General features: G+C 60.7%; 100 protein-coding genes, 5 tRNA genes and 1 other RNA gene (2 of these 106 running past the window's edge). 78 read left to right on the top strand and 28 right to left on the bottom strand.

All coding sequences use genetic code 11. The annotated features are described in order from the left end of the window. A protein-coding gene (locus ACWTV1_RS01925) for a PucR family transcriptional regulator (protein ID WP_498503895.1) crosses the window boundary here: on the bottom strand, window positions 1-961 show its 5' portion. Its footprint begins 188 nt before the window's first position; 961 of the gene's 1,149 nt are visible here — the first part of the coding sequence; its start codon is at window positions 959-961; the stop codon falls past the left edge of the window. 51 nt (window positions 962-1,012) lie between these two features. Further along, window positions 1,013-3,739 (bottom strand): pyruvate dehydrogenase (acetyl-transferring), homodimeric type, encoded by a 2,727-nt coding sequence (gene aceE / locus ACWTV1_RS01920; protein ID WP_498503894.1) that lies wholly within the window; start codon window positions 3,737-3,739, stop codon window positions 1,013-1,015. 179 nt (window positions 3,740-3,918) lie between these two features. Here aceE and ACWTV1_RS01915 point away from each other — a divergent pair, with 179 nt between their 5' ends. The 6 genes from ACWTV1_RS01915 to rnpB all read left to right on the top strand — a co-directional run bounded on the left by ACWTV1_RS01915 (window position 3,919) and on the right by rnpB (window position 12,902). Continuing rightward, on the top strand, window positions 3,919-4,392 hold the full coding sequence (locus ACWTV1_RS01915; protein WP_498503893.1) for a redoxin domain-containing protein: 474 nt from the start codon (window positions 3,919-3,921) through the stop codon (window positions 4,390-4,392). Window positions 4,393-4,470: 78 nt separating this feature from the next. Next, window positions 4,471-4,543 (top strand) — tRNA-Val (locus tag ACWTV1_RS01910). A gap of 212 nt (window positions 4,544-4,755) precedes the next feature. Beyond that, window positions 4,756-10,899, top strand: a complete 6,144-nt coding sequence (locus ACWTV1_RS01905) for a cytosine permease (protein WP_498503892.1) — start codon at window positions 4,756-4,758, stop codon at window positions 10,897-10,899. A 9-nt stretch (window positions 10,900-10,908) separates the two neighbouring features. Beyond that, complete coding sequence (locus ACWTV1_RS01900; protein WP_100388857.1) at window positions 10,909-11,727, top strand: Nif3-like dinuclear metal center hexameric protein; 819 nt, start codon at window positions 10,909-10,911, stop codon at window positions 11,725-11,727. Between the two features lie 30 nt (window positions 11,728-11,757). Beyond that, complete coding sequence (locus tag ACWTV1_RS01895) at window positions 11,758-12,498, top strand: zinc ribbon domain-containing protein (protein WP_498503891.1); 741 nt, start codon at window positions 11,758-11,760, stop codon at window positions 12,496-12,498. Between the two features lie 32 nt (window positions 12,499-12,530). Continuing rightward, an RNA gene (rnpB, locus tag ACWTV1_RS01890) (RNase P RNA component class A) lies at window positions 12,531-12,902 on the top strand. Window positions 12,903-12,978: 76 nt separating this feature from the next. On the opposite strand, the gene ACWTV1_RS01885 is transcribed toward rnpB, so the two are convergent. From ACWTV1_RS01885 to map, 3 genes are read right to left on the bottom strand one after another with little or no spacing between them, the layout of a single operon-like run. Further along, window positions 12,979-13,689, bottom strand: coding sequence for a VIT1/CCC1 transporter family protein (locus tag ACWTV1_RS01885; protein ID WP_498503890.1), 711 nt, complete (start codon window positions 13,687-13,689; stop codon window positions 12,979-12,981). Window positions 13,690-13,691: 2 nt separating this feature from the next. Then, window positions 13,692-14,438, bottom strand: a complete 747-nt coding sequence (gene ppgK, locus ACWTV1_RS01880; protein ID WP_498503889.1) for a polyphosphate--glucose phosphotransferase — start codon at window positions 14,436-14,438, stop codon at window positions 13,692-13,694. 53 nt (window positions 14,439-14,491) lie between these two features. After that, window positions 14,492-15,358, bottom strand: a complete 867-nt coding sequence (gene map / locus ACWTV1_RS01875) for a type I methionyl aminopeptidase (protein ID WP_341619838.1) — start codon at window positions 15,356-15,358, stop codon at window positions 14,492-14,494. A 49-nt stretch (window positions 15,359-15,407) separates the two neighbouring features. On the opposite strand from map, the gene ACWTV1_RS01870 reads away from it, so the two are divergent. Further along, window positions 15,408-15,575 (top strand): methionine aminopeptidase, encoded by a 168-nt coding sequence (locus tag ACWTV1_RS01870; RefSeq protein WP_341619839.1) that lies wholly within the window; start codon window positions 15,408-15,410, stop codon window positions 15,573-15,575. 56 nt (window positions 15,576-15,631) lie between these two features. Here the strand turns inward: ACWTV1_RS01870 and gdhA are convergent, their stop codons facing one another. Both gdhA and panB read right to left on the bottom strand, forming a co-directional pair. Then, on the bottom strand, window positions 15,632-16,981 hold the full coding sequence (gene gdhA / locus ACWTV1_RS01865) for an NADP-specific glutamate dehydrogenase (protein WP_498503888.1): 1,350 nt from the start codon (window positions 16,979-16,981) through the stop codon (window positions 15,632-15,634). Between the two features lie 46 nt (window positions 16,982-17,027). Beyond that, window positions 17,028-17,858 carry a 3-methyl-2-oxobutanoate hydroxymethyltransferase gene (gene panB, locus ACWTV1_RS01860; RefSeq protein WP_498503887.1) on the bottom strand — a complete coding sequence of 277 codons (831 nt, stop codon included), beginning with the start codon at window positions 17,856-17,858 and terminating at the stop codon, window positions 17,028-17,030. 151 nt (window positions 17,859-18,009) lie between these two features. Here panB and ACWTV1_RS01855 point away from each other — a divergent pair, with 151 nt between their 5' ends. Together ACWTV1_RS01855 and ACWTV1_RS01850 are read left to right on the top strand one after the other, a co-directional pair. Beyond that, window positions 18,010-19,347, top strand: coding sequence for a glutamine synthetase family protein (locus ACWTV1_RS01855; protein WP_498503886.1), 1,338 nt, complete (start codon window positions 18,010-18,012; stop codon window positions 19,345-19,347). An 18-nt stretch (window positions 19,348-19,365) separates the two neighbouring features. Beyond that, a complete protein-coding gene (locus tag ACWTV1_RS01850; RefSeq protein ID WP_498503885.1) occupies window positions 19,366-22,299 on the top strand; it encodes a bifunctional [glutamine synthetase] adenylyltransferase/[glutamine synthetase]-adenylyl-L-tyrosine phosphorylase in 2,934 nt (977 codons plus the stop codon). A 152-nt stretch (window positions 22,300-22,451) separates the two neighbouring features. Here ACWTV1_RS01850 and glnA read toward each other — a convergent pair whose 3' ends face one another. Continuing rightward, on the bottom strand, window positions 22,452-23,888 hold the full coding sequence (gene glnA / locus ACWTV1_RS01845; RefSeq protein ID WP_498503884.1) for a type I glutamate--ammonia ligase: 1,437 nt from the start codon (window positions 23,886-23,888) through the stop codon (window positions 22,452-22,454). A gap of 137 nt (window positions 23,889-24,025) precedes the next feature. Between glnA and ACWTV1_RS01840 the strand changes: the two genes are divergently transcribed. Next, entirely contained in the window at window positions 24,026-24,430 is a 405-nt protein-coding gene (locus tag ACWTV1_RS01840) for an RDD family protein (RefSeq protein WP_100388869.1), read from the top strand. An 83-nt stretch (window positions 24,431-24,513) separates the two neighbouring features. Here the strand turns inward: ACWTV1_RS01840 and ACWTV1_RS01835 are convergent, their stop codons facing one another. Further along, entirely contained in the window at window positions 24,514-25,230 is a 717-nt protein-coding gene (locus ACWTV1_RS01835; RefSeq protein ID WP_498503883.1) for a DUF4191 domain-containing protein, read from the bottom strand. Window positions 25,231-25,408: 178 nt separating this feature from the next. Here ACWTV1_RS01835 and ACWTV1_RS01830 point away from each other — a divergent pair, with 178 nt between their 5' ends. Then, complete coding sequence (locus tag ACWTV1_RS01830) at window positions 25,409-26,914, top strand: protein kinase family protein (protein ID WP_498503882.1); 1,506 nt, start codon at window positions 25,409-25,411, stop codon at window positions 26,912-26,914. 11 nt (window positions 26,915-26,925) lie between these two features. On the opposite strand, the gene sucB is transcribed toward ACWTV1_RS01830, so the two are convergent. The 3 genes from sucB to ACWTV1_RS01815 form a co-directional block, all read right to left on the bottom strand. Next, window positions 26,926-28,458 carry a 2-oxoglutarate dehydrogenase, E2 component, dihydrolipoamide succinyltransferase gene (sucB, locus tag ACWTV1_RS01825; RefSeq protein WP_498503881.1) on the bottom strand — a complete coding sequence of 511 codons (1,533 nt, stop codon included), beginning with the start codon at window positions 28,456-28,458 and terminating at the stop codon, window positions 26,926-26,928. 60 nt (window positions 28,459-28,518) lie between these two features. Then, complete coding sequence (gene lpdA / locus ACWTV1_RS01820) at window positions 28,519-29,892, bottom strand: dihydrolipoyl dehydrogenase (protein ID WP_498503880.1); 1,374 nt, start codon at window positions 29,890-29,892, stop codon at window positions 28,519-28,521. 99 nt (window positions 29,893-29,991) lie between these two features. Then, window positions 29,992-31,479, bottom strand: coding sequence for a leucyl aminopeptidase (locus tag ACWTV1_RS01815; protein ID WP_498503879.1), 1,488 nt, complete (start codon window positions 31,477-31,479; stop codon window positions 29,992-29,994). 100 nt (window positions 31,480-31,579) lie between these two features. Here ACWTV1_RS01815 and ACWTV1_RS01810 point away from each other — a divergent pair, with 100 nt between their 5' ends. The 3 genes from ACWTV1_RS01810 to ACWTV1_RS01800 all read left to right on the top strand — a co-directional run bounded on the left by ACWTV1_RS01810 (window position 31,580) and on the right by ACWTV1_RS01800 (window position 34,792). Beyond that, entirely contained in the window at window positions 31,580-32,515 is a 936-nt protein-coding gene (locus ACWTV1_RS01810) for a proteasome assembly chaperone family protein (RefSeq protein WP_498476589.1), read from the top strand. A 218-nt stretch (window positions 32,516-32,733) separates the two neighbouring features. After that, entirely contained in the window at window positions 32,734-34,086 is a 1,353-nt protein-coding gene (locus ACWTV1_RS01805) for an RNA polymerase sigma factor (protein WP_498503878.1), read from the top strand. A gap of 7 nt (window positions 34,087-34,093) precedes the next feature. Then, window positions 34,094-34,792 carry a coenzyme F420-0:L-glutamate ligase gene (locus tag ACWTV1_RS01800; protein ID WP_498503877.1) on the top strand — a complete coding sequence of 233 codons (699 nt, stop codon included), beginning with the start codon at window positions 34,094-34,096 and terminating at the stop codon, window positions 34,790-34,792. A gap of 61 nt (window positions 34,793-34,853) precedes the next feature. Here ACWTV1_RS01800 and ACWTV1_RS01795 read toward each other — a convergent pair whose 3' ends face one another. Together ACWTV1_RS01795 and ACWTV1_RS01790 are read right to left on the bottom strand one after the other, a co-directional pair. Next, window positions 34,854-35,855 carry a sugar-transfer associated ATP-grasp domain-containing protein gene (locus tag ACWTV1_RS01795; RefSeq protein ID WP_498503876.1) on the bottom strand — a complete coding sequence of 334 codons (1,002 nt, stop codon included), beginning with the start codon at window positions 35,853-35,855 and terminating at the stop codon, window positions 34,854-34,856. Between the two features lie 74 nt (window positions 35,856-35,929). Further along, complete coding sequence (locus tag ACWTV1_RS01790) at window positions 35,930-36,148, bottom strand: DUF7455 domain-containing protein (protein ID WP_100388879.1); 219 nt, start codon at window positions 36,146-36,148, stop codon at window positions 35,930-35,932. Window positions 36,149-36,367: 219 nt separating this feature from the next. Here ACWTV1_RS01790 and ACWTV1_RS01785 point away from each other — a divergent pair, with 219 nt between their 5' ends. Continuing rightward, window positions 36,368-38,446, top strand: coding sequence for a DNA gyrase/topoisomerase IV subunit B (locus ACWTV1_RS01785; RefSeq protein WP_100388880.1), 2,079 nt, complete (start codon window positions 36,368-36,370; stop codon window positions 38,444-38,446). Between the two features lie 143 nt (window positions 38,447-38,589). On the opposite strand, the gene ACWTV1_RS01780 is transcribed toward ACWTV1_RS01785, so the two are convergent. Continuing rightward, window positions 38,590-41,049 carry a DNA gyrase/topoisomerase IV subunit A gene (locus ACWTV1_RS01780; protein ID WP_498503875.1) on the bottom strand — a complete coding sequence of 820 codons (2,460 nt, stop codon included), beginning with the start codon at window positions 41,047-41,049 and terminating at the stop codon, window positions 38,590-38,592. A 114-nt stretch (window positions 41,050-41,163) separates the two neighbouring features. Between ACWTV1_RS01780 and ACWTV1_RS01775 the strand changes: the two genes are divergently transcribed. Beyond that, window positions 41,164-42,201, top strand: a complete 1,038-nt coding sequence (locus tag ACWTV1_RS01775) for an alkaline phosphatase family protein (RefSeq protein WP_498503874.1) — start codon at window positions 41,164-41,166, stop codon at window positions 42,199-42,201. Between the two features lie 70 nt (window positions 42,202-42,271). Here the strand turns inward: ACWTV1_RS01775 and sepH are convergent, their stop codons facing one another. Next, complete coding sequence (sepH, locus tag ACWTV1_RS01770; RefSeq protein ID WP_498503873.1) at window positions 42,272-43,282, bottom strand: septation protein SepH; 1,011 nt, start codon at window positions 43,280-43,282, stop codon at window positions 42,272-42,274. A 200-nt stretch (window positions 43,283-43,482) separates the two neighbouring features. Here sepH and ACWTV1_RS01765 point away from each other — a divergent pair, with 200 nt between their 5' ends. Beyond that, window positions 43,483-43,776, top strand: a complete 294-nt coding sequence (locus ACWTV1_RS01765; RefSeq protein ID WP_100389298.1) for a DUF4193 domain-containing protein — start codon at window positions 43,483-43,485, stop codon at window positions 43,774-43,776. Here the strand turns inward: ACWTV1_RS01765 and ACWTV1_RS01760 are convergent. Then, window positions 43,751-44,206, bottom strand: coding sequence for a DUF3093 domain-containing protein (locus tag ACWTV1_RS01760; protein WP_498503872.1), 456 nt, complete (start codon window positions 44,204-44,206; stop codon window positions 43,751-43,753). The genes ACWTV1_RS01765 and ACWTV1_RS01760 overlap by 26 nt on opposite strands. Window positions 44,207-44,275: 69 nt before the next feature. On the opposite strand from ACWTV1_RS01760, the gene dut reads away from it, so the two are divergent. From dut to dxs, 5 genes are all read left to right on the top strand, one after another. After that, window positions 44,276-44,740 carry a dUTP diphosphatase gene (dut, locus tag ACWTV1_RS01755; RefSeq protein ID WP_498503871.1) on the top strand — a complete coding sequence of 155 codons (465 nt, stop codon included), beginning with the start codon at window positions 44,276-44,278 and terminating at the stop codon, window positions 44,738-44,740. Then, window positions 44,737-45,345 carry a DUF3710 domain-containing protein gene (locus ACWTV1_RS01750; RefSeq protein WP_498503870.1) on the top strand — a complete coding sequence of 203 codons (609 nt, stop codon included), beginning with the start codon at window positions 44,737-44,739 and terminating at the stop codon, window positions 45,343-45,345. The genes dut and ACWTV1_RS01750 overlap by 4 nt, the downstream gene beginning before the upstream one ends. Then, a complete protein-coding gene (locus ACWTV1_RS01745) occupies window positions 45,342-46,073 on the top strand; it encodes a DUF3159 domain-containing protein (protein WP_100388887.1) in 732 nt (243 codons plus the stop codon). Before ACWTV1_RS01750 ends, ACWTV1_RS01745 begins: the two co-directional genes overlap by 4 nt. A gap of 181 nt (window positions 46,074-46,254) precedes the next feature. Next, window positions 46,255-49,071 carry an aconitate hydratase AcnA gene (gene acnA, locus ACWTV1_RS01740; protein WP_100389299.1) on the top strand — a complete coding sequence of 939 codons (2,817 nt, stop codon included), beginning with the start codon at window positions 46,255-46,257 and terminating at the stop codon, window positions 49,069-49,071. Between the two features lie 143 nt (window positions 49,072-49,214). Continuing rightward, window positions 49,215-51,161 (top strand): 1-deoxy-D-xylulose-5-phosphate synthase, encoded by a 1,947-nt coding sequence (gene dxs / locus ACWTV1_RS01735; RefSeq protein WP_498503869.1) that lies wholly within the window; start codon window positions 49,215-49,217, stop codon window positions 51,159-51,161. Between the two features lie 106 nt (window positions 51,162-51,267). Here the strand turns inward: dxs and ACWTV1_RS01730 are convergent, their stop codons facing one another. The 4 genes from ACWTV1_RS01730 to ACWTV1_RS01715 form a co-directional block, all read right to left on the bottom strand. Beyond that, the gene (locus tag ACWTV1_RS01730; RefSeq protein ID WP_498503868.1) at window positions 51,268-53,391 is read right to left on the bottom strand and encodes a 3-hydroxyacyl-CoA dehydrogenase NAD-binding domain-containing protein; all 2,124 of its coding nucleotides are present in this window, start codon (window positions 53,389-53,391) and stop codon (window positions 51,268-51,270) included. Between the two features lie 2 nt (window positions 53,392-53,393). Beyond that, window positions 53,394-54,590 (bottom strand): thiolase family protein, encoded by a 1,197-nt coding sequence (locus ACWTV1_RS01725; protein WP_498503867.1) that lies wholly within the window; start codon window positions 54,588-54,590, stop codon window positions 53,394-53,396. Window positions 54,591-54,667: 77 nt separating this feature from the next. Beyond that, a complete protein-coding gene (locus ACWTV1_RS01720) occupies window positions 54,668-55,927 on the bottom strand; it encodes an HRDC domain-containing protein (protein ID WP_498503866.1) in 1,260 nt (419 codons plus the stop codon). Continuing rightward, window positions 55,920-56,516 (bottom strand): DUF3000 domain-containing protein, encoded by a 597-nt coding sequence (locus ACWTV1_RS01715; RefSeq protein ID WP_100388892.1) that lies wholly within the window; start codon window positions 56,514-56,516, stop codon window positions 55,920-55,922. Before ACWTV1_RS01715 ends, ACWTV1_RS01720 begins: the two co-directional genes overlap by 8 nt. 79 nt (window positions 56,517-56,595) lie before the next feature. Here ACWTV1_RS01715 and ACWTV1_RS01710 point away from each other — a divergent pair, with 79 nt between their 5' ends. Continuing rightward, window positions 56,596-57,792, top strand: a complete 1,197-nt coding sequence (locus tag ACWTV1_RS01710; RefSeq protein WP_498503865.1) for an alpha/beta hydrolase family protein — start codon at window positions 56,596-56,598, stop codon at window positions 57,790-57,792. 90 nt (window positions 57,793-57,882) lie between these two features. Here ACWTV1_RS01710 and ACWTV1_RS01705 read toward each other — a convergent pair whose 3' ends face one another. Together ACWTV1_RS01705 and ACWTV1_RS01700 are read right to left on the bottom strand one after the other, a co-directional pair. After that, on the bottom strand, window positions 57,883-58,320 hold the full coding sequence (locus ACWTV1_RS01705) for a SufE family protein (RefSeq protein WP_498503864.1): 438 nt from the start codon (window positions 58,318-58,320) through the stop codon (window positions 57,883-57,885). Window positions 58,321-58,329: 9 nt separating this feature from the next. After that, window positions 58,330-59,229, bottom strand: coding sequence for a sulfurtransferase (locus ACWTV1_RS01700; protein ID WP_498503863.1), 900 nt, complete (start codon window positions 59,227-59,229; stop codon window positions 58,330-58,332). Window positions 59,230-59,367: 138 nt separating this feature from the next. On the opposite strand from ACWTV1_RS01700, the gene zapE reads away from it, so the two are divergent. Beyond that, window positions 59,368-60,378 (top strand): cell division protein ZapE, encoded by a 1,011-nt coding sequence (gene zapE, locus ACWTV1_RS01695; protein WP_100388896.1) that lies wholly within the window; start codon window positions 59,368-59,370, stop codon window positions 60,376-60,378. A gap of 88 nt (window positions 60,379-60,466) precedes the next feature. Then, window positions 60,467-61,546 carry an ammonium transporter family protein gene (locus ACWTV1_RS01690; protein WP_498503862.1) on the top strand — a complete coding sequence of 360 codons (1,080 nt, stop codon included), beginning with the start codon at window positions 60,467-60,469 and terminating at the stop codon, window positions 61,544-61,546. Here the strand turns inward: ACWTV1_RS01690 and ACWTV1_RS01685 are convergent. Beyond that, the gene (locus ACWTV1_RS01685; RefSeq protein ID WP_498503861.1) at window positions 61,442-62,299 is read right to left on the bottom strand and encodes an EI24 domain-containing protein; all 858 of its coding nucleotides are present in this window, start codon (window positions 62,297-62,299) and stop codon (window positions 61,442-61,444) included. The genes ACWTV1_RS01690 and ACWTV1_RS01685 overlap by 105 nt on opposite strands. Before the next feature lie 80 nt (window positions 62,300-62,379). Beyond that, window positions 62,380-62,452 (bottom strand) — tRNA-Val (locus ACWTV1_RS01680). A 115-nt stretch (window positions 62,453-62,567) separates the two neighbouring features. Here ACWTV1_RS01680 and ACWTV1_RS01675 point away from each other — a divergent pair. The 16 genes from ACWTV1_RS01675 (at window position 62,568) to ACWTV1_RS01600 (ending at window position 76,720) form a co-directional block, all read left to right on the top strand. Next, window positions 62,568-62,639 (top strand) — tRNA-Gly (locus ACWTV1_RS01675). Between the two features lie 40 nt (window positions 62,640-62,679). Then, window positions 62,680-62,750, top strand: a tRNA-Cys gene (locus ACWTV1_RS01670). A gap of 66 nt (window positions 62,751-62,816) precedes the next feature. After that, a tRNA-Val gene (locus ACWTV1_RS01665) sits at window positions 62,817-62,888 on the top strand. A 362-nt stretch (window positions 62,889-63,250) separates the two neighbouring features. Then, complete coding sequence (thrS, locus tag ACWTV1_RS01660; RefSeq protein ID WP_498505017.1) at window positions 63,251-65,164, top strand: threonine--tRNA ligase; 1,914 nt, start codon at window positions 63,251-63,253, stop codon at window positions 65,162-65,164. 3 nt (window positions 65,165-65,167) lie between these two features. After that, on the top strand, window positions 65,168-65,731 hold the full coding sequence (locus ACWTV1_RS01655; RefSeq protein WP_498503860.1) for an HIT family protein: 564 nt from the start codon (window positions 65,168-65,170) through the stop codon (window positions 65,729-65,731). A 50-nt stretch (window positions 65,732-65,781) separates the two neighbouring features. Continuing rightward, window positions 65,782-66,684, top strand: coding sequence for a pyridoxal 5'-phosphate synthase lyase subunit PdxS (pdxS, locus tag ACWTV1_RS01650; RefSeq protein ID WP_100388902.1), 903 nt, complete (start codon window positions 65,782-65,784; stop codon window positions 66,682-66,684). Next, entirely contained in the window at window positions 66,674-67,285 is a 612-nt protein-coding gene (gene pdxT, locus ACWTV1_RS01645) for a pyridoxal 5'-phosphate synthase glutaminase subunit PdxT (protein ID WP_498503859.1), read from the top strand. The genes pdxS and pdxT overlap by 11 nt, the downstream gene beginning before the upstream one ends. 18 nt (window positions 67,286-67,303) lie before the next feature. Beyond that, on the top strand, window positions 67,304-67,918 hold the full coding sequence (locus ACWTV1_RS01640) for a hypothetical protein (RefSeq protein WP_498503858.1): 615 nt from the start codon (window positions 67,304-67,306) through the stop codon (window positions 67,916-67,918). 51 nt (window positions 67,919-67,969) lie between these two features. Continuing rightward, on the top strand, window positions 67,970-68,728 hold the full coding sequence (locus tag ACWTV1_RS01635) for a YebC/PmpR family DNA-binding transcriptional regulator (protein ID WP_100388905.1): 759 nt from the start codon (window positions 67,970-67,972) through the stop codon (window positions 68,726-68,728). Window positions 68,729-68,737: 9 nt separating this feature from the next. Then, on the top strand, window positions 68,738-69,367 hold the full coding sequence (gene ruvC / locus ACWTV1_RS01630; protein WP_498505016.1) for a crossover junction endodeoxyribonuclease RuvC: 630 nt from the start codon (window positions 68,738-68,740) through the stop codon (window positions 69,365-69,367). After that, complete coding sequence (ruvA, locus tag ACWTV1_RS01625) at window positions 69,364-69,981, top strand: Holliday junction branch migration protein RuvA (RefSeq protein ID WP_498503857.1); 618 nt, start codon at window positions 69,364-69,366, stop codon at window positions 69,979-69,981. Before ruvC ends, ruvA begins: the two co-directional genes overlap by 4 nt. Beyond that, entirely contained in the window at window positions 69,981-71,015 is a 1,035-nt protein-coding gene (ruvB, locus tag ACWTV1_RS01620; protein WP_498503856.1) for a Holliday junction branch migration DNA helicase RuvB, read from the top strand. Before ruvA ends, ruvB begins: the two co-directional genes overlap by 1 nt. 65 nt (window positions 71,016-71,080) lie before the next feature. After that, window positions 71,081-71,500 (top strand): preprotein translocase subunit YajC, encoded by a 420-nt coding sequence (locus ACWTV1_RS01615; protein WP_341619879.1) that lies wholly within the window; start codon window positions 71,081-71,083, stop codon window positions 71,498-71,500. 108 nt (window positions 71,501-71,608) lie between these two features. Further along, the gene (gene secD / locus ACWTV1_RS01610) at window positions 71,609-73,345 is read left to right on the top strand and encodes a protein translocase subunit SecD (RefSeq protein WP_498503855.1); all 1,737 of its coding nucleotides are present in this window, start codon (window positions 71,609-71,611) and stop codon (window positions 73,343-73,345) included. Continuing rightward, on the top strand, window positions 73,345-74,361 hold the full coding sequence (gene secF / locus ACWTV1_RS01605) for a protein translocase subunit SecF (protein WP_498503854.1): 1,017 nt from the start codon (window positions 73,345-73,347) through the stop codon (window positions 74,359-74,361). The genes secD and secF overlap by 1 nt, the downstream gene beginning before the upstream one ends. Window positions 74,362-74,473: 112 nt before the next feature. Continuing rightward, window positions 74,474-76,720: a RelA/SpoT family protein gene (locus ACWTV1_RS01600; RefSeq protein ID WP_498503853.1), complete on the top strand. Its 2,247-nt coding sequence runs from the start codon at window positions 74,474-74,476 to the stop codon at window positions 76,718-76,720. A 7-nt stretch (window positions 76,721-76,727) separates the two neighbouring features. On the opposite strand, the gene ACWTV1_RS01595 is transcribed toward ACWTV1_RS01600, so the two are convergent. The 3 genes from ACWTV1_RS01595 to ACWTV1_RS01585 form a co-directional block, all read right to left on the bottom strand. Beyond that, window positions 76,728-77,291 (bottom strand): type IV toxin-antitoxin system AbiEi family antitoxin, encoded by a 564-nt coding sequence (locus ACWTV1_RS01595; protein WP_498503852.1) that lies wholly within the window; start codon window positions 77,289-77,291, stop codon window positions 76,728-76,730. 82 nt (window positions 77,292-77,373) lie between these two features. Further along, on the bottom strand, window positions 77,374-78,603 hold the full coding sequence (locus ACWTV1_RS01590) for a DUF349 domain-containing protein (protein ID WP_498503851.1): 1,230 nt from the start codon (window positions 78,601-78,603) through the stop codon (window positions 77,374-77,376). Between the two features lie 83 nt (window positions 78,604-78,686). After that, window positions 78,687-79,481: a peptidylprolyl isomerase gene (locus tag ACWTV1_RS01585; protein ID WP_498503850.1), complete on the bottom strand. Its 795-nt coding sequence runs from the start codon at window positions 79,479-79,481 to the stop codon at window positions 78,687-78,689. A gap of 152 nt (window positions 79,482-79,633) precedes the next feature. On the opposite strand from ACWTV1_RS01585, the gene ACWTV1_RS01580 reads away from it, so the two are divergent. The 37 genes from ACWTV1_RS01580 to hisI form a co-directional block, all read left to right on the top strand. After that, window positions 79,634-80,965, top strand: coding sequence for a replication-associated recombination protein A (locus ACWTV1_RS01580; RefSeq protein WP_498503849.1), 1,332 nt, complete (start codon window positions 79,634-79,636; stop codon window positions 80,963-80,965). Between the two features lie 253 nt (window positions 80,966-81,218). Continuing rightward, on the top strand, window positions 81,219-81,848 hold the full coding sequence (rpsD, locus tag ACWTV1_RS01575) for a 30S ribosomal protein S4 (protein WP_010202678.1): 630 nt from the start codon (window positions 81,219-81,221) through the stop codon (window positions 81,846-81,848). Between the two features lie 117 nt (window positions 81,849-81,965). Beyond that, entirely contained in the window at window positions 81,966-82,328 is a 363-nt protein-coding gene (locus ACWTV1_RS01570) for a DUF948 domain-containing protein (RefSeq protein WP_100388916.1), read from the top strand. Window positions 82,329-82,385: 57 nt separating this feature from the next. Then, window positions 82,386-82,610: a hypothetical protein gene (locus ACWTV1_RS01565; RefSeq protein ID WP_100388917.1), complete on the top strand. Its 225-nt coding sequence runs from the start codon at window positions 82,386-82,388 to the stop codon at window positions 82,608-82,610. A 50-nt stretch (window positions 82,611-82,660) separates the two neighbouring features. Then, window positions 82,661-85,315 (top strand): alanine--tRNA ligase, encoded by a 2,655-nt coding sequence (alaS, locus tag ACWTV1_RS01560; RefSeq protein ID WP_498503848.1) that lies wholly within the window; start codon window positions 82,661-82,663, stop codon window positions 85,313-85,315. Window positions 85,316-85,318: 3 nt separating this feature from the next. Further along, entirely contained in the window at window positions 85,319-85,780 is a 462-nt protein-coding gene (gene ruvX, locus ACWTV1_RS01555; protein WP_498503847.1) for a Holliday junction resolvase RuvX, read from the top strand. A gap of 3 nt (window positions 85,781-85,783) precedes the next feature. Then, window positions 85,784-87,280 carry an endolytic transglycosylase MltG gene (gene mltG / locus ACWTV1_RS01550; RefSeq protein ID WP_498503846.1) on the top strand — a complete coding sequence of 499 codons (1,497 nt, stop codon included), beginning with the start codon at window positions 85,784-85,786 and terminating at the stop codon, window positions 87,278-87,280. Then, entirely contained in the window at window positions 87,274-88,158 is an 885-nt protein-coding gene (locus ACWTV1_RS01545) for a shikimate dehydrogenase (RefSeq protein ID WP_498503845.1), read from the top strand. Before mltG ends, ACWTV1_RS01545 begins: the two co-directional genes overlap by 7 nt. Window positions 88,159-88,201: 43 nt before the next feature. Then, on the top strand, window positions 88,202-89,407 hold the full coding sequence (gene aroC, locus ACWTV1_RS01540; RefSeq protein WP_498503844.1) for a chorismate synthase: 1,206 nt from the start codon (window positions 88,202-88,204) through the stop codon (window positions 89,405-89,407). Next, on the top strand, window positions 89,397-89,906 hold the full coding sequence (locus tag ACWTV1_RS01535; protein WP_100388923.1) for a shikimate kinase: 510 nt from the start codon (window positions 89,397-89,399) through the stop codon (window positions 89,904-89,906). Before aroC ends, ACWTV1_RS01535 begins: the two co-directional genes overlap by 11 nt. Continuing rightward, complete coding sequence (gene aroB / locus ACWTV1_RS01530; protein WP_100388924.1) at window positions 89,903-90,979, top strand: 3-dehydroquinate synthase; 1,077 nt, start codon at window positions 89,903-89,905, stop codon at window positions 90,977-90,979. The genes ACWTV1_RS01535 and aroB overlap by 4 nt, the downstream gene beginning before the upstream one ends. 26 nt (window positions 90,980-91,005) lie before the next feature. Beyond that, a complete protein-coding gene (locus ACWTV1_RS01525) occupies window positions 91,006-91,461 on the top strand; it encodes a type II 3-dehydroquinate dehydratase (protein WP_498503843.1) in 456 nt (151 codons plus the stop codon). A 71-nt stretch (window positions 91,462-91,532) separates the two neighbouring features. Next, window positions 91,533-92,096: an elongation factor P gene (gene efp, locus ACWTV1_RS01520; protein WP_498503842.1), complete on the top strand. Its 564-nt coding sequence runs from the start codon at window positions 91,533-91,535 to the stop codon at window positions 92,094-92,096. Then, entirely contained in the window at window positions 92,097-92,510 is a 414-nt protein-coding gene (nusB, locus tag ACWTV1_RS01515) for a transcription antitermination factor NusB (protein WP_100388927.1), read from the top strand. It begins immediately after the preceding gene. A gap of 91 nt (window positions 92,511-92,601) precedes the next feature. After that, complete coding sequence (locus ACWTV1_RS01510; protein ID WP_498503841.1) at window positions 92,602-93,423, top strand: ABC transporter ATP-binding protein; 822 nt, start codon at window positions 92,602-92,604, stop codon at window positions 93,421-93,423. Between the two features lie 48 nt (window positions 93,424-93,471). Next, complete coding sequence (locus ACWTV1_RS01505) at window positions 93,472-94,512, top strand: aliphatic sulfonate ABC transporter substrate-binding protein (RefSeq protein WP_498503840.1); 1,041 nt, start codon at window positions 93,472-93,474, stop codon at window positions 94,510-94,512. Continuing rightward, entirely contained in the window at window positions 94,475-95,350 is an 876-nt protein-coding gene (locus ACWTV1_RS01500; protein WP_498503839.1) for an ABC transporter permease, read from the top strand. The genes ACWTV1_RS01505 and ACWTV1_RS01500 overlap by 38 nt, the downstream gene beginning before the upstream one ends. A 100-nt stretch (window positions 95,351-95,450) precedes the next feature. Beyond that, window positions 95,451-95,978, top strand: coding sequence for a bifunctional pyr operon transcriptional regulator/uracil phosphoribosyltransferase PyrR (gene pyrR / locus ACWTV1_RS01495; protein ID WP_100388931.1), 528 nt, complete (start codon window positions 95,451-95,453; stop codon window positions 95,976-95,978). Further along, the gene (locus ACWTV1_RS01490; RefSeq protein WP_498503838.1) at window positions 95,975-96,922 is read left to right on the top strand and encodes an aspartate carbamoyltransferase catalytic subunit; all 948 of its coding nucleotides are present in this window, start codon (window positions 95,975-95,977) and stop codon (window positions 96,920-96,922) included. The genes pyrR and ACWTV1_RS01490 overlap by 4 nt, the downstream gene beginning before the upstream one ends. Window positions 96,923-96,980: 58 nt before the next feature. Continuing rightward, a complete protein-coding gene (locus ACWTV1_RS01485; RefSeq protein WP_498503837.1) occupies window positions 96,981-98,306 on the top strand; it encodes a dihydroorotase in 1,326 nt (441 codons plus the stop codon). Continuing rightward, window positions 98,299-98,793, top strand: coding sequence for a PH-like domain-containing protein (locus ACWTV1_RS01480; protein ID WP_498503836.1), 495 nt, complete (start codon window positions 98,299-98,301; stop codon window positions 98,791-98,793). Before ACWTV1_RS01485 ends, ACWTV1_RS01480 begins: the two co-directional genes overlap by 8 nt. Then, window positions 98,790-99,929 carry a glutamine-hydrolyzing carbamoyl-phosphate synthase small subunit gene (carA, locus tag ACWTV1_RS01475; RefSeq protein WP_498503835.1) on the top strand — a complete coding sequence of 380 codons (1,140 nt, stop codon included), beginning with the start codon at window positions 98,790-98,792 and terminating at the stop codon, window positions 99,927-99,929. Before ACWTV1_RS01480 ends, carA begins: the two co-directional genes overlap by 4 nt. Next, window positions 99,929-103,243 carry a carbamoyl-phosphate synthase large subunit gene (carB, locus tag ACWTV1_RS01470; RefSeq protein WP_498503834.1) on the top strand — a complete coding sequence of 1,105 codons (3,315 nt, stop codon included), beginning with the start codon at window positions 99,929-99,931 and terminating at the stop codon, window positions 103,241-103,243. The genes carA and carB overlap by 1 nt, the downstream gene beginning before the upstream one ends. Next, on the top strand, window positions 103,236-104,078 hold the full coding sequence (gene pyrF / locus ACWTV1_RS01465) for an orotidine-5'-phosphate decarboxylase (RefSeq protein ID WP_498503833.1): 843 nt from the start codon (window positions 103,236-103,238) through the stop codon (window positions 104,076-104,078). Before carB ends, pyrF begins: the two co-directional genes overlap by 8 nt. After that, window positions 104,078-105,007, top strand: coding sequence for a guanylate kinase (gene gmk / locus ACWTV1_RS01460; RefSeq protein WP_498503832.1), 930 nt, complete (start codon window positions 104,078-104,080; stop codon window positions 105,005-105,007). The genes pyrF and gmk overlap by 1 nt, the downstream gene beginning before the upstream one ends. Further along, the gene (gene rpoZ, locus ACWTV1_RS01455) at window positions 105,000-105,260 is read left to right on the top strand and encodes a DNA-directed RNA polymerase subunit omega (protein WP_498503831.1); all 261 of its coding nucleotides are present in this window, start codon (window positions 105,000-105,002) and stop codon (window positions 105,258-105,260) included. Before gmk ends, rpoZ begins: the two co-directional genes overlap by 8 nt. An 11-nt stretch (window positions 105,261-105,271) precedes the next feature. Then, complete coding sequence (coaBC, locus tag ACWTV1_RS01450; RefSeq protein ID WP_498503830.1) at window positions 105,272-106,471, top strand: bifunctional phosphopantothenoylcysteine decarboxylase/phosphopantothenate--cysteine ligase CoaBC; 1,200 nt, start codon at window positions 105,272-105,274, stop codon at window positions 106,469-106,471. Window positions 106,472-106,500: 29 nt separating this feature from the next. Continuing rightward, window positions 106,501-107,697: a methionine adenosyltransferase gene (gene metK, locus ACWTV1_RS01445; RefSeq protein ID WP_498503829.1), complete on the top strand. Its 1,197-nt coding sequence runs from the start codon at window positions 106,501-106,503 to the stop codon at window positions 107,695-107,697. Between the two features lie 2 nt (window positions 107,698-107,699). Beyond that, window positions 107,700-109,676, top strand: a complete 1,977-nt coding sequence (locus ACWTV1_RS01440) for a primosomal protein N' family DNA-binding protein (protein WP_498503828.1) — start codon at window positions 107,700-107,702, stop codon at window positions 109,674-109,676. A 54-nt stretch (window positions 109,677-109,730) separates the two neighbouring features. Next, on the top strand, window positions 109,731-110,651 hold the full coding sequence (gene fmt / locus ACWTV1_RS01435; RefSeq protein WP_498505015.1) for a methionyl-tRNA formyltransferase: 921 nt from the start codon (window positions 109,731-109,733) through the stop codon (window positions 110,649-110,651). Further along, complete coding sequence (locus tag ACWTV1_RS01430) at window positions 110,648-112,012, top strand: RsmB/NOP family class I SAM-dependent RNA methyltransferase (protein ID WP_498503827.1); 1,365 nt, start codon at window positions 110,648-110,650, stop codon at window positions 112,010-112,012. The genes fmt and ACWTV1_RS01430 overlap by 4 nt, the downstream gene beginning before the upstream one ends. Window positions 112,013-112,025: 13 nt before the next feature. Next, window positions 112,026-112,694, top strand: coding sequence for a ribulose-phosphate 3-epimerase (rpe, locus tag ACWTV1_RS01425; RefSeq protein WP_498503826.1), 669 nt, complete (start codon window positions 112,026-112,028; stop codon window positions 112,692-112,694). Window positions 112,695-112,857: 163 nt separating this feature from the next. Continuing rightward, on the top strand, window positions 112,858-113,232 hold the full coding sequence (locus ACWTV1_RS01420; RefSeq protein WP_100388945.1) for an FKBP-type peptidyl-prolyl cis-trans isomerase: 375 nt from the start codon (window positions 112,858-112,860) through the stop codon (window positions 113,230-113,232). A 59-nt stretch (window positions 113,233-113,291) separates the two neighbouring features. Beyond that, window positions 113,292-113,555 carry a phosphoribosyl-ATP diphosphatase gene (locus ACWTV1_RS01415; RefSeq protein ID WP_100388946.1) on the top strand — a complete coding sequence of 88 codons (264 nt, stop codon included), beginning with the start codon at window positions 113,292-113,294 and terminating at the stop codon, window positions 113,553-113,555. A 43-nt stretch (window positions 113,556-113,598) separates the two neighbouring features. After that, entirely contained in the window at window positions 113,599-114,438 is an 840-nt protein-coding gene (hisG, locus tag ACWTV1_RS01410; RefSeq protein WP_498503825.1) for an ATP phosphoribosyltransferase, read from the top strand. A 2-nt stretch (window positions 114,439-114,440) separates the two neighbouring features. Then, on the top strand, window positions 114,441-115,193 hold the full coding sequence (gene hisF, locus ACWTV1_RS01405) for an imidazole glycerol phosphate synthase subunit HisF (protein ID WP_100388948.1): 753 nt from the start codon (window positions 114,441-114,443) through the stop codon (window positions 115,191-115,193). Beyond that, window positions 115,190-115,343, top strand: the beginning of a protein-coding gene (gene hisI, locus ACWTV1_RS01400; RefSeq protein ID WP_100388949.1) for a phosphoribosyl-AMP cyclohydrolase. The gene runs 224 nt beyond the window's last position; only the first 154 of its 378 coding nucleotides appear in the window; the start codon lies at window positions 115,190-115,192; its stop codon lies off the right edge, out of view. The genes hisF and hisI overlap by 4 nt, the downstream gene beginning before the upstream one ends.

Raw genomic sequence — 115,343 nt, 5'->3', positions numbered from 1 at the left:
CGAGATAGCACCACAGCGTCGTGAGTAGATCGGTCGAATGGGCCTGAAGTGGCTTGTAAATCTTGTTGATGAGGGTCGAGCGAGCGAGTGGATCTCCCGCAAAGGCACGCTCCGGCAACAGATCGTTTGCCAGCGTCGGGCGGGGAGCGTTGCGCCACGATCGAGCTACAGCAAAGCCAGCCAGAGCTGCCTTCGCGCTCTTCGAGGCATCTACGAGGCTTGGAACTTCTGGCCCCAGCACGAGGTGCCCGCTACCGAAGCCTGGTTCCAACTGCTCGGCGATCGTGATGAACGGCAGCGGCTCCTCGTCGTCGGTTTTCTCCGAGCGGGGTGCTGCGCGGCCGATGACAAGTACCAAGCGCGAACCTTGCACTCCGATGAGAACGTCGGCGTCGAGATGACGAGCTGTACGACGCAATTGGTCAACGTCGAGCATCCGCGGGGATGTGCCCACGAGTACGCACACTTCGCCATGACCGTTCCAGCCCAGAGCCGCAATGCGACTCGGCAGTTCGTTGTCGTACTCACCGCTGAGGATCGAGTCAACTACGAGAGCCTCAAGGCGCGCATCCCACAGTCCGCGTGCTTCAGCGGCACGGGCGTACACGTCGGCGGCGGCGAAGGCGACCTCTCGCGAGTACAACAGAATCGCTTCGCGCAGTACGTCGTCATCAGCCTTGACCCGCGCTTCAACAACTTCGACCGCAATACGGATGAGCTGCAAAGTCTGGAGCAGTGACACCGACCGCAAAAGCTCGCGGGGAGCCGCACCAAAAACGTCAGCCGCGATCCACGGGGTGGAGGTGGGGTCTTCAAACCAGCTGATGAAGCTGGTAATTCCGGCCTGAGCGACGAGCCCGACGGCGGAACGCCGCCCTGGAGGGATTTCTCCGTACCAGGGCAGCGTGTCCTCGAGACGCTTGAGCGTCGCCGTCGATAGTTCGCCCGAGATCACACGCAACCAGGCGAGCGTTTGCGCCTTGGTCTTCTGTACTGGGGGAATTGTTTTTGCCTAGCTTTCGCCGCCGGCAGAACCGGTGGTACCAGCGTTGACGTCGTGGAGGCTGTACTTCTCAATTGCTTGAGGAAGTACTGCCGGGTCCATCTCGCCGCGCTTCACGAGCGACTGCAAGGTGCGAACAACCAGCGAGTGGCTGTCGATCTTGAAGTAGCGACGTGCTGCTGCGCGGGTGTCCGAGAAGCCGAAGTCGTCGGCACCGAGAGTGGCGAAGTCACCGGGGATGAACGCGCGTACCTGGTCGGGTACAGCGTGCATGAAGTCGGTGACGGCCAAGAACGGTCCCTGAGCATCCGCAAGCTTCGACGTGAGGTACGGAACCTTGGCTTCGGCGGTGGGGTTGAGGAAGTTGTGCTCCTCGGCCGCCAAACCTTCGCGACGCAGTTCAGACCACGAAGTAACAGACCACACATCAGCGGCTACGCCCCAGTCAGAGGCCAGCAACTGCTGTGCTTCTAGAGCCCACGGAACGGCAACACCCGACGCCATCAGCTGAGCCTTCGGCCCGGTGATAGTCGGCGATGCCAAGTGGTAAATACCCTTGAGCGCGCCCTCAACATCGAAGTTCTCTGGCTCAGCGGGCTGAACGAGAGGCTCGTTGTACAAGGTCAGGTAGTACATGACGTTGGGGTCTTCGTGCTCCCCGCCGTACATGCGCTCAATACCATCGCGCACGATGTGGCCGAGCTCGTAACCGTAGGCAGCGTCGTAGCTGATCACTGCGGGGTTGGTGGATGCCAACAACAGTGAGTGACCGTCAGCGTGCTGCAGTCCTTCACCGGTGAGCGTCGTGCGTCCGGCGGTAGCGCCCATGATGAAACCACGGGCCATCTGGTCGCCCGCAGCCCACATGGCGTCACCAGTGCGTTGGAAGCCGAACATCGAGTAGAAGACGTAGACGGGAATCAGCGGCTCGCCGTGAGTGGCATACGAGGTGCCCACCGCGGTGAAAGCTGCAAACGCTCCAGCCTCGTTGATACCCACGTGAACGATCTGACCCTGCGGGCTCTCCTTGTAGGCCAGCAATTGCTCGCGGTCTACCGAGGTGTACTGCTGACCTGCGGGGTTGTAGATCTTGGCGCTGGGGAAGTACGCGTCCATTCCGAAGGTGCGTGCCTCATCCGGGATGATCGGAACGATGCGGTTACCGATCGACTTGTCGCGCAGAAGGTCCTTGAGCAAACGAGCGAACGCCATTGTCGTGGCGATCTCCTGCTTGCCGGAGCCCTTCTTGACAACGTCGTAAGTCTTCGACTCGGGAAGCTCGATCTGTGTGTACTTGCTGCGACGCTCGGGCACATAGCCTCCGAGTTCGCGCCGACGCTCCTGCAGGTACTGGATGCCCTCGTCGTCGTTACCTGGGTGGTAGAACGGCGGCTGGTAGGGATCAGCTTCAAGCGCAGCATCCGTAATTGGGATGTGCATCTCGTCGCGGAACTGCTTGAGGTTCTCAAGCGTCATCTTCTTCATCTGGTGGGTCGCGTTGCGGCCCTCGAAGCTGGGGCCGAGGCCGTAGCCCTTAACCGTCTTCGCCAGAATGACCGTGGGCTGACCCTTGTGTTCACTCGCAGCCTTGAACGCCGCGTAGACCTTACGGTAGTCGTGGCCACCGCGCTTGAGGTTCCAGACCTCGTCATCGCTGAGGTGCTCAACCATCTTGAGGGTGCGGGGGTCGCGGCCGAAGAAGTTCTCACGAACGTAAGCGCCTGACTCAGCCTTGTAGGTCTGGTAGTCACCATCGGGAGTGCGGTTCATGAGGTCGCGCAGGGCGCCCTCATGGTCGTTGGCAAGCAGGTCGTCCCACTCGCGGCCCCAGATGACCTTGATGACGTTCCAACCGGCACCGCGGAAGAAGCTCTCGAGCTCCTGAACGATCTTGCCGTTACCGCGAACAGGGCCATCGAGACGCTGCAGGTTGCAGTTGATGACGAAGTTCAGGTTGTCGAGCTTTTCGTTCGCGGCCCACTGAAGGGCTCCACGGCTCTCAACCTCATCCATCTCACCGTCGCCGAGGAAGGCCCAGACTTGCTTGTCTGACACATCCTTGATGCCACGGTTGCTGATGTACTTGTTGTTTTGTGCCTGGTAGATCGCGTTGATCGGTCCGAGACCCATCGAAACGGTGGGGAACTGCCAGAACTCCGGCATGAGGCGCGGGTGCGGGTAGCTCGAGATACCGTTCGGTGCTTGCGACTTCTCTTGGCGGAAGCCGAGGAGCTGGTTCTCGCTCATCCGGCCTTCGAGGAAAGCGCGGGCATACATACCGGGGGAGGCATGGCCCTGATAGAAGATCTGGTCTCCACCACTTTCGTGATCTGCGCCACGGAAGAAGTGGTTGTGCCCTACTTCATAGAGAGCAGCGGATGACGCGTACGTCGAGATGTGGCCGCCGACGCCAACGCCGGGGCGTTGCGCACGGTGCACTGTGATCGCGGCGTTCCACCGGATCCATGCACGGTAACGACGTTCGAGCTTTTCGTCACCGGGGAAATCGGGCTCATCATCCTTTGCGATGGTGTTGATGTAGTCCGTAGTCGGAACCATCGGAACACCGAGGTGCAAATCTTTGGAGCGCTTGAGAAGGCTGAGCATGATCTCGCGACCGCGCTCGTGTCCTTGTGCTGCAACGAGGGAGTCGAGTGATTCGTTCCACTCGGCGGTCTCCTCCGGGTCCTTGTCGGTGTTGGTTACCGAGTATGGGTCCTGGTCGTTTACCGTCACCGTTGACCTCTTTCGTGTAGAGAACAGAGTCGTGCGAGTCGAGGCACTACCGGGTTGCGGATGTGATGGGATCGACTACGCCCATCGATTCTAGTTGTCGAATGCGGCAAGATTCGAACCGGGGCTTTTTGTGCCGCAAACACGGGGCGTTCGCTCAGTTTTCTCAAGGAAGGTTCTGTATGCCGATCACGCCGGGAGCTCGTGCGCCGAGCTTTGCGTTACGCAATCAGCACGGTCAAGACGTCGATTCGCAGGAGCTTCTCTCGCGACGCGCAGTGCTCGTCGTGTTTGTGCCGCTCGCGTTCTCGCCCGTGTGTGCCGGGGAGGTTGCTCAGTTGAACGAATGGCACGATGTTGCGGCCAGCGCCGGAGTCGAAATCGTAGTGGTGTCGGTGGATTCCACCGCGACTCTGCGTGCCTGGTCAGACGCCGACGGCATCCGGCTGTCCTTGCTTTCGGACTTCTGGCCGCACGGCGCAGTCGCGCACTCGTTTGGGGCATTTCTTGACGACAAAGGCTTTGCTGGCCGCACGAGTTTCTTGATCGATATGAACGGAATTGTTCGGGATGTAATCACGTCGCCGCTCGGTGAACCCCGCTTGTTTATTGACTACGAACGGGCTATTGAGCGACTTTCTGAGGAACGTCGCTGATCGTTTTGGGGCGGGTGTGTAATTGGCACCAAAATCCCGTGTAACATTATCGAGCGCTGCTTCGCATTGCGTCGCTGCGGGCCTTTAGCTCAGCTGGTAGAGCGCCACGTTTACACCGTGGATGTCATCGGTTCGATCCCGGTAGGGCCCACCGCAACAGAAAACCCCCGTCATTGACGGGGGTTTTCTTCGTTTCCCGTGCCCATTAGGCGTTATGCTCCCTGCACGACCCGCTGTTGGCGGTGAGGGGAGACGCTTTCTCCACTTTCGTTAACTGGTCTATCTCTCAAATTTGTTTCGATAACTGCGCTAACAACGGCTAGTCATACCCGCAAAACATTGGTATCGCCTTAGGATTTGTGCATGGCATTCCACGACGACGTTGACGACGCGAACGATGCGAACGACGAAACGTCTTCAAAGCATGAGTTCGAACTACCTTTCCCGCACGCTGCGGCGGCGAAAAAACCCGGCTCAGATTCGGCTGAATCCCTGAGCGATGACGGTCGTATTGACCTCAGCGAAGCGTCAGCCGACGGCATTATCGATCTCGATGCCGCCCTTAACGGCGAAGCACCCGAACCTGTTTCAGCGCGGGATGACTCTCTCGCGCCTTCCGTGGATTCTGCGATCCCCGCACCCTTCGACCTGAACGAAGAATTTCAGCGCTCTGATATTGCGGATGCTCTCAATCAAGGCATGCCGCCCTGGGCCATGGCCCCGGCACCCGATCCGACTCAAGCCGTTCCGCAGCTTGACGCCCCCGAGTCCGCTTCAATTTCGGATGCTCCGGTGAGCGCCGAAGAGCCGACCCCCGCTGTCTCGGACTCTGCGACTGCCTCCGCAGATGATGACGATGACGACCCGTACCAAATCCCTGCTGACTACACGACGCCCGATTTCTTCGCCTCACGAATTTCTCGTCGGCGGACTCCTGCCGAAGCAGAGGCAGAGAATGCTGCCGCTGCGGCTGCCGAACTTGCGGCGCTGGAGGAAGAAGCGAACGCGACTGTCAATGGCGCCGATGGGGTAGCTGCAACCGGTGATGCTTTCGATGTGAGCGAGGACTCTGCAGACGCAAAAGAGTTCAGCTTCGAATCCCTTTTCGCTACTGAGGAACCCGCCGCCGTGCCGGAGCCCTCAGCATCCGCTGACGACTTTGACGACACTATGTGGTCTGACGTTTCGCCTGCGATCGCTGAAGACGAGCCCGCTGCCGAGGCGGCCGAATCAGACGCGCCAGCGAATCACATCTGGAAGCTTGGGCCGCTTGAGCCCGAGGCCGCCGGAACGCCGGTGCCCGCTAGTTCTTCCGTGCCAACCGATGGCACTGAGCTTCCGATGGACACCGCCGCCGCTCTTCCCATTGAGGAGGTAGTTGAAGGCGCCCCGATGTGGAACCTTGACGGCAAGGACGCTCCCGCCACGGCCGCAGAGGTTCCGAGCCCTGGCCTCGACGGGTTCCTGTCGCTCGATAACGACCAGCCCGTTGACGATGCGGCTGCTGGCGCTGAGCAGTCGGCCACAGACGCCACTGACGTCACTGACGTCACTGACGTCACTGACGCCGCTCATGCTTCATCGAATGTCACCGCGGAAACTGAAAACGCCGCTGCCGAGCTCCCGCCGGTCGAAAGCGTTTCGGCCTTCGATCTTGATGCTGCGTTCAAAGAAGCCGCTGCAGCCGTACCCGCGGGTGTCTCGAGCGCCGACGTCGAAGGAGACGGTGCCGACACCATTGACCCCGCGAACGATGATGCCACTCTGGGCGTCCCGGATGCCGATGCTGCGTTCGATTTCTTCGCTGCGCTGAACAAGGATGTCGCACAAGATGCACCCGTCGACCACGCCAATCAATCAGCAGGCAGTGCAGAGGCTGCGGACAGCGTCGAGGAGCCAGACGTCAACGATGTTGACGAGCCAGGGGCCAACACGGTCGAAGAGTTGCGTGTTGACAGTGTTGACGAGGTCACAGACGACGCCTCGATCGATCCCGTGGTCAAGTTCTTCGCCGCTCCCGCCCCTGCACCCGAGACTCCTGCGCCTTCAGGCGAAATGCACGACGATGCCAGCTCTGCGGCGGAGTCCGGTCTGTCTGCGGTTGCAGAATCCGAATCAACTGATGCGGATACCGCTGATGGTGTTGAGGCGCCAACGGCTGCTGGCGAGGATGCCGCTCGTGATGCCGAAGCTGCACCGCCCCTGGCACCATGGTCTTTGAGCGCTGAGAATGCAATCGACCTAGATGACAAAATCGCGCCCGTCGTGAATGCGCACGACGAGTCGACCCAGCTCGACCATTCTGAGACGCAGGCTGTTGAGCCGTTTGCGGATGAATCAACTGACGCTGACGCTGACGCTGACGCTGACGACTTCAGCGCTTTCCTTTCGCTTCCACAGGAAGAGGAAATCGCGGCAACGTCGGACGTGGAAGAGCCATCCGCTGCGGTGGCTGATGCCGCGCCATTTACTGTTGCGCCCGCCAAGTCCGCCGACAAGCCTGACGCACAGGATGCCGCACCCGAGTTCGACTCTGAACTGCCATCTTTCCCGTTGCCGGATGTCACCGCTTCATCCGCGGACGAGCCGGCTCAGGTGCCGTCTGAGAGTGAAACCGACGTCGTTGCTGAAGCCACAGCCGACACCGACTCTCACTCCCACTCCGACTTCGAATCGCCATTCGCCCCGCGGCAGTCGTTCGTTGCCCCGTCGGCCGATGAGCCAGCTCCTCACTTAGAGGATCTCTTCGGCGCAGCAGAGGATGTCGCACCGGTTGATGAGTCGTCGCTGGCCGCACCCTTCATCTCCAGCTTTGCTCCGCAGGCGCCGATTGTGCCCGCGAGTCCGCTAACCGAAGCCACTACAGAGGCACCCGCCGCCGATGACTCGTCCACTCCGGATGATGCTTCGTCCGCTCCGGATACTGCCTCGCCCGTCGCAGGCGCGCCCGTCGAAGAAGCTGCGGCTTCGACAGCGGATGAGCCCACCGAGGCTTCGGCTGAATCCGATGCGAGCGCTACTGGCGACGGTGATGACGCGCCGACGCCACCGACCCGCCGCTCGATGGCGGATGAAGAGTTGCTGACCTGGGCGGACAACCCTGCGAATCAATCGACGGGTACGCTCAGCGTCATCGAGGTCCTTGAAGCTCAATTGCGCTTGCGTGAAGAAGAAGCGCGCGAATATCGCGAGTGGGAGACAACGTTCCGTTCGCGTGGTGGCCCCGTAGCTGATCAGATTATTGATCAAGTCCGATCGGAGTTCGCGGACGTCGTTGACGACGAAACGTCCACGCCCACCGATGCTGCAACCGACGCCGACGCAGCACCAGCAGCCTTCGCTCCCGCCCCCGAAGCCGTCGGAACCCCTGAGGCTGCACAAGCGCCTGAGGTCGCCGAAGCGCCTGAGGTTGCAGAAGCACCTGACGCTGCAGCAGCCCCGGAGGTTACGGAGGCGCCTGCCGCCGCTCCGGCTGCCCAACTGCCGGCCTGGGACGTGCCGCCGCCCAGTGAATCGTGGTCGCCTCCCGCTGACTTCGAGGACGAGATCCCGTTCGCAGCCCATGCGGACCCGACCGGCTCCATCACGCTTCCCGTGGTCGGTGAAATCTCGGATGACAGCGCAGCGACTGCCGACACCGATGGTTTCGCATCCGCCTCCTCTTCGACGCCTGCTGCCGACGCCACGGCCGTTACTGAGAGCGAACCAGCTCCTGATACTGCGGCGGAAGCGACGAGTCACGTTGCTGAGGATGCCGCCGCCGAGCCGGAAGCCGAAGAGCAGACCGAGGAGCAGCAGCCCGTATCTGCGCCGCTGTTCGATCCCGCATCCGGTCTCCTGAGCTTCAGCAAAGCAGCCCCTGAGCCTGCGGTCACGCCTGACGCAACCGAGGCGCCTGACGCACCGCAGGGGCCAGCGGCGGCTGAAGCTCGTGACGCAAGGGAAGCACCCGCAGCCCCTACCGCTGAGGATCTCTTCGCAGCGCCCGCACCATCAGCGCCAGCTGCGCCTTCCGCTGCAGACGCACCTGCTAGTTTTGCCGGACAGGCCGCACCGGAGTTCCCGGCCGACGAAGATGGCGATTACGACGAACTGCCCTTCGCCCCACCGGCTCTCGTTGAGCCCGATACCGCTCCGAGCATTCCGCGAGCGAATCTCGATGAGCATGTCTCCTTCGGCGATTTCGGCTTCGCGCCACCACCGGCTGATGCTCCGGCTGTCGAGATACCCGAAGCCGTAGCTGAAGAAGACGCTTCCGAAGCGCCGTTTGCGTTCGGCCTGAGCGCTGATACGCACGCTTCCGACTCTTCGACTCCCGCCGTCGAAGACACAGTTTCTGTCGACTCAGCGATCGCGCCGGCCGATGCACAGGGTGCAGCCGCCCCAATTGTGCCGTCTGAAACGCCTGAAGACGAAGCTAAACCTGAAGCTGAAGTCGAGCCGACATCTGATGTCACGACTGCTGCGGCCCCGGCGTTCAACTTCGCCTCGACGGAAAACCCGCACTACGTTGCGTCCGACCCGATCGATTTCGATGATCTTCTGAAGACTGACGACATCGACCATGCCGATGTCGACACCGATGAGCCTGAGGTTGATCCTCTCGTGGCATTGCTGGCGAACGCCGCCCCGCCGATGCAGGGTGACCCGCTCTCCGAGGTGCAGACTGGTTCGATCGCGGTCAACCAGGCCGATTTCGAAGCAGAATCTGACGACGCTGTGGATGACAGCGATCGCCTTACCTATTCCACGGATCTTTCCGCAGGCGTTGGCGACGTTCCTTCCGCGACCATTGCTACGACGGACGATGAGATTCCGTTCGCCGCGGGTGCCGCAGGCGCCGCCGCGATCGGGGGAGCCGCTGCAGCAGCATCACTCGCATCGCAGCCGGCACCAATCGATGCCGCAGTGCCGCTTCCGGCGCCCGCTACCGCTCCCGTCGTTCCCGAGGCTGCGGCCGCACCGTCGGTACCTCAGCCGGTAGCGCACTCCACCGCAGTAGTCGCCCAGCAGCCCCTGGGCCTCGAGGAAGTTGCACCGACCGCTCAGAAGGTCTTCAGCCTCGAAGAAAGCGGCCTTGAGCCCACCCCAGTGGAGCGTCGAATCGGCCATGCGGCTCGTTTGTTCTGGCTGTGGTTCGCGGCTAACTCGTCGATCGTAAGTCTCGGTCTCGGTGCCGCAGTCGTCGCTGTCGGAATGAGCTTGCGCCAGTCGATCGTCGCGATCTTGGCTGGTGTCGCGCTGTCGTTCATCCCTCTGGGGCTCACGACTCTCGCGGGCAAGCGCAGCGGTCAGCCGACGATGGTCGTCTCGCGAGCATCCTTCGGAGTTCTCGGTAACATCGCACCGTCGGTCGTCGCCCTTGTCGCTCGCCTCTTCTGGGGAGCGGTACTGCTGTGGGTCTTGGCATCGTCGGTGGCAATCGTGCTGGTCGGCTCCGACCTCAACGGTGGTCTCGGTGATCGTCAACTGCTGTTGATCGCTCTGGCCCTGTCGTTCCTGATTGCGCTAGTGATTGCCTTTGCCGGCTACCCTCTGTTTGCGCGCATCCAGCTCATCCTGAGCATCATTTCGGGTGTTCTCGTCGTCGGTCTTATTGGCTTCACTGCGCAGTACATCGACATCTCTCAGGCCCTCACCACACCGGATGGCTCGTGGTTGCTCACGATCACCGGCGCCGTGCTCGTCTTCAGCTTCCTCGGTCTGGTCTGGGCCTACAGCGGTGCAGATATCGCTCGCTACCAGCGTCCATCGTCGAGCGGCGGGGCATCTATGCTCTCGGCTACCTTCGGTGCCGCGCTGCCCGCCTTCGCGTTGATCGCCTACGGTGCGCTTCTCGCCGCATCCGACCCGGCCATCGCCCGTGGATTCTTGGCATCGCCTCTCGATACCTTGATGCTCCTGCTGCCGAGTTGGTACCCGATCCCGCTGCTGCTCGCTGCCACGTTGAGCCTGCTCTCCGGCATCACCTTGAGCCTCTACTCCGGCGGTTTCGCCCTCCAAGCAATTGGTGTGCGCGTTCCCCGTCAGTGGTCGATTGTGATTGTTGCCGTATTGCTCGGTGCTCTCTCGATTCTCTTCGCGTTCGGTGTCAACGGTGGCATCAACGAACTGTTCCGGGATGTCGCGACTACTCTCGCGGTACCCACTGCAGCCTGGGCCGGCATCTTTGCTTCGGAAACGATGATCCGCACCCGCAAGCTGGACAGCGCAGCGTTGCTATCCCGTGGTGGTGTCTACGGCGACGTGCGCTGGGTCAACCTCAGTGCCTTCGTCGTGATCTCCGCAATCGGCTTCGCTCTCACCAGCGCAACGATCAGCTGGCTTTCATGGCAGGGCTACGGCTTCACCGCTCTCGGTGTAGACCTCACCTCGGAACTCGCCGGAACCGACCTGGGTGTACTCGTTGCTCTCGGCCTCGGACTCCTGACGCCGCTCGTCGCTGGCATCCCCGCCATCCGTCGTCAAGAGGCTGAGCAAGCTGAGCGCGCTCCGCGTCCCGCCTAGACTGAAAGCGTGTCTACTACTGTCGCTCACGTAATCGCCGCGGCTGAACAGCTCTGGCCCGTTTCTGGTGCCGAAGCGTGGGATGCCGTGGGCCTCGTCTCCGGCGACCTCGATGCTCCGGTGTCGACGATTTCGCTCGCTGTTGATGCCGTTCTCGACACCGTCGACGAGGCGATCGCCGACGGCGCCGACATGCTCATCACGCATCACCCGCTCTTGCTGCGAGGCGTAACGTCGGTCGCCAGCGACCGCTACAAGGGCGCGGTGCTCACCAAGCTGATCCGGGCCGAGTGCGCTTTGCTCGCTGCCCACACCAATGCGGATGTCGTGGAAACCGGAACATCGGGTCGCTTCGCTACGAAGCTGGGCTTGTCGTCGATCGCACCCATCGTTGAAGGCGAAACTCCGGATCGTGGCATCGGCCGCACGGGGCAACTGCCGGAGGCGATGACGCTCGGTCGTCTCGCTCGCCTCATCGGTGAGATCCTGCCGCCGACGGCCACGGGCATCCGTGTCGCGGGTGATTTCGATCAACTGGTTCAGTCGGTGGCATTGTGCGGGGGAGCGGGTGACGCATACTTGAACGACCCGGCCGTGTTGGCGTCGGATGTGTACATCACGAGTGACCTTCGGCATCATCCGGCCTCTGAGGCTCGGGAGAATGCTCGGCTGCAGAATGGTCCGGCACTGATCGATGTGTCGCACTGGGCGAGCGAGTGGTTGTGGCTCGACGCCGCAGCCGACGAATTGCGTGCGCTGCTGCCAGACGTAACGATTACGGTGAGCGAACTGCGCACTGACCCTTGGGATTTTGCGGTTGTGCAGTAAGCGCACCGTTAGACAGAAAGAAGCATGACTATGGCGTTGACCGCTAGCCCCGCTGACCAAGCTTTACTCCTCGACCTCCAGGCCTTCGACACGAAGATTGCCCAGTTGGAGCACCGCGCTAAGAAGCTTCCCGAGCACGAGCAGTTGTCGGAGCTCAAGAAGCACCGCGACAAGCTTCAGCTGACGATTCTCGAAGAGCGTGGCATCAAGGAAGACATCGAGCTCGAAATGAGCCGCATCGAGTCTGACGTCAAGGTTGTCGAAGCGCGCATTGCTCGCGACACGTCACGCCTCGATGCTAGTTCGTCGCCCAAGGATGTTGCTGCCCTTGAGCAGGAGCTCACCGCTTTGCGCACGCGACTCAGCAACCTTGAAGACATTGAGCTCGCCGTGATGGAGAAGCTTGAAGCGCAGCAGAAGGTCGTAGACAACCTCCTGGAGCAGGGCGGAAACCTTACCGCTCAGTTCGCCGAACTCGAAGCCAGCCGCGACGAGGCTCTCTCCGTGATTGAAGCTGAGCTGGGAACGACTCGCACCGGTCGCACCGCGTTGCAGACCACCATTCCGGAAGACCTTCTCGCTCTCTACGAACGTCAGCGCGAGCGTTATGGCGTTGGCGCTTCGTTGTTGCGCGGCGGAGTATCGCTGGCATCCGGAGTCAAATTGCTCGAGAACGAGATGCAGGAGATTCGTGCCGCTGCTCCCGACGCCGTGATTATGTGTGCCAGCAGCGAGGGCATCCTTGTCCGCACGAACGAGTCGGGACTCTGAGCGCTCTCCGAACGCTAAGCTAGACCGTTGAATGGGTCGGCAAGACGGTCGCGTTATCCGTGATGGATACCGAGGAACGTCCGGGCTCCGCAGAGCAGGATGGTGGGTAACACCCACCCGGGGTAACCCGCGAGAACAGTGCAACAGAAAGTAGACCGCCACAGACTTCGGTCTGGGGTAAGGGTGAAACGGTGGTGTAAGAGACCACCAGCGGCCGGGGTGACTCGGTCGGCTAGGTAAACCTCGTCCGGAGCAAGATCAGACAGAAGACGCTAAGGCTGCTCGCCAAGTCTTCGGGTAGATCGCTAGAGGTGTGCGGCAACGTACATCGTAGATAGATGACCGTCCAGCACGAGATTTCGGTTTCGTGTGAACAGAACCCGGCGTACTAGCCGGCCCATTCCTTCATCGCAGTCCAGCCGCGCACTCACCCGCGTAGCGCCGGCTTTAGTGCAGCGCGCCCACCAGCGAGGCCCGCGTCTAAACGACGCCGCTTGTGCCGAGCAGGGTTCCGATTAAGAACGTGGTGATGAGCGCGAGTGCGCCGCCAATCACGATGCGAAGCGTTGGTCGCACCCAACTATTGCCGCCGACGCGGGCCGAGAGCGCACCCGTGATCACGAGCGCCGTCAGCACCGCGATAAACGTCGCAAAAACTCGAATGGGTTCGGGAGCGATAAGAATTGCAGCCAGCGGTAGAACACCGCCGACAGTGAAGGCCAACGCGGATGCTCCGGCCGCTTGCCAGGCGCTCACGACGTCGTGCTCAGTGATGCCGAGTTCGGCTTCGAGATGTGCCGCCAACGCATCATGCTGCGTGAGCTCTTCAGCTACCTGCTGAGCGGTGGCAGCGCTAATGCCCTTGGCCTCGTAGATAGCGGCCAGTTCGGCCAACTCTTCTTCGGGCATCTCCGCGAGCTCGCGGCGCTCCTTCTCAATGAGCGCACGCTGGCTATCGCTCTGGCTGCTTACGCTCACATACTCGCCGAGGGCCATCGAGATCGCCCCGCCCACGAGCCCTGCAACGCCGGCGGTGATGAGCGGTGCAATCGCGGATGTCGCACCAGCGACACCCACTACGATCGCTGCGACCGACACGATGCCGTCATTCGCGCCCAAAACTCCCGCGCGCAACCAGTTCAAACGACCCGCGAGGTCTCCGGAGTGGGGCTCGTTCGAGTGGAAGCTCATCGTTATTCCTTCACGGCTAAGGCTGCGGCGCCCATGATGCCGGCGTTGTTCCGCAGTTTTGCCGGAATGATAGGAGCGTTCAGCTTCAGCAGCGGCAAGAACTTCTCGTGACTCTTAGAAACACCGCCGCCCACCAGGATGAGGTCGGGGGAGAAGAGCAATTCAAGGTGGGTGTAATAGCGCTGAAGTCGCTTTGCCCAAGCTTTCCAGCTCAGACGGCGACGTTCCTTCGCTGCAAACGAGGCGCCCTTTTCTGCGTCGCGGCCACCGATCAGCAGGTGCCCGAGTTCGGAGTTGGGAACGAGCGTTCCGTTGTAAATCAGTGCACTGCCGATTCCAGTGCCCAGCGTAGTGAGTAAGACGAGCCCCGAAACACCCTGGGCGGCGCCGTAACGCACTTCGGCAACGCCAGCGGCATCCGCATCGTTGACGAAGTGGATGTCGCGACCGAGGGCTTTCTCGAATAGCTTCTCGGCATCCAGCCCAATCCACTCTTTGGAGATGTTGGCGGCAGACATGGTCTTGCCGTTGCGAACGATCGCGGGAAAGCACACGCCAACGGGCATGCCTTCAGGGAGGCCGCCGAGCTTCTCGATCAGCTCGACAACGACGGCGATGATCTCTTTAGGCTTGCCCGACTTGGGCGTTGCGATCTTCATCCGCTCGCTCACGAGCTTGCCGGTATCGGTATCAACGATGGCACCTTTGATGCCGGTGCCGCCGATGTCGATTCCTAGTGCCTGAGTCATAGTGTCTACTTTCGCGTGCGTAGGGATGCGTCAGTCGTGTGCGAGCTATGTCGTTAGGGGAGTGTCAGAATTTCAGTGCCGCGTTCAGTCACAACCATTGTGTGTTCGAACTGGGCAGTCAAGCTCTTGTCGCGAGTGGTGACAGTCCAGTCATCAGCCCACAGATCCCACTCGTGGGTGCCGAGCGTCAACATGGGTTCGATCGTGAAGACCATTCCGACCTCGATCACATCGTTGAACTGCGGCGCGGAGTCATAGTGCGGAATGATGAGGCCGGAGTGGAAAGCTGAGCCAACCCCGTGCCCCGTGAAGTCTCGAACCACGCCATAGCCAAAACGCTTCGCGTACGACTCAATCGCGCGGCCGATTACGTTGACTTGGCGACCGGGCGCCACGGCCTTGATGCCGCGGTTGAGGGCTTCCTGAGTGCGCTCCACAAGGTTGCGGGCATCCTCTGACACGTCTCCGACAAGGAATGTCTTGTTGAGGTCGCCGTGCATGCTGTCTTTGTAGGCGGTGATATCGATGTTGATGATGTCGCCATCCTCAAGCACGGTGTCATCGGGGATGCCGTGACAGATCACTTCATTGATACTCGTGCAGCATGACTTAGGGAACCCGCGGTACCCCAGCGTCGACGGGTAGGCGTCGCGCTCGAGCATGTACTCGTGAGCGATGACATCGAGCTCTGCCGTCGTGATGCCGGGGCGAATAGCGGCACCCACCGCTTCGACTGCACCGGCGGCAATCTTTCCCGCGGCGCGGATGCGGTCAACTTCTTCGGCACTGTAGACGTCAGACCCGGTGAAGGGGCGCGGCGCCGTCTTGCCAACGTACTCGGGCCGAGTTATCGACTTCGGTACAGCGAGTTGAGGTGGGATTACTCCCGGAACGAGGTGACCAGAATTATCCCGAGGCATTCATCTAGTCTACCGGCGTAGTCTTACCGCGAGCGAAAGGACGAACCACATGGAGCAATGGTGGTACAACCACAAGACCGGTGAAGTCGAAGAGGGGCCGCAATCACTTGCGGTTGATCGCGACGGACCATTCGAAACGCGAGCAGAAGCCGAGCGAGCTCCGCAGATCATCGCCGAGCGTGCCCGCAAATGGGCAGCGGAGGAATCCGACGCCTAGAGCTCGCCTCAGCGGGCTCCGGCGCCGGCCCCTCGACAGGCCGCGCGCCGTGGCGCCTAGATGACCCCTTGCGCGAGCATGGCGTCAGCAACGCGCTTGAAACCGGCAGCGTTCGCGCCGACAACGTAGTCTCCGGGATGGCCGTAGAATTCCGCGGCCTCCCACGCAGAAGCGTGAACGCCGCGCATGATCTCGTGAAGCTTGTCTTCGCTCGACGTGAAGTCCCAACGTTGGCGTGCCGCGTTCTGACTCATCTCGAGCGCTGACGTGGCGACCCCGCCTGCGTTGGCGGCCTTGCCGGGGGCGAACAGCACGTCTGCCGCTTGGAAAGTCTCAACCGCATCCGGAGTGCAGGGCATGTTCGCGCCTTCGGCGACGAGCTGGAGGCCGTTTTTCAAGAGAGTCTCGGCATCCTTCACGCTGAGCTCATTCTGGGTAGCGCAGGGAAAAGCTAACTCTCCCGGTACATCCCACACGGAACCACCGGCGACATATCGCGCCGACGGGCGCCGCTCCGCGTACTCCGAAATGCGAGCGCGTTCGACCTCTTTCAGCTGCTTGAGCAGTTCGAGATCGAGCCCGTTCTCGTCGACGATGTACCCGCCGGAGTCCGACGCGGTGATGGGTTTCGCTCCGAGTTGCTGAAGCTTTTCGATCGCGTAAATCGCAACGTTTCCGGAGCCCGAGACAATCGCGCGCTTTCCTTCAACGCTGTCTTGGCGCGTCGCCAACATTTCTTGTGCAAAGAAAACCGTGCCGTACCCGGTGGCTTCAGTGCGAACTTCGGCGCCGCCCCACTGAACGCCCTTGCCCGTGAACATCCCTGATTCGTGGCGGTTCGTGAGCCGACGATACTGTCCGAAGAGGAATCCGATCTCTCGAGCGCCCACTCCAATGTCGCCAGCGGGAACGTCGGTGTGTTCGCCGAGATGGCGATAGAGCTCGCTCATAAAGCTCTGGCAGAAACGCATGACCTCGGCATCCGATTTTCCGTGAGGATCAAAATCTGAGCCGCCCTTTGCTCCGCCAATGCCTTGCCCCGTCAGGGCGTTCTTGAAGATCTGCTCGAAACCGAGGAACTTGACGATGCCTAAGTTGACGCTGGGATGAAAGCGCAGCCCACCCTTGTACGGGCCGAGCGCCGAGTTGAACTGCACCCGAAAACCTCGGTTGACGCGAACGTTACCCGCGTCGTCGTGCCAGGGCACCCGGAACATGATTTGGCGCTCAGGCTCGATCAGTCGCTCGACAATTCCAGCCTCGACAAATTCGGGGTGGTTGCTCAGCACCGGTGAGATGGATTCCAGCACTTCGTGAAGCGCTTGGTGGAACACCGGTTCATGAGCATTGCGGTGAGTGGCTTCGTTGTAGATAGCGCGGAGGGCAGGGGAAAGTGCAGAAGTCATTCATCGCTTTCGCAAGTAGTGGTGGATCTAGAAAAAGGGTTTTGCCCTAGTAAGAGTGGTCCTCGGTCGGGTAAGAGCCGGAGGCCACATCAGCACGGTATTCGTCTACCGCGCCCGCGAGTGTCGCACGCAAGTCGGCGTACTGTTTGACAAATTTGGGGATGCGTCCCTTAGTGAGACCAGCCCAGTCTGTCCAGACCAGGAGCTGCCCATCAACGTGGGGGCCGGCGCCGACACCGATTGTCGGAATCGTGAGCGCTTCAGTGATCTTGGCTGCGGCATCCGCGGGAACCATTTCGAGCACTACCGCAAACGCGCCAGCCTCTTGAACGGCGAGAGCGTCGGCGAGAAGCTGCTCGAAGCCGTCTCCACGTCCCTGAATGACGTGCCCACCGAGGCCATGTTCGCTCTGCGGTGTGAAGCCGATGTGGGCCATCAGCGGGATACCGGCATCCACGATGCGTCGGATCTGCTCGGCGCTGCGCACGCCACCTTCGAGTTTCACGGCGTGGGCGCCGGTTTCTTTCATGAACCGGAACGCCGTGTGGAGCGCTTCGTCCGGCCCTGTTTCGTACGAGCCGAACGGCAAATCGGCCACAACAAATGCGCGCGTCACGGCGCCAGCAACAGCGCGCGTGAGGGGGATGAGGTCGTCGATGCTCACCGGAAGGGTGGTTTCGTAGCCATAAACGTTGTTGCCGGCAGAGTCACCCACCAGCAGGAAATCGATTCCCGACTCGTCGAAGATTCCGGCGGTCAACTGGTCATAACTGGTGAGACCAACAATCTTGATGCCGTTCTCTTTCGCCGTCTGAAAGTGGCGAGTGCGAACTCGTTTGAGCTTGGCTTGGGCCTCAGCGGCGGCAGAGTCAGTCATAGCCGCCAGTCTATCGACTCCGGCGCAGGGTTCAATTGGGCTAACGCGGCGGCGAGTGCGCTGCATAGATGCCTCAGAGCAAGTAGCCTTAGATCGGCAGAATCGATGTCGCAATTTCGCGGCAGGGCACGGATCGAGGGACTCAATGTCAATGGATAAGCAGCGCGACTTCGTTCTTCGCACTATTGAAGAACGCGGCATCAAATTCGTACGCCTCTGGTTTACGGATGTCGTGGGCACGCTCAAGAGCGTCGCTGTTGCGCCGGCAGAGATCGAGGGCGCCTTCGCTGAGGGTCTCGGCTTCGACGGTTCGGCCATTGAGGGCTTCACTCGGGCGTACGAGGCAGACATGCTCGCGCATCCCGACCCCACCACCTTCCAGATTCTTCCGTGGCGTGGAGAGATCGATCCCACTGCACGTATGTTTTGCGACATCTCGACGCCCGACGGCCAGCCCGCAGCATCCGACCCTCGTAACGTGCTCAAGCGCACTCTCGAGAAGGCGGCCGAGCGCGGCTTCACGTTCTACACCCACCCTGAGATTGAGTTCTACCTGCTCAAGTCGAGCAAGCTCAAGAAGGGTCGCCCCGAGCCCGTTGACTCGGCAGGATTCTTCGACAACGTTCCCGGGGGAACAGCTCACGACTTCCGTCGCCGTTCGGTGCGGATGCTCGAAGACCTCGGTATCTCGGTGGAGTTCAGCCACCACGAGTCGGGCCCCGGCCAGAACGAGATTGACCTTCGCTACGCCGACGCCCTCACGACCGCCGACAACATCATGACGTTCCGCACCGTGATCAAAGAGGTCGCTATCGAGCAGGGTGTCTACGCGACGTTCATGCCGAAGCCGATGTCGGGTCAGCCTGGTTCGGGAATGCACACCCACATGTCGCTCTTCGAGGGCGACCAGAACGCGTTCTATGACGCGAGCGGTCACTACCAGCTGTCAAAGGTCGGTCGTCAGTTCATGGCCGGCGTTCTCAAGCACGCTCCGGAAATCACCGCCGTTACGAACCAGTTTGTGAACTCGTACAAGCGACTCTGGGGCGGCGACGAAGCGCCGAGCTTCGTTACGTGGGGCCACAACAACCGTTCCGCTCTCGTGCGCGTGCCGTTGTACAAGCCGGGCAAGGGGCAGAGCGCTCGTATCGAGTACCGCGCTCTCGACTCGGCTGCCAACCCGTACCTTGCTTACTCGTTGCTGCTTGCTGCCGGGCTCAAGGGCATCGAAGAGGGCTACGAACTTCCCCTCGAGGCTGAGGATGCCGTCGGCGATCTCTCGGAGCACGAGCGCCGCGCGCTGGGTTACGAGCAGTTGCCGTCGAACCTCAACCACGCGCTGAGCATCATGGAGAACTCCGAGCTCGTTGCCGAAACGCTGGGGGAGCAAGTCTTCAACTTCGTTCTTCTCAACAAGCGTCGCGAGTGGAAGGAATACCGCGCTCAGGTAACGCCCTACGAGCTCGAGAGCAGCTTAGAGATCCTCTAGACCTCCCCCGGTCACGTTATGTCGACGCCTACCTACACTCTGACCGAACTCGCCAGACTGGGCTTTCTCGAGCTCAGTGAGGCACGAAAGCGCCTTGTGGCGCTCGATCGGCCAGAAGTGCCGGCCGCGTTGTTCTCTCGTGCAGCGGACCCTGACCAGGCGCTTCGGCTGCTACTTGAGCTCTCCGAATCGGCGCCTCAGCAGTTGGTACCGCTGCTTCAGAACGATGAAGCCGCTGTGCGCCTTGTTCAAGTGCTTGGAGCATCCTCCGGGCTCGGTGACTTTCTCGTTCGTCATCCCTCTGAACTGGATGCGATGTGCACGCCGATCGCAGCTCCATCCTCGCCGGAGGAATACGTCGAGTCGCTCACTGAGGTCACACGTGAACTTGACGAGGAGGATGCCTGGGTTGCACTGCGCGTTCGGTACCGTCGTGAGCTGGCCAAGATCACGGCGTGGGACCTTGCTCAAGACGATCCGCTTGCGGCCGTCGACCGCGTTGCGATGGCCCTCGCCGACCTTGCGGGAGCAGCCCTTGAAGCTTCTCTCTCGGTGGCCCGACGTTCCGTTAACTTTCCCGAAGCGGATGTTGCGGCCACCCGCATCGCCATCATTGGCATGGGTAAAGCCGGCGCACGTGAACTGAATTACGTGTCGGATGTCGACGTAATTTTCGTCACAGAGCCCGACGGCATCAGCGCCGACCGTGCTGTCACGATCGCAACGCCACTCGCAATGCAGACAATTCGTGGCATCCAAGACCTCACGATTGAACCTGCCCTGTGGGAAGTCGACACCAACCTTCGCCCCGAGGGCAAAGACGGTGCTCTCGTTCGCACGCTCGAGTCTCATCTGGCTTATTACGATCGCTGGGCAGAGAGCTGGGAGTTTCAAGCCCTGCTCAAGGCGCGCCCCCTCGCCGGCGACCGCGAGCTCGGTGGCCGCTATATCGACGGCGTCTCGCCGCTCGTCTGGTCCAGCGCCTCTCGTGAGAACTTCGTCGCCTCAGTGCAGCGGATGCGGGAACGCGTCACCGAGAACATTCCTCCCCAAGAGCGCGATGTGCAGCTCAAACTCGGCCCCGGCGGCCTGCGTGATATCGAGTTCACGGTGCAACTACTGCAGCTTGTGCACGGACAAAACGACGAAGAAGTACGCCAAACCTCTAGCCTCCAAGCGCTCATCGCCTTGGCGGAGCACGGGTACATCGGCCGTACCGAAGCGGGTGAATTCGCGCGAGACTATCGATTCCTCCGGTTGCTGGAACACCGCATCCAGCTCTCGCGCCTGCGCCGAACGCACCTCATGCCGCGCGACCCGGATGACCTCCGGGTGCTCGCACGCGCCACCGGCATCGCCAAGAACGCGGCTGACCTCACCGAACAGTGGCAGCGCACCAAGATCGCCGTGCGCCGGCTGCACGAGCGTCTCTTCTATCGCCCCTTGCTCTCCGCTGTGGCAGCACTGCCCGAAGAAGGCTTGGCGCTGTCGAGCGAGCAAGCGGCTGCGCGTCTCGCGGCCATTGGTTTTCTCGACCCCAAGGGTGCGCTCGCGCACATTGCGGCGCTCACCGGGGGTGTCTCTCGACGCGCGACGATTCAACGCGCGTTGCTGCCCGTCATGCTGCAGTGGTTCTCCGAAGGCGCTGACCCCGACTACGGGCTGCTCGCGTTCCGTCGTCTCAGCGAGGCGCTGGGGGAGGCCTACTGGTTCTTGAGAATGCTGCGCGATTCCTCCGGGGCCGCTGAGCGACTGACACACGTGCTCTCGGCATCCAAATATGTGGGTGGATTGTTTGAACGTATTCCAGAGGCCGCTGCGTGGCTTGAGCATGAGAAGGAGCTTCGCCCCCGACCACTCGCGGTCCTCCGTGATGAGGCTCGCGCAATCGTCGCCCGCCACAAAGGACATGAGGATGCAGCGGCGGTGGCCCTGCGCACCGCACGTCGTCGTGAAGTGCTTCGGCTCGCGATTGGCTCCATCGTCGGCGTGATCTCGATTCAAGAGCTCGGCCGTGGGTTGAGCGACATCACGACCACCATTCTCGAGGGAACGCTCGCGGTCTTGCGTCCTGAACCCGACGGAATCGAGTTCGGCATCATCGCAATGGGGCGCTACGGGGGAGCCGAGTCCGGTTTCGGCTCCGACACTGACGTGATGTATGTCTATCGGGCGACCGATGCGTCCGCAGAAGACGCTGCGAAGCGCGCTACTGCTCTCGCGAAGGGCCTCACTCGAATAACCGAAGACGTCAAACTTCCTCTCGACCTCGACCTTGATCTTCGTCCTGAAGGAAAGAACGGCGCCATTGTGCGGTCTCTCGAGTCGTACGAGGCATACTACGAACGCTGGTCACTCACCTGGGAAGCGCAGGCCCTGTTGCGTGCGCGCGGCGTTGCTGGCGATGAAGCGTTGCTCAACGATTTCACCGAGCTTGCCAATCGCGTGCGCTATCCGAAAGCGATTTCGCCGCAGGATGTTCGCGAGGTCAAGCGCATTAAGGCCCGCGTCGAGTCAGAGCGGCTTCCGCAGGCTGCAGACCCGTCACGTCATCTCAAGCTCGGCCGAGGATCGCTGAGTGACGTCGAATGGTTCGTTCAACTTCTTCAGCTGCAGTACGGCGCCACCGTGGAGGGCCTGCGCACCACCTCAACGTTGGACGCTCTGGATGCTGCTGTGGCGGAGAAACTGGTCACGGCGTCCGATGCGCAGCAGTTGCGTGAAGCATGGATCCTGGCCTCTCGGGCGCGGTCTGCCATCACGCTGTGGACGTCTAAAACGTCGGATGTTCTCCCCAACGATCGCCTTCAACTCGAGGGGATTTCGCGCATGTTGGAGTATCCGCCGGGCTCCGCCAGCGAACTAGAAGAGGACTATCTTCGCGCCACACGTCGTGCGCGCCGAGTGTTCGAACGGCGCTTCTACGGCGTCGCAAACGTTCCTCGTTCCTAAACCGAGACGATATCCCCGGCGGGGCCTATACGCATCGTGAGATCGCACCACTTCAATGTGATGCGGTGCAGGTTCTCGCACCGCTAAGTTCGATAAAAGCACACGGGCCGCATCCCAAAGGATGCGGCCCGTGTGCTTGCTGTGTCTAGCGCTTAGACGCCGAAGTACAGTTCGTACTCGTAGGGGTGCGGGCGCTGTGCGAACGGAAGCAGTTCATTCGTACGCTTGTAGTCGATCCACGTCTCGATGAGGTCCTTCGTGAAGACGTTGCCTTCCATGAGGAACTCGTGGTCAGCTTCAAGGGCTACAAGCGCCTCTTCGAGCGAAGCTGGAACCTGAGGGATCAGGCGGGCTTCCTCGGGAGGCAATTCGTAGAGGTCCTTGTCAACGGGCTCGTGCGGCTCAATCTTGTTCTTGATGCCGTCGAGGCCAGCCATGAGCTGCGCAGCGAATGCGAGGTAAGGGTTACCCGAAGCGTCAGGCGCGCGGAACTCGATGCGCTTGGCCTTGGGGTTGGTTCCCGTGATCGGAATACGGATGGAAGCCGAACGGTTTCCAGCCGAGTACACGAGGTTTACGGGAGCTTCGAATCCGGGGATCAGGCGACGGTACGAGTTGACCGTGGGGTTCGTGAACGCGAGCACAGCAGGAGCGTGCTTGAGGAGTCCACCGATGTACCAGCGAGCGGTGTCGCTGAGTCCGCCGTAGCCCTTCTCGTCGTAGAACAACGGGGTGCCGTCGCTCCAGAGCGACTGGTGGGTGTGCATTCCCGAGCCGTTGTCGCCGAAGATCGGCTTCGGCATGAACGTTGCCGTCTTGCCCCATTCGCTAGCAGTGTTCTTGACGATGTACTTGAACTTGAGGATGTCGTCACCGGCGTGAACGAGGGTGTCGAACTTGTAGTTGATCTCACCCTGGCCTGCAGTTCCGACCTCGTGGTGGCTGCGCTCGACCTCGAGGCCGACGTCGATGAGCTTCATGACGATGTCGTCACGGATATCGGCGTGCTGATCGACGGGGGAGACCGGAAAGTATCCACCCTTCATGGGAGTCTTGTTGGCGAGGTTTCCGCCGGGTTCAGTGCGTCCGCTGTTCCAAGCGCCCTCGCTGGAATCAACTTCGTAGAAGCTTTTGTTGGCGGATACTTCGTAACGAACGTCGTCGAAGATGTAGAACTCGGCTTCGGAGGCGAAGAACGCGGTGTCGGCGATCCCGGTGGAAGCAAGATACTTTTCAGCCTTCTTGGCAACCTGGCGCGGGTCGCGAGGGTAGATCTCGCCGTTGCGCGGGTTGTAGATGTCGAAAATGATGATGAGGGTGCGCTCGACACGGAAGGGGTCAACGTAAGCGGTCGTGACGTCGGGGATCAGCTGGAGATCCGACTCGTGGATTGACTGGAAGCCACGAATCGATGAACCATCGAAGAGCTGGCCGACAGCGAAGAAGTCTTCGTCGACTGAGGCCGCGGGAATGTTGAAGTGCTGCTGGATACCGGGCAAGTCGGTAAACCGGATGTCGACGAACTTGACGTCTGTGTCCTTGATGAAAGCAAGAACCTCAGACGAATTGGTAAACTTCGGATGAGACATTGAGTGGAACTCCAAGGGGTTCATTTGGTGATCGGCTGTCGTTACAACCACCTCTTAGGGTACAGAACCCGAGTTTCGACGTCACGTCAGAAATGTTTCCGGCATGTTACGCGCCCACGGTTCGTTAGGCTGGTGAAGTGAACCAGCAAGCAACAACCCCCGACGAGTGGCCAGGTAAAAGAATCGGGCTTCCCGCGGAAGGCCCGAGATCAATAGGTCGCTTCGGCCGCCGGTTAGTAGCCCTCGCTATCGATTGGGGCTTTGCGGTTGTCGTCTCAATCGCCTTCTTCGACTACGACGCTTTTGCTACGCTCGGCATCTTCGTGGCGGCCCAAGTCGTGTTGCTGATTACGGCCAATGGAAGCTTCGGTCATCTGATTACCGGAATGCGAGTCGTGCCGGTGACCGGCGGCATGCTGGGTGTCTGGCGTCCTCTCGTTCGCACGATTCTGATGGCACTGGTCATTCCTGCAGTGATCTGGGATGTCGACCAGCGCGGTATGCACGATCGTCTCGCTGGCACGCTCTTGGTACGTCGCTAGTCGCGCTACCGGCACGGAAGTCACGGCGGTTAACGCACGAAACCGACACACCCTGGGGCATGTCGGCTTCGGTCACGAAAACCTTAGGCGCGCTGCGAACGCTGAGCGCGAGCCTTCATCGGGTCAATTCCCTTGGGAATCGGAAGGCCGTTCTTATCGAGTGATGTCAGCCGGTTGGTGATGGCGAGAATCTCTGGCTTGCGCAGTACGTTCTTGAGTCGACCGAGTGTCGGAGCGAGCTTGTGCAGTGCTACCGAGTCGGCGTCGGGGCCGACGTAGATGAAGTGCACGGGAACGTTGGGTAGGAAGCGGTTCATCTTGCGACGTTCATCTTCGAGCATCTTCTGGGTGCGGCTGCGGGGGCCCTCGCCGATCAGCGCAATGCCGCCCTTGCCGACCGCGCGGTAGACAGCATCCTGAGTCTTGGGACTAATCGCTACGGGCATTTCGCTTGCGGTCCACCCGCGGCGAAGAGAGCTCTTCAAGACAGCGCCTACAGCACCCGGCTGACCTGCGATTTGAGAGTAAGCAGCGCGTTCGGCGCGACGGCCCAGGACGATGAGGAAGGCGAGGAGACCTGCCATCACGCCGGCCACGATGTAGAGCACGAAGCCGAGAACATTCTCTGACGATAGAAGGAAAGCCAAGGCGAGACCGATAAGAATCGGCAGCAGGAAGGCCAACAGGAAGAACCAAATCGCGAGGTTGTCGTACCGTCGCGTCATCTGGAAAACCTGGTACATCTGCTTGATGCGACCGGGTTCTTTTTGAGCCTTGGGGGTCTTTTCGCTGCGTGCCATGGTTCTAGGATAAGGCCTGCAGCGGTTCTATGAATTCGTAGAGCGCATAGATTTTGTTCCGCCCGCGGTAAGCCGAGCATCGAGTGCTCTAGTCCTCCAGTTTTTTGGCACCCTCACCGTGATCCCCATGTTCGTGCGCGAACTACATCGCGACTCACCAACACGTGAAGCTGAGCGGGTGAATGAGAACACTATTGCGGGCTATCGCACGATTCGGTCGCTGAAAGAGAACGCTGAGTCTCAGACGATCTTGGTCCGTGCGAGCGCCCACGCGGGCGAAGAAGCGCTTGCCGAGTTGAAGACCGTTAAGCGCTTTGAGGCTGGCGCCGCGGTGTCGCGCATACTCTCGGAGATTGAGTGCGGCGTCCGAGCGCAGGGGGAGTCCGTCTGTCTGGTTGAAGACATCGCGGCGGCTCCCGATGGTTCACCAGTGATCGTGTCGTCGTGGCAGAGCGGAGGAACACTTCGTCGCCTCTTGCGGGAGCGGGAGGCATTGCGGCCAGGCGAGGCGATCACGATTCTGGCACCACTGAGCGCTGCTCTGGGGCGGGTTCATCGGGCCGGTGTCGTGCTGGGCGTGATCACGCCAGATAGCATCCATTTCGATGCGGCAGGACGACCGTTCTTCGCCGAGTGGGAACATGCGCAGTCGAGGGAGACCTCTCCCACGCCAAAGGACTTGCAATGGGACTCCGCATTCCAAGGGGACCGCCTGCACTTCGCCACCCTCGCTTGTGGAGTACTTGCGGCGATTAGAGCGGACCGAGAAATTGAGCGACGTGCCGCAGCGCTAACGGAGTGGCTGAGCGACATCGAACAGAGTGCCTCGTCCGTGTGGGAGCATGATTGGGAACGTAAGCTTTTTGAGCTGGGGGCGCCCGAACCCGTGCGGCTCGATCTGGAGCGCGAATCCCCACCTGCTCACTCTGAGCCGGTCCTATTCGACCGCAGCGCACTTGTGACGCCGCTGCCCGACGGTGCGAAGTCTGAATGGGTCACTGTATTTGCGCTGCCGCCCGTTATTCAGCGCAGCGTTGGCGAGACGGCTCACCGTATCCACGGACTCTTCGACGGCGTGGTCGGTGGGGCGCGAAAATGGTGCGCACCGGTGCGAAAGCGAACGTGGGTCATCGCCGCAGCGGGAGCTCTCGCGCTCGGGCTGGCTGCGGCTATGCTGCTCACCGATGATGCGGATGCGGGCGCGGATGCCAGCGCAGAAGCCTCCAACGCACTCTCCGCCCGCGATAGCGGAAGCGATACCCCGGATGTGTCGGCTGCCGGCGCGGAACCGAGCAGCGATGGAGAGTCTGCCGCTGCCCCGGAGATCGGGTCGGCGAGTGGTGCCGGGGGACTAGCCGAGGATCCGCTCGAGGCGCTCCCCACTATCTTGGCGACTCGCGCAGATTGTCTTCGGGATCTCTCAGTGGAGTGTCTCGGCGCGGTGTCCCGTAGTGAATCGCCAGCATTCGCAGCGGACTCCGCCCTAATCAGTGAGGTGCTCGCGGGGGCAGAACTCTCCTCTGACGTGCTTTTCGACGCGGCTCGTGCCGTCGAGGTGCAGCGTTTGGGCGACAGCGTGCTCTTCGAGTTCGAATCGCCGGGGGACGAAAGCAAACCGGCCTCGCTCCTTCTGGTGAAGGGCGAGGCCGGTTGGCGAATCAGGAGCTATACGCTCCCTCGATGATGCGGGGTGACTTAGATTCCGAGCTTGTCGGCGAAGTCGCCCCCCTCGAGGCGCTTCTTCATATCGACGAGGAAGCCTGCGGCATCCGCGCCGTCAACGATGCGGTGGTCGTAGCTCAGTGCGAGGTAGACCATCGAACGGATCGCGATCGAGTCACCATTGGCGTCGCTGATTACGACGGGTTTCTTGGTGACAATTCCGGTTCCGAGAATTGCCGACTGGGGCAAGAACACCACGGGAGTGTCAAACAGCGCACCGCGTGAACCGGTGTTGGTCAGCGTGAACGTTCCGCCCGAGAGCTCATCAGGAGTGAGCTTGTTATCGCGGGTGCGAGCTGCAAGGTCAGCGATCTCGCCAGCAAGGCCTGCGATGTCAAGCGAGGCAGCGTCGCGGATGACTGGCGTGAGCAATCCACGTTCAGTGTCAACAGCAATGCTGATGTTTTCCTGCGCCGGGTACACGATCGAGTTGTCCTCGATTGTTGCGTTGATGATCGGGTGCGCGGTGAGCGCCTCCGCTGCAGCCAAAGCAAAGAACGGCAGGAACGAAAGCTTCGTGCCGGTCTTGGCGAGGAAGTCATCTTTCACCTTGGTGCGGAAGTTCGCAACAGCGGTGACATCAACTTCGACGACGGACGTGAGCTGTGCCGATGACTGCATCGAGAGCACTGCGCGCTCGGCAATGACCTTGCGCAGACGCGACATCGGAACAGTGGTTCCGCGCAATGGCGAAACTTCGAGCGGTGCCGATGCGGCAGCGGGTGCTGCAGCTTCCGGTGCCGAACTCGTGGCCTGCTCGCTTGCAGCAAGAACATCCTGCTTGCGGATGCGGCCGCCAACGCCCGTTCCAGTGATCGTGCTCAGGTCGACACCGCGCTCGTTCGCGAGCTTGCGCACGAGAGGAGTGAGGTATCCAGCCTGCGAATCGTCGCTGTCGTCCGAGTCAGTTGCTGCAGGTGCAGTTTCTTCAGCGGGAGCGGCGGGTGCTTCTGCCTCGGGGGCAGCGGCCGGCGCTTCCTCCGCGGCAGGAGTGGCGTCTTCGGAAGGAGCCTCAGGGGCTACCGCAGGAGCTTGCTCAGTCGCGGCAGGAGCAGCGGGCTCGGCAGCGGGTGCCGCCTCAGCTGCGGATGCCTCGGCTGCAGGAGTTTCAGTCGCCGGAGCTTCCGCTGCTGGAGCCTCAGCTGCAGGCGCAGCCTGCTCCGTCGGCGCTTCAGTAGCAGATGCCGCTTCTTCAGCCGGTGCCGCTTCAGAGGCGGGTGCGGCTTCTTCAACGGGAGCTTCTTCTGCGGAAGCGTCTCCGCCACCCGAACCGTCGCCGATCTTTACGAGCGCGGTGCCCACTTCAACTGTTTCGTCTTCGGCAACCAAGATCTCTTCGATGACACCGGCGACGGGAGAAGGAATCTCCGTATCGACCTTGTCAGTCGAGACCTCGAGCAGGGGCTCGTCAACCTCTACACGCTCGCCGACTTGCTTCAGCCAGCGGGTCACCGTGCCCTCGGTGACACTCTCGCCGAGTGCCGGAAGGTTAACGGATTCGCTCATCAGTACTGCTCCTTTGTGATGCTTGTCATCAATAGCTTAGTTCCGTGGTTGAGGCGGAGCCTAGACCGCGTGAAGCGGCTTGCCCGCCAGAGCGAGGAATGCCTCGCCGAGGGCTTCATTTTGGGTGGGGTGTGCGTGAAGCAGCGGCGTGATGTCTTCGGGGTGTGCCTCCCAGTTGACGATGAGCTGTGCTTCACCGATCAGTTCGCCAACGCGAGCTCCGATCATGTGAACTCCGATAACGGGGCCGTCGACAACGCGAACAACCTTGATCGAACCAGCGGTGCCGATGATGGCGCTCTTGCCGTTGCCGCCCAGGTTGTAGTCGTACGCCTTCACGTTTTCAGCGCCGTGCGCCTCGATAGCCTTAGCTTCCGTTAGGCCGATCGATGCAACCTCGGGGTCGCTGTACGTAACCTTAGGGATGTTGAGGTCGTTGATCACGATCGGCTTGAGGCCGGCGATCTCTTCGACAACAAAGATTCCCTGCTGGAAACCGCGGTGCGCGAGCTGGAGTCCGGGAACGATGTCTCCCACGGCGTAGACGCCGGGAACGTTGGTTGCGAGTCGCTCGTTCGTGAGAACGAAGCCACGGTCCATCTCGATGCCGACCTCCTCGAAGCCGAGACCTGCAGTAGACGGGCCACGGCCGACAGCGACGAGCAGAAGCTCTGCTTCAACGGTCTCGCCGTTTTCGAGGGTTACGACGACACCGTCATCGTTCTGCTCAACGCTCTTGAAACGAACGCCGGTGTGGAAGTTGATGCCACGGCGTCGGAACGCGCGCTCGAACTGCTTGCTGACCGACTCGTCTTCGTTCGGGACGAGGTTGGGAAGACCTTCGATAATCGTGACGTCGGCACCCCAGCTCTTCCATACGCTGGAGAACTCCACGCCGATGACGCCGCCACCGAGAACGGCGACCTTCTTGGGAACGAAGTCGAGCTCGAGCGCCTGCTCCGAGGTGATCACGCGGCCGCCGATTTCGAGACCGGGGAGGCTTCGTGAGTACGAGCCCGTTGCCAGGATCACGTTCTTGCCCACGACAGTGTCTTCGCCAACCTGAACGGTGTTCGGGGCAACAAGCTTGCCTTCGCCCTCGATCACGGTGATGCCGCGCATCTTCACGAGGCCCTGAAGGCCCTTGTACTTGCTTGCGACGATGTCTTGGCGGTACTTGGTGACGCCGGCGATGTCGATTCCGTCAAGGGTGGTGGTGACGCCGTACTTGGCGGCATCACGGGTGACATCAGCTACTTCTGCTGAGTGCAGGAGCGCCTTCGTGGGGATGCAACCAACGTGCAGGCAGGTGCCTCCGAGCTTGTTCTTCTCGATCAAGCCAACAGTCATACCGAGTTCGGCGGCGCGCAACGCTGCTGCGTAGCCACCACTTCCTCCACCAAGAACGACAAGGTCAAAATTGTGCTCAGCCAATACAGCAGCTCCTCTGTAAGGAATTTGTTCGCCGGAACGCATCGTCTGTAATCCGTGCGACCGGATGGTGCGGAAAGAATCCGCGTTTAAAAAACCTTACTACGGACGGGAAAATTCCTCGGCCAGTTCAATGAGTGTTCGAACACCGATTCCGGTTGCTCCCTTGCCGACGTAACCCCAGCCGCCACCGCGGTTGTCTGATGGACCGGCGATGTCGATGTGCGCCCACGGGATCGTCTCGGTGCTATCAGCACGCTTTCCCACGAAGTCTTTAAGGAAGGCGGCGGCGATGAGCATGCCGCCGGCAGTGTTACCCGGCTTGATGTTCGCGATGTCGGCGATGTCTGAAGCGAGCAGGGGACGCAGCTCGGGGCTGATCGGCATTGGCCAGAAAGGTTCGCCGACGCGATCTGCGACAGCGACGACTTGGTTTACCAGGGCCTTGTCGCCCATGGCTCCGGCGTAGCGGTTACCGAGGGCAACGACCGCAGCACCGGTGAGCGTGGCGATATCGACGATGGCATCCGGGTTCTCTTCGCTAGCCGCCACGAGCCCGTCGGCCATGACCAGTCGCCCTTCGGCGTCAGTGTTCAGCACTTCGACGGTCTTTCCACCGCGAATGGTCAACACGTCATTGGGGCGAATGGCACTTCCCGACGGCATGTTCTCGGCCAGGCAGAGCCACGCTGTGAGGCGCACGTTGGTGCCGAGCTTCGCGCAGGCCTCTACAACGGCCATCACGGATGCAGCGCCACTCATGTCGAACTTCATGCCGATCATCGAAAGCCCCGGCTTGAGCGAGAGCCCGCCTGAATCGAAAGTGATTCCCTTGCCGACGAGCGCAAGGTGCTTGGCGGCGTCAGACGGCGTGTAGCTGATCTTGACGAGGCGCGGTCCTCGAGTCGACCCCTGGCCAACTCCCAGGATGCCGCCGAAGCCGCCTTCCTCAAGTTCCTTCTCAGCAAACACTTCAACTTCGACGTTATCGAGTGCCGCGAGCTCGCTGGCGCGATCTGCGAAGGTAGCGGGGTAAAGCTCGCGAGGAGCTTCATTGACAAGGTCGCGTGTCACATGCGTCGCGTGGGCGATGATGCTGGCGCGCTCGATGAGAGCGGCATCCGACACCGGGCTGAGAACAGTGATGCTGCTCGCCTGGCTCTTCGCGGCCTCCGGGGGAGTGGAACGGTATGCATCGTAGGAATAGGCGCCGATGGCTGCTCCTTCGAGTATGGCGAGTGTGTCTTCAGCCGACTCCGCACCGAGAGCTAGGGCGATGTGCGCGGCGCCGCGCAACTGACGTGCGGCGGAACCGGCCGCATAGCGCAGGCTCTCAGCAGAGGGGGAGGTGTCACCGAGTCCGATAAAAGCGACTGCGGGTGCAGCGATGCCGGTAGCAGGAATGCGGTAGAGCTCATCAGCGGCCCCAGTGGCGCCAATGACGCTGAGCGACTGCTCAAACGATGAAAGCTCTGGTGACGCGTCCACGAGCTTGGGTCCAGAGTCTGTCTTCACCACCCCGATAACGAGAACATCGGATTCCAGTTCAGAGGCGGACGAGGTGGACAAGTGCAACGTAGCAACGGTCATATCCTCATGATAGCCAGCATCCGTCTGCATGTTCGCTAGGAGCATGACGTTGTGAGGCGTTTGAAGAGGATGCTGTCGTGCCCGCGATTAGAGTGGAAGCATGCGAGATCCAGCCGGCTTATACGACATCGCGACCGATGTTGCTGGTGTGCCGCGCGGCTTGCCCCTTGTAGCCGGTCTGACTGGCTTCGCGGATGCCGGTGGTGCTGTCAGCCAGTTCAGTCAGTACCTGCTCGATACTCTCGAGCGCACGGTCGTTGCCTCGTTCGATAACGATGCACTCCTTGACTACCGCGCGCGGCGCCCGACTATTTACTTCGATCAAGATCACTTGAGCGACTACCGGCCGGCGAAACTCGAGTTGTACTTGGCCAAAGACGAGTTGGGACAACCCTTCCTGCTGTTGACCGGATACGAGCCCGACTTTCAGTGGGAACGCTTCTCCGCAGCGGTATTGCGATTGATTTCGAAGCTTGATGTGAAATCCACGACGTGGGTTCATGCCATCCCCATGCCCGTTCCTCACACGCGGAGCATCGGTGTCACGGTGAGCGGAAACCGCTCGGAACTCATCGACTCGATGTCGGTGTGGAAGCCTCACACCCAAGTGCCGGCCAATGCGATGCACTTGATTGAGTTCCGATTGCAGGAGCTCGGGCATCCGACCGCCGGGTTCGTGCTGTTGATTCCGCACTACCTGGCAGACACGGAATGGCCGACTGCGGCTGTCACTGCACTCGAGAGCGTGAGCGCTGCGACTGGTCTCATCTTCCCCACAGACCGCCTCCGGGAGGAAGGTCGAGAATTCGTGGCCAAGATCGATGGCCAAGTGGAAAGCAATCAAGAGTTGGCGAAGCTCGTCGGAACTCTTGAAGAGCGCCACGACAACTACATGGAGGAGAACCCCATGCGTTCGCCTCTTACGGATGAAGACGGCGAACTGCCGTCGGCAGACGAGATTGCTGCCGAGTTGCAGAAGTTTCTTGCTATTCGTCGCGCCGGCGATGACGACAGCGCTTCCCAGCCTCCGTTGTAGATAGCGGGCCCGCAACGTAGTGCAGATGACAGGTTCTCACTACCGCCATCGCGTGCAGGCTTCGTCGCCTGTGAGCATTGGTGCAGAGCATCAGAAAAGCGTGGCATAATAGGAGTAAGACCCGGTCTTGATTCTGGTTCTGTTTTGCCGTGCGGTGGAGCAGTCAGAGACTTGACATGGGTCTTAGTACTGCCCGAAAACCTCGGAAAGGTGTTCACATGGCGACCCGAACTAAGACTGCGGAGACTGCATCCGCACCAAAGAAGGCCCCCGCAAAGGCGGCCACGAAGACTGGAACGCGCACTAAAGCTGCCGACGCAGTTGAAGAAGTAGCGACTGACGCTGAAGGCGCCGAGAGCACGACTAAGAAGACTGCGACCAAGAAGGCAACGACAACGAAGTCGACTGCCGCTGCGTCTGCCGCCAAGAAGCCCGCTGCGAAAAAGCCGGCCGCGAAGAAGCCTGCAACGCGTGGCAAGAAGGCTGCCGCCGAAGCGGACGACATCGTCGAGGCTGACGGCGAAGAAGCGAAGCCCGAAGACGATCAAGAAGAGAAGTCGAAGGGTAAAGATGAGGCGCTGCCCACCGGTGCCCTCGTCCTCTCGTTGGTTGACGACGAAGACGACGTTCCCGTGTACTCGGCCGCAATTACCGGTGCCACGGCAGACCCCGTCAAGGACTACCTGAAGCAAATCGGTAAGGTTGCGCTGCTCAACGCTGCTCAAGAAGTTGAGCTGGCCATGCGTATCGAAGCTGGACTCTTTGCAGAAGACAAGCTTTCTCAGATGGCACCCGGCGAAGTTCGTTCGACCCTCGGTCGCGAACTTCAGTGGGTAGCCAAGGACGGCCAGCGCGCTAAGAGTCACTTGCTCGGCGCCAACCTTCGACTGGTGGTGTCGCTTGCAAAGCGCTACACCGGTCGCGGAATGCAGTTCTTGGACCTCATTCAAGAGGGAAACCTGGGTCTCATTCGTGCGGTCGAGAAGTTCGACTACACCAAGGGCTTCAAGTTCTCGACCTACGCCACGTGGTGGATTCGCCAAGCGATCACCCGCGCAATGGCCGACCAGGCTCGCACAATTCGTATCCCCGTGCACATGGTTGAAGTCATCAACAAGCTCGCACGCGTTCAGCGCCAGATGCTTCAAGACTTGGGCCGCGAGCCCACTCCAGAAGAGCTCTCGCGCGAACTGGATATGACGCCCGAGAAGGTTGTTGAAGTTCAGAAGTATGGTCGCGAGCCTATTTCGCTCCACACGCCGCTAGGTGAAGACGGTGACAGCGAGTTCGGTGACCTCATTGAGGACACCGAGGCTGTTGTACCTGCCGATGCCGTTGGATTCACCATGCTGCAGAAGCAGCTGGAAAGCCTTCTCGATTCCCTCTCCGAGCGCGAAGCCGGCGTCATCCGCATGCGCTTCGGCCTGGGCGATGGAATGCCGAAAACTCTCGATCAGATCGGTGACACGTTCGGCGTAACGCGTGAACGCATCCGTCAGATCGAGTCAAAGACGATGGCCAAACTGCGCCACCCGTCACGCTCGCAGTCACTGCGCGACTACCTCGAATAGGCCAACAATGGGTGCTGAAGCGAACGCTGGTAAGAGTCTCACCGTCGAGGTCGATGGTGCCGTTTACGAACGGCTTCCCATTAAGACTCGACTGGTGGTTCGTGAAGACGACATCGTTCAGGTCGTCTCGGAGTACGCGGCGGATGTCGTGCGCGATGGAGACTTGCTCTTCGTTACGGAAAAGATTGTCGGAATCACACAGGGGCGGGCTTACCCGATCTCTGAGGTGGAGCCGCGCAAACTTGCGACTTTCCTGTCGAAGTACGTGACTAAGACATCTCACGGCATTGGCCTCGGCATGCCTGAGACCATGGAGATGGCGTTGCGCGAGTGCGGTACTCCGCGCATCCTGTTCGCTGCAGCCGTCGCCGCTATCACGAAGCTCGTGGGCCGTCGCGGTGACTTCTACCGGATTGCAGGGCCCAAGGCGCGAGCGATCGATGGACCGACGAAAAACACGATCCCGCCGTATGACTCCCACGTCGTACTCGGCCCGACTCGTCCGGATGGTGTTGCCGCAGACATTGCTGCTGCGCTCGGTCGAAAGATCGACGTGCTCGTCGTTGACATCAACGACTTCGGTGGCAACATCCTAGGGTCGACCGCTACTAAAGCAACGAACGAACTCGTGCTGAAGGTGTTGAAGGATAACCCTCTCGGGCAGGATCACCAGAGCACTCCGCTCGGTGTTATCCGTCGCGCTTAGGCCGTCACGCTTAGGGATTGTTCCGAAGTACGGAAGATCGGAGAAGGCTCCGCGTGAGCCTCTAGAAGTCGATTACCTCGCGGAACTTGGGAAGCAGCCCTGTTTTGATGCCTGTGAGACTCGGCTTCATCTGGAACACGCCAGTGTTGTAATTGCCTTCGATAATCGCTGGCCCGGTGGGGGAGATAGCGACATCCCAGCCCACGTAAGGAATTTCCGGAATAACTCGGCCAACGGTGTCGAGCGTCGCAAGAACTTCGTCGTAGAGCGGCACCTGGAAACCGACGATCGGGGTGCCGGTCTGGGGATGTTCAGTGAAGGTGTTGGCGTACTTGTCGAACGCGCCGTAGGGAGCGATGCCGGTCTTCTCATCGAGAACCGTGTACATGCCGCCGCGACCGTAATTGTCGACATCGGCGCCGTTTCCCATCCTCAACACAGCCTCCATGATGTGAACTTCGGTGCCATCGAAGAAGGTGATCATGCGCAAAGAGTTGACGCTAGTGGGGCACAGCGCCGACATGCCCTCGTGCTGCTCGATAAAGGCTTCAACGAGGAATTGCCGTTTGTCCATGAGCTCGCGATAGAGCGCATGAGCATCGTTGAGGTCATCGCCGCTGTGCTTCTCGATCCCTGCACCGCTCATGCTGTCGACGACTTTGACCATGATTGGATCGTGGTTCTTGACGAATTGGACAAACTCGCCTTCTGAAGCGGTTCTGAGGTCGAGCCACGCACGCCCGAGCCACTTGTCGAAGGTTTTATTAAAAGTGGGCTTGTCGTAAAACCGTTCGCGAAAATCGCGCTGGTTGTACTTGACGACGATCGAATTCGCGTTGCCGCTAGTGATCCAGGTGCGGCGCTCGGCGCGACTCAGTACGTTGAATTCGAACTCTTCGTAGTCGAGGTAGCCGGCCTGGTAGACGAGTGAGCACCACACCATGTCAATGAGGATGAAGAACACGGGGGTGCGGCTTCGCGAGCTGATGGCCCGGGCCACAGCGAGCATGTTCTTTACGTCGAGCGAGACAAGACGCGACACGTAGTGTCGGATGCGCTTCACAGTTCTCCTACGAAGGTCACACCGACACACGTGCCGGCAAGCGAGCTAACTATCTGATGATGCTGAACGAAAGCTTAGGCAGTCAGACGGCTGGACTCGTCGTGCCACTTGAGCGCGGTGGGAAACAGCTTGTCTTTGAACTTAGCGCCGTGGTGGGCGCAAAAGAGGAGGTCGCCACTGGCGAGGGTCGCGCGGATGTACGCCTGCGCGCCACAACTGTCACAGCGATCGATCGCCGTGAGGGTGTAGTCCATCTCATCGACTGGGGTGTCTTCTGTTGCAATGTTCGACATGGCCTACTCCTTCTTCTTGCTTGCGGTTGTTATTCCGTACGCCTATACAAGCATGAGCGCCTGAAGATTCTTCCTACATTGCGGGCATTTCGCTCAGCGCGTACCGCATCCTGAAGGTCGGCCGCGGCCACAGCGTGATGGGTGTCGGTGAGCGGCAATGTCGTGCGGAGAACGTAGTCTTGAATGTGGCCTTCCGTTCTCAAACCCTAGGAGATTACTATGGCGAGCTCTGACTATTCAGCCCGTCACCTATCCGTGCTAGAGGGGCTTGAAGCCGTTCGCAAACGTCCCGGTATGTACATCGGGTCCACCGACTCTCGGGGACTCATGCATTGTCTCTGGGAGATCATCGACAACTCGGTTGACGAGGCTCTCGATGGTCACGGTTCTGAGATCAGCGTCATCCTTCACGCCGATGAGAGTGTCGAAGTGCGTGACAAGGCGCGCGGTATTCCCGTGGATGTCGAGCCCAAGACTGGCCTGACCGGCGTCGAGGTCGTTTTCACCAAGCTGCACGCGGGTGGCAAGTTTGGCTCGGGATCCTACGCAGCGTCTGGTGGGCTCCACGGTGTTGGAGCTTCGGTCGTTAACGCGTTGTCGGAGCGCCTCGATGTTGAAGTCGACCGCAACGGCAAGACCTACGCCATGTCGTTCCATCGTGGCGAGCCAGGTACTTTTGCCGATTCGGGCGAACCGACGCCGGATGCTCCCTTCACCCCGTTTGTCTCGGGCAGTGAGCTTCGCGTTATCGGCAAGGTGCCTAAGGGGCGTACTGGTACGCGAGTGCGCTACTGGGCCGATCGTCAAATCTTCACGAAGGGCGCGACTTTCCAGTCAGATGGACTAATCGACCGCCTTCGTCAAACAGCATTCCTCGTGCCTAATCTCACCTTGAACGTGTCGGATGAGCGAGGCGAAGAACCTCGTCATGAGTCGTTCTCGTTCGAGGGTGGAATTTCGGAGTTTGTTGAGCACCTCGCAGTTGATCCGCCCATCACCGATATTTGGCGACTGACCGGTTCGGGCGGCTTCACCGAGAGCGTGCCGGTTTTGCAAGACAACGGGCACATGGTGTCGACCGAAGTATCGCGAGACTGTGTTGTCGATGTCGCGCTTCGTTGGGGCACCGGCTATGACACGGTGGTCAAGAGCTTCGTCAACATCATCGCGACGCCGAAGGGTGGAACGCACCTCGCCGGATTTGAGCAGAGCTTGCTCAAGTTCCTGCGGGCAGAGACAGAGAAGAACTCGCGCCGGCTGAAGCTCGGCAACGACAAGCTCGACAAAGACGATGTACTTGCCGGACTCACCGTCGTGCTCACGGTCCGACTTCCGGAACCGCAGTTCGAGGGTCAGACCAAGGAAATTCTGGGAACGCCGGCTGTGCGCGCGATCGTGGCCAAGGTCGTCGCGGCCGCCCTTTCTGAACGCTTCACCTCCACCAAGCGCGATGACAAGTCGCAGGCGGCTCTCGTTCTCGACAAGGTCGTTGCCGAGATGAAGTCGCGTATTTCCGCGCGAGCTCACAAGGAAACCCAGCGTCGCAAGAATGCTCTCGAGAGTTCCAGCCTTCCGGCCAAGCTCGTCGATTGCCGTTCCAACGACGTTGCAAACAGTGAACTGTTCATCGTCGAGGGTGATTCAGCACTCGGCACGGCAAAGCTCGGACGCGATAGCGAGTACCAAGCGTTGCTCCCGATCCGCGGCAAGATTCTCAACGTTCAAAAGGCATCGATTAGCGACATGCTGTCGAATACTGAGTGCGCGTCGATCATCCAAGTCATCGGTGCGGGCTCAGGGCGCAGCTTCGATCTGTCTACTGCTCGCTATGGCAAGGTCATCATCATGGCGGATGCCGATGTCGACGGTGCTCACATCCGTACGCTGTTACTGACGCTGTTCTTCCGGTACATGCCTGACATGATTCGCGATGGGCGGGTCTACGCTGCCGTGCCACCGCTGCACCGCGTCGTCGTGATTAACCCGGGTTCCAAGCCAAACGAAACGATCTACACGTACTCGGAGAAGGAACTCAACGGAGTTCTCGCGGGGCTGAAGAAGTCGGGCAAGCGCTACCAAGACCCGATTCAGCGCTACAAGGGTCTGGGCGAGATGGATGCCGACCAACTGGCGACTACCACTATGGATCGCAACAACCGTGTTCTTCGTCGCGTCAACATCGCGGATGCCGAGAACGCTGGCACGGTCTTCGAGCTTCTCATGGGCAACGAGGTAGCTCCTCGTAAGGAGTTCATCATCCAGGGGCAAGGTCTCGATCGGGACCGTATCGACGTCTAGCTCAGGGGTCGCCGTGGGTGTTCATCGCCCCCTGGCGGCGTGTCGAGCAATCGATCTTCAACGACCGAGGGCCGCCGTTACCTGAACAAATCAGGTAACGGCCCTCGGTCGTTGCGGGCGCGGTGTCGCGCGGTTGGTAGCGGTTACGGCGTGAAGCCGATCGATCCGATCACGCTGTCGAGAGGTACGCCCGAACCGTCGCGCTTCGTGCGCTCGGTGGGCAGCTGCCGTACTGCTCCATCGGGTCCGACCGCCGTAGCGGGAACTCGGCCGACCCACGCCAGCGTGAGGACGTCCTCGCCCTTGAGTAGCGAGTGAGCGCGAACACCGCCGGTGCCGCGACCCTTGGCCGGGAACTGTGAGAACTCACTGAGCTTCACGCGGCCGGGGTCGGTGCCCGGAATAGTGACGCTCGAGCCCGACACCGTCACCGCGACGTTTTCTGCGTCGGCATCCACGGCGTCGAAGAAGATAACCTCGGCTCCGGCGCTTACCCGGATGCCTGCCATTCCTCCCGCGCTGAGACCCTGCGGGCGCACCGCCGAGGCAGCAAAGTGGAGCAGTTGAGTGTCGGAGGTCACGAACGTGAGTTCTGCATCATCCACGCTATGAGCCGCACCAACGAGCTCATCACCAGGTTTGAGGGAGATGATCTCGAATTCGGGCTTCGACGGCCAGACGCCGGGCGTGACGCGTTTGACAGTGCCTTGGCGGGTGCCGAGGGCGATGGGCTCGTCGCTATCGAGAGACACGATCGCGAGAACTCGCTCCTTTTTCTCTAGCGTGAGGTATTCACTGATTTTTGCGCCAGCCCCCAGCTGAACAGAGCTGGTCGGGACGCTCGGTAGATCCACGGCTGTGAAACGGATGAGGCGGCCGCGATTTGTGATCGCGCCGATTTCAGTTCGTGTCGTCGTGGTGACACGCGAGCGAATCGCGTCGTGCTTCGACCGGCGTGACGCCGCCAAAACCGTGTCGCCTTCGCTGATGCCGACTCGGATGATCCGGCCCGTCGTGGAGAGCAAGACGATGCAGGGTTCATCGGCGATCTCGAGCACGGCCTGATTCTTACGCGCTGCAGCTCGCGACGTCGTCGCAATTGAGGCGGGCGCCTCGGTGAGCAGCGTGCGTCGCGGGGTCCCGAACTTGTCCGCAACGGCGTCGAGTTCTTCTGAGACGAGGGCCCGGATGAGTTTGTCATCCGAGAGCAGCGCCTGAAGACGAGCGATTTCTGCGCGCAGTTTCTCGGCCTCGGCCTCCAGCTCGATACGGCTGAACTTCGTGAGACGACGCAGGCGCAGCTCGAGAATGTACTCGGCCTGCAATTCGCTGAGATCGAAAACCTCGCGCAGGCGCGTGCGAGCCTGGTCGCTGTCGTCGCTCTGGCGAATGACCTGGATCACTTCGTCAATGTCGACGATCGCGATGAGCAAGCCTTCAACGAGGTGAAGACGCTCAAGGTGGCGCGCAAGGCGGTACTTACTGCGCCGCGTGACAACCTGCAGGCGGTGCTTGAGGAAGACCTCGAGCAGAGCCTTGAGTCCAAGAGTTTGCGGGCGACCATCAACGAGCGTGACCGCGTTGATACTGAAGTTATCTTCCAACGGGGTCAGGCGGTAAAGCTGCTCGAGTACGGCATCCGGGCTGAAGCCGGTCTTGATGCCGATGACGAGACGCAGACCGTGGTTGCGGTCGGTGAGGTCGGTGACATCGGAGATGCCAACGATCTTCTTGTTGTTGACGCCATCTTTGATCTTCTCGATGACGCGCTCGGGCCCGACCAAGTAGGGAAGTTCGGTGACGACGAGGCCCATTTTGCGGGCAGTGATCGACTCGACGGCGACCTTGGCGCGGGTCTTAAAGGCTCCGCGGCCGTTCGCGTACGCATCCTTCACTCCGTTGAGGCCGATAATCGTTCCTCCGGTGGGGAGGTCGGGTCCAGGAACGAACTGCATGAGTTCTTCGAGCGAGGCATCGGGGTTCGTTAGAAGATACTGCGCCGCACCGACGACCTCGATGAGGTTGTGGGGAGCCATATTGGTGGCCATACCCACGGCGATGCCGCTCGCACCGTTGACCAACAGGTTCGGGAACGCCGCAGGTAAAACCTCGGGCTGCGTGGTCGAGTTGTCGTAGTTGGGCACGAAGTCGACGACGTCTTCGTCGAGGTCATCCGTCATCGCGATAGCGGATGCCTGTAAGCGAGCTTCCGTGTACCGGGGAGCAGCGGGGCCGTCATCCAATGAACCAAAGTTGCCGTGGCCATCGATCAGCGGCACTCGCAGGATGAAGCTTTGCGTCAGTCGCACCATGGCGTCGTAGATGGAGGCGTCACCGTGGGGGTGGAGCTTTCCCATGACATCGCCGACGACGCGCGAGGACTTGACATGGCCCTTTTCGGGGCGCAACCCCATCTCGCTCATCTGGTAAAGAATTCGGCGTTGAACCGGCTTGAGGCCGTCGCGTGCGTCGGGAAGCGCACGGGAGTAGATCACGGAGTACGCGTACTCCAAGAACGAGCCCTGCATCTCGGTCGTGACATCGATGTCTTCGATGCGTTCGCCGGCAGGGGAGTCTGGGGTGGGTTTTGTGGGAGTAGCCATAGGATTGCCCTAATGTTACCGGCGCTCAACCCAGACTCAGCGAACCTTACCGATGTGTTGTCAAGTTCATTTCAGGCAATCACAGGCGAGGGCAACCGCTTAAACCTGCCTCCCGTGCGGCACGCTGTTGTGCTGCTCGTCGATGGAATGGGTGCTCACAACCTGAAAGCGCGATTGGGGCATGCCCGCACGCTTGCCGGCGCGTTCTCCAAAGCCGCCGTGATTCAGTCCGGGTTCCCGACAACGACGGCGTCAGCCATTGCCGGACTCACGACGGGGCAGCGATCGGGCCAGCACGGCTTAGTGGGATACAGCGCTTTTGATCCGGCGAACAATCGAGTTTTCCAGCAGCTTTCGGGGTGGGATGCTCTCACCGACCCCGCCACGTGGCAGAGGGTTCCGACGATCTTCGAGCGCGCGACGGAGCGTGGCTATACCGTCGTCACCGTAGGAGCCGCACGCTACCGGGATTCGGGGTTCACGAAGGCTGTCTTACGCGGCGCGCGTTACGTTGTCGCCGGTTCGCTGGCTGAGCGGATTCGCGCCGCGGTAGAAGTTGGTCACACGAGCGATCGACCCTCACTTACGTACGTTTATGCGCCCGAACTAGATATGGCCGGTCATGCGAACGGGTGGCAATCGCCACAATGGACCCACGCACTTGAATCTCTCGACTCGGCGCTTGCATCTGCTGTACCAGAGCTCTCTGCTGATCAGGGCCTCCTTGTCACCGCTGACCACGGGATGATCGATGTCCCTCGTGAGTCGCATGTGCTGTTTGATTCCGCACCAGAGTTGCTAGAGGGCATCGCCCACATTGCTGGCGAGCCTCGCTGCCTCCAACTCCACTTCGAAGCGAGTCTTGATGTGGATGCCCGCGCCACAGTTCTCGAACGCTGGCGCGACTCCGAAGGCGGTCGAGCCTGGGTCGTCAGCAGAGATGAGGCCATTGCGGCGGGCTGGTTCGGCGACGTTGATCCGGAAGTGATCGCTCGAATCGGCGACATCATCGTCGCCGCCCGTAAGGGGATCGCTTATTACGATTCGCGCGCAGCTAACGACAAGGCGCGCAACATGATCGGCCAGCACGGATCGTGGTCGGATGAAGAGCTCCGAGTGCCGCTGTTGAGGTTCGGAGCATTCGCGCTCTAGGTCCATCGTGTGTCGGTGCTGCTATGCCCGCACCTCGCGGTCGTGTCTGGCCGCGTTGGGTTGGGGCAGGCTAGGCCGGGTCGTCGTCCGGCTTTGTGCCAAAGACGATGTCGTCCCAGCTGGGCATCGCAACGCGGCGTCGTCGTGACTTTGCCGTCGGCTGAGGTGCCGTTGCTTGGGGAGGCGCGGGAGCATCGTGACGCTCTTCCGCTGCCGGTGGGTCAAGCAGGCGCATTGAAGGTTCGGTGCTGGTTGTCGGCACAGGCTCTTCTTCTTCGGCATCGAAATTGGCGGGCTCCCGTTCGCCACGACGGCGGCGGAGAGCATCGAGCAAATCTGCGGTTTGGTTGCCGACGCCTGCGTCGGCACTGCGATCGCGCATAACGGGCAGTTCCGCTGGACGAATAGGAGCGGGGTCATCGCCCAGGTCGTCAATGTCGAACGCTCCGCTATCGAAGCGTGCAGCATCCGGAGCGCCTTCAGCGGGCGTTACGGCACGGAGGCGGGGGATGAGGGCCCCGCTCACTTCGCCCTGCTGCGACAGCGTCTTCGCCTCGTTGTTGAGCGGGGAAAGTGACTGACGCTTGGGGTCGTACTGCCAGCGCGCATCGTGATCGATGGTGTTTGCGCTGAACGAAAGCTTGACGATCCACCCCGACTCGGGATCTTTCCAACTCGCCCAGCGCTCGTCAGCCGCGCTCATGTCGGCTAAGCGTTCGCGGATAGCGGATCCGAAGGTTCGTGTGGAGGTGAGCGAGTCGGTTTCGCCAGCAACATGGACGGGCACAGCGAGGGCCGACTTGACGACAAACTCGCGCTCGGCGACGACCGGTCCTTCGAAGCGCTCGATGTATTCGAGGTCGGCGCCGGTGAGGTTCGCAACATCCTGGGCCGACATGCCGGCACGGATGTGGGCCTGAATCTCGCGGGGAGCCAACTTGGGGCCCGTTCCCGAGAGGGCGCGGCTTTGGCGCAGTCGAGACTGCAACACGCTGTCAACAGCGAGACGATACCGGGTGCCGTCGTTACTCGACACGATCAGTGCACCGTCTTGTACTTCGATTACCCGAAGGTCTTCCATAGTGAACTTCTCCAGCCCTCACGATTCCCCTTTAGGTTCGCACGCATTGGGTGGAATTCATGGGAATAACACGCCCCCATGAACAGTTATCACAGGCGCTGCACAGTGATGCAGAATCCGCGGTTTGCAATTCGTCTCGCTTTCATGGAGACTGTGCCCGCCGATTCCGGTGATTCAACGTAAAAAAGAAGTGGATGGGCATGGCCACCGACTACGACGCACCTCGTAAGACCGACGACGACTCCGAGTCGATCGAGGCTCTTAAAGAGCGTGTTCCTGACAAAATGTCGGGCTCGGTTGACGTCGACGACTCAGACAACCCGGCAAACTTTGAGCTTGCCGGCGCAGACCTTTCTGACCTCGACCTCGATGTGGTTGTTCTGCCTCCTCAGGCTGACGAATTCACTTGCGTGAGCTGCTTCCTGGTGAAGCACCGCTCGCAGGTAGACCACACCACGAAGCTCGGCGCTATCTGCCTGGAGTGCGCAGCTTAACCTCTGCGATCGCTTCAGCAACCAATTCGGGAGTGCGGCTCGACAACAACCAATACGGTGTCGGGTCGCTCTCATCGAGTAGTTCAAGGCGCACGACTGGCGACACCCAGCCTCGAATCATCAACCAGGCCCGCGCATCCAGTCGCTGCCCGCGTTCGAGAGTCGCCTCGGTGCCGTCAAACGTCGTGACCTCTCCGATGATTTCAATCGGAAGGCGAGCACTTCCGGCGCGCAATTCTTTGTCATCAATCGTGATGAGCGGCGCCGACCACAGCAAGAAGCCGACAATCGCGAGATAGAGCACTGCGGCGGTGATGTAGCCGACGGTGATGTTGATCGGCAAGGAGACCAAAATGCTGGCCGGAATGATGAGTGCGGTGCTGAGGTACAGCCACGCGGTGGGCCACAAGCGTTCACGGTAGTAAGTCACTCATCCATTACACACTGATTTTGCTGTGTGCGTTTCGGCGAGTTGGGTCTTCTGCACTAGCCTCGACTCGTGATTGACAACGTAGAGGTGCTTATCTCATCCGGCCAGACGCCGTCCTACGCGCATCCTGGAGACGCCGGCGCCGACCTGTATTCGGCGGCAAGCTACTCGCTCCCACCGGGGGCGAGGGAAACCGTTGCTACAGGAGTCTCTATCGCCCTTCCCGATGGGTATGTTGCCTTTGTCGTGCCCCGGAGTGGCCTCGCGTCGCGCCACGGCATCACCATCGTCAACAGCCCGGGAACAGTGGATGCGGGCTACCGGGGTGAAATTCGGGTTACGTTGCTCAATACTGATGCTTCGTCCACTTTCGAGATCGAGCCGGGCGATAGAATCGCGCAATTGATCGTTATGCCAGTTTCCCGAGCTCGATTCATTCCCGTATCGGCTCTTCCTGGCAGCCATCGCGGTGAGGCGGGCTTCGGCTCGACCGGATTCCGTGCAGAGTCAACACAACAAGGAGCCACGTCGTGAGCGACACTACTGATACCGAGCAGCCGCAGGATCAACCCAAATCGGCACCGGAGAATCGCGCCACCGATGGTCCTCTCGATGAGGGTGAAGCGAACGCTGTTCGCCCCTACGTCGACCTGGGTGGCGTCAAAATTCTTCCCCGTCAAGAGCTGCACCTCCGCCTTGAGGTAGAGGAAGCGAGCAAGCGCGTCGTAGCAGTGGGGCTTGATTACGCCGGATCAACGCTCCAAATTCAGCCTTTTGCTGCGCCCCGCTCGAGTGGTCTTTGGCATGAGATTCGCCAGCAGATTATCGACCAGGTGCACACGCAGGGCGGCACGACGAAGGTCTCTGAGGGACCGTTCGGCCCCGAGGTTTTCGCTGAAATTCCCGTTGCTGGTAAGCCGGGGGAGAAGCGCATCGCCCGTTTCGTCGGTGTTGACGGGCCACGCTGGTTCCTTCGCGGCGTGATCGCCGGCGAGGCATTGAACAGTGCGGATGCCGCCACCAAGATCGAAGATCTTTTCCGCTCGATTGTGGTGATTCGCGGTAACACCCCGATGCCACCGCGCGACCTCATCCCGCTGCACATGCCGGCGACGGGTGATAAAGAAGCCAAGGCGTGAGTTCGGCTGACGAGCACGAGGGGGAGTCCGGTGCCGAAGGTGCCGGGGTCGAGCCCAGTGTTCGTGAAGCGCTAGCAGCCGCGGCTCGCCGGTCCGCCGTCGGTCAGGTGGCGCCAGGTGAGGCACCAACAACTGGTGCATTGCTTGCCGCGATGGGCGGCATCCGTGGCTTAGTGGAGTCGATTCTGCCCGGCCTCGCCTTTCTGGTCATCTTCACAATCACTCAGGAGCTCGTCGCTTCCGTTGTGGCACCAGTGATTGTTGCGGTGGGCTTCGTTCTCGCACGCCTCATCTCGCGTACCCCGGTATCTTCCGCCCTTGTCGGTGTCTTGGGTGTCGCGCTCTCGGCTGGCCTCGCGCTCATCACCGGACGAGCGGAAGACAATTTCGTGCTCGGTTTCATCATCAACGCTGTTTTTCTTGCCGCCATCATCGTCAGCGTGATTGCTCGACGGCCGCTCGTCGGGCTAATCGCCACGTTCCTCGTGCCGAGCGCTTCGGACTGGTTGGAAGACAAGGCCAAGTTTCGGGTCGCTTTGATCGCCACCGTGCTCTGGGCGGCTCTCTTCGCGGTTCGCCTCGGAGTCGAGTTGCCGCTGTACTTCGCGGAAGCGACGCAGGCCTTGGCTACGGCGAAGCTGCTCCTCGGAGTTCCGCTGTACGCGGGAGTGCTCTGGGTAACGTGGCTCTTGATGCGCACGGCTTACGGACGAAGCGCATCCGAGTAGTTCGAAGTTGTCGCCGTGGCGACCAGCTCGCCGAAACGCCATGGTGTATATTTATCTCGACGTCAAGATACTTTTGACGCAAGTCGCAGCGCAGTTTCTGCGATTCAGTCTTAGGCTTGCCTTGCTGGATGCAGCGCACGCTCCGCGCAAGGATTGAAGAACCGTAGCAAGGGAGATGACAGTGTCGACAGTCAATAGTTTTGGGTCGAAAGACACCCTCACAGTCGGTTCAGCCGACTATGAAGTGTTCCGCATCGACAAGGTAGCGGGATACGAAAAGCTACCGTTTAGCCTCAAGGTTTTGCTCGAAAACCTCCTGCGCACCGAAGACGGAAAGAACGTCACGAAGTCGCAGATCGAGTCTCTCGGATCGTGGGTGCCCAGTGCAGACCCCGACACCGAAATCCAGTTCACCCCCGCCCGCGTTGTGATGCAGGACTTCACCGGTGTTCCGTGCATCGTTGACCTCGCGACGATGCGCGAGGCCGTCGCTGAACTCGGCGGAGACCCCACCAAGATCAACCCGCTAGCTCCTGCAGAACTCGTAATCGACCACTCGGTCATTGCGGACCTTTTCGGTTCCGAGAACGCTCTCGAACGCAACGTCGAGCTTGAGTACCAGCGCAATGGTGAGCGTTACCAGTTCCTTCGTTGGGGCCAGACGGCATTCGATGACTTCAAGGTTGTGCCTCCGGGAACGGGAATCGTTCACCAGGTGAACATTGAGCACCTTGCCCGTGTCACGTACACGCGTGAAGTTGACGGCAAGACTCGCGCCTTCCCCGACACGCTTGTCGGCACGGACTCGCACACCACGATGGTAAACGGCCTCGGTGTTCTTGGCTGGGGCGTTGGCGGTATTGAAGCCGAGGCAGCAATGCTCGGCCAGCCCGTATCGATGCTCATCCCCAAGGTCGTTGGCTTCAAGCTCAACGGCGAGATTCCTGCTGGCGTCACCGCCACCGACGTTGTGCTGACGATCACGCAGATGCTGCGCCAGCATGGCGTTGTCGGCAAGTTCGTTGAGTTCTACGGCGAGGGCGTTGGCGCAGTGCCGCTCGCTAACCGCGCAACCATCGGAAACATGAGCCCCGAATTCGGTTCGACGGCAGCAATGTTCCCCGTTGACGATGTCACGCTCGATTACTTGCGTCTCACGGGTCGCAGCGAAGAGCAGGTCCAGCTTGTTGAGGCGTACGCGAAGCTTCAGTCGCTCTGGCACGACCCGAGCGTTGAGCCTAACTACAGCGAGTACCTCGAGCTCGACCTCGCCACTGTTGTTCCGTCAATCGCTGGCCCGAAGCGTCCTCAGGACCGCATTGAGCTCACCAGCGCGAAGAGCCAGTTCGAGATCGACCTCAACAACTACGCATCCATGGACCATTCCAAGGTCGACGCTGCGGTTGAAGGAACCTTCCCGGCATCCGACCCGGTTGGTCTCACCCCGCAGGATGAAGATTCCGCTCACGAGCGTTCCCACACGCACTCCAGTCATGCTCCGTCGACTGCATCGCAGCCGACCTCGGTGAGTGTCGATGGCGGAGACCCCTTCACTCTCGATCACGGTGCCGTTGCTATTGCAGCGATTACCTCGTGCACCAACACGTCGAACCCGTCGGTGATGCTCGCAGCAGGCTTGCTGGCTCGCAATGCAGCGGCGAAGGGCCTCAAGTCGAAGCCGTGGGTCAAGACCACCCTGGCTCCCGGTTCCAAGGTAGTCACTGACTACTACGCGAAGTCGGGTCTCGACGAGTCGCTTGAAGCTCTCGGTTTCTACACCGTTGGCTACGGCTGCACGACGTGTATCGGTAACTCGGGTCCTCTGGAAGATGAAATTTCCGCCGCGATCAACGAGAACGATCTCGCGGTCACTGCGGTTCTTTCGGGAAACCGCAACTTCGAGGGTCGCATCAACCCCGACGTAAAGATGAACTACCTCGCGAGCCCTCCGCTCGTTATTGCCTACGCTCTCGCGGGTTCGATGAACTTCGACTTCGACACCGATGCTCTTGGTCAAGACCAGGACGGCAACGATGTCTTCTTGAAGGACATCTGGCCCGACGCTGCTGAGGTTCAGGCAACAATCGACTCGTCGATTGACCGCGACATGTTCACTCACGAGTACGCCGGTGTCTTCGACGGTGACGAGCGCTGGCAGAACCTGCCGACGCCGACCGGGTCCACTTTCGAGTGGGATGACGAGTCGACCTACGTGCGCAAGCCCCCATACTTCGAGGGCATGACCATGGAGATCACTCCGGTCAGCTCGATTTCGGGTGCTCGCGTTCTGGCCAAGCTGGGCGACTCGGTTACGACCGACCACATCAGCCCTGCCGGTTCGATCAAGGGCGACAGCCCCGCTGGTATCTACCTCGCAGAGCACGGCATCGACCGTAAGGACTTCAACTCTTACGGATCGCGCCGTGGAAACCACGAAGTAATGATCCGTGGAACCTTCGCCAACATCCGCCTCAAGAACCAGCTTCTCGATGGCGTTGAGGGTGGTTACACTCGCGACTTCACCACGCCGGATGCCGCACAGTCGTTCATCTACGATGCGGCTCAGAACTACGCAGCGCAGGAAACTCCGCTCGTCGTTCTCGGCGGCAAGGAGTACGGTTCCGGTTCATCGCGTGACTGGGCTGCCAAGGGCACGAGCTTGCTCGGCGTGAAGGCTGTCATCTGCGAGAGCTTCGAGCGCATTCACCGCTCCAACCTCATCGGAATGGGCGTTCTTCCGCTCCAGTTCCCTGAGGGACAGAGCTGGGAGACGCTGGGACTCGACGGTACCGAGAGCATCAGCATCACCGGTGTCGAAGAACTCAACGACGACCGCATTCCCAGCACGCTGCACGTCGTAGCGGAGCCAACCGCGCACTCGCCCGAGGGCAAGGCAACCATCGAGTTCGACGCGAAGCTTCGCATCGACACTCCCGGTGAGGCTGACTACTACCGCAACGGTGGAATCCTTCAGTACGTTCTGCGTTCGCTGGTCTAACTAGCGCGTGCGCAAAGGGCGCGCGGGAAGAGCATTTATGCTCTCCCCGCGCGCTTTTTGCGTTGCTGGAGAAGACTGAGGGTCGGCTCAGAACCTCATGCACATTTGTTCACATGGCAATTGAAGGAGCCTAGACTGAACGTATGAACATACTCGAGGGAATCAATGGTCCCCGAGATCTAGACGGTCTCTCTACACAGCAACTTACTCAGCTATCGCAAGAGATCCGCGAGTTCTTGATCGAGAACGTGTCGCGAACGGGCGGGCATCTCGGCCCCAACCTCGGCGTTGTCGAGCTCACTACGGCTATTCATCGTGTCTTTGACTCACCGCGAGATGCTGTGGTGTTCGACACCGGACACCAGAGCTACGTTCACAAGATTTTGACGGGCCGCAAAGACTTCACGAAACTACGTTCGCAGGGTGGCCTTGCGGGTTACCCGCAACGTTCAGAATCTGAGCACGACATCGTAGAGAGTTCCCACGCCTCAAGTTCGCTGTCGTGGGCAGACGGGATTTCCCGCGCCTTTGAAATGACGGGCCAGGGCGACCGTCACGTGGTCGCAGTTGTCGGCGACGGGGCCCTCACGGGCGGGATGACGTGGGAAGCGCTCAACAACATCAGCGACGACAACAGTCGCAATCTGGTCATTGTCGTCAACGACAATGGGCGGTCGTATGCTCCTACCATCGGAGGGATGGCGCACTTTCTCAACAGCGTGCGCACCCGACGCTCCTACCGCTCGTTGCATGGATCGAGCGAGAAATTCTTCGGCACCTTTGGCGGACCGGGAAGAGCGCTGTATCGCGGCATCCGCGGCGGCGCACACGGGTTCCTTTCGCGCTTTAGCAACAACGAAGCCCTCTACTCGAATCTGGACATCAAGTACTTGGGCCCCGTTCACGGCCACGACATCGGCGCGCTCGTCGAGACGCTCGAGCAGGCTAAGTCGTACGGCGCTCCAGTTATCGTTCACGCGATTACCGAGAAGGGCCGCGGCTACGAACCGGCCTTAGCCGACGTCGCGGATCAGTTCCACGCCGTCGGTCAGATTGATCCGGCGACGGGGGAGCCGATCGACACGGGCGGCGCTGCATCGTGGACATCGGTCTTCTCCGAAGAAATCGTGAAGCTGGCGGATGCCAACCCGCGTCTCGTCGGAATCACTGCTGCCATGCTGCGCCCAACGGGCCTTCATCGCTTCGCTGAAAAGTATCCGGCACGGGTTCACGACGTCGGCATCGCTGAACAACACGCGGTTACGTCAGCAGCGGGACTCGCGTTTGGTGGACTTCACCCGGTGGTGGCGCTGTACGCCACATTCGTCAATCGCGCTTTCGACCAGGTGCTGATGGATGTCGCGCTTCACCGCGCGGGCGTCACCTTCGTGCTTGATCGAGCGGGGGTCACTGGCCCCGACGGCGCAAGCCATCACGGCATGTGGGATCTCGCCCTATTGCAGGTCGTCCCGAATATCCGTATTGCGGCCCCCAGAGACGCTGCACGCCTGCGTGAGGAGCTCGGCGAGGCTGTCGCGGTCGACGATGCACCAACCGTCATTCGCTTCGCTAAAGGCACCGTAGGGACCGCGTACGATGCGCTTCGTCGCACCGAGGACGGTGTGGATGTGCTTCGCGAAGACGAGCAGCGCGATGTTCTCATCGTTACGGTGGGATCGATGGCCAAGACTGGACTGCAGGTTGCAGAGCTTCTCGCAGCCCAAGGAATCGGTGCTACCGTGATCGACCCTCGCTGGGTGGTTCCGGTTCCCCGAAGTGTCATCGATTTCGCCGCAGATCACCGCATCGTAATCACGATCGAAGACGGTGTGCGCGTGGGCGGTATCGGAACGCGCATTCGCCAGGACATGCGTGCCCATGGCGTCGACACCGCGGTGAACGAGCTGGGATTGCCGGACACGTTCCTCGATCATGGCAGCCGTGACTACATCCTTAATCAGGTGGGCTTGACCCCCCAGCACATTGCTCGCGATGTTGTCGCCCAAGTACTCGGCAGCAAGATCCCGATTGCTCGGCCGCTTCGTGAGAGCGACTCCGATGAGTATCGGCTTCCCGCCGAACGCAGCTAGCCGCGCCGCCGCGCGGGTTACGCCGCGTGGAAACCTAACGACTCGAGGCCCTGTTCAGATTCTCTCTGAACAGGGCCTCGGCCGTTATATCGATAGGGGTGCGCGCCTACTGAACGCCGCGGATGCGCGGGTCGTGGAAGGTGCTGCCGAATGCTCGCTCCGACGCTCCTGCGCGGTCGAGGTAGGGCGTGACTCCACCCATCTGGAACGGGTAGCCCGCGCCGAGAATGAGGCAGAGGTCGATGTCTTCTGCCGCAGCGACAACGCCGTCTTCCAGCATCCGATGAATTTCGTCGGCGAGACCATCTTCGATGCGGATCTGAAGCTCTTCCGCTGTCATGGGCGAGTTGCCGCCCTTGACGATCTCGACAGCTTTCTTGGAGACGCCCTTTGACTTGCCCTTGCTGTCACGGTCGAAGATGTAGCCAAGTTCCGCGAGCTTGTGAAGGTTCTTGCTCTCAAAGAAGCGCTCGGGGAACGCCGCATGATGTGTGTCCAGAACGTGGGCGCCGACCTTGAGCCCGACGAGTTCGAGCAGCTCGAACGGTGTCATCGGAAGGCCGAACGGACGGGTGGACTCTTCAACGATCTCGAAAGGAGTTCCGGTGTCCACTGCGTGCATCGCTTCGCCGAGAACCTTCGCGAGGATGCGGTTCACTACGAAGCCAGGAGTGTCTGTCGTGATGACGGCATTCTTGCGTAGGTTCTTCGCGGTCACCATGGCGGTGGAGAGAGTCTCGTCGTTGGTGTGAGGTGTCTTGACGACCTCGATCAACGGCATGACGGCAACCGGGTTGAAGAAGTGGAAACCCACAACGCGTTCCGGGTGCTTCAGTTTGGCACCGATCTGCTCGACAGAAAGTGACGAGGTATTCGTGGCCAAAATAGCCTCTTCGGAGATGTACTGCTCGACCTCCGCGAAGACCGACTGCTTTGCACCGAGTTCTTCGTAGATCGCTTCGATGACCCAATCGCAGTCAGCGAAGTCAGCCTTGTTCGTGGTTCCCGTCACTAGCGCCTTGAGGCGGTTCGTGTCGTCAGAAGAGAGGCGGCCCTTCTCGTGGAGCTTGTCGATCTCCGCATGAATCGCGGCGACTCCGGCGTCGGTTGCGGCCTGATCAAGATCAGTGATGACAACCGGCACCTGCAGGCGGCGAACGAAGAGCAGCGCAAACTGGCGAGCCATGAGGCCGGCACCGATAACACCGACCTTCGTCACCTTGCGGGCGAGTTCCTTATCGGGAGCTCCCGCGGGGCGCTTTGCGCGCTTCTGCACGAGGTTGAAGGCGTAGATGCTGGCCTGGAACTGGTCACCGGAGATCATGTCGGCGAGAGCATTGTCCTCTGCCTCGAAACCAGTCTTCTTGTCAGTGTTCTTGGCGGCCTTGAGCAGTGCAAGCGCAGCGTAGGGTGACTTGGCGACGCGCCCAATGCGGTTCGCGAGCATCTTCTCGGCGATACCGATAGCCACATCCCACTTCACCGTGCGCTCGATCTTGCTCGGCTCATTCTTGCGCTTGACCTTCGTGGTGCCAGCGATGACACCATCTGCCCAGCGAATGGAATCTTCGAGGAAGTTGGCGGGGCCAAACATGGCGTCGGCGATGCCCAGCTCAAACGCTTCGGGTCCCTTGAGCATCCGGTTGTTCTTGAGCGGGTTCTCGATGACGACCTTGAGAGCATTCTCGATGCCGATGAGGTTGGGGAGCAACCAGGCTCCGCCCCAACCTGGAATGAGTCCGAGGAAGACTTCGGGCAGCGCCAGCGCGGGAACCGAGCTGTCGATCGTACGGTAGTCGGCGTTGAGGGGAACCTCGACGCCACCGCCCAAAGCGAGACCGTTAATGAACACGAAGGAGGGAACACCCAAGTCGCTGAGTTTGCCGAGCGCCCAGTGACCAAGTTCAGCCATCTGCTTACCGGTTTCGCGGTCAGGAATCTCGCTGACCTTTGAAAGATCGGCGCCCGCAGCGAAGATGAAGGGCTTTCCGGTGACAGCGAGGCCGTGAATCTCGCCAGCGGTGGCGCGTTCCTTTTGCTCATCGAGAACCTTGGCGAACTCGAGAAGAGTGGCAGGGCCAAGCGTATTCGGACGGGTGTGGTCCTTGCCGTTGTCGAGCGTAATGAGGGCAAGTGTGCGGCCCGCTGAGAGCGGAACGTCGCGCACGTAGGAGTGAGTGACTACTTCGTCTTGGGCCAGATCAGCAAGACGTGCAAATTGCTGGGTCATTGTTACTTTGCTCCCTTGTAGTTGGGGTTCTCCCAGATAACGGATCCACCTTGACCGAGGCCGACACACATGGCGGTCAGGCCGTAACGCACCTCGGGGTGCTGTTCGAACTGTGCGGCGAGCTGAATCATGAGACGGACACCGGATGACGCGAGCGGGTGTCCCATTGCGATGGCTCCACCCCACTGGTTGACGCGGGGGTCCTCGTCATCGATGCCGTAATGGTCGAGCAACGAGAGCACCTGAACAGCGAATGCTTCATTCAGTTCGAAGAGGCCGATGTCTTCGATCGTGAGGCCAGCCTTACGCAGCGCCTTCTCGGTCGAGGGGATCGGACCAATACCCATGATTTCGGGTTCCACGCCGGCGTAGGCGAAGCTCACCATGCGCATCTTGGGCTTGAGGCCGAGTTCACGAGCCATTTCGCCGCTAGCGATGATGCTGGCGGTCGCTCCGTCGTTGAGCCCCGAGGCGTTTCCGGCCGTGATGCGGCCGTGCGGGCGGAACGGCGTCTTGAGACCGGCAAGGCCCTCGAGAGTCGTTTCCGGGCGAAGCCCCTCATCGCGAGTAGCCAAGCCCCAGCCGGACTCGCTCTTCGTAGCGACAGAGATCAGGTCGGGCTGGATGTTGTTGGCTTCGTACGCTGCCGTGGCGCGCTGTTGGCTGCGCAGCGCGAATGCATCGGCGCGGGCCTTCGTGAGGTGCGGGAAGCGGTCGTGAAGCTTCTCGGCGGTGTTGCCCATGTTGAGGGCTTCAGGGTCAACCAACTTTTCTGCGAGGAAGCGAGGGTTCGGGTCTACGCCAGAACCCATGGGGTGATGTCCCATGTGCTCGACGCCGCCAGCGATCGCCAAGTCATAGGCGCCAAAAGCGATTCCGCCGGCCACGTTGGTGACGGCGGTCATCGCGCCAGCACACATGCGGTCGATGGCATATCCGGGAACTGATTGGGGGAGTCCGGCGAGAAGAGCCGCACTGCGGCCGATCGTCAAGCCTTGATCTCCAGTTTGAGTGGTTGCCGCGATGGCAACTTCATCGAAGCGTTCCTTCGGAATCTGGGGGTTACGCTCCAGAAGTCCGATCATCGCCTTGACGACGAGGTCATCAGCTCTGGTATTCCAGAACATGCCCTTCTCGCCGGCACGTCCAAATGGAGTACGGACTCCATCTACGAATACAATCTCGGTTTTCTCGGCCACAATGCCTCCACTAAATCCTTGGATGTAGCACTGATCATAAGTGGCCGAGTTTAAGGTTAGGAATCCTTTGATTGTTCCTACGACTCGCTATTGACGGAGTCCTCAGGCGTTTGGTTGGCTTCCACAAAGGCTTGCGCAATTGACTGTGCAGATACGTCAAGTTGCCATTGACGTGCTCCGAGCGCGATGAGGGCTTCAGAAATGCTCTCCGTAGAGATTTCTGCGGGCGGGTTCCACGCAACTCGGCGCAGGTAGTCGGGCGTCAATAAGTTCTCGATAGGAATTGACATCTCTTCGGAGAACTCGGTCATGAGCGCGCGAGCAGCTTTTAAGCGACGATCCGCTTCGGGATTCTTGTCCGACCAGACTCGCGGGGGAGGCAGCGTGTCGTTAGCTACGCGCGAGGCAGGAATATCGGTCGATGCAAGCCCCGCCTGGATGGCATCCCACCAGCGGTCAATCTGGGTGCGGCTTGCGCGCCCGCGGAACTCTTTCAAACTCGACAGCTGTCGCTTTGACTCGGGGAGGACCTTCGCGGCTGCGAGCAGCGCTGAGTCGGGCACGAGACGACCAGGGGCCGTGTCGACTTCTTGCGCGTACGCATCGCGAGCGAGCCAGAGCTCACGTGCCACGGCCAAGTTCTTGCCGCCGCGTATCGAGTGAACTCCGCTCAACCGACGCCATGGCTCGGCCCGTACATTGCTGAGATCGCGTCCCAAGACCGATTCGAACTCTTGGCGAGCGATCTCGCCCTTACCGTCCTTATCGAGCAGCGCACCAAGCTCTTCGCGAAGATCAACGAGAAGCTCGACATCCAGCGCGGCGTAAACGAGCCACGACTGCGGAAGCGGGCGGGTCGACCAGTCTGCCGAGGAATGTTCCTTCGCAAGGTGGATGCCGAGTAAGTGCTCGACGACCGTTCCGAGACCGACGCGGGGAAGACCCGCGATTCGCGCACCGAGCTCCGTGTCAAAGAGACGGGTGGGATTCAGGCCGACCTCGCGCAAACAAGTGAGGTCTTGAGTGGCCGCGTGCAGGATCCACTCTTCCTCTGCAATGACGTCGTTCAGCTCGCTGAAGTCACCAATGGCGGGCGGATCGAAGAGAAAGGTGCCGGCGCCACGTCGAAAGATCTGAATGAGATACGCACGCTGCGAGTAGCGGTAGCCGCTGGCCCGTTCGGCGTCGATACCGATGGGGCCGTGTCCGGCAGCAATGGCGTCGACGGCAGCAAGATATTCGTCCCGATCGTCGATGACATCAACGGGAACATGAGGGGCTTGGGTTGCGGCGTGCGACTCGCCCTCGGGGGCTGCACTCTCGGAGGCGCTACTCACGCCCAGCTCTACGGGCCGACAACATGGTGACTCCTTCAATCGTGGGCGGAAGTCCGGCAAGCATGCAGACTAACTCGCTCCAGCCTTCCACATGAGCAGCAATGTCGAGATCTTGAGGGCTCCAAGAGGCTCGAAGTTCAATTTGTGCGCCGTCGGGCTGCGACTCCAGTTCGCCGAATCCCGTAGAGAGGATGCGAGTAGCGGTGCCGGAAACTTGGTCGTACTTCGCGCCACGGCTATCGAGCGCGTCGACGAGCCAGGACCACGTGACTGAGCTCAGAAATTCATCGACTCCGATGTCAGGTTCGAGCGGCGCTTGGGCGAAGCAGATGATCCTGAACTCGCCCTCCCACGCGTCGGGCGACTCGGGGTCATACAACAGAACGAAGCGGCCGGTGCCGAGGTCAGAGTCTTCACCGTGACGGCTGGGCGTGACATCCGCAGCAAGGGCGAATGACCACGGCGCGATCTGAGTCGGCGCCGAAATTTCGGTAATCGCGAGCTCGGGGCGCAGCGTGGCGGCACGGAGTGACTCGACCGCGGACGCAAATATCGCGGGCGGCGTTGGTCCAGCTGGCGATTCAGGCACGTCAGAAGATTAGGCTTTAGCTGAACAATCGCTAGTAAGGCACGCCGCGCTCTGACGGCTACACGATGGAGGTTTTAGGATGCCGGTATCTTCTCAACTCCGCGTCGCTGCCAAGGTTGTTGGTGGAGTTGCGGTTGCTGCGGTGGCCGCAGCAGGCATCGCTCTGGTCAGTGGCGCTGCGCTGTCGATCTATTTTGCGCGCAAAATCGTGACCCCGCCAGGGAAAGCCGACAGTACTTTGCGGGTACTCGCGGTGGGAGAGTCGACGATCGTGTTGTCATCGGCGGCGGAGAGCCGGGCTCCCGGTCGCTTCAGCCTGTGGTTCGCCGACAACTCCGGACTCGCGCGAATTGGTCCGGTGGTTTCGCAGGGTGCCCAATGGGTGGCGCGTGAATTGGTTGAGGTAGAGAAGGGCGTGCCGCAGCCGGGCGATAACGCTCGTACTAGTGGGTGGTTCTACGTCACGCCGGCTGGACTCGGACTCGAGTATTCCGAGGTGATGGTTCCCACAGAGTTAGGGCCAGCACCCGCGTGGCTGGTTCCTGCGGCGCGTCCTACGGCGACGTGGGCCATCCACATTCACGGCCGCGGCGTGCAACGCCCCGAAACGGTTCGAGCCTTGGGCGAGTTCCACGCTGCCGGCGTTACCTCCCTTGCCGTGTCGTACCGCAACGACACAGAAGCCCCCAGCTCGTCCGACGGTCGCTACGGCTTGGGTTCGACGGAATACCGAGACGTTGACGCAGCGATTTCTTACGCTCTCGCGTCCGGCGCCGAACAAATCATCCTCATGGGGTGGTCAATGGGTGGGGCAACCGCCCTTCAGACATTGGTCCGTTCGAGCAACCGCGACACGATCATTGGGCTTGTTCTCGATTCACCGGTAATCGCCTGGGGGCCGACGATGGAGTTGCACGGCGACCTCAACCGCATTCCTACCCCGGTCCAACGGGCAGCCCAGATTGTATTGAACAGCGACCAGGCTCCCTTTCTCGTCGGCATGGAGGGGCCACTCGATATCGCAGAGATGAACTTCGTCAACCGTGCGGACGAGCTTGATCGCCCCATCTTGTTGATGCACAGCGAAGACGACGGCTATGTGCCCGTAGAGCCGTCTCGCGCACTGGCGGAAGCTCGACCCGACATCGTCACCTACGAAGAGTTCGACACGGCAGGCCACACTCGCCTGTGGAACTACGACAGCGATCGGTGGCTGACCGCGATTCGAGTATGGCTAGCGGCGCAGCTCGGGGCGGATGCGGCATCCGTTGACTAGCTGCGACGTCGACCTGGTCGACCCGACGGTCGCGGCGCCTCGATTGTGGCGCCTCGTTTTTAGTGTGCACAGGCGCCTACGCTGCTGCTGTTAGACCGCGGTCTTTAGCCGGATCTGTCGCTTGGCGCGCGCTAGCATGCCGGTCATGCCGCGCAGCCTCAGAGGGCTGACAGCTTGAGAGAGACCGAGGGTCTGCGGAAAGTCATCCGACAACTCGAGCACTTCCGCACTACTGAGGCCGGAGAGGCCCTGTACCAAGATGGACGCGAAACCTCGCGTCGTGGGAGCCTCAGATGGCGCTGTAGCAAACATGTGAACGATGTCGTTCTCTACTTCAACGAAGATGAAAACGGGGGACTGGCACTCTTCCACCCGTTCGAAGAGGTCGGGATGGTCGGCGTAGCGCGTCGGTAGCTCCGGAAGTTCGTTGGCGAACTCCAGCAGAAGCTGCAGCCGATCCCTCAGCTCGAAGCCAAGAAAGTCGTCTCGAATTTCGGCTAACTGGCTGGGGATCTGCTGCTCACTCACTGCATCAGTCTAACGGGAAGGAACGTCACCCGGCTCAGTGCCGAGAGCGATCGGAACCCGTACAAGGGACCCCCATTCGGTCCACGATCCGTCGTAGTTGCGCACGTTCGGGAAGCCCATGAGGTAGTTGAGAACGAACCAGGTGTGACTCGAGCGCTCACCGATGCGGCAGTAGGCGACGATGTCGTCGCCATCCTTTAAGCCCGCACCCTCGCGGTAGATGGTGTTCAGCTCGCTGAGCGGGCGGAACGTGCCGTCTTCAGCGACAGCCTTCGACCACGGCACGCTCTGTGCGCTAGGGATGTGGCCGGCGCGAAGTGCGCCTTCTTCGGGGTAGCCGGGAACCGTTGTGCGCGCACCGCTGTACTCTTCGGGCGAACGGACGTCGATCAGCGGGTTACCGAGGTGGGCGAGTACGTCATCGCGGAACGCGCGAATCACCGAGTCGGAGCGTTCGACGATGGGGTACTCCGTCGGGGCCGGGGTGGGAACTTCGAGGGTGTACTCGCGGCCGTCAGCCTCCCACTTTGCGCGGCCACCATCCATGAGGCGGACGTCTTCGTGACCGAAGAGAGTGAAAACCCACAGGGCGTAGGCAGCCCACCAGTTGGTCTTGTCACCGTAAATCACGACGGTGCTGTCGCGCGAGATGCCGCTGCGCGACATGAGCTCAGCGAAGCCTTCGCCATCGATATAGTCGCGTGTGACCGGGTCGTTAAGGTCTGTGTGCCAGTCGATCTTGACGGCGCCGCGGATGTGACCCGTTTCGTACAGAAGTACGTCTTCATCGGATTCGACGACGACGAGTCCGGGTTCGCCGAGGTGTTCTTCAACCCACTGAGCAGACACCAAGCGTTCAGGGTGAGAGAACTCAGCAAATTGGGGGGCTGGGTCGCGTTCGATAGTCATAACTACCTCCGATTGTGGGTGGAAGAACTGGCGCGGGCTTCAAACTAAGCTTGGTGGGTCCCTTGCCCAAGAAATTACGCATTCGCCGCTGATTACACCGCGTTGCCGTAACACTGCGAAAAATAACCGAGGCTGAGAATGAGCGCTACTGCGCCTACGACTCCTGAGCGTCTAGTCGATCGTATCCCGTCGTTGACCGGAGCGCAGATGCTTGCCGAACTTGTGCCGCCGCGCCAGTTCACCGGCGCGACTTTAGATTCATATCGTCCTGATCGTGACTACCCCTCGCAGGGCGCAGCAGTCGCAGCCATGCGGCATTTCGTCGCCGGCGCCAAGTCGGGAGGGTTGTTCTCTCGCAAGAAAACTCCTGCAGTAAAACCTGGGGTTTATCTCGACGGCGGATTCGGCGTGGGCAAGACTCATTTGCTCGCGGCGCTGTGGCATCAGATGGCCGGACGAAAGTACTTCGGAACGTTTATTGAGTACACGGCGCTCGTGGGGGCCGTGGGGTACGCGCCTGCTGTGCAACTGCTCAAGGGCGCTTCGTTGGTGTGCATCGATGAATTCGAACTCGACGATCCCGGTGATACCCGGTTGATTTCTCGCTTGCTGTCTGAGCTGGTCGCTTCGGGCACCAAAATTGCTGCGACATCCAATACTCCACCTAACGCCCTCGGCGAAGGGCGCTTTGCGGCTCAAGATTTCTTGCGCGAAATCGACTCGCTCTCGGCGAAGTTCGAGACCATCCGTATCGATGGGCTCGACTACCGTCGCCGCGACACGGGAGCCCACGCCGTCGCGGTTGCGGATGCGGCGGCAGCTATTGCGACAGCGACCGGTGTGACAACACTCGATTCCTTCGACGAGCTACTCAAACATCTTGCTGGAGTTCACCCCTCGCGGTATGTGAAGTTGATCGAGGGGATAGACGCGGTCGGGCTTACCGGTGTGCACGAGTTTGCTAACCAAACCGACGCGTTGCGGTTCGTAGCCTTTGTTGACCGCCTGTATGACGCACAAGTGGCCATCTATGCCGATGGCACTGCGCTGGATGCGGTGTTCCCCGACGACATGCTTGCGGGCGGTTACAGCAAGAAGTATCTTCGCGCGGTGTCGCGGCTAATCGCTCTCACATCCAACACAGCTTGATCTCATTGTTGAGAACCACTCGAACAATTAGGGGTTAAGTGTTGTGCGGTGACCCAATGGGCACGAAACTGGTGCGGGGAGGGCAACAGTGACGGCAGATTTTGCGGCGGCGAGCCTAGGGGTGGTCGCGTTGTTCCTGCTGTTGGCGGCACTTATCGTTCTGTACGCGAGCACCTTGCCTTCCGCGACGTGGACCGCACTAACAATCACCTCGCTAGCTTGCGCCGCTCCGGGCGCCGTTGCGTGGTTGGTCATAGTTCCGGCATTGTCCGTCGACTTACGCACGGTGATGATGCCTTCGCTAGCCGCCTTAGGCGCCGTCTGCTGTTTCCTCGTCACGCTGGTGTCGCGAAGTTCTGGCGCGCCGCTGTGGCGGAGCGTTGCCTATAGCTGCGTGTGGGGTATCGCCGTGTATGTCCCGATAGCAGTGCGTACATTCGAGCCGTTTGGGGCGACGACACCGCTGGGCCTGAGTCCGATCGATCATGGTGGTGCTTTGGTCATGAGCGTCGCGGTCGGTGCCAGCATGCTCGCAGTGCTCGTCGTGGAGCGGCGTTCTCTCATCCGTGGCGCCCGTAAGTCCGTTCCCGTTTCTGTGGGCATCGCCGCGCTCGTTCTCGCCGTGCTGGCGTGGCTGGCATGGCTTGTGGGCGCCGAGTTCGCCTTCGACGACGTGGTGGGCCTCATCTTGGCGAACGGGGCCGTAAGTGCGAGCTTTGGCGCGTTGGGGTGGTGCATCGTGCAGCTGATCAACCACGGCACGATCAGACTGAAATCCCTTGCCGGTGGTCTCATTAGCGGCCTCATCGCGGTCTCTGCCGGCGCACCGTTGTTCACTCCTGTTTCCGCGGCCGTCGCTGGCTTTATTGCGGGCGCCGCTGCGTGTGCATTTACTGTGCGCAAAGGGTCACCTTTGGGGAACCAACTTCGGTTTCTGGTCAGCACCCACCTCATTGGTGGGAGCATCGGTGTCGTATCGCTTGGTGTATTGGCTACAGGTTCGGGGTTCCTGTTCACCGGTCAAACTTTCATCTTTGAACAGCAGCTTCAGAGCGTGCTCGCGTCAGCGGCCTTTGCGTTTGTTGTCTCGTCGCTCGTGTGGTGGCTCTTGGGCCGTGTCGGGCGTCGTAGCGAGGTCGTTGAGCCGCGCATCCTCGCCAAGAACTGAACGCGTCAGCAGTGTTGCGCCGGCAACCGCGGCGGGCATAGCTAGTACGGCCCCGAAGGGGATTAAGAAGACCACGTAGGTCGCAGCCCCCAGCCCCAGGGCTCGCGCGCGTGACGCTCGCAGCGTGCGCCGCCGAGCCGTGAGGTGGAGTCCACGGGATTCGAAGGGGATGTTGCTGAGCTCGACGACCAGCAACCATCCACCCAGGAGCGCGCCCGCTGTCGCTGCGATGACTCCTCCCGCAATGGGGATGAATCCCAATGCGAATACGAGGACAGCGAGTCCCACGGTGGGGATCAACACCCGTAGTCCTTCCCCGATTCCACGACGGAGGTCGCGCCAGAAGCCTTGAGACTGTTGTTCCGGGGGAGCACCGTGTGTGGCGTCCACGTGGGTGGCGATCAATCGGTAAAACGAGTCGCCCACCATCAACGTGACCGTGGTGTACGTGTTCAGGATGACGAGGATGCTCGCCACGATGAGAGCCAGCCCCGCCGCGAAGTGAGTGGCAGCCTGCGCGACTTCACCCCATTCGCGGGCGAAAGGAGTGATTGATACGGCGATGACCTCAATGTTCACGATCAGGGCAACGAGCACGGCTATCGCGGCGATGCCCACGATGGCGGCAGGGATCATTCCCAGCAACATCAGCCGAGGGGCGGTGATCCAAATTCGAAATCCACGAAAGAGAAATCCGACGCCCGAAAAAAATTCTCGCAACACAGATGCGCGACGTGGAGAGGGAGCTGACATTCCTCAAGGCTACCGGGCGGACCACAGGGCAGAGCCGCGAAAATCCGGGGATTTCAGCCGTAAATGAAGAGAAAGAACGGTGGGCGATACCGGACTCGAACCGATGACCTCTTCCGTGTGAAGGAAGCGCGCTACCAACTGCGCCAATCGCCCGCAGTGCAATCTTTGCATATCTCGACGACACGCTCGCGGCCGAATTGGAACTTCGCGCACTCTTCGTATACAGTCATCTAGCACGCGAAAACGGGTAACCGAATAGCTTGCAAATGCGGATGTGGCGCAGTGGTAGCGCATAACCTTGCCAAGGTTAGGGTCGCGAGTTCGAATCTCGTCATCCGCTCGAATGAGAAGTGTCAGCCTCGCCGGCACTTCTCATGTGCGGTGGAGTGGCCGAGAGGCGAGGCAGCGGCCTGCAAAGCCGTATACGCGGGTTCAAATCCCGTCTCCACCTCGTAATGAGTGTTCAGCCGGTTCGCCGGTTGGTGTTTGAAACTAGGTTTTTCTAACTAAATAGCATGAGCGATTGGCGCAGCGGTAGCGCGCTTCCCTGACACGGAAGAGGTCGCTGGTTCGATCCCAGTATCGCTCACAGATGAAGCCCCGGTTCGCCGGGGCTTCTGCTTTTTAACCAATTCAGCGCGGCACTTATGCCTGCGGCCAATTGCTGCGGAGTGTGCCCGACCGGGCGCGATCATCATCTCGACGCTCGTTTTTGCTGCCTTCAGAGTCGGCTTTGCGCTCGGATCGCTTCCCAGCGGCCCGACAGGAAACATCTTCATGGCGATGACCCTTCTGGCGACCGCGCTCACCAGCACGGCTTTCGCTCAGTGGCTCAGTCAGATCTTTGGCGGCTAGCGGCAACGGATGACACGGGTTCGCTCTGAACGCCGCTAAAGTTGTTGTGTGAGTAACACTGGATTTGAGCTATTTACCGACCGCAACGTCGTCGCCATGCGCGTCAACGGTGAGTTGAAAGATCTCGCCGCGACAGTAACTGCCACGGATGAGGTCGAGGCCGTCACTATCGACTCGCCCGATGGACTCAACATCCTTCGTCACTCGGCCGCCCACGTCGCGGCTCAGGCTATCCAGACGATCAACCCGCAGGCCAAGCTCGGTATTGGCCCGCCCGTTACCGATGGTTTCTACTACGACTTCGATGTCGAGGAGCCGTTCACTCCGGAAGACCTCAAGGCCATCACCAAGGCGATGGACCGCATCATCCGTCAGGGCCAGCGCTTCCAGCGTCGGGTCGTGACTGAAGCTGAGGCTCGCGCCGAGCTCGCTGACGAGCCGTACAAGCTTGAACTGATCGGTCTCAAGGGCTCTGTCGATGACAGCGAAGTGGATGGCGATAACGAGTCCGTCGAGGTCGGTGGCGCCGAATTGACGATCTACGACAACGTTGACGGCAAGACCGGTGAGGTCTACTGGAAAGACTTGTGCCGTGGCCCGCACCTTCCCAATACCCGCATGATCGGCAACGGGTGGTCGCTCACGCGCACTGCGGCCGCCTACTGGCGCGGCTCGGAGAAGAACAAGCAGCTTCAGCGCGTGTACGGAACGGCATGGCCGACCAAGGACGAGTTGCGTGCCTACCAGGCGCGTCAAGAAGAGGCACTCAAGCGCGATCACCGCAAGCTGGGCGCCGAACTTGACCTGTTCTCGTTCCCCGACGAAATCGGTTCCGGCCTCGCGGTCTTCCACCCCAAGGGCGGCATCATCCGTCACGAGATGGAGGATTACTCTCGCAAGCGCCACGCGCAAGAGGGCTACTCCTTCGTCAACACCCCTCACATCACCAAAGAGGCGCTGTTCGAGACGTCGGGCCACTTGGGCTGGTACAAGGACGGCATGTTCCCGCCGATGCACCTCGACGAGGCTCGCAACGAGGAGGGCGAAATCACTCGCCAGGGTGCTGACTACTACCTCAAGCCCATGAACTGCCCGATGCACATCCTGATTTACCGGTCGAGTGGTCGTTCGTACCGTGATCTGCCGATACGTTTGTTCGAATTCGGCACCGTTTACCGCAACGAGAAGTCGGGCGTTATTCACGGCCTCACGCGCGTGCGTGGTTTGACCATGGACGACGCGCACATCTTCACCACGAAGGAGGGAATGAAGCAGGAGCTCACCAACACGCTCAACTTCGTTCTCTCGCTGCTGCGCGACTACGGCTTGACAGACTTCTACCTTGAGCTTTCTACCAAGGATCCCGAGAAGTATGTCGGCGATGATGACATCTGGGATGAAGCAACGCGAACCCTCGCTGAGGTCGCTGAAGAGTCAGGCCTTGAGCTCGTTCCTGACCCGGGTGGGGCTGCGTTCTACGGCCCCAAGATTTCGGTGCAAGCGCGCGATGCCATCGGCCGCACGTGGCAAATGTCGACCGTTCAGCTCGACTTCAACCTGCCTGAGCGATTTGATCTGGAGTACACAGCGGCAGATGGTTCGCGCCAGCGCCCCGTAATGATCCACCGTGCGCTCTTCGGATCGATCGAACGCTTCTTTGGCGTTCTCACCGAGCACTACGCCGGCGCTTTCCCCGTCTGGCTGTCGCCTGTACAGGTCGTCGGTATCCCGGTTGCTGAGGCGTACGAAGAGTACTTGGGTGGCGTGATCGACCAGCTCAAGGCCCTCGGTGTTCGCGCTGAGATGGATGCCTCGAGCGAGCGTATGCAGAAGAAGATTCGTACGCACACCAAGTCGAAAATCCCGTTCCAGCTCATTGCCGGAGAACAGGATCAGGCTGCGGGTTCAGTCAGCTTCCGTTTCCGTGATGGAACCCAAGAGAACGGCATCCCAATTGCGGATGCTGTTGCACGCATCACTGACGCGATCGCGACGCGAGCGCAGGTTTAGTTCGTGCACGACTACGACGGTTCTGAGTTGCCCGCGGGGGAGTCGAGTTCTGACTTCGCCGCGGTGCCCGACGCTTTTCAGCGTTTGTGGACGCCGCATCGCATCGCCTATATAACGGATCAGACGCAACCGGATAAAGACGACTGTCCGTTCTGCGTGGCGCCAACGCTCGATGATGAGAAGGCGCTCATCGTTGCACGGGGAACGCACGCCTACGTGCTGCTGAACCTGTTTCCCTATAACAGCGGTCACCTTCTGGTGTGCCCGTACCGTCATGTGCCGCTCTACGACGAGGCGACTGACGAGGAGACCGCTGAGATCGCGTCTCTCACCCAGACCGCCATGCGAGTGCTGCGCGAGACCTCCAACGCTCACGGCTTCAACATCGGGATGAACCAGGGCGCGTTGGCTGGGGCAGGCATCGCTAACCACTTGCACCAACATGTTGTTCCGCGGTGGGCTACAGACTCCAATTTCTTCCCGATCGTGGCTGGCACCAAGGCGATTCCGCGGCTGCTCGGTGAGGTTCGGGATGAACTCGCGAAGGCGTGGCCGACGAACCACTGAGTTCAAATTGGCTGCATTCTTTTGGTGGTTTCGGTCTTAGCGTTGAAGCTATGAGCGAGAACACTTCATCCAACGAATCGGGTACGAGCCGCGTTAAGCGCGGACTGGCAGAAATGCTCAAGGGTGGCGTCATCATGGATGTCGTCAACGCTGAGCAAGCAAAGATCGCGGAGGATGCCGGCGCCGTTGCCGTTATGGCTCTCGAGCGCGTTCCTGCCGACATCCGTTCGCAGGGTGGTGTTGCTCGCATGAGTGATCCCGACCTCATTGATGGAATCATCGACGCTGTCTCGATCCCTGTCATGGCGAAGGCTCGTATCGGGCACTTCGTTGAAGCCCAGGTTCTTCAGGCCCTCAAGGTCGACTACATCGACGAGTCCGAAGTCTTGAGCCCTGCTGACTACGTGAACCACATCGACAAGTGGAACTTCGACGTTCCTTTCGTCTGTGGTGCAACCAACCTGGGCGAGGCGCTTCGTCGCATCACCGAGGGTGCTGCGATGATTCGCTCGAAGGGTGAAGCAGGTACCGGCGACGTTTCTGAGGCAACCAAGCACATCCGTACTATCAAGGGCCAGATCAACGAGCTCCGCTCGAAGTCGGTTGACGAACTGTATGTCGCTGCGAAGGAACTGCAGGCACCGTACGAACTCGTTCGCGAAGTAGCGCAGAGCGGTAAGCTTCCCGTGGTTCTCTTCACCGCTGGTGGAGTAGCGACTCCGGCTGATGCCGCGTTGATGATGCAGCTCGGCGCCGATGGTGTCTTTGTCGGTTCGGGAATCTTCAAGTCGGGCAACCCGGCGCAGCGCGCCGCAGCGATCGTGAAGGCAACGACCTTCTTCGACGACCCCAACGTCATCGCTGAGACGTCGCGTGGTCTAGGCGAGGCCATGGTGGGCATTAACGTTTCTGACCTTGCCGCACCGCACCGCCTCTCCGAGCGTGGCTGGTAACCCTTCCGTCGATCAGCTTCCCATTGGGGTTCTTGCTCTTCAGGGTGATTTTCGTGAGCACCTGCAGGTGCTCCAGCAACTCGGAGAAACCGCTGTAGCGGTCAAATCTCCCGAGCAGCTGGAGCACATTGCCGCTCTCATTATTCCTGGCGGCGAGTCGAGCGTGATCGACAAACTTTCGCGGCTCTATGGTCTTTTCGAGCCGATTCGGGCAGCTATCCACGCGGGGCTTCCCGTCTACGGAACCTGTGCCGGGCTCATCATGCTGGCGGATACAGTTGAAGATTCGATCGAAGGTCAGCAGTCGTTCGGTGGCCTCGATGTGGTTGTTCGCCGCAATGCATTCGGTTCTCAGACTGACTCGTTCGAAACCGATCTGAGCATCCCGGAACTGGGGGAGAACCCCGTGCACGCCGTCTTCATTCGGGCTCCGGTGGTCGAAAGTGTCGGCGCTCGGGCTCGAGCTCTCGCAACGCTGGATGACGGCCGCATTGTCGCGGTGGAACAGGGCAACCTGCTCGGCACGTCCTTCCATCCCGAAATTACGGGTGATACACGATTCCACGAGTACTTCGTGCGTCGAGTCCGCGCCATGCGGTAGTTCCTGCATCATGGGGGAATGCAACTGTATGCCGACCAGCCCGCGCGTCGAACGCGTCAAATCATCGCTGACTTGATTTCCCTCGGGTTCATCGCGGTGTGGATTGCTCTCGGTGTCTGGGTCTATCAGCTCATGGCTGCCTTTCAGGAACTTGGCGTTCAGATGCAGGAGGCGGGGGCCGGATTCGAATCAACGATGGTCGAACTGGGCGACACGCTTGGCTCGGTGCCACTTATTGGATCGGGCATCCGGCCACCGTTCGATGGTGCGAGCGAAGCCGGTGCCGCGCTGGAATCGGCGGGGCAGAGTCAACAAGCCTCGGTCGAAGCTGCTGCCACGGTGGTGGGGCTGTTCATCGGAATTGTGCCGGTGATCCTCATTCTTTTTGTCTGGCTGCTGCCGCGCATCCGATTCGCTATACGGGCCGGCGAAGCAAAGCGGCTATTGGCAACGCCGGGTGGGGCCGATCTGTTGGCACTCCGAGCGCTCACAACGCTCAATTTGACGGAACTAGCGAGGGTCTCGGAGGCCCCGGCCGCAGAATGGCGAGCGGGAAACAGCGCGACTGTGGCGCGACTAGCCCAATTGCAATTGGCTGAGTTGGGGCTCCGCAGTTCGCTCGAAGAACGCTAGCGCGGGGATTCGCGCAGTCGAGCGAGGTTCATACGCGTTAGAATGTCCGTTATGTCAGGGCATTCTAAGTGGGCAACTACCAAGCACAAGAAGGCGATTACAGACTCTCGCCGCGCGAAGGCTTTCGCGAAACTAATCAAGAATATTGAGGTCGCCGCCAAAATTGGAGGCGCTGACCTTTCGGGAAACCCGACTCTTGTCGACGCCATTCAGAAGGCAAAGAAGACGTCGGTACCCAACGACAACATCGATCGCGCGGTCAAGCGCGGCTCAGGCCAGCTCGGCGACGCCGTTGAGTACCTCAACATCATGTACGAAGGCTATGGCCCCAACGGCGTAGCGCTCATGGTCGAATGTCTGACCGATAACAAGAACCGCGCTGCAGCAGACGTTCGCACGATCATGAGCCGCAACGGTGGCTCGCTCGCAGATCCAGGCAGCGTGGCCTACAACTTCGAGCGCAAGGGCGTTATCTCGATTACGAAGACCGAGGGCGTCTCAGAAGACGACATCCTCATGGCTGTGCTCGACGCTGGCGCCGAAGAGGTCAAGAACCACGGCGAAGGCTTTGAAGTCATCACCGATACCGCTCACTTGGTTGAATCACGCAACGCTTTGCAGGCCGCCGGGATCGACTACGACTCCTCAGAAGCAGAGTTTGTTCCGAACCTCAAAGTTGAGGTCGACGCCGATACTGCGCGCAAAGTTTTCAAGTTGATTGATGCGCTAGAAGAGTCTGACGACGTTCAGAACATCTACTCGAACTTTGACATCAGCCCCGAGGTGCAAGCCGAACTCGACGAGGACTAGCCGATGACCCTGCGGGTGATCGGGATTGATCCTGGTCTCACGCGCTGTGGTGTCGGAGTTGTCGACGTCGCTCCCAATCGGCGGGCAACGCTCGTTTATGTAGGAGTCGTTCGTACGCCGCCGAAGATGGCGCTCGAAGAGCGACTGCGGGTGATCGGCGAAGGCATCGACTCGGTGATTGGCGAGTACGAGCCTACGCAGCTCTCTCTTGAACGCGTCTTTGCTCAGAACAATCTCAGTACCGTGATGGGCACTGCTCAAGCGAGCGGCGTCGCAATGTATGTCGCCGCGCGCCGGGGACTTTCCGTCTCGCTACACACTCCGACCGAAGTCAAGCTTGCGATTACTGGCTTCGGCGGAGCTGATAAGAAGCAAGTGGGCACCATGGTTGCCCGGGTTCTCGGCCTCGCCGAGGCGCCCACACCAGCGGATGCCGCAGATGCGTGTGCTTTAGCGATCTACGGTGCGTGGAACAGTGGGCCGGGATTCTCGGCGGCGCCCCGCTCAGCCGCCGCTGATGCACGGGCTGGCGGGTCTCTTTCATCCCCAGCATCGTCGAGCGGCTCCGGTCTTACCCCCGCGCAGGAGGCGTGGCGGTCGGCAGAGAAGTCGGCGGGTGCTCGTAGGCTGAACTTATGATTTCTTCCCTTCGTGGCACCGTTCTCGCCGCGGTCGGAACCTCACTCGTTATCGAAGTTGGGGGAGTGGGGCTCAGCGTGAGCGTTACCCCCGAGCACGCTCTGTCGGTGCGAGTAGGTTCTGAAACCCAAGTCAATACCGCGCTCATCGTGCGCGAAGACGACCTTGCCCTGTACGGCTTCCGGTCATCCGAAGAGCTTGAGGTCTTCAATCTCTTGCGGGGTGTCACTGGCGTCGGCCCCAAGAGCGCGATGGGGGTTCTTGCTGCGCTCTCACCCGATGACGTTGCTCGCGCTGTCACGGAAGAAAACGACTCTGCGTTCCGCAAGGTGTCGGGTATCGGTCCCAAAACTGCCAAGCTCATCGTGCTGAACCTGGCCGGCAAACTCGTCGTGTCGACGCGCCAGCCTGGGGTTGCCTCAGTTCGCGCCAACTCGGTCTCTGAACAAGTGTCGATGGCTCTGCAGGGTTTGGGGTGGCCCGAAAAGCTTGCTCAACCGGCTGCTGAGAGTGCACTGCGCGATGCGAGCGACGCAGAGTTTAATGACGTTCAAGCGATTCTTCGTCGGGCGATCTTGCTTGTCGGCTCGCGCAGTGGCAAGGCGGGTGCCTAATGTTTGACAATGGCGACGAAGTGGTGGCAAACCCGACTGTCGAGTCGGATGCCGAACTCGCGTTCGAGGGAGCGTTGCGGCCGGCCTCTCTCGCCGAGTTCGTTGGGCAAACGAAGGTTCGGGGTCAACTGCAGCTTTTGCTGCGCGCTGCGGCGATGCAGAACCGCACCGCCGACCACATTCTTCTCGCCGGGCCTCCCGGACTGGGCAAGACGACGCTCGCGATGATTGTGGCTCATGAGAGCGAGCGGCCTTTGCGACTCTCAAGCGGCCCGGCGATCCAACACGCTGGGGATCTTGCAGCAGTGCTGTCCTCTCTGCTGCCCGGCGAAGTGCTTTTCATCGACGAAATCCACCGCATGGCTCGCTCTGCCGAAGAGATGCTCTACCTCGCGATGGAAGATTTCAGAATCGACATCATGGTGGGTAAGGGGGCCGGAGCGACATCGATTCCTCTGGATATCGCTCCCTTTACTCTCGTTGGCGCAACGACCCGCTCGGGGCTCCTTCCTAACCCGCTCCGCGATCGCTTCGGGTTCACGGCTCATCTTGAGTTCTATGACGAGGCCGAGTTGGAGCGCGTCATTGCGCGCACGGCAGGGATGCTTGATCTCGACATCGATAAAGAGGCTGTGGCGGAGATCGCCGGGCGATGCCGGGGCACTCCGCGTATTGCGAACCGGCTGCTGCGTCGCGTCCGGGACTATGCGCTCGTGAACGACACAGCCGCGAGCAAGCATGCCGTGCGTGCGGCACTTGAACTTTACGACGTTGACGAACGGGGACTCGACCGCCTCGACCGGGCGGTCATGATGACTGTCCTCGAACGCTTCGACGGCGGACCAGTTGGCCTCAGCACTTTGGCGGTATCGGTCGGTGAAGAGGCTGAGACCGTAGAGTCGGTCGTTGAACCGTTCCTCGTGCGCGTTGGTTTGCTCACGCGAACGCCCCGTGGGCGAGTAGCGACACGGGCGGCGTGGGATCACTTCGGGATGACCGACAGGAATTCGAGCCCGGCTAGCGATGAACTATAGTTTTACTGGCTTAACACGCGCCTCAGCTTGAGCGCCAGGCCCACAGACCAACCGAAAGGTACCTCATGGATCCGCTTTCTATTGCGATGCTCGCCATTCTCGGCGTGCTCATCTTCTTCATGTTCCGCAACAGCCGCAAGCGCAAGGCTCAGATGGAAGAGCTGCGCGACCAGATGGTTCCCGGCGTAGAAGTAATGACCAACTTCGGTCTCTTCGGAACGCTCATCACGATGGACACCGTCAAGAACGAAGCTGAGATCGAGATCAGCAAGGGTGTCGTCGTCAAGGTTCACAGCCAGACTCTCGCGAAGGTCGTCACTGAAGACGTCGTCGAAGATGGCGCTCCGCGCTCCGTCGAGGAAGCAATGGAGATTGCTAACCGAGAAGCTGCAGAGCGCGAAGCTGCATCGAATGACTCGACTGATTCTTCAACCCCTGAGTTCGGCGAGCTCTCCGACTCGAAGGACGACAAGTCCTCAAAGTAGAGGAACGTCGCCTGTAACCCACTAGTGTTGAGAGTCGTCCTACCCGAGGGTGGCTGTCCAACGGCGTGCGATTCTGCACTGCTCTGTCAAGAAAGCTGAGTCAAATAGGTGGCAAGAACAACCCCTGTGAAGAATGCCTGGCGGGCCATAGTCTGGCTCACAGCAATCACGGTGGGATTCACCGTCTTAGTTGGCGCTGGCTCCATCTTCGGTACGGCATCCTGGGCTCCCAAGCTCGCCCTTGACCTTCAGGGCGGAACGCAAATCGTTCTCGCCCCGCAGCTCGAAAGCGGACAAACCGTCTCGGGCGAGCAACTCGCTCAAGCCGTGTCGATCATTCGTGACCGTGTTGACGCCAGTGGAGTCTCCGAAGCCGAGATCACCACGCAGGGTGCGAGCAACGTCGTGGTATCCATTCCCGGAACCCCGGATGACGAGACCCTGAAGCGCATTCAGGCGTCCGCCAAGCTCGAGTTCCGCCCAGTTCTCTATACAGAGGTAGCGGGCACTGCTGTCGCCGAAGAGACACCGGACCCGGCGACGACGGATGCTCCGGAGGGCGAGACCGCCACTCCTGAGCCCACACTCGCGACAACTCCCACCGCAACGCCGACTGACGCCAGCGACTTGAACTGGATCACCGAAGCTCTGTTCGATGAGTACAGCAACTTTGATTGCTCGTCGCTCGACAACTTCAGTGTTGCGCCGGCGGACGAAGCGCTGATCACGTGTGAAGCCGATGGTTCGTTCAAATACATCCTCGGCCCGGTTGAGGTTGAAGGAAGCACGATCACTGATGCTTCAGCAGGTCTTGTCTCGAGCTCGCAGGGCATCAGCACTGGCCAGTGGGGCGTCTTCCCCACCTTCAACGCCGAGGGAACCACCGCTGTTGCGGACATGACGACCCGTCTCTTCGGCTTCGATCAAACTGATCCTCGCAATCGCTTCGCAATCGTTCTCGACGGCCAAGTAATTTCGGCACCGACCACTCAGGGCATCATCACCGGTGGTAACCCGCAGATTTCGGGGAGCTTCACGCAGGAGTCAGCGGAGATTCTTGCTGACCAGCTGAAGTTCGGTGCGCTTCCGATCGGCTTCGAGGTTCAAAGCAGTGAGAACATCTCTGCCACGCTCGGTGCCGCGCAGCTGAACTCGGGTCTTATTGCTGGCCTTATCGGTCTGCTGCTCGTCGTTATTTACTCGCTCTTCCAGTACCGCCTCCTTGGTCTCGTCACCGTGGCATCACTCATTGTGGCCGGTGTCCTCACCTACCTCGTGATTGCGTATCTCTCCTGGCGTCATGGATACCGTCTGTCTCTGGCCGGTGTCGCTGGTTTGATCGTCGCTATCGGTTTCACTGCCGACTCGTTCATCGTGTACTTCGAACGAATTCGCGATGAGCTCCGTGACGGACGTTCGTTGACCGGTGCTGTCGAAGCGGGATGGAAACGTGCGCTTCGCACTATCTTCGCCGCGAAGGCCGTGAACCTGCTCTCGGCAGTTGTTCTCTTCGTCCTCGCCGTCGGAAACGTTCGTGGGTTCGCCCTCACTCTGGGAATCACCACCGTTATTGACGTGCTGGTAGTGGTGCTCTTCACTCACCCGATGTTGCAGCTGCTCTCTACGACTCGGTTCTTCTCGAGCGGGCATCCTTTGAGCGGACTTGACCCTAATGCGCTCGGCGCTGTTTACCGCGGTCGGGCACAGTTCCGCACTCCCGTCGCGGCCAAGAACAAATCGGGCGCGAGTCGCGAAGCTGCTCGCCGCCAAACAATCGCTGAACGAAAAGCTGCTGAACTGGCCGGCTCTGCCCGAGATTCCAGCTTAGATGGAAAGGACTCCTGATGGCTAGCTTCTCTAAGTTTGGCAACGACCTCTACACCGGCGATGTCTCGATCAACTTCATCGGACGCCGCAAGGTCTGGTATGCCCTCGCAGCAGTACTGCTCGCCGTGTCAATTATCGTTCCGGCGCTTCGAGGCGGATACGTCTTTGGCATCGAATTCACTGGCGGTTCGCAATTCCAGATCGACTCCGTTGAGGCACTCACCGACCCTGAGACAAGTGCTGAAGCTCAGAACCTCGCAACCGACACTGTGATCAGTGTCGTCGGCGACGCGGAACCTAAAGTCACGGTCATTGGCACAAGTTCGTTGCGCGTTCAGACCGAGCAACTTGAGACAGATGAGTCCAACGAGGTTCGTGACGCGCTTGCCGGAGCATTCAACGTTGATACAGACCTCGTCGCTGCATCCTTCGTAGGTCCATCATGGGGCGCCGACATTACTGGATCTGCCCTGCGCGCACTCGTAGTGTTCATCGCTCTCGCCGCAATCATGATGGCGATCTACTTCCGTACGTGGAAGATGTCGATCGCGGCGATGATCGCGCTACTACACGACATCGTGATCACGGCGGGTGTCTACGGAATCTTCGGGTTCGAGATCACGCCGTCCGCGGTGATCGGATTCCTCACTATTCTCGGGTTCTCGCTGTACGACACGGTCGTTGTGTTTGACAAGATTCGGGAAAATACGTCGGAGGACGGCTCTGAATCCCGTCGTACCTTCGCTGAGTCCGTGAACCTCGCTGTCAACCAGACTCTCGTGCGTTCGATCAATACCGGAGTTGTTGCAGCGCTGCCCGTTGCCGCCATCCTCTTTATCGGCGCGTACGTTCTGGGTGCTGGAACGCTGCGCGACATCGCGTTGGCCCTGTTCATCGGTATCGTCGTCGGCACGTACTCGACCATCTTCATCGCCGCTCCGCTGTACGCGCAGTTCCGTCAGAACGAGCCGGACATCCTCAGCCGCACGAAGCGACTGACGGCTGCTCGCGCCGCTGACAAGGGCAACAAGTAGCCACGATGGGCGAACGGCAGTGTGTGCGTTCGCAGGCGGCTGAGTCCGCTCTGATCGACTATGTCTTTGCTCGTGCCCAACACAACCTAGAATCAAACTAGGGGGTAGAGGGATGAGCGAAGCGCAACAGTCATCAGCTTCTTTTCGTGCGCTACTTCCGCGCCTGTTCTCTCGAGCTCAGCCGGCAGGTTCTGTCGAGAAGCTCCTGCGCACGGTAAAGACGAGCCATCCGAAGGCGAACCTTGCGCTTATCGAGCGTGCCTATGCGGCAGCTTTTCGGGCGCACGACGGTCAGAAACGCAAGAGTGGCGAGCCGTACATCACTCATCCGATCGCTGTCGCGCAGATTCTAGCGGAGCTGGGAATCGGTGAGAAAACGATTGCGGCAGCGCTTCTTCACGACACCGTAGAAGACACGGCCTACTCGCTCGACGAACTCCGTCTCGAGTTCGGCGATGAGATCGCGATGCTCGTCGATGGCGTGACGAAACTCGACAAGGTCAAGTACGGCGACAGCGCCCAAGCTGAAACTGTACGAAAGATGATCGTCGCGATGTCGAAGGACATCCGCGTGCTGGTGATCAAGCTTGCTGACCGTCTCCACAATGCGCGCACGTGGGGCTTTGTTCCTCATGAGTCCGCATCACGCAAGGCGCAAGAGACTCTAGAGATTTACGCCCCGCTCGCGCACCGCCTCGGTATTCAAGCGATCAAGCTTGAACTCGAAGATCTTTCTTTCGCAGTGCTGCATCCAAAAATCTACGTCGAGATTGAGAGTCTCGTCACCAAACGGACTCCACAGCGCGACGAGTTCGTCAAGCAAGTGATTGCTTCTGTGAAGGATGACCTCCGCACCTCTCGCATTAAGGGTGCGGTCGCGGGGCGTCCGAAGCAGTACTACTCGATCTACCAGAAGATGATCGTGCGCGGTCGTGAGTTCGATGAGATCTATGACCTCGTAGGCATTCGGGTTCTGGTCAATTCTGTGCGCGATTGCTATGCCGTGCTCGGCTCCATTCACGCCCGGTGGAATCCGATCCCTGGTCGCTTTAAGGATTACATCGCGACGCCGAAGTTCAACCTCTATCAGTCGCTTCACACCACCGTTATTGGTCCGCAGGGCCGTGCTGTAGAGATCCAGATTCGTACGAATGAAATGCACCACCGCGCTGAGTTCGGTGTGGCGGCGCACTGGAAGTACAAGGATCGCGCGGCGGGCAAAGCAGTCGAGTCCGGCCCCGCTGACAACGACATGGCGTGGCTCGCGCACATCACCGACTGGCAAGCGGAGACCTCTGACCCGAGCGAGTTCCTCGAATCTCTGCGGTTCGAGATCGGCGCAAAAGAGGTGTACGTTTTCACGCCACAGGGCAAGGTTATTGGGCTGCCGGCGGGCGCAACTCCCGTTGACTTCGCGTATGCCGTGCACACCGAAATCGGTCACCGCACTATGGGCGCTAAAGTCAACGGTCGGCTCGTGCCGTTGGAGACTGCCCTGACGAGTGGCGATTCCGTGGAAGTGTTCACTTCGAAGAGTCCGGATGCTGCGCCTAGCCAAGACTGGCTAGGTTTCGTCAAAAGCACCCGAGCTCGCAACAAGATTCGAGCGTGGTTCACTAAGGAACGCCGCGACGAAGCTATTGAGCAGGGTAAAGACGCGATTGCTCGTGCCATGCGCAAGCAAAACATGCCGCTTCAAAAGCTCATGAGCCAGGAGTCGTTCGCTGAGCTCGCTGCGACGATGCGGTACGAAGACGTCTCGGCGCTGTACGCCGCAGTCGGCGAAGGCCACATCTCGACGCAGTCAGTCATCGAGAAGCTAGTGGGATCGCTCAGCAGCGGCACCGAGGAAGACGAGGGGGAGCTGTCCTTCCCCGCGGCGGGCAAGCTGCGCCCTTACAAGCACTCCGACTCTGGAATCCTCGTTCGTGGTGCGCCCGACATTCTGGTCAAGCTCGCGCGTTGCTGCACTCCGGTTCCCGGTGACGGCGTTGTCGGCTTCATCACTCGCGGTGCGGGTGTCTCGGTGCACCGTGACGACTGTAAGAACGTGCAGTCGCTCCTAGACGAACCTGAGCGCATGATCGACGTCGAATGGGCGCCGACATCCAAAAGTCTTTTCTTGGTTCAGATTCAGGTTGAAGCGCTCGACCGCGCTGGCTTGCTGTCTGACATCACCAAGGTGCTCAGCGAAACGCACGTCAATATCCTGTCAGCGACAGTGAACACCTCGACGGCTCGGCTTGCGATCAGCAAGTTCGTGTTCGAGATGGGGGATACGACACACCTCGACCGCGTGCTCAACGCGGTACGTCGCGTGGATGCTGTCTACGACGTTTACCGCGTCAACAGCGGCTAAGAGGCCGTCACGCCGCGGTCGCGGGTTTGCCCAGCGCCGCTAGTCGCTCGAGCGCGACGCGCTTTTGGGGCAAGTTTCGGCGTGCGTTCAGAACGGTAGCGCATTCCTCGTATCCGAAGCCGCCGTCCGCCATCAGGGTGCTGACCGCGGCTCTCTCACGAGGACCGAAGGGTTCGCTGAAGCGCGCAATATCGAGCACCGTTCGTAGTCGTGACGTCACGCTGACGCCAGAGACCGTATCGATGTCCTCCGCGCCGATAACCACTTCTCGTACTACGGCGTTGAGAGTGCCGTGCGGCCGCGTACGAGCGCCGATAGCGACGCACAACTCATAGCGCACCGGGGGATTGAGCGTTGCCGCCCACACCCATGCTGCGGTCATGCGTTCTGCGATGATTCGGGGATCGAGAACGACAGCCAGAGCACGCGCACGCAAGTGAATGGTGTCGAACTCGTCTATCGGGCAAAAGCAGCTATCGAGGGCGTACAGCTCGCCATCGAGAGCTGCACACTGCAGCTCTGCCAGAGGTAAGTCGTGCGCGCTGAGTACGGGAGGCAGTCGAGGTGTCATACCTCAATGGTGCGTGCCGCAACGACTGCTCAGGCACCCAGAGTCTGGTTCAGTGGAGAACCAGAACCCTGTGGACAGATGGTTACTTGAGGGCGCCCAGCCATGCCTTGCGGGCATCGAGAGCATCCTGCGCGGCTGCAATCTTTTTCGCATCCTTCGTGGCCTGAGCTTCTGCCAGTTCAGCTTCAAGCTTCTGAATCGCTTCGTTGAGCTGGCCCAGGAAACCCTCGGAGCGCTCTTGGCGCTCGGGGTTGTTCTTGTTCCAGTGATCTTCATCGAGCTTACGAACTGCCGCCTCGACCTTGCGCAGCCGATCCTCAGCCACCTTGATCTTGTCGCGAGGAACCTTGCCAATTTCGTCCCAGCGCTTCTGGATGGAGAACAGCGCCTTCTTGGCCTGTGCCCGGTCCGTAGCGGTGAGGAGCGGTTCGGCTTCCTCAAGAAGCGCCTTCTTCAGTTCCCAGTTAGCGGTGAACTCGACGTTGTCTTGTGCATCAATTTCAGACTTAGCCGAGTAGAGAACGTCTCCGGCCTGCTTGAACTTGGCCCACAGGGCGTCGTCGAACTTCTTGCCTGCGCGGCCTGCGGCCTTCCACTGGTCGAGCAAGCGGCGATAGGTCGGGATGCCGTCGGCGCCCTGAGTGACGAGTGCTTCTGCCTGATCAACAAGCGCTTGCTTGTCGGCGCGGGCCTTTTTGTGCGCAGAGTCGAGCTCGGCAAAGAATGCGCGACGGTGTGAGTCAATAGTGCTGCGAGCGGCACGGAATCGCTTCCACAGTTCGTTGGCCTCGTTCTTGGGCAGGCGCGGGCCATCTGTCTGATGTGCCTTCCAGCGCGCGAAGATGTCATCCATCTGAGCAGTAACTTGCTTCCACTGTGCCTTGGCAGGATCGGCGGCCGCAAGCGTTTCGGCTTCGACTACGAGAGCGGTGCGCACGGTGATTGCTTCCGCAAGCGCGGCCTTCGCTTCTTCGCTCTGCTTCTCGGTCAGCTTCGAGACCGAACCACCGAGGGCTTCGACGCGAGTGTGAAGAGCAGCCAGGTCGCCGACGGCGCTGGCTGTGCTGATGGACTCCTTGAGAGCCTTGATGGCCTTAGCGACGTCAGACGCCGGAGCGCCGTTTTTAACCCGCTGCTCGAGCAGGGTCACCTGACCGGCCAGCTCGTGGTACTTGCGGGTGAAGTAGGCCAGGGCCTCTTCGGGAGTTCCGTCGGGGTATTGACCGACGGCACGTTCGCCAGTGGCCTCTCGGACGAAAACGGTACCCGTCTCGTCGACGTGTCCCCACTCGTTCTGCTCTTGTGTAGCCAATTACTTCACCTTGCTGCTTGTGCCGGAAGTCGCTGCCGGGTTACCCAAGCTTAGGACAACCACGCTATCGGTCGCTGACGCTGTTACTGGATCGTGAAGCCCGTGATGCTTGTGGCAATCACCGGTGCTCCGTCTTGGGCATCATCCACAATGCCGCCAGCGACGATCTCTGATTGGAGAGCGTCGAGCCCTGAGGTGACCTGACCGACGATGCTGTAACCGCCGGCGGTGTCATCAGGAATGATCGCATCGTTGTAGACGATGAAGAACTGGCGCCCGTTGGAGAACGCGTCGTCTCCGGTGCGAGCGATGGCGATGGTGCCGGCAGGGTAGAACCCGCCGACTCCCGCGTTCTCGATGGGGCCGTATGCGTAGTTCGGGTCGCTAGCGCCAGTGCCATCGAGAGAACCGCACTGGATGAGGCCGGCAGTTTCAGTGTCGACCATGCGGTGGCAAGTGGTTCCTTCGTAGTAGCCAGAGGCGGCGGAATCGACGAGGGACGATACGGCCTGGGGTGCGGCGGCTCCATCGAGTTCGACACCGAGAACGACATCGTTCAACGTCAGTTCGCCGGTCCACGTGCGCGCTTCGGCAAGGGCGAGATCGGGAACATCGCCCACATTGCCGGGTTCGGTCGCCTCGGCTTCGGGCGTGAACGACGGGGCGGGCTCTGGCATACCGGGGCCCGAAGAGAAGTAGAAGACCTGAGCGGTTGCGACGAGAGCGATGATGACGAGACCCACGCCGACAGCAAGCACGTTGTCGCGCTTGCGTCGCGCGATGGTGGCTTCGTGAACCGAAGCACGAGCCGTGTACTGGCGCAGTCGTTCCCGAGCTTCTCGTTGCTCGCGTGAATGCTTCTTGCTGGATGCCACCATTACTCCTTGAAGAATCGCGGATTTCGCCGCTGTCGTAGGAACGCCACAATGAACCTTACGGTCTGGTGGGAACCTCGACCAAACGCCACGACGAGCGGGCGTAATGAGGGCGTGCTGTGCGGATGGTCGGTGCAGCCGATTACGATTGCCTTATGGACGGTTCCGCAACTCTGCACAGCGGAGCAACACCTCTCGCAGTGCGCATGCGGCCGCTCACTATTGACGAGATAGTCGGTCAAAAGCATTTGCTGCAGCGCGGGTCACCGCTCATGCGCTTGGCTTCGGATGCCGAGGGCAGCCATGGTTCGGCATCCATCATTCTCTGGGGCCCGCCCGGCACGGGCAAGACCACCATCGCAAAGGCCATCGCTCGCGGCTCGCAGCGCAAGTTCGTCGAGCTCTCTGCTGTAACCGCTGGAGTCAAAGATGTTCGCCAGACCATGGAGGAGGCGTTGACCGCTCGCGACCTCTATGGCGTTTCGACGGTGCTATTCCTTGACGAGATTCACCGTTTCACCAAGGCGCAACAGGATGCGTTGCTTCCCGGGGTCGAAAACGGCTGGGTCATTCTTATTGCAGCCACTACCGAGAACCCGTCGTTCTCCGTGATTTCTCCTTTACTGTCGCGCTCGTTGCTCCTTACGCTCAACCAGCTCGACGACACCGATCTCGGAGAACTCGTCGACCGCGCGGTCAGCGACCCCCGCGGGCTCAAAGACGCTGTTGTGCTCGACCCCGAGGCTCGCGCACTGCTTATCCGGCTGTCGTCGGGCGACGCGCGCCGAGTCTTGACTGCGCTTGAAGCATCCGCGGTCTCGGCTGCTAACGACGAAGACGCGGCCTCACCCGCCGTGGTGACGGCTGAACATGTCGCCAACGCGGTCGATAGAGCTTTGTTGCGCTACGACAGGCAAGGCGACGAGCACTACGACGTGATTAGCGCCTTCATTAAGTCGGTCCGTGGCTCGGACGTCGACGCGGCGCTGCACTATTTGGCTCGCATGATTGAAGCGGGGGAGGATCCTCGCTTTATCGCGCGCCGCGTGATCATTAGCGCTGCTGAAGACGTGGGCGTTGCTGACCCGCAGGCGCTCGTCATCGCGGTCGCTGCCGCCGACGCCGTGCAGCTCATCGGCATGCCCGAGGGCCGCATTCCGTTAGCCGAAGCTGTCGTCTATCTAGCGACAGCGCCGAAGTCGAACGCTGCTTACTCCGCTCTGGATGCCGCGATCGCCGATGTACGCGCCGGCAAGATCGGTCGAGTTCCGAAGCCTCTTCGTGACGCGCACTATCCCGGGGCGAAGCGTCTCGGGCATGGAAAGGGCTATCGCTATTCCCACGATTCCGAGTTCGGAGTGGTGAAGCAGCAGTATCTCCCCGACGTGCTGAAAGGTACGGAGTATTATACGCCGACGAACAACGGCAACGAGCGTGAAGTGTCGGCGCGCTTGGCCAAACTGCGCGAGATTATTCGCGGCGAGTGATCTAGCGAGACGCCGTGCGGTTGAGGCGTGGCGATTCGTCGCTTGGCAGAGCTCGGCGTGGTAGAGTTATGCGTCCCAACGATACGGTTTCGGCGCGCGGCTGCAATGGAATCGAATATCGCGGAACACAGGTCTGTAGCCGACCAGGTTCCCTAGGGTCATCCCTCTTCTTTCGTCTGGTGTGTTGTGCACGCGCGTTCGCGTGCGAGTGATCACCAGATTGTTCTTACTTGAATCAATCGAAAAGGATCCTGTGTCTACTAAGTCACGTACCCGTAGCAAGACTCGCCTTTCGCGTGCACTGGGCATCGCCCTCACGCCGAAGGCAGCTAAGTACCTCGAAAAGCGCCCCTACGCTCCCGGTGAGCACGGCCGCACCAAGCGCAAGCAGGACAGCGACTACGCTGTTCGTCTTCGCGAGAAGCAGCGCCTACGTGCCCAGTACGGCATCCGCGAAGCTCAGCTGAAGATTCAGTTCGAGGAAGCTCGCAAGACTGCTGGCCTCACCGGTGAGAACCTGGTTGAGCAGCTTGAAATGCGTCTCGACGCACTGCTCGTTCGTTCGGCGATCGCTCGTACGACCGCTCAGGCTCGCCAGATGATCGTTCACCGCCACATCTTGGTTGACGGCCAGCTCGTTGACCGTCCGTCGTTCCGCGTCAAGCCCGGGCAGCTCATGCATGTCAAGGCTCGCAGCGAAGGCATGGAAATTTTCCAGGTCGCCGCAGCAGGCGGACACGTTGATGTTCTTCCCAAGACCCCCGGCTACCTCGAGGTAGAAATCGACAAGCTGCAGGCACGTCTCGTACGTCGCCCGAAGCGCGCCGAGGTTCCTGTGACCTGTGAAGTTCAGCTCGTTGTTGAATACTACGCAGCACGCTAACTAGCGAAAGAAAGGGCCGGAGCATTTGCTTCGGCCCTTTCTCGTTTTCCGGCGCCGTTCGATGCCAATGTCGAATAGCGTGTACATATACATTTCTTCAGAGTGATCGGAGTAGCCATGACTGGCGGAGATATCGCAGGGCTCATCGCGGCCGGAGTGTTCGCAATTTTGGTCGGGTTGCTGGCCGTGCCACTGCTGAAGTTGGGCAAAGTGTTCGATGAGACGAGCACAGCCATTCGCGGCGTGAGCGACAACCTTGACCCAATGCTGACGGAAGCGACAACGACGATCTCAGAAACCAATCGACAGATCGCTCGGGTCGACGCGATCACGCGCAACGTGGAAGAAACGACGGGCAACATCTCAGCCCTGGTGGCTCTCGGCGCGGCCACGGTTGGTGGCCCTCTGATCAAGATCGCGGGCTTTAGCGCCGGCGTTCGTGCTGCTGTTCTGGGTCTTCGCCCTAAGAGCCGCCGCTGAGCCCGCTCGACCACCTAAACTAATACGGTTCGTGTATCCCCAATCTGAAGGAGAAATATGAAAGGCGCAGTCCTTTTCGTCGCAGGAATTGCCGTCGGTTTCGTGGCAGCACATCAAGTAGCCAAGACTCCAGAGGGCAAACAGTTCTTCTCAGATGTTGACTCCAAGGCTCGCGAGTTCACCAGTGCCGTCGTTGATGGCTACCGTGAGCGCGAAGCAGAGCTTCGTGATGCCGTAGCGGATGTCGAAGAAGCGGTTTCCGAATTCACGAAGCGTTCTTAGCACCACCATCAGGGCCCTTGGGCCGCAGTATTTAGTTCCCCGGGGATCCCATGCAAACCGCAGAAATTCAGAAACGTTGGCTGACCTATTTTGGTGAGCGCGGCCACACCGTAGTACCGTCGGCTTCGCTCGTCAGTGACGACCCGACATTGCTCTTTACCGTGGCCGGCATGGTCCCGTTTGTCCCGTACCTGACGGGGCTTGTTCCCGCGCCGTACGATCGCGCAACAAGCGTTCAGAAGTGCATTCGCACCTTGGACATTGAAGAGGTTGGCAAAACGCCACGCCACGGCACGTTCTTCCAAATGAACGGCAACTTCTCCTTCGGCGACTACTTCAAGAAGGAAGCTATTCAGTTCGCGTGGGAGTTTCTCACCAGCGCGGAAGACGATGGCGGGCTCGCGTTCCGTCCCGAAGACCTCTGGGTCACCGTGTACGAAGACGACGACGATGCTGTGGCGTACTGGAAAGAGACCGCAGGGTTGCCCGACGAGCGCATCCAACGTCTGGGCATGGACACCAACTACTGGTCCACCGGACAGGCCGGTCCCGCCGGGCCGTGCTCCGAGATCTTCTTCGACCGCGGGCCCGCCTATGGTGCAGAAGGTGGCCCCGCCACCGACGACGACCGCTACGTCGAAATCTGGAACCTCGTGTTCATGCAGTACTTGCGTGGCGAAGGCAAGGGCAAGCAGTTCCCCATTCTTGGCGAGCTGCCGAAGCAAAACATCGACACCGGCATGGGTCTCGAGCGCGTTGCGTTCTTGAAGCAGGGCGTCGAGAACATGTACGAGATTGACCAGGTTCGCCCGGTCCTCGATAAAGCTGCGAAACTCTCCGGCCGCACCTACGGTGCCGATCACGAGGCTGACGTTCGCTTACGCGTTGTCGCTGACCACGTGCGTTCGAGCCTCATGCTCATTTCGGATGGCGTGACCCCCAGCAACGAAGGCCGCGGCTATGTGCTGCGTCGCCTGCTCCGCCGCACCGTGCGCGCAATGCGCCTGCTCGGTGTTGAAGGCGCGACGTTCGCCGAACTCTTCCCCGAGTCGCGCGACGCCATGAAGGCGGCATACCCCGAGGTCGAGAAAGACTACGATCGCATTTCGCGCATCGTGCTCGCCGAAGAAGATATCTTCTTGCGCACCCTCGCCAGCGGAACCACCATTCTCGACACCGCTGTAGAACACACCAAGCAGTCGGGGCTCGCTGAACTTCCCAGCGATACCGCTTTCCTCTTGCACGACACCTTTGGCTTCCCGATCGACCTCACTCTCGAGATGGCAGCAGAGGCTGGCCTCAGCGTTGACCGCGAGGCGTTTGACACGCTCATGAAGCAGCAGCGCGACCGTGCGAAGGCCGATGCGAGTTCGAAAAAGCAGCACCTCGCCGACCTTTCCGTGTACAGCGCATTCCGTGCGCTCGGCGAGACAACGTTCACCGGGTACGAGAATCTCGAGACCGAGTCCAGCGTCATCGGCATCATCGTTGATGGTGTGTCGGTAAACCGCGCGACCACCGGTCAAACAGCAGAAGTGATCTTGGCTGAGACCTCGCTCTACGCTGAGTCCGGCGGTCAGGAAGCCGACGCCGGCGCGATCGTCGGCGCTAGCTTCCACCTTGAGGTTCTTGATGTTCAGCGTCCCGTGAAGGGACTCATCAGCCACAAGGTCACCGTCACTGCCGGCGAGGTCGGAGTCGGAGATCCAGCGAGTGCGCTCGTGGATGCTGACTGGCGTCGCGGCGCGACTCAAGCGCATTCGGCGACCCACGTCATCCATGCAGCGCTGCGTCAGATTTTGGGTAAGGACGCTCACCAGTCTGGTTCGTACAACAAGGCTGGCTACATGCGTCTCGACTTCTCGTGGTCGCAGGCGTTGTCGGCTGAGACCAAAACCGAGATCGAAGAAGTTGCAAACACTGCAGTGCGTGACAACCTCGAGGTATCGACGCGCATCATGGCTTTGGACGATGCCAAGGACCTCGGCGCTATGGCGCTGTTCGGTGAGAAGTACGGCGACACGGTGCGCGTTGTAGAAATCGGTGGCCCCTGGTCGCTCGAGCTCTGCGCGGGTACCCACGTTGCGCGCTCGTCGGAGATCGGCCTCATCTCGCTCGTCGGAGAGTCATCGGTCGGCTCCGCCAACCGTCGTATCGAATCGCTCGTGGGCATGAATGCGTTCCGCAACTTTGCAACCGAGCGCGCCATCGTGAACGAGCTCACCACCAACTTGAAGACGCCGCGCGAACAACTGCCCGACCGCATTTCGGAGCTTCTGGCCAACCTCAAGGCTGCCGAACGAAAGATCGCTCAGCTCGAAGCTGGTCAGCTTTCGCAGCGCGTTCCCGCTCTCGTCGAAGCGGCTCAGGTAGCAGGGCATGTGAAGGCTGTCGTCGAGAACGTGGGCGAACTGCCCTCTACCGACGACCTGCGCGGTCTTGTTCAGTCTGTTCGCGAACGACTTGGCTCCGAAGCGGCGGTGGTGGCGCTAGCGGCAACCGTCGGCGAAAAGCCTGCCGTGATCGTGGCTACGAACGATGCGTCGCGCGCTCACGGCTTCGCTGCCGGTGCTTTGGCTAAGGCAGCGGCTGGCGTGCTTGGGGGTGGCGGTGGCGGCAAGCCCGACATCGCGCAGGGCGGTGGCGCTAACCCCGCCGCTATCCCGGATGCTCTCGCCCTTATTTTGTCGACACTTTCGGCATAGTTGATGCGTTCCGGTACCCGGATCGGCGTTGACGTCGGCAAGGTGCGAGTGGGAGTTGCTCGAAGCGACCCTCATGGGATGCTGGCGACCCCGGTAGAAACAGTGCAGCGTGCCAAGGCGAGCGTGAAGCGTGTGCTCAAGTTTGCGGTGGAGCACGACGCTGTGGAGATCGTGGTGGGCCTTCCCATCGCGCTCTCGGGGCGCGACACCGCATCCACGGGGGATGCACGGGCGTTTGCGCAACAGTTGGCGGATCGCTCTGAGTTGCCCGTGCGCTTGGTAGATGAGCGGATGACCACGATGTCGGCACAGACAGCGCTGCGCGCATCCGGTCGCACGACAAAGAACTCACGGTCGGTCGTCGATCAGGTTGCCGCCGTTATAATTTTGCAACATGCCCTCGACTTCGAGCGTTCGGCGGATCGACCGCCGGGAGAGCTCGTAGAACCGACGCAAGGATCGTAAATCATGGCCGATGAACCGAGCTGGGACGACATCTTCAGCGATCAACCCGGTGCGGGTGCGCCGAAATCGGCTCGCGATGCTGCTGCCCATGGCACTGAGCGTTCACCTGAAGAGTCCGCAGCCGCTGCGAATCCAGAGTCGGCGACTCCGGACTCTGCGACGAATGCGGGCGTGACCCCGGCAACTTCCAGCAACGGCCAGCCGATGACGCGGCGCGAAGCCCGCGCTGCTCAAGAAGCTCGCGAGGCCCAGCAGAACCAGACGTCACAGTTGCCGGCGGTGACTCAAGCCGCGCGGGAAGCTGAAGCGCTCGTCACTTTCGAAGAACTGACGGCGGGCACGGCTTCTGCCGGCGGCGGCGATCACGCTTCTGCGCAGCCGGCGTCCGTTGGCGACGGCGGTCGTCAGGATCCTCCGCGAGAAAAGCCTCGACTCGGCCTGATCATCGGCTTGCCCCTGCTCATCATTGCGCTAATCGGCGCTGGAGTTGTGGCGTACGGCTGGGTCAACTACGAAGACAAGATCCGCGAAATTATGGGCTGGGAACTCGCCAACGACTTCGAGGGCTCGGGCAATGGAGAAGAGGTCATCGTTACGGTGAACTCCGGCGACATCGGCTCTGATATCGCCCGCACTCTCAACGTTGCGGGCGTCACCATGACGTTTGACGCCTTCTACGACCTCTTGCTTGAGCAGGAGAGTGATCCCGCGTTCTTCCCTGGCAACTACGCGTTGCAGAAGGAGATGAGCGCACAATCAGCACTCGACGCGTTGCTTGATCCAGAGAACAAGGTGACAGACCGGTTGCTGATTACCGAGGGCACCACTCTGCCGAACGCGCTTGAGATCATCTCTGAGACGACGGGGATTCCGTTGGCTGAGGTGCAAGCTGCTTCCGAAGATCTCGAGCACTTCGGCTTGCCAACCGAAGCGATCAGCCTCGAAGGTTATCTCTTCCCGGCAACCTACGAACTTGACGGCGGTCAAGACCCGTATGCCGTACTCGACCTGATGGTCAACACGATGTACGAGAAGTTGGATGCCGCCGGGGTGGCGGTAGAGGATCGCTATCGCATCCTTACGATGGCGGCGCTCGTGCAACGTGAGGCGGGCCCGAACACCGACGACTTCTACAAGATTTCGCGGGTGTTCTACAACCGTCTCGATCAGGACATGCTCTTGCAGTCGGATGCGACCGTCGCCTACGGAACAGGCAATCTGCACACGGTATGGACGACCGATGCCGAACGCGCCGACGCTAGCAACCCCTACAACACGTACGCGAACCCTGGACTTCCCGTCGGACCGATTGGCCTCCCGGGCGAACTTGCGATCGATGCCGCTATCAACCCCGCCGCGGGAGATTGGCTGTTCTTCGTGCCGATCAACCTCGCCACGGGCGAAACCGTGTTTACAACGAATGTTGACGACCACGAGGCTGCAGCTCAACGTTTGCGCGACTGGTGTGCCGAGAGTGACGAAAATGGAAGCTATTGCTAGACAGTTCTGAACAGGCCCAGACTTCATCCGCGCGTTCGCGGCTTGCTGTGTTGGGATCGCCCATCACTCATTCGCTGAGCCCAGTCATCCACCGTGCCGCGTATTCGACGCTTGGATTTGACTGGGAATACGATGCCGTCGAGCTGTCGGGGGAGTCGTTGCCCGCTTTCATGGCCGCGCTCGACGGTCGCTGGCGTGGTCTTTCTCTCACGATGCCTCTCAAAAGGGACGTTGTGCCCTTGCTCGATTGGGCAGATCCGCTGGTCGAGCTCGTCGGCGGCGCCAATACAGTTGTCGTGACCGATGAAGGCCTTCGGGGCTACAACACGGATGTTGAAGGCGCGATGCGCAGCTTTCTCGACGCTGGTCTCTCTGACCTCGATAGCGTGTGGATTCTCGGCGCAGGGGCTACCGCTGCCTCACTTCTCGTCGCCGCGACTCGGATGGGCGCGACGACCGTAACAATTTTTGCGCGCACGCCGCAGAAGGCCGCGCCCCTGCAGGAGCTGGGTGAATCTCTTGGGGCGACGGTGGTGCTGCGGCACTGGGCAGAAGCGGCGAAAGAAGCCGAAGCTCCTACGATCATCATCACAACTGTTCCCGGCGGTGCGATGGATCTGAGTTTTTCGGAGAGCATCCGCACGACCGCGGCGTTATTCGATGTGGCCTACGACCCGTGGCCGAGCGCGGTCGCGCAAAGCTGGTTCGACGTTGGCGGTACCGTGATCTCTGGCCACGATTTGCTGATCAATCAGGCGATCGCCCAGGTGCGTATCTTTGCGGCGGGCACAGCCGATGTTCCGCTGGATCGAGAAGCGGATGCTATCGATGCCATGCGCGCCGCAATCGAAGTTCCTCACGGCCACGATCACTCGTAGTCACGCGCACAAGCCGCCTCCGCCGATGTGGGAGGATTGAAGAATGCTTCGATGGTTAACGGCCGGGGAATCGCACGGCCCCGAATTGGTTGCAATTCTTGAGGGGATGCCTGCGGGCGTTCCCATCTCTCCTGAACAAATTCAGGCGGATTTGGTGCGTCGCACGCTCGGCTACGGCCGCGGTGCCCGCATGAAGTTCGAGCAGGACGAGCTCACTCTCAGCGGCGGTATTCGCTTCGGACTCACGATGGGTAGCCCCGTCGCTCTGCGCATCGGCAATACCGAATGGCCGCGCTGGGTCGACGTCATGAGCCCTGTCCCGGTTGATCCGGAGACGCTGCCGAAGGGACGTGGTGCCGCGTTGACGCGGCCCCGTCCCGGTCATGCGGATCTCGTCGGCATGCAGAAATATGACTTTGCCGAGTCTCGCAATGTCCTTGAACGCGCTAGTGCGCGCGAGACCGCTGCGCGCGTCGCGCTCGGTGCTGTCGCCCGCGCGTTCCTCGAGGGGCTCGGTATCCGTCTGGTGAGCCACACGCTCTCCATCGGCACCGTGCGTTCGCCCGAAAGTAGTGCCCTGCCAGCGCCCGACGACGTGGCTACGCTGGATGCTGATCCACTGCGGTGTTTCGACCCTGAAACTTCCAAGCGCATGGTCGCAGAAGTCGATCTTGCTCACGAAGATGGCGACACTCTCGGCGGCGTCGTTGAGGTGCTCGTCTACGGTCTTCCTCCCGGGTTGGGGTCTTACACCCACTGGGATCGTCGTCTCGATGCTCAGCTTTCGGCGGCCCTCATGGGAATTCAAGCGATCAAGGGTGTCGAGGTCGGTGACGGCTTTGAGACCGCCGCACGCCGCGGTTCCGTGGCGCACGACGAACTCGTTCGCGACGATGACGGTATCTCTCGACTAAGCGACCGTGCTGGCGGTATCGAAGGTGGCATGACCACCGGTACCGTTCTGCGGGTTCGTGCGGCGATGAAGCCAATCTCTACGGTTCCGCGCGCTCTTCGCACCGTCGACGTTGCGACTGGAGAAGCAGCGGTTGCTCACCACCAGCGCTCCGACGTGTGTGCGGTTCCCGCATCCGGTGTTGTGGCTGAAGCCATGGTCGCCCTGACGCTCGCCAACTCAGTTCTTGAGAAGTTCGGTGGCGACTCTCTCGGCGAGACCAAACGTAATCTTGACGCGTACGTCGCGGCCATCCCGGACTCGCTCAGCACCACTCAGGCGTCCCGTGCTGAATGACGGTGGCGCCCTCGTGGTGATCATTGGCGCACCCGGATCAGGTAAAACCAAGGCCGGCAAAAAGCTTGCCAAGATCTTGGATGCTCCGCTCATCGACACAGACAAGGTCGTCGTAGCCTCGCACGGCCCGATCCCGGAGCTTTTCGCTGAGTTCGGGGAAGAGTATTTCCGTGAACGGGAACGCGAAGCGGTTGCGAATGCCTTGCTTGAACCCGCTGTCGTCACGCTGGGTGGGGGAGCGGTGCTCAATCTTGAGACCCGCGCCGACCTTGCATCGCATCGCGTCGTTCAACTAACGATGTCCAAGGCAGCCGCTCGACTGCGCATCGCCGGCACGAAGCGTCCCCTCGCGAAGAACGCGGACGAATGGGAAAAGCTTGTCGAAGCGCGACGCCCGATTTACGACGAGCTTTCGTCGCTCACGATCGACACCTCACTGAAGCCAATGGAGAAAGTCGCGCGCGAAATCGCCGACTGGTTGGGAACCCAACAGCAATGACTGAAACCACGATCATCCCGGTCGCCGGCGTGAATCCCTACGACGTTCTCATCGGTCGTGGCCTGTTGCCGCAGCTTTCGGAACAGCTCGGCCCGCGAGTAGCGAAGGTGCTCATCATTCACCCGCCGACGCTCGGTGCACGTGCGAATGCACTGCGTGAGTCGCTCTCGGAGAAATACGAAGTTCTTCTGGCCGAGATTCCGGACGCCGAAGACGCCAAGCGCGTCGAAGTAGCCGCGTTTTGCTGGCAGATCATGGGCCAAACCGACTTCACTCGCACGGATGCCGTCATCGGTTTCGGAGGCGGAGCAGCGACCGATCTGGCCGGTTTCGTAGCCGCGACCTGGCTGCGGGGCGTGAAGCTCATTCAGTGCCCGACGAGCGTCGCAGGTATGGTTGACGCCGCCGTCGGTGGCAAGACAGGAATCAACACCGCTGAGGGCAAGAACCTCGTGGGTGCGTTCTATGCGCCAAGCGCAGTCGTCGCCGATCTCGATGTGCTCGAAGATCTCCCACGCAACGAGATCTTGGCGGGGTTCGCCGAGATCGTTAAGTGCGGTTTCATCGGTGAGCCCGAGATCCTCGATCTGATCGAGGCTGATGTGGATGCCGTCACCGATCCTCACTCGGATTCCTTCCGTCGCGTCGTAGAGCTCTCGATCGGTCTCAAGGCTCGCGTTGTTGGAGAAGACTTCACCGAGACCGGTTTGCGCGAGACGCTCAACTACGGCCACACGCTGGGCCACGCCATCGAACATGCCGAGCGTTACCGCTGGCGCCACGGTGCTGCGGTATCGGTGGGAATGGTCTTTGCCGCAGAACTCGCGCACCTCGCTGGCTCGCTGAGCTCGGAGGTCGTTGACCGCCATCGCAGCATCCTGCAATCTCTGAGTCTTCCCATCGACTACCCGCTCGGCCGCTGGAACACGCTTCTCGCCACCATGCAGCGCGACAAGAAGGCCCGTGCTGGAATGATCCGCTTCGTGGTCCTCGATGCTGTGGGGCGCACCTCGATGCTCAACGGCCCTGACGAAGCAATGTTGTACTCCGCGTACCAAGAAGTCGGGGTCTAGCGGGCCTGCCTCGCTAGAGTGGAGCGGTGACTACAGTATTCGTGCTCAACGGGCCCAACCTCGGTCGGCTCGGCAGCAGAGAACCCGACGTGTACGGCGGTGGAACGCTCGTCGATCTTCAGGCTCAGCTTGAATCCCACGCCCAGACACTGCCCAACGCGGCATCCATCACTCTCGATTTTCGCCAGACGGACAGCGAAACCGAACTGATTTCGTGGCTGCACGAAGCGGTGGATGCTGGCGCGTCGGTCATCATGAACCCGGCTGCTTTCACGCACTATTCCTACGCGCTCCGGGATGCCGCAGCTCAGGTCTCCAGCGCCGGATTGCCCCTGATCGAAGTTCACATCACGAACCCGCACACGAGAGAAGAGTTCCGCCACACGAGCGTGATCTCGGGTGTGGCGACAGGCGTTATCGCGGGCTTCGGTTTTGAGTCCTATATTCTGGGCCTCGACGCGGTTGCACGACGACTCAGTTAGACTCGAACGTTGGTTTTTTCACTTCGGTGTCTCAATCGCGCTTTTGCTCGTTAACAGAAACGGATTTACGAATGGCCTCTACCGCTGACATCAAGAACGGCGTCGTTCTCAACATGGACGGTGGACTGTGGTCCGTTATCGAGTTCCAGCACGTCAAGCCGGGTAAGGGCGGAGCTTTCGTCCGGACCAAGGTGAAGAACGTGCGTACGGGCAAGATCGTAGACCGCACCTTCAACGCTGGCGCGAAGATTGAGACTGAGACCGTCGACCGGTCCGACTTTCAGTACCTCTACAAGGACGGCGAAAACTTCGTGTTCATGAACACGAGTGACTACGACCAAATCACGTTGAGCGAAGCCGCCGTGGGCGATGCCGCCAACTTCATGCTGGAGAACCAGAACGTCACGATCGCCCTGCACAACATGGAGCCGCTCTACGTAGAGCTTCCGGCATCCGTTGTTCTGGAGATCACGTACACCGAGCCTGGCCTGCAAGGCGACCGTTCGACCGGTGGCAGCAAGTCGGCAACCGTGGAGACTGGCTACCAGATTCAGGTACCGCTGTTCGTTGAACAGGGCACCAAGGTCAAGGTCGACACCCGCGATGGCGGCTACCTCGGTCGCGTGAACGACTAAATGGGAGCTCGCACCAAGGCGCGTAAGCGCGCGCTTGACGTTATGTACGGCGCAGACGTTCGCGGCGAGAGCATCAATGCTGCTCTTGCCGCCGAATCGACGCGTGCAATGGGTGAACCCGCTCGGGCCACCGCCTGGGCTTACGCGCAGGACATTGTCGTGGGCATCACCGAGCACGGCGAAGAAATCGATGAACTCATCGAAACGTACTCGCAGGGCTGGCCGTTGAACCGGATGCCGGCAGTCGACCGTGCGCTGCTGCGCATCGGCCTCTGGGAGATCATGTTCAACGATGAGGTTCCTGCGGGAGTCGCCATTTCCGAAGCTGTCGAATCGGCCAAGGTTCATTCGACAGAAGATTCAGCGGGCTTTATCAATGGATTGCTTGGTCGCATCGCGGCCAGCTTCGAATAGCCATTCTTATGTGACGTAGCGTTACGCGATTGCGTGACGCTACGTTACGGCCTCGGTAGCCATCGTGTGACCCGGGTCCTAGCGTTCAGGGATGAGTTCTTCTTCCCTCCGCGACAGCATCGCTTCTGATGCCCTCTCGGTCAGCATCTGCGGCCTCGCTCGAAGTTTCGGCGAGCGCCGGGTGCTCAACGATGTCTCGCTTGAGATTGCTCAAGGCGAGATCGTCGCGCTCATTGGTCCCTCTGGCTGCGGCAAGTCGACCCTATTGCGGCACATCGGGGGCTTGGATACCCCAACCGCGGGTTCGATCACCATCGGCGACGCTCCTGTCACGGGCTTGGATGCGCGGTCAGCGATCGCGTTTCAGGAGCCTCGGTTGCTTCCATGGCGTTCGCTCACTCGCAATGTTGAGGTCGGGTTGCCACGTACCCGTCGTGCAGCGAGTGACCGCGAGCGCGTTTCGCATCTTCTCGAGTTGGTGAAGCTCTCGGAGTCTGCGCACTTGCGGCCTCGAGAGATCTCGGGCGGCATGGCTCAGCGTGTCTCCCTCGCGCGCGCTCTGGCGCGCCAGCCAGGGGTGCTTCTGCTTGATGAGCCGTTCGGGGCCTTGGATGCGCTGACCCGGCTTGCGATGCAAGATCTGCTTCTGGAACTCCACGCCGCAGAGCCCGCGACCATTGTGATCGTCACGCACGATGTCGACGAGGCGCTCTACCTCGCCGACCGCGTCATTCTCTTGGGTTCGAGCCCCGCCGATTCCGCGGATGCTGTCTCTAGCGTGCGCGCGACCGTGACGGTCCCGGGGCATCGCCCCCGTGACCGGGGCAGCGCAGACCTTGCCGAGTTGCGAGCTGAGCTGCTTGAGGGACTCGGCGTTGCCACCCACCACCTCCCGGTGACGAGTAGCAGTTAGCTCCCTCGCCCGTCTTCACCGTTCTCCCCACACCCCCTAAAGGAAATTATGTCTCGCCGTTCTCTTTCATCACTTCTGACCGCGGGCGCTATAGCGCTCACCCTCGGACTCTCCGGTTGCGTAGCGGGCGAAGGCTCAGGTCTCGCTCCCGAAGCCACGGATAACGAGGGTGGCTGGAGCAGCGACACCCTTGCGGTCGACTTTGCGACCTACAACCCGCTCAGCTTGATCATTAAGGAAGAGGGGTGGCTGGAATCAACGCTCGGCGATGACGTTGAAGTGACATGGCTTCAGTCATCCGGTTCTGCCGCAGCAAACGACGCCTTGCGGGCGGGTGCTCTGGATGTCGGGTCTACCGCCGGTTCTGCCGCGTTGCTCGCGAGGGCCAACGGTTCGCCCATCAAAACCGTAGACGTGTACTCGCAGCCCAATTGGTCTGCCATCGTCGTCGCCGCAGACTCGCCCATTCAGTCTGCCGAAGATCTGCGCGGCAAGAACATCGGCGCGAATGCGGGTACTGACCCTTACTTCTTCCTGCTTCAGACGCTTGCCGAGTTCGACATCGGGCTTGATGAAGTCACGATCACTCAGTTGCAGCACGCGGACGGTAAGACGGCATTGGAGTCGGGCGCCGTGGATGCGTGGGCTGGCCTTGATCCGCTCATGAGCGCATCCGTCGTGAATGCGGGTTCGCGCATCGTGTACGACAACCCCGACTTCAATAGCTATGGCTTCCTCAACGCCACGGAGAGCTTCCTGGAGAAGTCTCCCGATCTGGCCCAGGTAGTCGTCGACGCGTATGAGAAGGCGCGTCAGTGGGCTGCGGAGAACCCGGATGACGCTGCGGCCATCTTTGCGGATGTCGCCGGTATCGATCTCCCCATTGCGAACTCGGTTCTGCTGGAGCGCACGAACCTCGCTATCGATCCTGCTCCCGGGCAGAAGCAGCTTGATGTCCTCGGCGTGATTGGTCCGATCTTCGTTGACTCGGGAGCGGTTGCCGAGCAATCGCAGATCGACGATGCTCTCGCGACGCTGTTCGAAACGACGTATGTCGACAGTGCGGACCCGAGCCGTGTCGCTGAATAGCCCGTTAAGCGTGTTGGAGCGGCCCGTCGTCACTGACGTCGCGGCCTCTCCGGCACCCGTGGAAACCAGTACACTGCGTCGTCGACGCTGGGTTCGCCCGGTTCTCCTGGGCGCGGTGCTTCCGCTGGCGCTGATCGCTCTCTGGCAACTCATCGCCACCTCGGGCCTTGTCGCCAGCTACCGTCTGCCGACACCGCTCAGTGTGTGGGCAGCCGGTGTGGACCTTTACGAGCGTGGTGTGCTCTACCAACACGTCGCGATTTCCACCCAGCGGGTGCTCCTCGGATTCGTGATCGGGTCAGTCGTCGGTCTCGCCTTGGCATCCGTTGTGGGGCTTTCGGCTCGAGTCTCAGAGTTCTTTGCTCCCACGTTGGGTGCTCTGCGTGCGGTGCCCTCTCTGGCTTGGGTGCCCCTTCTCGGGCTCTACCTCGGCTACAACGAAGATTCCAAGGTTGCGCTGATCGCCATCGGCGCCTTCTTCCCGGTGTACACGACGGTGGCGTCGGCACTTCGCCATGTGGATGCCCATCTGGTCGAACTGGGTCGAAGCTACGGTTACTCGGGCCCTGCGCTGCTCGGGCTGGTTCAGCTGCCGGCCGTTGTACCGGCAGTGATCTCGTCGCTGCGGTTAGCACTGGCACAGGCGTGGCTGTTTCTCGTGGCGGGGGAGTTGTTGGGCGCTTCGCTCGGCCTTGGCTTCTTGCTTGTCGATTCGCAGCAAAACGGACGCATTGACCGACTGTTCCTCACGATCATCCTGTTGGGTGTTCTCGGAAAACTAACCGATACCGCGGTCGGCGTGCTCGAACGTTTTCTGCTCAAGCGCTGGGGCTCATAACCCTCCGTGCTGAAGTGTGATCTGAGCGGCGAGGTGCGCTAGAGTCGTCAAAACAGATTTCCTTTAAATTCCGTCCAGAGAGGCGGGGAAGGAGGTCAGAATGCCTGTACGCACAGTGCTACAGCATGCTGATATCACCCGAGCGTTGACTCGTATTTCTCACGAGATTCTTGAGTCCAATCGCGGTTCAGACGATCTCGTTATTCTCGGTATTCCGACGCGCGGCGTCACGCTGGCCTCCCGCATCTCGGCGATCATCCACTCGGTTGATTCTGCTGTGATCCCGGCAGGGGCTCTCGACGTCACGATGTACCGCGACGATCTCGCTCAGAACCCCACCCGCGCTACCGGCCCGACTGACATCCCCAGCGGGGGCATTGACGGCAAGACCGTCGTTCTCGTCGATGACGTGTTGTATTCGGGCCGCACGATTCGCGCTGCGCTGGATGCGCTCGGCGATCTCGGGCGCCCCCGCGCCGTGCGCCTCGCCGTGCTTGTTGACCGCGGGCACCGGGAGTTTCCGATTCGCGCCGACTTCGTGGGTAAGAATCTTCCAAGTTCGGCTGACGAACGTATCAACGTACGCCTCGAGGAAATCGATGGCCTAGACGAGGTGACAATCGGATGAGAAATCTCCTCACCACTCAGGGACTGTCTCGCGAGGAAGCGATCGCGATTCTCGACGTTGCCGAAGACATGGCGAGCGTCTCGGAGCGCGAAGTCAAAAAGCTGCCCACCCTGCGCGGCAAAACGGTTATCAATCTCTTCTTTGAAGATTCCACGCGCACTCGCATTTCCTTCGAGGCTGCGGCCAAGCGCTTGAGCGCCGACGTCATCAACTTTGCCGCCAAAGGATCGAGCGTTTCTAAGGGCGAAAACCTCAAGGACACCGCGCAAACTTTGGCGGCGATGGGCGCAGACGCGGTAGTCGTACGCCACTGGGCATCCGGAGCACCGAAGACGCTGGCAGACAGCGGTTGGATTGACGCCGGAATCGTGAACGCCGGCGACGGCACGCACGAGCATCCGACCCAGGCTCTTCTCGACGCTTTCACCATTCGTCGCCGCCTGCACGGAACAGCGGCTCGAGGCAAAGGGCTAGACGGAGTGACCGTCACCATCGTCGGTGACATCGTTCACTCGCGAGTCGCGCGATCCAACGTCTGGCTGCTGACGACGCTCGGCGCTCACGTGACTCTCGTTGCCCCCGCCACCTTGCTTCCCGTGAACCTCAGCGGCTGGCCCGTTGAGGTCTCGTACGACCTGGACCACGCCATCGCGCAGGGGCCCGACGTCATCATGATGCTGCGCGTGCAGGCCGAGCGGATGGCCGCAGCATTCTTCCCCAATGCTCGCGAATATTCGCGACAGTGGGGACTCAACGACGAGCGAATGTCTGCCCTGCCAGCCAGTAGCATGGTTATGCACCCTGGGCCGATGAACCGCGGCCTCGAAATCTCGGCTGCCGCCGCAGATTCGCCACAATCAACAGTGCTTGAGCAAGTGGCGAATGGCGTCTCCGTGCGTATGTCGGTGCTGTATCACTTGCTGTCCGGAGCTGTGGAGCGGTGAGTGCGGGAATGCTGCCCGCCGCCCCTCAACGTGAACTAATCCAGAGAAGAGGACTCTCGTGAGTATCAGAATCGTCAACGCCACCCTGCCGAATGGCGAGCGCGGAGATTTCACGATCGATCGCGGCGTCTTCACTGATGCAACCTCTGCCGACCGCACGATCGACGCGGCCGGTCTGCAGGCGCTTCCGGGGCTCGTCGACCTTCACACTCACTTGCGCGAGCCCGGTTTCGAACAGAGCGAAACGGTTCTCTCGGGAACGCGCGCTGCGGCAATGGGCGGTTTCACCGCTGTGTTCGCCATGGCCAACACGATGCCTGTTCAAGACACCGCTGGTGTTGTTGAGCAAGTGCAGTCGCTCGGCCTCGACCACGGATACGCCACCGTGCGCCCAATCGGGGCGGTAACCGAGGGTCTCGAAGGTGTGAAGCTATCTGAGATCGGCGCAATGGCCAACTCTCGAGCCAACGTGCGCGTCTTCTCAGATGACGGCAAGTGTGTCCACAACGCCTTGCTGATGCGTCGGGCGCTCGAGTACGTCAAGACCTTTGACGGCGTCGTTGCGCAGCACGCTCAAGAGCCCACGCTGACCGTCGATGCCCAGATGAACGAGGGTGCCGTCTCTAGCGAGCTGGGGCTCGCCGGCTGGCCCGCGGTCGCGGAAGAGTCGATTATCGCCCGCGACGTTTTGCTTGCCGAGCACGTGGGTGCCCGTCTTCACATCTGCCACCTTTCCACCGCCGGTTCGGTCGACGTGATTCGTTGGGCGAAGGCTCGTGGAATCGCCGTCACCGCAGAGGTCACGCCTCACCACTTGCTGCTCACCGAGGTACTCGTTCGCGGCTACGACGCCCGCTTCAAGGTGAACCCTCCGCTGCGTCGCGACGAAGACGTTCACGCCTTGCGTGCAGCCCTCGCCGACGGCACGATCGATATCGTCGCCACTGACCACGCACCGCATCCGCCCGAGGCTAAGGAATGCTCGTGGGCTGAGGCGGCATTCGGTATGGTCGGGCTTGAGTCCGCGCTCAACGTTGTTCAGCAGGCTGTTGTCGACACCGGCCAGCTTGACTGGGCGGATGTCGCACGCGTTCTCTCGCAGAAGCCCGCGGAGATCGGTCGCCTCGACGGCTACACCGCTCCGTTCGCGCTGGGAGCCCCAGCCAACATCGTGCTGGTCGACCCGAGCGCTCGTTCCACATTCTCCGCGGAATCCCTTCGCGGCAAGAGCACGAACTCGCCCTACCTCGGGCGCGAACTGCCTGGTCGAGTCATGACCACCATCCATAACGGCTACGAAACCGTGCGCGATGGCGACGTCGTTGACGCTGCCGAAGTCGCTCAGCAAGCGCGGGCCGCCGAGAGCGAGGCCGCTCGTGGCTAAAGAAATCTCGATCGTCATCGTGCTCATCATCGTGGCTCTCGCTCTTACCGCGATGGTCGTCGGCTGGCGTGCGCGTAAGCGACGACAGTCCCACATCGCAGCGCCGCTCGCGCCTCCCGCTGATCTCGACGACACCGACCTCCGTTTCAGCGGCAAGTACGTTGCGACCACTGTGGCCGGAGATCAACTCAATCGCATCAACGTGCACGGCTTGGGTTTCCGGGCGAACTGCCTTCTCGAAGTGCACCCCGAAGGCATCGTAGTTTCGCGCGCTGGCTCACCCGATCTCTGGCTCTCTCGCTCTGATGTACGCGGCATTACCCGCGCAACCTGGACCATCGACCGTGTGGTCGAAAGCAACGGGCTGCAGGTGATCGAGTGGAATCTCGATGACACTGCAGTCGATAGTTATTTCCGAATGGATGACCCCGAGACGTGTGAACGCGCTCTCGATAGTGTCGTCGGCAACGAAAGGCAGTCCCAGTGACCTTTGAACCCGCAGTGCTCGTCCTTGAAGATGGCTCGCGCTATCTCGGTCAGGCCTATGGTGCCCGCGGCCAAAAGATCGGCGAAGTTGTCTTTGCGACCGGCATGACCGGCTACCAAGAGACCATCACCGATCCCAGCTACGCCGGACAGATTGTCGTCATGACGGCACCCCACATCGGCAACACCGGTGTGAACTCCGAAGACCCCGAGTCCTCGCGAATTTGGGTGTCGGGCTTCGTCGTTCGCGATGCCAGCCGTGTCGTCTCCAACTTCCGTGCGGAAGAGTCGCTGGATGCCCAGCTCGCCGACCAGGGAATCATCGGTATCAGCGGTGTAGACACTCGCGCGATCACCCGTCGTTTGCGCGATGCCGGTTCAATGCGTGGCGGAATCTTCTCCGGTGAGGCCGCGAGCCTCAGCACCGAAGAGCAGCTCGCCTCAATCACCGCCGCGGCCGAGATGGCGGGCCAAAGCTTGTCTTCTGAAGTGTCAACGTCTGAGGCATACGTCGTCGAGGCACAAGGCGAGAGCATTGGCCGTCTCGCCGTTCTCGACCTCGGTGTAAAGACATCGACTCTCAACTACCTCGCGGAGCGGGGATTTGAGGTGCACGTTCTTCCTCAAACCGTCACCTTCGACGAAATGCTCGCGATCGAACCGGTTGCCGTCTTCTACTCGAACGGCCCGGGCGATCCCTCGGCATCCGATGGTCACGTCGCACTTTTGACCGAGGTTCTCAAGAAGGGCCTCCCGTTCTTTGGAATCTGCTTCGGTAACCAACTCTTGGGCCGTGCGCTCGGCTACGGCACCTACAAGCTGCCGTTTGGCCACCGCGGCATCAACCAGCCCGTTATCGATGTGCAGACCCTGCGCACCGAGATCACGGCGCACAACCACGGCTTCGCGGTTGACGCTCCGGTCGGCGAGATCAGCCAGTCACCGGCAGGATTCGGTCGCGTAGAAGTGAGCCACGTCAACCTCAACGACAACGTGGTCGAAGGCCTTCGTGCCCTCGACACCCCCGCGTTCTCCGTTCAATATCACCCCGAGGCGGCCTCAGGCCCCCACGATGCCAACTACCTCTTCGACAGGTTCCGCGACCTTGTTCTCGAGACCGCAAAGGACGCCAAGTAATGCCCAAGAGAGACGACATTTCATCGGTACTCGTTATCGGCTCCGGCCCGATCGTCATCGGTCAGGCAGCTGAATTCGACTACTCCGGCACCCAGGCGTGCCGCGTGCTGCGGGAGGAGGGCATCCGTGTCATCCTCGTGAACTCGAACCCGGCCACGATCATGACCGACCCCGATTTCGCTGATGCCACGTACATCGAGCCGATCACGTGGGAAGTTATCGAGTCGATCATTGCCAAGGAGCGTCCGGATGCACTGCTGCCGACTCTTGGCGGCCAGACCGCGCTCAACGCGGCCATCGAGCTTGACGCTCACGGGATCCTCGAGAAGTACAACGTCGAGCTGATCGGCGCCAACCTCGAAGCCATCAACAAGGGTGAAGACCGCCAGATCTTCAAGCAGCTCGTTTTGGACTGTGGAGCGGATGTCGCCAAGTCGCACATCGCTCACACCGTTGCCGAAGCGGTCGAGTTTGCCGAAGATCTCGGGTATCCGCTCGTGATCCGCCCCTCGTTCACGATGGGTGGCCTCGGCTCTGGATTCGCGTACTCGCGCGAAGAGCTCGTGCGCATGGTCACCGATGGTCTGCACCAGAGCCCCACCACCGAGGTTCTGCTCGAAGAGAGCATCCTCGGCTGGAAAGAGTACGAACTCGAGCTCATGCGCGACACCTCAGACAACACGGTTGTCGTGTGTTCCATTGAGAACGTCGACCCGGTTGGGGTGCACACGGGCGACTCGATCACGGTTGCTCCGGCGCTCACGCTGACCGACCGTGAGTACCAGAACCTGCGCAACATTGGTATCGACATCATCCGCGCGGTGGGCGTCGACACCGGTGGCTGCAACATCCAGTTCGCGATCGATCCGGCTAATGGTCGCGTCATCGTCATTGAGATGAACCCGCGAGTGTCTCGTTCGAGTGCGTTGGCGTCGAAGGCAACGGGATTCCCGATCGCGAAGATTGCAGCCAAGCTCGCGATCGGCTACCGCCTCGATGAGATCCCCAACGACATTACCAAGGTGACTCCGGCAAGCTTCGAGCCCACGCTCGACTATGTCGTCGTCAAGGTTCCTCGCTTCGCTTTCGAGAAGTTCCCCGCCGCCGACACGCGTCTTACGACGACAATGAAGTCGGTCGGTGAGGCTATGGCAATCGGCCGTAACTACTCGACAGCCCTGCAGAAGGCACTCCGTTCGCTAGAGAAGCGTGATTCGAGCTTCCACTGGAACGGCGAAGTCGGCAACAAGGATGAACTGCTCACGCTGTCGTCGGTTGCCACCGATGGTCGCATCATCACGGTGCAGCAGGCCATGCGTGCCGGTGCCACCTCAGAAGAAGTCTTCGACGCCACCAAGATCGACCCCTGGTTCATCGACCAGATTGCGCTCATCAATGAAGTTGCGGCTGATGTCGCGGCGGCCCCTGAGCTGACGGCGGCGCTGCTGACCCACGCGAAGAACCACGGCTTCAGTGACGTTCAGATCGCTGATCTGCGCGGACTGACCGAGGCTGAGGTGCGTGATGTGCGCTGGAACCTTGATGTGCGTCCCGTCTTCAAGACGGTTGACACGTGTGCTGGCGAGTTCCCGGCTCTGACGCCGTACCACTACTCGAGCTACGACTCCGAAACTGAGGTCGTTCCCAGCGACAAGAAGAAGGTCGTCATTCTCGGGTCGGGCCCGAACCGTATCGGTCAGGGCATCGAGTTCGACTACTCATGTGTCCATGCTTCGTTCGCGCTGTCGGATGCCGGGTACGAGACGATCATGATCAACTGCAACCCGGAGACAGTTTCTACCGACTACGACACGAGCGATCGTCTGTACTTCGAACCGCTCACGCTCGAGGACGTGCTGGAGATTATTCACGCCGAGAGCGGCAGCGGTGAGCTCATGGGTGTCATTGTGCAGCTAGGTGGCCAGACGGCGCTCGGGCTTGCTCAGGGATTGAAGGATGCCGGCATCCCCATTCTCGGCACGAGTCCCGAAGCTATTGATCTTGCCGAGGAACGCGGGCTCTTCTCCGCCATTCTCGACAACGCGGGGCTGCTCGCTCCGAAGAACGGCACGGCAACCAACCAGTCCGAAGCAATCGCGATTGCGGATAACATCGGCTACCCCGTGCTCGTGCGTCCTTCGCACGTTCTCGGTGGTCGCGGTATGGAGATCGTGTACGACTCCGAAGCGCTGGCTGACTACTTCGAGCGCGTTCGCGACCTCGTCATCATTTCGGAAACGTCGCCGCTCTTGGTCGACCGCTTCTTGGATGACGCCATCGAAATCGACATCGACGCCATCTACGACGGCAACGAACTCTACGTCGGCGGAATCATGGAGCACATCGAAGAAGCCGGTATTCACTCCGGCGACTCGGCGTGCACCCTGCCCTCCGTAACTCTCGGTCGCGACGTTCTCAACCGGGTTCGCGAAGCGACGCTCGCTATTGCTGAAGGCATCGGCGTTCGAGGTCTCATCAATGTTCAGTTCGCCATCGGCCAGGGCATCCTCTACGTGCTCGAAGCCAACCCGCGCGCGAGCCGCACGGTTCCCTTCGTGTCGAAGGCTCTGGGCATTCCGCTCGCCAAGGCTGCCGCACTCGTGATGGCTGGCTCAAGCATTCGTTCTCTCGTCGAGAGCGGTCTCTTGCCGGTGCTCGATGGTTCACAGGTGCCGTCGACTTCGCCGGTGTCGGTCAAGGAAGCAGTGCTGCCGTTCAAGCGGTTCCGTACCGTTGAGGGCAACGTCGTCGACTCGGTTCTCGGCCCGGAGATGCGCTCTACCGGTGAAGTCATGGGCATCGACTCCAACTTCCCGAAGGCGTTCGCTAAGAGCCAGGAGGCTGCGTACGGCGGTCTTCCCGATGGGGGATCGGTCTTCGTTTCTGTCGCCGACCGCGACAAGCGCGCTGTCATCCTGCCAGTGTTGCGACTGAGCCAGCTCGGCTTCACGATTCTGGCTACCGAAGGCACCGCAGAGATCCTCGCCCGCAATGGCATCGAGGCTCAAGTCGTGCGCAAGTACTTCATGGGTCAAGAGTTGGATTCGGCCGAGCCGTCGATCGTGGAACTCATCAACGACGGCAAGGTGGACGTTGTCATCAACACGCCGAGCGGTCGCAGTGCTCGGGCCGACGGCTACGAGATTCGCACCGCTACGGTTGCGGCGGACAAGCCGATCTTCACGACAATCGCGCAACTCGCTGCAGCAGTCGCGTCGTTTGAGGCGATCCGTGACGGCTTCGACGTCCGCTCGCTGCAGGACTATGCACTCGATCGCGCCGCTGAGCTCGAGAAGGTAGCCAACAATGCCTAGTTTCGCTTCGCGGCTGGCACAGACCTTCGACGAGTTCGGGGGAGTGTGCATGGGAGTTGACCCCCATCCGTTCCTCCTCGAAACCTGGGGTCTGTCCAACGACGCTCACGGCGTTCGCGAGTTTGCGCTGCGCGCTGTGGATGCCGCAGCCGGCAACGTAGGAATGATCAAACCCCAGGTGGCGTTCTTCGAGCGCTTCGGCTCCGCGGGCTACGCGATTCTCGAGGAGTCTTTCGCTCTGGCACGCTCCGCCGGGCTGCTCGTTATCGCCGATGTGAAGCGCGGCGATTTGTCGTCGTCGGTCGATGCTTACGGCCAAGCGTGGCTCACTCCCGGCTCGCCGTTGGAAGCTGATGCGATGACCGCTGTGGCGTATCAGGGCGTTTCCGAGCTGTCGGGGCCTTTCGAATTGGCGCGGTCGGTGGGCAAGGGCATCTTTGTGCTTGCGGCGACGTCCAATGCCTCGGCTCGCGGTATTCAGACGGCTCGAATCGCTGAGGGTGAACACGAGGGTGCGACCGTCGCGGCGAGTGTCGTTCGTGATGTGACCGCGCTGAATACCGAGAGCGGTTTGGGATCGTTCGGCGTCGTGATCGGCGCGACCGTGGAGGTCGCTGATTATGGCATCAAGAGCGGTGAGCTCGTTGATTTGCCCATTCTGGCTCCCGGTTTCGGGGCTCAGGGCGCACAGGTTGAACAGGCTCGCGAACTGTACGGCGATGCTGTGTCGAACACGATCGTGACGGTATCTCGCAGCGTTCTTCACGAGGGCGCGAGTCAGATTCCGGCTGAACTTCGTTCGTTGCGTTCTCAACTCCGTGAGCAGGTGCGCTAGTGGCGCCCCGTCCCGCACCTCCGGCGGTTGATCGTGCGGCTGCCTCGCGCGCGGCGATCGCGGCGCGACGCGCCCGGGCTGCAGTGAAGCGCGAAGTCGCCGAACGCGCACGTACCGCTCTCAGCGTTGCGCGCACCGCTTGGGCTCAGCCCGAGAGCGCTGAAGCCCGGCTTCTCGTTCGTGAACTACTCATGAGCGTCCCTTCGCTTGGCCCTACTCGCGTGGAGTCGATCATGGCCGACCTGGCTATTGCTGAACGCAAGCGCGTTGGCGGGCTTGGTCCGAAACAACGTCAGCGATTGACCGACTACCTATCGAGTCGCCAAGGCCCCGAGCCGACGCGCCTCGTCGTGCTGGCAGGGCCTACCGCCGTGGGCAAGGGAACTGTTTCGAGCTTCATTCGGGAGAATCATCCGGATGTTTTGCTCAGCGTTTCTGCGACCACTCGCAAGCCCCGCCCGGGTGAAGTCAACGGCGTTCACTACTACTTTGTGAGCGACGACGAGTTCGACTCGATGATCGAAAACAACGAGTTGCTGGAGTGGGCCGTCGTGCATAACTCGTACCGCTACGGTACGCCGCGCCCGCCCATCGATGCTGCTTTGGCCGAGGGTAAGCGCGTGTTGCTCGAGATTGACTTGCAGGGCGCCCGCTCAGTTCGTACGGTCATGCCCGAGGCGCTGTTGGTCTTCTTGCTGCCGCCCACGTGGGAAGAATTGGTGCGTCGCCTCATCGGCCGTGGCACCGAAGAAGCCGCCGAACAGTCTCGCCGTTTGGAGACCGCGAAGGTCGAATTGGCGGCTCAAGATGAGTTCGATGTGAAGGTAGTAAACACAGAAGTAAGCCAAGCGGCTCAAGAAGTCGTAGAATTGATGGATGCGCCCGCTGGCGCGACCACTTCCGACTCCAAGGAGCACCCTTATGGCTGACAAGAACTCGGGCATCATTGATCCCCCCATCGACGAACTTCTGTCGAAGGTTGACTCCAAGTACCAGCTCGTTATCTTCGCTTCGAAGCGCGCTCGTCAGATCAACGACTACTACGCAGACCTTCACGAAGGCAGCCTCTTCGACAACGTGGGGCCTCTCGTAGACTCCACGATCGACGACAAGCCTCTTTCCGTTGCTCTCCACGAGATCAACGAAAACAAGCTCGGACTCAAGCGACTCAGCGGCGAATAGAGCGTTTCTCGGTGACCGCGCTCAACGTTGTCGTCGGAATTTCTGGCGGAATAGCTGCTTATAAAGCAGTCTCTGTTGTGCGCGAGCTTGTGCTTGCTGGCCACGACGTTCATGTCGTGGCCACAAGCAACGCCCTCAAATTCGTGGGGCTACCCACTCTTGAAGCAATCAGCCGCAATCCGGTTCACACCGACCTCTACGAGGGAGTGGACGAGGTTCGGCACGTCTCCGTCGGCCAAGCCGCAGACGTAATCGTCGTCGCTCCGGCTACGGCCAATACGATCGCCAAGATCGCGACTGGCCAGGCCAACGATTTTCTGGGCAACACCATTCTTGCGAGCACAGCTCCCGTGCTTATCGCTCCGGCGATGCATACGGAAATGTGGCAAAACGCCGCGACGGTGGCCAATGTCGAAACACTGCGTTCTCGCGGCATCCGCATTATTGGCCCCGAATCGGGCCAGCTGACTGGTTCTGATGGCGGACCGGGCCGGATGTCTGAACCCAGCGACATTGTTGCTGCGGTTCTCGATGTGGCGGCCATCACTCGCGATCTCGCTGGCCGCTCTGTGCTGGTCACGGCAGGCGGCACGCGGGAGCCCCTTGATCCAGTGCGCTTCATCGGTAACCGCTCGAGTGGCAAGCAGGGTGTCGCCTTGGCGATGGCTGCGGCTGCCCGCGGTGCCGCTGTCACTCTGATTGCGGCGAACCTTGAGGTTCCGCCGCCGTCGGGAGTGCGCTGCGTGCAAGTGGGAACGACTCTCGAGTTGCAGACGGCGGTGACGGCTGAAGCGGCATCCGCCGACCTCGTGATTATGGCGGCGGCCGTCGCGGACTACCGCCCGGCCGAAACGGCGCAATCCAAGATCAAGAAGCGCAGGGATTCGAGCACGCTCGAGCTGCGGTTAGAAGAGAACCCAGACATTCTGCGCGGACTCTCTCACGACCGCCCGCGCGAGCAAACGATCGTGGGCTTCGCGGCAGAGACCGAGCAAGACGACGCTGCGCTGCTCGAACTGGGCCGCGGCAAGATCTCTCGCAAGGGCTGCGACTACCTCGTGATCAACCGCGTCGGCTGGACCGAGGGATTCGCCACAGACAGTAACACTGTCATCGTCATCAACGGTGGCGGCGATAGAGTGGGCGAGGCAAGCGGAAGCAAGTTGTCGGTGGCTCACCGCATTCTGGATCTTGTGCTCGCAGCCCGCTGACATCCATTCATCACTACCGGAGACGGCTTATGACTTCGCCCCTGCGCACCTTCACCTCGGAGTCCGTTACCGAGGGTCACCCCGACAAGATTTGTGATCAGATCAGCGACGGCATCTTGGATGCGCTGCTCGGCGAAGACCCGAACGCGCGCGTCGCCGTCGAGACTCTCGTGACAACCGGCCTCGTTCACGTCGCCGGCGAGGTTACCACGACCGGCTACGCCGACATCCCCGCCATCGTGCGCGACCGTATCTCTGAGATCGGCTACAACTCCTCAGACGTCGGTTTTGATGGTCGCTCCTGCGGAGTTTCGATCTCGATTGGCGCGCAGTCTCCCGACATCGCTCAGGGTGTCGACCGTGCCCTCGAAGCGCGTGAAGAGCACTCCAACGACGCTTTGGATGTGCTCGGCGCCGGAGACCAAGGTGTCATGTTCGGGTACGCCACGAATGAGACCGCACAGCTCATGCCCGCTCCCATCTGGTTTGCGCACCGCATGGCCGAGCGCCTGGCCGAGGTCCGTAAAGAGGGCCTCGTCGATTACCTGCGCCCCGACGGCAAGACTCAAGTGACGGTTGGTTATGAGGGCTCCGTGCCCCGCAGCATCGAGACCGTTGTGCTTTCTACGCAGCATTCGCCTTCCGTCTCGACCGCTCAACTGCGTCAGGAAATCGAAGAGTTGGTTGTTCGCCCGATCGCTGAAAGTTCGGGCCTCGACCTCTCGAACCTGCAGGCGATCGTGAACCCCAGCGGCCGCTTCGAGATCGGTGGGCCTCAGGGCGATGCCGGCGTCACCGGCCGCAAGGTCATTGTCGACACCTACGGTGGCGCTTCCCGTCACGGTGGCGGAGCGTTCAGCGGAAAAGACCCCTCGAAAGTCGACCGCTCGGCAACGTACGCTATGCGCTGGGTCGCCAAGAATGCTGTTGTGGCTGGCCTTGCCGACCGCGTAGAGGTGCAAATTGCGTATGCAATCGGCCGAGCAGCACCCGTGAGCCTCTATGTCGAGACCTTCGGCACCGGCCACGTCTCCGATGAGGCACTGTTGGGAGCGATCCACGAAGTGTTCGATCTGCGTCCCGGTGCGATCATCCTGGATCTCGATCTGCTGCGCCCCATCTACGCCAAGACTGCGACCTACGGTCACTTCGGCCGCGAACTTCCCGAATTCACCTGGGAGCGTCTCGACCGTGTGGAGGCACTTCGCCAGGCGGCCGGACTGTAGCGATGACTGACGCATCCATCGCTCGGGTGCTCATTGATTCGCCTCTGCCGCAACTCGACAGGCTCTTTGACTACGCGATTCCCGAGAAGCTTCGTGCTGACGCGAAGGCGGGCGTGCGCGTTAAAGTGCCGCTCAGAACACTCGGCAGACTCGTCGAAGGGTGGATCGTCGAGCTCACCGACACTGTCGATTACGCAGGCAAGCTGAGCGAACTCGAGACGGTGATCTCGCCGTTCCCCGTGCTCTCACCAGAAGTGTGGAAACTCGCGCGCACCGCCGCCGACCGCGCCGCTGGCAATGCGGCCGACGTCTTACGACTGGGTATTCCGAAACGCCACGCGCGCGCCGAAAAGACACTTCCTGATGCCGCCGTGAATACCTTCGAACCATCGGGGGAGCCGACGGCAGTTGCTTTCTTCGATGAGGGCGCGATCACGACTCTCTTGACGCAGCGCAAACGGGCTGCTCTTTCCTCGCCGACGGGAGTGACCGAGGTTGCTCCGGGGGTGTGGGTCGGCCGCTGGGCTGTCACGATGGTCGAGCTGGCGGCCCAAGCTCTTGCGCGGGGCACCACCGCGGTCCTCGCGACCCCAGACTTCCGCGACCAAGAGCAGCTTGAAGCGGCCGCGGCGGCTCTGCTGCCCGCTGACCGAGTGCTGCGGTTGGATGCCCGCCAGAGTGTTCAGAAGCGTTACGGAAACTTTCTCCGCACTCACGACGGCACGCCCTACGTCATCATCGGTAATCGTTCGGCCGTCTACGCTCCGGCAGCCAATCTCGGGCTCATCGTGGTGTGGGATGACGGAGATTCTCTCTATAGCGAGAACCTCTCGCCCTATATCCATACGCGGGATGCCGCGCTGCTTCGTCAAGAGCAACAGCAGTGCGCGCTGGTTTTTCTCAGCCATTCGCGCAGCACCGAAGTGCAACGCCTCGTCGAGGTGGGCTGGTTGGTGGCGCTCAGCCCCGGCGGTCTTCGCACCCCCAAAGTAATTCCCTCGGCCAATCAGGTCAGTCAAGACCGGCTGGCCGCGATCGCTCGCATTCCGTCGGCGGCGTGGAAGGCCGCGCGAGCGGGGCTCGATGAGGGCCCGGTTCTCGTTCAAGTCGCTCGCCCTGGCTATGCGCCTCGGCTCGCCTGCGCCGACTGCGCGCAAACGGCTCGCTGTACGACCTGCGCCGGGCCGCTGGCGCAGCGGTCGGCATCCGCGACTCCCAGTTGTGTCTGGTGCGGGGCGCTTGCCGTGAAATGGCGCTGTCGGGAGTGTGACGGCACGAAACTGCGCATGGTCGGCTCGGGCAGTGCTCGCACCGCCGACGAGTTGGGCCGCGCGTTCCCGGGCTATCGCGTGATCGTTGCTGATGGTGACCATCAAGTGCTTACGGTCCCGAACGAGCCTTCGCTCGTCATTGCCACGCGCGGTGCTGAGCCGGTAGCCGAAGGCGGCTATCGAGCGGTGCTGCTCCTCGATGGTGCTGGCATGCTGGCGCGCGAGAGCCTGCGGGTGGCGGAAGACTGTCTGCGCTGGTGGTCGAACGCGATTGCCCTGGCCGCGGACGGTGCGCCGACGGTGATCGTGGGCGTCGGTGGCGCGCTAGCCACTTCGCTCGTGACGTGGCGCCAAGAGGATTTCGCCCAGACAGAGCTTGCGGACCGCCGAGAGCTTCGCTTTCCGCCAGCGGTCCGCGTCGCAACGCTCACCGGAAAGGTTGCGCTGATCGATGACGCGATACGCCAGCTCCCTGTCGCGCCGCTCGATATCTTGGGCCCGGTCGATCTCCCCGACGGACTGGTGCGCACGATTGTTCGTTTCGACTACAAAGACGGTGCTGCCGTCGCTGAGCAACTCAAAGCGCTCGTGGTGACGGCCACGACAGTGGCACGTCGCAGTCGCAAACCGGGCACACCACGAGCCCAACAACCGCCGCCGGGACTGCGGGTTCACCTCGATGACCTCGAGCCCTTTGTCGATCTCTAAGCGCTCAGTGCGCACCTTTGCGCGATTTCACGAGACAATTGGTGGATGACTTCCTTGCGACTCCTTTTTGCCGGTAGCCCCGAGGTAGCTGTTCCCAGTCTCGACGCGCTGCTGAATTCCGAGCACGAGGTAGCCGGAGTGCTCACGCGCACCGATTCGCCCCAGGGGCGACGCCGGGTGATGACCCCCACGCCGGTGGCGGCGCGCGCGCACGAGGCTGGGGTGAGCGTAATTCGCGCCAACCGGCTCGACGCGGTTGCGGCATCCGCCATTGACAATCTTCAGGTCGATCTCGGTGTGATCGTCGCTTACGGCGGGTTGGTACCCGCGAACGTTCTTACGATTCCTCGACTCGGCTGGATCAACCTGCACTTTTCGCTATTGCCGCAGTGGCGCGGTGCTGCCCCCGTGCAGCGCGCGATTATGGCGGGGGATACCGTGTCGGGCGCGACGGTGTTTCAACTCGTCGAGCAACTCGACGCGGGCGATGTCTTTGCCACGATGACCGAGCCGATCGGCGCGCAGCAAACGGCGGGCTCGCTGCTGCAGCAATTGTCGCTGTCTGGCGCCACGCTGCTTTCAGAGGTCGTTGATTCGCTTGCTGCCGGTACAGCTCATGCTGAACCGCAGGTTGGTGAGGTGACGTTGGCTCCGAAGCTCGCGCTCGACGACGGCCGCATCGACTGGACTGAGCCTGCGCAGTCAGTCCACAACCGCATCCGCGGCGTCACGCCCGAGCCCGGTGCTTCGACGTCGATCGACGGCAGCCGTCTCAAGGTGCTCGAAGCGGCGATTGCGCGTGACACCCCGTCAATTGCTCCTGGCCACTTCGAATTTGCCGGTAAGAAAGTCTTGGTCGGCACGGCAACCGACCCCCTAGAACTTCTCCGGGTCCATCCTGAGGGACGCAAAGCAATGGATGCCGCAGCCTGGTGGCGCGGCCTGAATTCAGAATCAGAGGTGGTGGCTTCGTGAGCTACGCACAGTCAGCCCGTCGGGTCGCGCTCGACGTCATCATGGCGGTGCGCGAGTCGGATGCGTACGCCAACCTGCTCCTTCCCGTTCACGTCGAACGCGCCAAATTGTCGAGTGCGGATGCGGGGCTCGCGACCGAGCTCACGTACGGCACGCTGCGCATGCAGGGCTATTACGATGCAGTGATCGCACAAGCGGCCGGCCGCGCGGTGTCGAAGATCGATCCACCGGTGCTCGATGTTCTGCGTCTTGCGACCCACCAGCTCCTGTCGATGCGGGTGCCGTCTCACGCGGCCGTCGATGAGTCGGTACGGCTGGCCAAGACCATTGGCTCTCGTTCAGCGGTCGGCTTTGTCAACGCGGTGTTGCGCGCGATCACGAAGCACGATGCCGAGACCTGGCGCGAGCGTGTGATTGGTGCTGCGGGCTCTGGCGAAGAAGCTCTTGCGCTGGCGTATTCGCATCCGCTGTGGGTCACACGGGCTTTCCGCCAGGTTCTCGTTGCCGAGGGGCGCGAAGCTGAACTTGAAGGCCTCTTGGCCGCCGACAACGTGCCCGCTCGGGTCTCGGTTGCGGCGTTGCCCGGTTTCTCGGATGCTGCCGACATCGACGTCACTCCGTCCGAGTACTCTCCGATCGGTGGCGCTCTCCGCGAAGGTGACCCGGCCAAGAACCCGGCGATCGCCTCCGGTCGCGCCCGCGTGCAAGACGAAGGCTCCCAAATCGCCGCGCTCGCTCTCAGCCGCGCTCGCCCCATCGAGGCGGGGGAGTCATGGCTCGACATGTGCGCTGGCCCCGGTGGCAAGGCCGCCTTGCTCGCTGCAGAAGCCCTGCAGGGTGGCGCGACGCTTACCGCCAATGAAATTGTTCCCGCTCGAGCCAAGCTTGTCCGCAATGCTTTAGCCGTCTTCAACGCTCCGCCTGAGGTGTGGGAGAAGGATGGCGTAGACATTGGCGAAGAGTTCCCGAATCAGTTCGACCGCATCCTGCTCGACGCCCCTTGCACCGGTCTTGGTGCACTTCGCCGTCGTCCCGAGGCTCGCTGGCGCAAACAGCCCGGCGATGTAGCTCAGCTCGGCGCTATTCAGACGGCGCTGCTGAAGTCGGCGCTCGGTGCGTTGAAGCCGGGCGGCGTTTTGGCGTACGTCACGTGCTCGCCGCACGCCGCTGAGACTAAGGCGATCGTCGGGTCGGTGCTGCGTAAGGTCGAGGGAGTGACCAAAATGGACACTCCTTCGGTGGTGCAGGGCTTCTCCAAGGCAGAGCTTGACCTGCCCGAAGCAACCCACGTTCAGTTGTGGCCGCACCGTCACGGAACTGACGCCATGTTCATCCAATTGCTTGTCAAAGCTGAGGCTTAGAGAGGTTTCGGTTATGTCTGTACGCATCAACCCCAGCATTTTGGCGGCGGATTTCGTCAATCTTGAACGCGATATCGCCAAGATTTCGAACGCTGACCTCGTCCATGTCGACATCATGGACAATCACTTTGTGCCGAACTTGACGTTCGGTCTTCAGATGACGGAGCGCATCCAGCAGGTCTCTACGATCCCGCTCGATGTGCACTTGATGATTACGGATCCTGACCGCTGGGCGCCCGACTACGCCGACCTCGGTGCCTATGGCGTGACGTTCCATGCTGAGGCTGCAGCGGATGCCGTGGGCCTTGCCCGCACGCTGCGGGCGAAAGGCGCTCGTGCCGGCATCGCGGTCAAGCCCGGTACTCCGATCGAGCCGTATCTCGAACTGCTCGAGGAGTTCGACCAGGTACTCGTGATGACGGTCGAGCCGGGTTTTGGCGGCCAGAGCTTCATGGAAGAGACAATGCCCAAGCTCACCCAGCTTCGTGAACTCGTCGACAAGCGCGGGCTCGATGTCTGGCTCCAGGTCGACGGCGGAATCGACGAGCGCACGATCGAGATCGCGGCAGCGGCCGGGGCAGATACTTTTGTTGCTGGTTCTTCGGTGTACCGAGGCGACGACCCCTCACTGCGGGTGTCAGAACTGCGCGAGAAGGCTAGCGCTCACCGTCACGCTCACTGACGTTCTGTAGAGGTCTCACGTTCAGTTCAGGATGCGGTCAAGCCGGTAGCGCTCAGGTTCAAGCGCTCGCGAATACGTGTGCGCCTTGCTGCCCACAGCGAACACGGCCGCATTTCGCGGGGCGCTGAGCCGGGCATCCGAAGCCATCTGGTTGACTAGTCCAATGACTGATTCAGGAAAAACTAAGCCAGAGGTCGAGTTCTATGAGGGCCCTGCGCCCACTGAGCTCGTCATCATCGACATTGAAGAGGGAACCGGCGCGGAGGCCACTGCTGGTTCCACGGTTGACGTGCACTACTTGGGCGTCGACTTTGAAACTCTCGAAGAGTTCGACTCCTCATGGAGCCGCGGCGAGTCCATCAACTTCCCCCTGATGGCACTCATTAGCGGTTGGCAAGAGGGTATTCCCGGCATGAAGGTGGGCGGCCGTCGCCAGCTCATCTGCCCGCCGCACCTCGCATACGGTCCCGCCGGTGCTGGTCACCAGCTCTCCGGACGCACCTTGACCTTCGTGATCGACCTGCTCGGCACGAACTAGTCACACCTCGTTCAAGTCCTGCGGCAAGGGGCCGCCCTCCGGGGCGGTACCCTTGACGTGTGAAAGACTTCGACGCACTTTTTGCTGAACTAAGCCGCAAAGCGGTAGAACGTCCGGCCGACTCTGGTTCGGTTGCCCTATGGGATGCCGGAGTGCATTCGATCGGCAAGAAGATTGTGGAAGAGGCTGCCGAAGTATGGATGGCAGCTGAGTACCAGTCGGACGAAGAAACCGCAGACGAAATCTCCCAACTTATCTACCACCTTCAGGTTCTGATGGTTGCTAAAGGGCTCAGCCCGGAGGACGTGTGGCGACATCTTTGATGTGCCCACGACCACTTTTCGCACCAAATGACTGAGAGCTGACATGTTAAGAGTTGCAGTGCCCAACAAGGGTTCACTGAGTGAGATCGCTTCCGAAATGCTCTACGAAGCGGGCTACACGGGGCGACGCGATCCGCGCGCCTTGAACGTTCGCGATGACCGCAATGGCGTGGAGTTTTTCTACCTCCGCCCCCGCGACATCGCCACCTACGTGGGCTCGGGTGCCCTCGACGTAGGTATCACTGGTCGAGACCTTCTCTTGGACTCGGGATCACTGGCCGTGGAGATGGCGAGCCTTAACTTCGGTGACTCGACGTTCCGTTTCGCAGGGGAGCCTGGACGGTTCACCGAACTTTCCGACCTCAACGGCGTTCGGGTTGCCACGAGCTATGCCGGCCTCGTTGGAGCATTCCTTGAGCGTCACGGCGTTACGGCAGAGCTCGTGAGCCTCGACGGCGCCGTGGAATCCGCGATCCGACTCGGAGTGGCGGATGCTGTGGCCGACGTCGTGTCGACCGGTTCCACGCTTCGCGCCCAGGGCCTCGAAATCTTCGGCCCCGTTATTCTCGACTCGACCGCTGTGCTGATCAGCTCGGGCACGGATGTCGAGGGTAGCGCTACGCTGCAGCGTCGCTTGCAGGGCGTTCTTGTCGCTCGCCAGTACGTTCTCATCGATTACGACGTACCTGTCGCGCTTCTCGAAGCGGCGACGAAGGTCACCCCCGGCATCGAAAGCCCCACCGTTTCTCCTTTGCAAGACCCTGCTTGGGTTGCTGTGCGTTCAATGGTTCGCCGGGTTGACACCAACCAGGTCATGGACGAACTGCACGCTGTCGGCGCTCGGGCCATTCTGGTCAGCGCGATTCACGCAGCGAGGATCTAGTTATGACGGTCGCTGTACGGGTCATTCCGTGTCTCGATGTTGCCGACGGCCGCGTAGTTAAGGGCGTCAACTTCAAAGATCTTCGCGATGCTGGAGATCCCGTGTCGCTTGCGCGTCTGTACTACGAGCAGGGGGCCGACGAGGTTACCTTCCTCGATGTGACGGCAACGGTCGAAGGCCGCGCCACGATGTACGAGGTAGTGCGTTCCGCAGCCGAGCAGATCTTTATTCCGCTCACCGTCGGTGGCGGAGTTCGCCAGCCTGACGACGTGTCGAAGCTGTTGGCGCACGGCGCCGACAAGGTAGGCGTCAACAGCGCCGCTCTGGCGCGCCCCCAACTGATTGATGACATTGCTCACCGTTTCGGTGCTCAGGTTCTCGTGCTCAGCCTCGACATTAAGCGTCGCGGAGACGGCTGGATTGTCACGACGCACGGTGGCCGCACCGAGACGGATCGCGACGCGCTCGAATGGGCGCGTGAGGCCATGGAGCGTGGCGCCGGAGAGTTGCTCGTCAACTCCATCGATGCCGACGGTACGAAAGAGGGCTTCGACCTCGAACTCGTCTCGGCGATCAGCGAATTCGCCACTGTGCCGGTTATCGCCAGTGGTGGAGCCGGCAAGGTCGAGCATTTCGCTCCCGCCATCGATGCTGGCGCGGATGCCGTACTCGCAGCATCCGTCTTCCACAGCCGTCAATTGACGGTTGGCGATGTCAAGGCTTCACTCAACAGTCATGGATTGGTTACACGATGAGCGATGAACTCACTCTCGAGACCGTGAACGACGTGCTGGAGCGCGCTCAGTTCGCTGCCGACGGCTTGCTGCCGGCAATCATCCAGCAGTGGGACACCAAAGAGGTGCTCATGTTGGGCTACATGAACGCCGAAGCACTCACGCGAACAC

The organism is Salinibacterium sp. VpJ6, from assembly GCF_059767345.1.
Note: the sequence above shows the minus strand (reverse complement) of the source record. Positions and strands in the feature narration are given on the sequence as shown.

Excerpts from the sequence above, each read along its gene's own strand:
- rpoZ (WP_498503831.1), top strand. The coding sequence starts at position 105,000 with ATGGCTGACAAGAACTCGGGCATCATTGATCCCCCCATCGACGAACTT.
- secF (WP_498503854.1), top strand. The coding sequence starts at position 73,345 with ATGGCTAGCTTCTCTAAGTTTGGCAACGACCTCTACACCGGCGATGTC.
- ACWTV1_RS01510 (WP_498503841.1), top strand. The coding sequence starts at position 92,602 with ATGAGTTCTTCTTCCCTCCGCGACAGCATCGCTTCTGATGCCCTCTCG.
- sucB (WP_498503881.1), bottom strand. The coding sequence starts at position 28,458 with ATGAGCGAATCCGTTAACCTTCCGGCACTCGGCGAGAGTGTCACCGAG.
- ACWTV1_RS01685 (WP_498503861.1), bottom strand. The coding sequence starts at position 62,299 with ATGTCAGCTCCCTCTCCACGTCGCGCATCTGTGTTGCGAGAATTTTTT.
- glnA (WP_498503884.1), bottom strand. The coding sequence starts at position 23,888 with ATGTCTCATCCGAAGTTTACCAATTCGTCTGAGGTTCTTGCTTTCATC.
- ACWTV1_RS01790 (WP_100388879.1), bottom strand. The coding sequence starts at position 36,148 with ATGTCGAACATTGCAACAGAAGACACCCCAGTCGATGAGATGGACTAC.
- ACWTV1_RS01885 (WP_498503890.1), bottom strand. The coding sequence starts at position 13,689 with ATGAGCTTCCACTCGAACGAGCCCCACTCCGGAGACCTCGCGGGTCGT.
- panB (WP_498503887.1), bottom strand. The coding sequence starts at position 17,858 with ATGACTGACTCTGCCGCCGCTGAGGCCCAAGCCAAGCTCAAACGAGTT.
- ACWTV1_RS01440 (WP_498503828.1), top strand. The coding sequence starts at position 107,700 with ATGACTGACGCATCCATCGCTCGGGTGCTCATTGATTCGCCTCTGCCG.
- ACWTV1_RS01710 (WP_498503865.1), top strand. The coding sequence starts at position 56,596 with ATGCCGGTATCTTCTCAACTCCGCGTCGCTGCCAAGGTTGTTGGTGGA.
- efp (WP_498503842.1), top strand. The coding sequence starts at position 91,533 with ATGGCCTCTACCGCTGACATCAAGAACGGCGTCGTTCTCAACATGGAC.
- ACWTV1_RS01765 (WP_100389298.1), top strand. The coding sequence starts at position 43,483 with ATGGCCACCGACTACGACGCACCTCGTAAGACCGACGACGACTCCGAG.
- ACWTV1_RS01635 (WP_100388905.1), top strand. The coding sequence starts at position 67,970 with ATGTCAGGGCATTCTAAGTGGGCAACTACCAAGCACAAGAAGGCGATT.
- carB (WP_498503834.1), top strand. The coding sequence starts at position 99,929 with ATGCCCAAGAGAGACGACATTTCATCGGTACTCGTTATCGGCTCCGGC.
- ACWTV1_RS01600 (WP_498503853.1), top strand. The coding sequence starts at position 74,474 with ATGAGCGAAGCGCAACAGTCATCAGCTTCTTTTCGTGCGCTACTTCCG.
- ruvA (WP_498503857.1), top strand. The coding sequence starts at position 69,364 with ATGATTTCTTCCCTTCGTGGCACCGTTCTCGCCGCGGTCGGAACCTCA.
- ACWTV1_RS01420 (WP_100388945.1), top strand. The coding sequence starts at position 112,858 with ATGACTGATTCAGGAAAAACTAAGCCAGAGGTCGAGTTCTATGAGGGC.
- ruvB (WP_498503856.1), top strand. The coding sequence starts at position 69,981 with ATGTTTGACAATGGCGACGAAGTGGTGGCAAACCCGACTGTCGAGTCG.
- ACWTV1_RS01895 (WP_498503891.1), top strand. The coding sequence starts at position 11,758 with ATGGCGTTGACCGCTAGCCCCGCTGACCAAGCTTTACTCCTCGACCTC.
- ACWTV1_RS01835 (WP_498503883.1), bottom strand. The coding sequence starts at position 25,230 with ATGGCACGCAGCGAAAAGACCCCCAAGGCTCAAAAAGAACCCGGTCGC.
- ruvX (WP_498503847.1), top strand. The coding sequence starts at position 85,319 with ATGCGTTCCGGTACCCGGATCGGCGTTGACGTCGGCAAGGTGCGAGTG.
- metK (WP_498503829.1), top strand. The coding sequence starts at position 106,501 with ATGACTTCGCCCCTGCGCACCTTCACCTCGGAGTCCGTTACCGAGGGT.
- ACWTV1_RS01490 (WP_498503838.1), top strand. The coding sequence starts at position 95,975 with ATGAGAAATCTCCTCACCACTCAGGGACTGTCTCGCGAGGAAGCGATC.
- alaS (WP_498503848.1), top strand. The coding sequence starts at position 82,661 with ATGCAAACCGCAGAAATTCAGAAACGTTGGCTGACCTATTTTGGTGAG.
- ACWTV1_RS01805 (WP_498503878.1), top strand. The coding sequence starts at position 32,734 with ATGGCGACCCGAACTAAGACTGCGGAGACTGCATCCGCACCAAAGAAG.
- ACWTV1_RS01570 (WP_100388916.1), top strand. The coding sequence starts at position 81,966 with ATGACTGGCGGAGATATCGCAGGGCTCATCGCGGCCGGAGTGTTCGCA.
- zapE (WP_100388896.1), top strand. The coding sequence starts at position 59,368 with ATGAGCGCTACTGCGCCTACGACTCCTGAGCGTCTAGTCGATCGTATC.
- ACWTV1_RS01730 (WP_498503868.1), bottom strand. The coding sequence starts at position 53,391 with ATGACCCAGCAATTTGCACGTCTTGCTGATCTGGCCCAAGACGAAGTA.
- ACWTV1_RS01815 (WP_498503879.1), bottom strand. The coding sequence starts at position 31,479 with ATGACCGTTGCTACGTTGCACTTGTCCACCTCGTCCGCCTCTGAACTG.
- ACWTV1_RS01640 (WP_498503858.1), top strand. The coding sequence starts at position 67,304 with ATGCAACTGTATGCCGACCAGCCCGCGCGTCGAACGCGTCAAATCATC.
- ACWTV1_RS01500 (WP_498503839.1), top strand. The coding sequence starts at position 94,475 with ATGTCGACAGTGCGGACCCGAGCCGTGTCGCTGAATAGCCCGTTAAGC.
- ACWTV1_RS01505 (WP_498503840.1), top strand. The coding sequence starts at position 93,472 with ATGTCTCGCCGTTCTCTTTCATCACTTCTGACCGCGGGCGCTATAGCG.
- hisF (WP_100388948.1), top strand. The coding sequence starts at position 114,441 with ATGACGGTCGCTGTACGGGTCATTCCGTGTCTCGATGTTGCCGACGGC.
- rpe (WP_498503826.1), top strand. The coding sequence starts at position 112,026 with ATGTCTGTACGCATCAACCCCAGCATTTTGGCGGCGGATTTCGTCAAT.
- gdhA (WP_498503888.1), bottom strand. The coding sequence starts at position 16,981 with ATGACTTCTGCACTTTCCCCTGCCCTCCGCGCTATCTACAACGAAGCC.
- ACWTV1_RS01580 (WP_498503849.1), top strand. The coding sequence starts at position 79,634 with ATGGACGGTTCCGCAACTCTGCACAGCGGAGCAACACCTCTCGCAGTG.
- ACWTV1_RS01800 (WP_498503877.1), top strand. The coding sequence starts at position 34,094 with ATGGGTGCTGAAGCGAACGCTGGTAAGAGTCTCACCGTCGAGGTCGAT.
- ACWTV1_RS01785 (WP_100388880.1), top strand. The coding sequence starts at position 36,368 with ATGGCGAGCTCTGACTATTCAGCCCGTCACCTATCCGTGCTAGAGGGG.
- thrS (WP_498505017.1), top strand. The coding sequence starts at position 63,251 with ATGCGCGTCAACGGTGAGTTGAAAGATCTCGCCGCGACAGTAACTGCC.
- ACWTV1_RS01915 (WP_498503893.1), top strand. The coding sequence starts at position 3,919 with ATGCCGATCACGCCGGGAGCTCGTGCGCCGAGCTTTGCGTTACGCAAT.
- ACWTV1_RS01595 (WP_498503852.1), bottom strand. The coding sequence starts at position 77,291 with ATGACACCTCGACTGCCTCCCGTACTCAGCGCGCACGACTTACCTCTG.
- ACWTV1_RS01855 (WP_498503886.1), top strand. The coding sequence starts at position 18,010 with ATGGATAAGCAGCGCGACTTCGTTCTTCGCACTATTGAAGAACGCGGC.
- ACWTV1_RS01700 (WP_498503863.1), bottom strand. The coding sequence starts at position 59,229 with ATGACTATCGAACGCGACCCAGCCCCCCAATTTGCTGAGTTCTCTCAC.
- ACWTV1_RS01850 (WP_498503885.1), top strand. The coding sequence starts at position 19,366 with ATGTCGACGCCTACCTACACTCTGACCGAACTCGCCAGACTGGGCTTT.
- ACWTV1_RS01585 (WP_498503850.1), bottom strand. The coding sequence starts at position 79,481 with ATGGTGGCATCCAGCAAGAAGCATTCACGCGAGCAACGAGAAGCTCGG.
- ppgK (WP_498503889.1), bottom strand. The coding sequence starts at position 14,438 with ATGACTCAGGCACTAGGAATCGACATCGGCGGCACCGGCATCAAAGGT.
- ACWTV1_RS01615 (WP_341619879.1), top strand. The coding sequence starts at position 71,081 with ATGGATCCGCTTTCTATTGCGATGCTCGCCATTCTCGGCGTGCTCATC.
- ACWTV1_RS01810 (WP_498476589.1), top strand. The coding sequence starts at position 31,580 with ATGCGAGATCCAGCCGGCTTATACGACATCGCGACCGATGTTGCTGGT.
- ACWTV1_RS01905 (WP_498503892.1), top strand. The coding sequence starts at position 4,756 with ATGGCATTCCACGACGACGTTGACGACGCGAACGATGCGAACGACGAA.
- ACWTV1_RS01565 (WP_100388917.1), top strand. The coding sequence starts at position 82,386 with ATGAAAGGCGCAGTCCTTTTCGTCGCAGGAATTGCCGTCGGTTTCGTG.
- aroC (WP_498503844.1), top strand. The coding sequence starts at position 88,202 with ATGCTTCGATGGTTAACGGCCGGGGAATCGCACGGCCCCGAATTGGTT.
- ACWTV1_RS01780 (WP_498503875.1), bottom strand. The coding sequence starts at position 41,049 with ATGGCTACTCCCACAAAACCCACCCCAGACTCCCCTGCCGGCGAACGC.
- dxs (WP_498503869.1), top strand. The coding sequence starts at position 49,215 with ATGAACATACTCGAGGGAATCAATGGTCCCCGAGATCTAGACGGTCTC.
- mltG (WP_498503846.1), top strand. The coding sequence starts at position 85,784 with ATGGCCGATGAACCGAGCTGGGACGACATCTTCAGCGATCAACCCGGT.
- map (WP_341619838.1), bottom strand. The coding sequence starts at position 15,358 with ATGCCTCGGGATAATTCTGGTCACCTCGTTCCGGGAGTAATCCCACCT.
- pdxS (WP_100388902.1), top strand. The coding sequence starts at position 65,782 with ATGAGCGAGAACACTTCATCCAACGAATCGGGTACGAGCCGCGTTAAG.
- ACWTV1_RS01870 (WP_341619839.1), top strand. The coding sequence starts at position 15,408 with ATGGAGCAATGGTGGTACAACCACAAGACCGGTGAAGTCGAAGAGGGG.
- pyrR (WP_100388931.1), top strand. The coding sequence starts at position 95,451 with ATGCCTGTACGCACAGTGCTACAGCATGCTGATATCACCCGAGCGTTG.
- hisG (WP_498503825.1), top strand. The coding sequence starts at position 113,599 with ATGTTAAGAGTTGCAGTGCCCAACAAGGGTTCACTGAGTGAGATCGCT.
- nusB (WP_100388927.1), top strand. The coding sequence starts at position 92,097 with ATGGGAGCTCGCACCAAGGCGCGTAAGCGCGCGCTTGACGTTATGTAC.
- sepH (WP_498503873.1), bottom strand. The coding sequence starts at position 43,282 with ATGGAAGACCTTCGGGTAATCGAAGTACAAGACGGTGCACTGATCGTG.
- aroB (WP_100388924.1), top strand. The coding sequence starts at position 89,903 with ATGACTGAAACCACGATCATCCCGGTCGCCGGCGTGAATCCCTACGAC.
- pyrF (WP_498503833.1), top strand. The coding sequence starts at position 103,236 with ATGCCTAGTTTCGCTTCGCGGCTGGCACAGACCTTCGACGAGTTCGGG.